85 protein-coding genes, 2 tRNA genes and 1 pseudogene (1 of these 88 cut by a window edge) are annotated in these 94104 nt (G+C 63.9%); 49 read left to right on the top strand and 39 right to left on the bottom strand.

Annotated features, from left to right (window positions below; all coding sequences use genetic code 11):
• Positions 1 to 446: 446 nt before the first annotated feature.
• Positions 447 to 519: transfer RNA gene (locus J8F10_RS34555), tRNA-Ala, on the bottom strand.
• A gap of 23 nt (positions 520 to 542) precedes the next feature.
• Positions 543 to 616 (bottom strand) — tRNA-Ile (locus J8F10_RS34550).
• Between the two features lie 383 nt (positions 617 to 999).
• On the opposite strand from J8F10_RS34550, the gene prpB reads away from it, so the two are divergent.
• From prpB to J8F10_RS34530, 4 genes are all read left to right on the top strand, one after another.
• Entirely contained in the window at positions 1000 to 1881 is an 882-nt protein-coding gene (gene prpB / locus J8F10_RS34545; protein WP_210661669.1) for a methylisocitrate lyase, read from the top strand.
• Positions 1882 to 1984: 103 nt separating this feature from the next.
• Complete coding sequence (locus tag J8F10_RS34540) at positions 1985 to 2797, top strand: ABC transporter ATP-binding protein (RefSeq protein WP_210661667.1); 813 nt, start codon at positions 1985 to 1987, stop codon at positions 2795 to 2797.
• A complete protein-coding gene (locus tag J8F10_RS39540; RefSeq protein ID WP_315854217.1) occupies positions 2794 to 3510 on the top strand; it encodes a hypothetical protein in 717 nt (238 codons plus the stop codon). The genes J8F10_RS34540 and J8F10_RS39540 overlap by 4 nt, the downstream gene beginning before the upstream one ends.
• Positions 3511 to 3543: 33 nt before the next feature.
• On the top strand, positions 3544 to 4158 hold the full coding sequence (locus J8F10_RS34530) for a hypothetical protein (protein ID WP_210661664.1): 615 nt from the start codon (positions 3544 to 3546) through the stop codon (positions 4156 to 4158).
• A gap of 74 nt (positions 4159 to 4232) precedes the next feature.
• Here J8F10_RS34530 and J8F10_RS34525 read toward each other — a convergent pair whose 3' ends face one another.
• Positions 4233 to 4961 (bottom strand): DUF4956 domain-containing protein, encoded by a 729-nt coding sequence (locus J8F10_RS34525; protein WP_210661662.1) that lies wholly within the window; start codon positions 4959 to 4961, stop codon positions 4233 to 4235.
• Entirely contained in the window at positions 4954 to 5763 is an 810-nt protein-coding gene (locus J8F10_RS34520; protein ID WP_210661660.1) for a polyphosphate polymerase domain-containing protein, read from the bottom strand. The genes J8F10_RS34525 and J8F10_RS34520 overlap by 8 nt, the downstream gene beginning before the upstream one ends.
• Before the next feature lie 893 nt (positions 5764 to 6656).
• Here J8F10_RS34520 and J8F10_RS34515 point away from each other — a divergent pair.
• A complete protein-coding gene (locus J8F10_RS34515) occupies positions 6657 to 8084 on the top strand; it encodes a DUF1501 domain-containing protein (RefSeq protein WP_210661658.1) in 1428 nt (475 codons plus the stop codon).
• 167 nt (positions 8085 to 8251) lie between these two features.
• Here J8F10_RS34515 and J8F10_RS40095 read toward each other — a convergent pair whose 3' ends face one another.
• Positions 8252 to 8377, bottom strand: a complete 126-nt coding sequence (locus tag J8F10_RS40095; protein WP_261363105.1) for a hypothetical protein — start codon at positions 8375 to 8377, stop codon at positions 8252 to 8254.
• Between the two features lie 732 nt (positions 8378 to 9109).
• Between J8F10_RS40095 and J8F10_RS34510 the strand changes: the two genes are divergently transcribed.
• The 4 genes and pseudogenes from J8F10_RS34510 to J8F10_RS34495 all read left to right on the top strand — a co-directional run bounded on the left by J8F10_RS34510 (position 9110) and on the right by J8F10_RS34495 (position 12508).
• Complete coding sequence (locus J8F10_RS34510; protein WP_210661656.1) at positions 9110 to 9658, top strand: RNA polymerase sigma factor; 549 nt, start codon at positions 9110 to 9112, stop codon at positions 9656 to 9658.
• Positions 9645 to 10400: a hypothetical protein gene (locus J8F10_RS34505; protein ID WP_210661655.1), complete on the top strand. Its 756-nt coding sequence runs from the start codon at positions 9645 to 9647 to the stop codon at positions 10398 to 10400. Before J8F10_RS34510 ends, J8F10_RS34505 begins: the two co-directional genes overlap by 14 nt.
• Before the next feature lie 164 nt (positions 10401 to 10564).
• Positions 10565 to 10759: pseudogene (locus tag J8F10_RS34500) on the top strand (Rdx family protein); the annotation flags it as partial.
• Positions 10760 to 10882: 123 nt separating this feature from the next.
• On the top strand, positions 10883 to 12508 hold the full coding sequence (locus tag J8F10_RS34495) for a DUF1559 family PulG-like putative transporter (RefSeq protein WP_210661651.1): 1626 nt from the start codon (positions 10883 to 10885) through the stop codon (positions 12506 to 12508).
• Between the two features lie 238 nt (positions 12509 to 12746).
• Here J8F10_RS34495 and J8F10_RS34490 read toward each other — a convergent pair whose 3' ends face one another.
• The 7 genes from J8F10_RS34490 to J8F10_RS34460 form a co-directional block, all read right to left on the bottom strand.
• Positions 12747 to 13466: a response regulator gene (locus J8F10_RS34490; RefSeq protein ID WP_210661649.1), complete on the bottom strand. Its 720-nt coding sequence runs from the start codon at positions 13464 to 13466 to the stop codon at positions 12747 to 12749.
• A gap of 5 nt (positions 13467 to 13471) precedes the next feature.
• Positions 13472 to 14704, bottom strand: a complete 1233-nt coding sequence (locus tag J8F10_RS34485; RefSeq protein ID WP_210661647.1) for an ATP-binding protein — start codon at positions 14702 to 14704, stop codon at positions 13472 to 13474.
• Positions 14705 to 15215: 511 nt separating this feature from the next.
• On the bottom strand, positions 15216 to 16427 hold the full coding sequence (locus J8F10_RS34480) for a HEAT repeat domain-containing protein (RefSeq protein WP_210661645.1): 1212 nt from the start codon (positions 16425 to 16427) through the stop codon (positions 15216 to 15218).
• A gap of 179 nt (positions 16428 to 16606) precedes the next feature.
• Positions 16607 to 17842, bottom strand: a complete 1236-nt coding sequence (locus J8F10_RS34475; RefSeq protein WP_210661643.1) for a hypothetical protein — start codon at positions 17840 to 17842, stop codon at positions 16607 to 16609.
• Positions 17843 to 18018: 176 nt separating this feature from the next.
• Positions 18019 to 18279: a hypothetical protein gene (locus J8F10_RS34470; RefSeq protein WP_210661641.1), complete on the bottom strand. Its 261-nt coding sequence runs from the start codon at positions 18277 to 18279 to the stop codon at positions 18019 to 18021.
• Positions 18280 to 18335: 56 nt separating this feature from the next.
• A complete protein-coding gene (gene larE / locus J8F10_RS34465; RefSeq protein ID WP_210661639.1) occupies positions 18336 to 19205 on the bottom strand; it encodes an ATP-dependent sacrificial sulfur transferase LarE in 870 nt (289 codons plus the stop codon).
• 27 nt (positions 19206 to 19232) lie between these two features.
• Positions 19233 to 19574 carry a hypothetical protein gene (locus J8F10_RS34460; protein WP_210661637.1) on the bottom strand — a complete coding sequence of 114 codons (342 nt, stop codon included), beginning with the start codon at positions 19572 to 19574 and terminating at the stop codon, positions 19233 to 19235.
• A gap of 72 nt (positions 19575 to 19646) precedes the next feature.
• Here J8F10_RS34460 and J8F10_RS34455 point away from each other — a divergent pair, with 72 nt between their 5' ends.
• From J8F10_RS34455 to J8F10_RS34425, 7 genes are all read left to right on the top strand, one after another.
• On the top strand, positions 19647 to 20747 hold the full coding sequence (locus tag J8F10_RS34455) for a Gfo/Idh/MocA family protein (RefSeq protein ID WP_210661635.1): 1101 nt from the start codon (positions 19647 to 19649) through the stop codon (positions 20745 to 20747).
• A 177-nt stretch (positions 20748 to 20924) separates the two neighbouring features.
• Positions 20925 to 21932: a tetraacyldisaccharide 4'-kinase gene (gene lpxK, locus J8F10_RS34450; RefSeq protein ID WP_210661633.1), complete on the top strand. Its 1008-nt coding sequence runs from the start codon at positions 20925 to 20927 to the stop codon at positions 21930 to 21932.
• A 97-nt stretch (positions 21933 to 22029) separates the two neighbouring features.
• Positions 22030 to 23520, top strand: a complete 1491-nt coding sequence (rfaE2, locus tag J8F10_RS34445) for a D-glycero-beta-D-manno-heptose 1-phosphate adenylyltransferase (protein WP_210661631.1) — start codon at positions 22030 to 22032, stop codon at positions 23518 to 23520.
• Positions 23521 to 23564: 44 nt separating this feature from the next.
• A complete protein-coding gene (gene waaF, locus J8F10_RS34440) occupies positions 23565 to 24632 on the top strand; it encodes a lipopolysaccharide heptosyltransferase II (protein WP_210661629.1) in 1068 nt (355 codons plus the stop codon).
• Positions 24622 to 26109: a lipopolysaccharide kinase InaA family protein gene (locus J8F10_RS34435; RefSeq protein WP_210661627.1), complete on the top strand. Its 1488-nt coding sequence runs from the start codon at positions 24622 to 24624 to the stop codon at positions 26107 to 26109. Before waaF ends, J8F10_RS34435 begins: the two co-directional genes overlap by 11 nt.
• Complete coding sequence (locus J8F10_RS34430; RefSeq protein ID WP_210661625.1) at positions 26106 to 27068, top strand: lipopolysaccharide kinase InaA family protein; 963 nt, start codon at positions 26106 to 26108, stop codon at positions 27066 to 27068. Before J8F10_RS34435 ends, J8F10_RS34430 begins: the two co-directional genes overlap by 4 nt.
• Positions 27069 to 28238: a glycosyltransferase family 4 protein gene (locus tag J8F10_RS34425; protein WP_210661623.1), complete on the top strand. Its 1170-nt coding sequence runs from the start codon at positions 27069 to 27071 to the stop codon at positions 28236 to 28238.
• Between the two features lie 174 nt (positions 28239 to 28412).
• Here the strand turns inward: J8F10_RS34425 and J8F10_RS34420 are convergent, their stop codons facing one another.
• Positions 28413 to 29747, bottom strand: coding sequence for a hypothetical protein (locus tag J8F10_RS34420; RefSeq protein ID WP_210661621.1), 1335 nt, complete (start codon positions 29745 to 29747; stop codon positions 28413 to 28415).
• Positions 29748 to 29946: 199 nt separating this feature from the next.
• On the opposite strand from J8F10_RS34420, the gene J8F10_RS34415 reads away from it, so the two are divergent.
• Positions 29947 to 30669, top strand: a complete 723-nt coding sequence (locus J8F10_RS34415) for a hypothetical protein (RefSeq protein WP_210661619.1) — start codon at positions 29947 to 29949, stop codon at positions 30667 to 30669.
• On the opposite strand, the gene J8F10_RS34410 is transcribed toward J8F10_RS34415, so the two are convergent.
• Complete coding sequence (locus J8F10_RS34410) at positions 30659 to 31000, bottom strand: DNA polymerase ligase N-terminal domain-containing protein (protein ID WP_210661617.1); 342 nt, start codon at positions 30998 to 31000, stop codon at positions 30659 to 30661. The genes J8F10_RS34415 and J8F10_RS34410 overlap by 11 nt on opposite strands.
• 74 nt (positions 31001 to 31074) lie before the next feature.
• Here J8F10_RS34410 and smpB point away from each other — a divergent pair, with 74 nt between their 5' ends.
• From smpB to J8F10_RS34370, 8 genes are all read left to right on the top strand, one after another.
• On the top strand, positions 31075 to 31572 hold the full coding sequence (gene smpB / locus J8F10_RS34405) for an SsrA-binding protein SmpB (protein ID WP_210661604.1): 498 nt from the start codon (positions 31075 to 31077) through the stop codon (positions 31570 to 31572).
• Between the two features lie 90 nt (positions 31573 to 31662).
• Positions 31663 to 32676, top strand: a complete 1014-nt coding sequence (locus J8F10_RS34400) for a glycosyltransferase family 4 protein (RefSeq protein WP_210661602.1) — start codon at positions 31663 to 31665, stop codon at positions 32674 to 32676.
• A gap of 29 nt (positions 32677 to 32705) precedes the next feature.
• Positions 32706 to 34643, top strand: coding sequence for a lipopolysaccharide kinase InaA family protein (locus J8F10_RS34395; protein ID WP_210661600.1), 1938 nt, complete (start codon positions 32706 to 32708; stop codon positions 34641 to 34643).
• A 107-nt stretch (positions 34644 to 34750) separates the two neighbouring features.
• Positions 34751 to 35680: a hypothetical protein gene (locus tag J8F10_RS34390; RefSeq protein WP_210661599.1), complete on the top strand. Its 930-nt coding sequence runs from the start codon at positions 34751 to 34753 to the stop codon at positions 35678 to 35680.
• A gap of 146 nt (positions 35681 to 35826) precedes the next feature.
• Positions 35827 to 36810, top strand: a complete 984-nt coding sequence (rfaD, locus tag J8F10_RS34385; protein WP_210661597.1) for an ADP-glyceromanno-heptose 6-epimerase — start codon at positions 35827 to 35829, stop codon at positions 36808 to 36810.
• A 71-nt stretch (positions 36811 to 36881) separates the two neighbouring features.
• Positions 36882 to 37634 (top strand): phosphopantothenoylcysteine decarboxylase domain-containing protein, encoded by a 753-nt coding sequence (locus J8F10_RS34380; RefSeq protein ID WP_210661595.1) that lies wholly within the window; start codon positions 36882 to 36884, stop codon positions 37632 to 37634.
• Positions 37627 to 38319, top strand: coding sequence for a flavoprotein (locus J8F10_RS34375; RefSeq protein ID WP_210661592.1), 693 nt, complete (start codon positions 37627 to 37629; stop codon positions 38317 to 38319). Before J8F10_RS34380 ends, J8F10_RS34375 begins: the two co-directional genes overlap by 8 nt.
• A gap of 80 nt (positions 38320 to 38399) precedes the next feature.
• Entirely contained in the window at positions 38400 to 38762 is a 363-nt protein-coding gene (locus J8F10_RS34370) for a TIGR03066 family protein (protein ID WP_210661590.1), read from the top strand.
• A 117-nt stretch (positions 38763 to 38879) separates the two neighbouring features.
• Here the strand turns inward: J8F10_RS34370 and J8F10_RS34365 are convergent, their stop codons facing one another.
• On the bottom strand, positions 38880 to 39842 hold the full coding sequence (locus tag J8F10_RS34365; protein WP_210661588.1) for a DUF1571 domain-containing protein: 963 nt from the start codon (positions 39840 to 39842) through the stop codon (positions 38880 to 38882).
• 476 nt (positions 39843 to 40318) lie between these two features.
• Between J8F10_RS34365 and J8F10_RS34360 the strand changes: the two genes are divergently transcribed.
• Positions 40319 to 41548 (top strand): BBP7 family outer membrane beta-barrel protein, encoded by a 1230-nt coding sequence (locus J8F10_RS34360; protein ID WP_210661586.1) that lies wholly within the window; start codon positions 40319 to 40321, stop codon positions 41546 to 41548.
• Positions 41549 to 41653: 105 nt separating this feature from the next.
• On the opposite strand, the gene rpe is transcribed toward J8F10_RS34360, so the two are convergent.
• Positions 41654 to 42331: a ribulose-phosphate 3-epimerase gene (gene rpe, locus J8F10_RS34355; RefSeq protein WP_210661584.1), complete on the bottom strand. Its 678-nt coding sequence runs from the start codon at positions 42329 to 42331 to the stop codon at positions 41654 to 41656.
• A 125-nt stretch (positions 42332 to 42456) separates the two neighbouring features.
• Between rpe and J8F10_RS34350 the strand changes: the two genes are divergently transcribed.
• A complete protein-coding gene (locus J8F10_RS34350) occupies positions 42457 to 42795 on the top strand; it encodes an Mpo1-like protein (protein ID WP_210661582.1) in 339 nt (112 codons plus the stop codon).
• A gap of 22 nt (positions 42796 to 42817) precedes the next feature.
• Here J8F10_RS34350 and J8F10_RS34345 read toward each other — a convergent pair whose 3' ends face one another.
• Positions 42818 to 43681, bottom strand: a complete 864-nt coding sequence (locus J8F10_RS34345) for an OB-fold protein (RefSeq protein ID WP_210661581.1) — start codon at positions 43679 to 43681, stop codon at positions 42818 to 42820.
• 153 nt (positions 43682 to 43834) lie between these two features.
• On the opposite strand from J8F10_RS34345, the gene J8F10_RS34340 reads away from it, so the two are divergent.
• Positions 43835 to 44869, top strand: coding sequence for a TIGR02996 domain-containing protein (locus J8F10_RS34340; protein WP_210661579.1), 1035 nt, complete (start codon positions 43835 to 43837; stop codon positions 44867 to 44869).
• Between the two features lie 17 nt (positions 44870 to 44886).
• On the opposite strand, the gene pruA is transcribed toward J8F10_RS34340, so the two are convergent.
• Positions 44887 to 47943: an L-glutamate gamma-semialdehyde dehydrogenase gene (gene pruA, locus J8F10_RS34335; protein WP_210661577.1), complete on the bottom strand. Its 3057-nt coding sequence runs from the start codon at positions 47941 to 47943 to the stop codon at positions 44887 to 44889.
• Positions 47944 to 48101: 158 nt separating this feature from the next.
• Here pruA and J8F10_RS34330 point away from each other — a divergent pair, with 158 nt between their 5' ends.
• Together J8F10_RS34330 and J8F10_RS34325 are read left to right on the top strand one after the other, a co-directional pair.
• A complete protein-coding gene (locus J8F10_RS34330) occupies positions 48102 to 48959 on the top strand; it encodes a serine/threonine protein kinase (RefSeq protein WP_210661575.1) in 858 nt (285 codons plus the stop codon).
• A gap of 222 nt (positions 48960 to 49181) precedes the next feature.
• Positions 49182 to 50414, top strand: coding sequence for a DUF3754 domain-containing protein (locus J8F10_RS34325; protein WP_210661573.1), 1233 nt, complete (start codon positions 49182 to 49184; stop codon positions 50412 to 50414).
• A 261-nt stretch (positions 50415 to 50675) separates the two neighbouring features.
• Here the strand turns inward: J8F10_RS34325 and J8F10_RS34320 are convergent, their stop codons facing one another.
• Together J8F10_RS34320 and J8F10_RS34315 are read right to left on the bottom strand one after the other, a co-directional pair.
• Entirely contained in the window at positions 50676 to 52010 is a 1335-nt protein-coding gene (locus tag J8F10_RS34320; protein ID WP_210651692.1) for an IS701 family transposase, read from the bottom strand.
• Between the two features lie 85 nt (positions 52011 to 52095).
• Positions 52096 to 52332: a hypothetical protein gene (locus J8F10_RS34315; protein WP_210661571.1), complete on the bottom strand. Its 237-nt coding sequence runs from the start codon at positions 52330 to 52332 to the stop codon at positions 52096 to 52098.
• 406 nt (positions 52333 to 52738) lie between these two features.
• On the opposite strand from J8F10_RS34315, the gene J8F10_RS34310 reads away from it, so the two are divergent.
• The 3 genes from J8F10_RS34310 (at position 52739) to J8F10_RS34300 (ending at position 58771) form a co-directional block, all read left to right on the top strand.
• The gene (locus J8F10_RS34310) at positions 52739 to 53875 is read left to right on the top strand and encodes a pyridoxal phosphate-dependent aminotransferase (RefSeq protein WP_210661569.1); all 1137 of its coding nucleotides are present in this window, start codon (positions 52739 to 52741) and stop codon (positions 53873 to 53875) included.
• Positions 53876 to 54334: 459 nt separating this feature from the next.
• The gene (locus J8F10_RS34305; protein WP_210661567.1) at positions 54335 to 56947 is read left to right on the top strand and encodes a S41 family peptidase; all 2613 of its coding nucleotides are present in this window, start codon (positions 54335 to 54337) and stop codon (positions 56945 to 56947) included.
• Positions 56948 to 57178: 231 nt separating this feature from the next.
• On the top strand, positions 57179 to 58771 hold the full coding sequence (locus tag J8F10_RS34300; RefSeq protein ID WP_210661565.1) for a carboxypeptidase-like regulatory domain-containing protein: 1593 nt from the start codon (positions 57179 to 57181) through the stop codon (positions 58769 to 58771).
• Between the two features lie 16 nt (positions 58772 to 58787).
• Here the strand turns inward: J8F10_RS34300 and J8F10_RS34295 are convergent, their stop codons facing one another.
• From J8F10_RS34295 to J8F10_RS34275, 5 genes are all read right to left on the bottom strand, one after another.
• Complete coding sequence (locus J8F10_RS34295) at positions 58788 to 60953, bottom strand: amino acid transporter (protein WP_210661562.1); 2166 nt, start codon at positions 60951 to 60953, stop codon at positions 58788 to 58790.
• A gap of 180 nt (positions 60954 to 61133) precedes the next feature.
• Positions 61134 to 61856, bottom strand: a complete 723-nt coding sequence (locus tag J8F10_RS34290; protein WP_210661560.1) for a DUF72 domain-containing protein — start codon at positions 61854 to 61856, stop codon at positions 61134 to 61136.
• A gap of 48 nt (positions 61857 to 61904) precedes the next feature.
• On the bottom strand, positions 61905 to 62258 hold the full coding sequence (locus tag J8F10_RS41020; RefSeq protein WP_210661558.1) for a zinc ribbon domain-containing protein: 354 nt from the start codon (positions 62256 to 62258) through the stop codon (positions 61905 to 61907).
• Positions 62259 to 62297: 39 nt separating this feature from the next.
• On the bottom strand, positions 62298 to 62822 hold the full coding sequence (locus J8F10_RS34280; RefSeq protein ID WP_210661556.1) for a dihydrofolate reductase family protein: 525 nt from the start codon (positions 62820 to 62822) through the stop codon (positions 62298 to 62300).
• 67 nt (positions 62823 to 62889) lie between these two features.
• Entirely contained in the window at positions 62890 to 63327 is a 438-nt protein-coding gene (locus J8F10_RS34275) for a hypothetical protein (RefSeq protein WP_210661554.1), read from the bottom strand.
• 328 nt (positions 63328 to 63655) lie between these two features.
• On the opposite strand from J8F10_RS34275, the gene J8F10_RS34270 reads away from it, so the two are divergent.
• The 3 genes from J8F10_RS34270 (at position 63656) to J8F10_RS34260 (ending at position 65754) form a co-directional block, all read left to right on the top strand.
• A complete protein-coding gene (locus J8F10_RS34270) occupies positions 63656 to 63829 on the top strand; it encodes a hypothetical protein (RefSeq protein ID WP_210661552.1) in 174 nt (57 codons plus the stop codon).
• 166 nt (positions 63830 to 63995) lie between these two features.
• Positions 63996 to 65165 (top strand): hypothetical protein, encoded by a 1170-nt coding sequence (locus tag J8F10_RS34265; protein ID WP_210661550.1) that lies wholly within the window; start codon positions 63996 to 63998, stop codon positions 65163 to 65165.
• Positions 65166 to 65244: 79 nt separating this feature from the next.
• The gene (locus tag J8F10_RS34260; protein ID WP_210661548.1) at positions 65245 to 65754 is read left to right on the top strand and encodes a four-helix bundle copper-binding protein; all 510 of its coding nucleotides are present in this window, start codon (positions 65245 to 65247) and stop codon (positions 65752 to 65754) included.
• A 17-nt stretch (positions 65755 to 65771) separates the two neighbouring features.
• On the opposite strand, the gene J8F10_RS34255 is transcribed toward J8F10_RS34260, so the two are convergent.
• The 5 genes from J8F10_RS34255 to J8F10_RS34235 form a co-directional block, all read right to left on the bottom strand.
• Positions 65772 to 66026 (bottom strand): hypothetical protein, encoded by a 255-nt coding sequence (locus J8F10_RS34255; protein ID WP_210661546.1) that lies wholly within the window; start codon positions 66024 to 66026, stop codon positions 65772 to 65774.
• 368 nt (positions 66027 to 66394) lie between these two features.
• Positions 66395 to 66733, bottom strand: a complete 339-nt coding sequence (locus J8F10_RS34250; RefSeq protein WP_210661544.1) for a hypothetical protein — start codon at positions 66731 to 66733, stop codon at positions 66395 to 66397.
• Positions 66730 to 67146, bottom strand: coding sequence for a DUF6941 family protein (locus J8F10_RS34245; RefSeq protein WP_390891157.1), 417 nt, complete (start codon positions 67144 to 67146; stop codon positions 66730 to 66732). The genes J8F10_RS34250 and J8F10_RS34245 overlap by 4 nt, the downstream gene beginning before the upstream one ends.
• A 72-nt stretch (positions 67147 to 67218) precedes the next feature.
• Positions 67219 to 68376 carry an AAA family ATPase gene (locus J8F10_RS34240; RefSeq protein ID WP_210661540.1) on the bottom strand — a complete coding sequence of 386 codons (1158 nt, stop codon included), beginning with the start codon at positions 68374 to 68376 and terminating at the stop codon, positions 67219 to 67221.
• Between the two features lie 88 nt (positions 68377 to 68464).
• Positions 68465 to 69505, bottom strand: a complete 1041-nt coding sequence (locus tag J8F10_RS34235; RefSeq protein WP_315854245.1) for an outer membrane protein assembly factor BamB family protein — start codon at positions 69503 to 69505, stop codon at positions 68465 to 68467.
• A 717-nt stretch (positions 69506 to 70222) separates the two neighbouring features.
• Between J8F10_RS34235 and ispG the strand changes: the two genes are divergently transcribed.
• The 5 genes from ispG (at position 70223) to J8F10_RS34210 (ending at position 75545) form a co-directional block, all read left to right on the top strand.
• Positions 70223 to 71413, top strand: coding sequence for a flavodoxin-dependent (E)-4-hydroxy-3-methylbut-2-enyl-diphosphate synthase (gene ispG / locus J8F10_RS34230; protein WP_210661536.1), 1191 nt, complete (start codon positions 70223 to 70225; stop codon positions 71411 to 71413).
• Between the two features lie 50 nt (positions 71414 to 71463).
• The gene (locus J8F10_RS34225) at positions 71464 to 71919 is read left to right on the top strand and encodes a hypothetical protein (RefSeq protein ID WP_210661534.1); all 456 of its coding nucleotides are present in this window, start codon (positions 71464 to 71466) and stop codon (positions 71917 to 71919) included.
• Positions 71916 to 72470: a hypothetical protein gene (locus J8F10_RS34220; protein WP_210661530.1), complete on the top strand. Its 555-nt coding sequence runs from the start codon at positions 71916 to 71918 to the stop codon at positions 72468 to 72470. The genes J8F10_RS34225 and J8F10_RS34220 overlap by 4 nt, the downstream gene beginning before the upstream one ends.
• 230 nt (positions 72471 to 72700) lie before the next feature.
• Positions 72701 to 73396, top strand: coding sequence for a response regulator transcription factor (locus tag J8F10_RS34215; RefSeq protein WP_315854216.1), 696 nt, complete (start codon positions 72701 to 72703; stop codon positions 73394 to 73396).
• 85 nt (positions 73397 to 73481) lie between these two features.
• On the top strand, positions 73482 to 75545 hold the full coding sequence (locus J8F10_RS34210) for a sensor histidine kinase (RefSeq protein ID WP_210661528.1): 2064 nt from the start codon (positions 73482 to 73484) through the stop codon (positions 75543 to 75545).
• 49 nt (positions 75546 to 75594) lie between these two features.
• On the opposite strand, the gene J8F10_RS34205 is transcribed toward J8F10_RS34210, so the two are convergent.
• The 4 genes from J8F10_RS34205 to J8F10_RS34190 form a co-directional block, all read right to left on the bottom strand.
• On the bottom strand, positions 75595 to 76452 hold the full coding sequence (locus tag J8F10_RS34205; RefSeq protein ID WP_210661526.1) for a sugar phosphate isomerase/epimerase family protein: 858 nt from the start codon (positions 76450 to 76452) through the stop codon (positions 75595 to 75597).
• A gap of 235 nt (positions 76453 to 76687) precedes the next feature.
• Positions 76688 to 77686 (bottom strand): hypothetical protein, encoded by a 999-nt coding sequence (locus J8F10_RS34200; RefSeq protein ID WP_210661524.1) that lies wholly within the window; start codon positions 77684 to 77686, stop codon positions 76688 to 76690.
• Positions 77687 to 77707: 21 nt separating this feature from the next.
• Positions 77708 to 78250 carry a YceI family protein gene (locus tag J8F10_RS34195; protein ID WP_210661522.1) on the bottom strand — a complete coding sequence of 181 codons (543 nt, stop codon included), beginning with the start codon at positions 78248 to 78250 and terminating at the stop codon, positions 77708 to 77710.
• A gap of 457 nt (positions 78251 to 78707) precedes the next feature.
• Positions 78708 to 80966, bottom strand: a complete 2259-nt coding sequence (locus tag J8F10_RS34190; RefSeq protein WP_210661520.1) for an ATP-dependent helicase — start codon at positions 80964 to 80966, stop codon at positions 78708 to 78710.
• A gap of 230 nt (positions 80967 to 81196) precedes the next feature.
• On the opposite strand from J8F10_RS34190, the gene J8F10_RS34185 reads away from it, so the two are divergent.
• On the top strand, positions 81197 to 81619 hold the full coding sequence (locus J8F10_RS34185) for a holo-ACP synthase (RefSeq protein ID WP_210661518.1): 423 nt from the start codon (positions 81197 to 81199) through the stop codon (positions 81617 to 81619).
• Between the two features lie 17 nt (positions 81620 to 81636).
• On the opposite strand, the gene J8F10_RS34180 is transcribed toward J8F10_RS34185, so the two are convergent.
• Complete coding sequence (locus J8F10_RS34180) at positions 81637 to 81852, bottom strand: hypothetical protein (RefSeq protein WP_210661516.1); 216 nt, start codon at positions 81850 to 81852, stop codon at positions 81637 to 81639.
• Positions 81853 to 82195: 343 nt separating this feature from the next.
• Here J8F10_RS34180 and J8F10_RS34175 point away from each other — a divergent pair, with 343 nt between their 5' ends.
• From J8F10_RS34175 to J8F10_RS34165, 3 genes are all read left to right on the top strand, one after another.
• On the top strand, positions 82196 to 84694 hold the full coding sequence (locus J8F10_RS34175; protein ID WP_210661514.1) for a TolC family protein: 2499 nt from the start codon (positions 82196 to 82198) through the stop codon (positions 84692 to 84694).
• Between the two features lie 203 nt (positions 84695 to 84897).
• Positions 84898 to 85446: a GNAT family N-acetyltransferase gene (locus tag J8F10_RS34170; protein WP_315854215.1), complete on the top strand. Its 549-nt coding sequence runs from the start codon at positions 84898 to 84900 to the stop codon at positions 85444 to 85446.
• A gap of 72 nt (positions 85447 to 85518) precedes the next feature.
• Positions 85519 to 85854 (top strand): DUF7660 family protein, encoded by a 336-nt coding sequence (locus J8F10_RS34165; RefSeq protein WP_210661512.1) that lies wholly within the window; start codon positions 85519 to 85521, stop codon positions 85852 to 85854.
• A gap of 4 nt (positions 85855 to 85858) precedes the next feature.
• Here J8F10_RS34165 and J8F10_RS34160 read toward each other — a convergent pair whose 3' ends face one another.
• Entirely contained in the window at positions 85859 to 86410 is a 552-nt protein-coding gene (locus J8F10_RS34160) for a DUF6939 family protein (RefSeq protein WP_210661510.1), read from the bottom strand.
• A gap of 250 nt (positions 86411 to 86660) precedes the next feature.
• Here J8F10_RS34160 and rnc point away from each other — a divergent pair, with 250 nt between their 5' ends.
• From rnc to J8F10_RS34145, 3 genes are read left to right on the top strand one after another with little or no spacing between them, the layout of a single operon-like run.
• Positions 86661 to 87395, top strand: a complete 735-nt coding sequence (gene rnc, locus J8F10_RS34155) for a ribonuclease III (protein WP_246523741.1) — start codon at positions 86661 to 86663, stop codon at positions 87393 to 87395.
• Positions 87396 to 87405: 10 nt separating this feature from the next.
• Positions 87406 to 87702, top strand: a complete 297-nt coding sequence (locus J8F10_RS34150; protein ID WP_210661508.1) for a hypothetical protein — start codon at positions 87406 to 87408, stop codon at positions 87700 to 87702.
• 3 nt (positions 87703 to 87705) lie between these two features.
• The gene (locus tag J8F10_RS34145; RefSeq protein WP_210661506.1) at positions 87706 to 88764 is read left to right on the top strand and encodes an NAD(P)/FAD-dependent oxidoreductase; all 1059 of its coding nucleotides are present in this window, start codon (positions 87706 to 87708) and stop codon (positions 88762 to 88764) included.
• Positions 88765 to 89222: 458 nt separating this feature from the next.
• Here J8F10_RS34145 and plsY read toward each other — a convergent pair whose 3' ends face one another.
• The 3 genes from plsY to J8F10_RS34130 all read right to left on the bottom strand — a co-directional run bounded on the left by plsY (position 89223) and on the right by J8F10_RS34130 (position 93256).
• Entirely contained in the window at positions 89223 to 90443 is a 1221-nt protein-coding gene (plsY, locus tag J8F10_RS34140; protein ID WP_210661504.1) for a glycerol-3-phosphate 1-O-acyltransferase PlsY, read from the bottom strand.
• A gap of 150 nt (positions 90444 to 90593) precedes the next feature.
• A complete protein-coding gene (locus J8F10_RS34135; protein WP_210661502.1) occupies positions 90594 to 91442 on the bottom strand; it encodes a hypothetical protein in 849 nt (282 codons plus the stop codon).
• A 251-nt stretch (positions 91443 to 91693) separates the two neighbouring features.
• Positions 91694 to 93256, bottom strand: a complete 1563-nt coding sequence (locus J8F10_RS34130) for a glycosyltransferase family 39 protein (protein ID WP_210661500.1) — start codon at positions 93254 to 93256, stop codon at positions 91694 to 91696.
• A gap of 167 nt (positions 93257 to 93423) precedes the next feature.
• Between J8F10_RS34130 and J8F10_RS34125 the strand changes: the two genes are divergently transcribed.
• On the top strand, positions 93424 to 94104 hold the 5' portion of the coding sequence (locus J8F10_RS34125) for a hypothetical protein (RefSeq protein WP_210661497.1). 258 nt of this gene lie beyond the right edge of the window; only the first 681 of its 939 coding nucleotides appear in the window; its start codon is at positions 93424 to 93426; its stop codon lies beyond the right edge, outside the window.

Below are 94104 nucleotides of genomic sequence, written 5' to 3'. Positions count from 1 at the left end.
TTTGTCTCTGTCGTACACTCGCCACCACCCATCCCCGGCCGGCACCCGCTTTCACGGGCACCAAACCAAGCACAAGCGGCACCGAGAAGATGCAACTAACTTGCTTCACCAAGTTGTCAAAGATCAAACACGCGGGCCGTCACACGGCCCGCGATACTGGGCAGCCCACCTCTCCCCTCTCAGGAAGACCGGGCCACCCAAATGGCTCGCTCGCCCTGTCGAGCGATGCGAGCCTCGTTTTTCGCAGCTTTGGATCGCAACTCCTTATCGGTGTTGCGTTTCCATCACTGCGAAGAGTATGTTAGTCGCGTCCCATTCCACTGTCAACCCGGCCCGCGATTTTTTCTTCTCATTTCCTTTGCAAATAATTCGCAAAGGCTCGCAGGATTTTCGGAACCATGCCTCTTATGGCCGTGATTCCGCGGATCTCGCACGACTCTCTGGTGTGGAGAAGAGGGGAATCGAACCCCTGACCTCCTGCTTGCAAAGCAGGCGCTCTACCAGTTGAGCTACTCCCCCGAACCGTGTGCCGCCAACCTAGGTGCGCGTGCCTGGATTTGAACCAGGGACCCCGTCGTTATCAGCGACGTGCTCGTACCAACTGAGCTACACGCGCGACATCTACCCTCTTACCCTTCATGCCACAACTCCGATTGACCCCTATCAAACGCGAAAGCCAAACCGATTTGGTTTGGCCCCCTCAACAACCAAGTTGTCGGGAGAGCTATCCGCCGAGCGGAATCGTCGCGATTGAAATCGGCAACCGGGTAATCATGCACACCTCAAGGGGTGGGATTGCACGTTGAGATTCTAAAAGCGAGACACTTGGTGTCAAGGGGCCGGTTCGCGCACCGCCCGAACGCGACGCGCTCGGCAAATCGCGGCGCGTTGCTGTCAAACGACTTCCGACAATTCCGGTCGTTTCAAAAATTCTTCCTTCGCATTCCCGGTGGCGCTATGATAACGCGGATTTCACTTGTACCACTTACGGGCAAAATAATGGCCGATTCCACTCCGATTTCGCCCGGCCGCCGGCTCCGTGACGCATGGGCACACGGACCGATCGCGATCCCCGGCGTGTTCAATCCGCTCGTCGCGAAGATGGCCGAACGCCTGGGTTTTCATGCTGTTTATCTCTCGGGTGGGGCGCTCTCGGCGGGCAACGGCGTGCCCGACATCGGGTTGCTCGCGCTCACGGAATTCACGCAGGCCGCACAACTGACCGCACAAGCGACCACGCTGCCGTTACTCTGCGACGCGGACACCGGGTTCGGCGAAGCCCTGAACGTTGAGCGGACGGTTCGCATGTTTGAATCGGCCGGAGTTGCGGGGATTCACCTTGAAGACCAGGAGATGCCGAAGCGCTGCGGGCACCTCTCCGGGAAATCCGTGGTGAGCGCGGAAGTGATGGTCGCGAAGATTCGCGCCGCGGTCGCCGCGAAGAAAGACAAAGACTTCGTCGTTCTCGCCCGCACGGACGCGAAGGGCGTCCACGGCTTCGACGACGCGGTGACGCGCGCGAAGATGTATCTGGACGCGGGCGCGGACGGAATCTTCCCCGAGGCGATGGAGTCGCGTGAGGAGTTCGAGCGGTTCGCGAAAGCGGTGCCCGGCGCGACATTACTGGCGAACATGACGGAGTTCGGGAAGTCGCCGAATATCGACGTAAAAGCTCTCGGTGCAATGGGTTACCGACTGATTCTTTTCCCACTAACGGCGTTCCGCGCGGCGATGAAAACGGCCGAAGATACGCTCCGCGACCTCATGACAAACGGTGTGCAAACTGCGAGCATTCCGAACATGCAGACGCGAGCCGAACTGTACGATGTACTCGGCTACACCGGCTACGAGGAACGCGACCGGGCGTACTTTGGTGGGTGAATAGAAACGCGCCCCAGGGCGTTGCCCTGGGCTTAGGAATCGCGCCCCTTCGGGACTTTTTGCAGACTGAAGGTCTGCGCTTCCTCAACCCCGGGAACCGAAGATGTCCGACGCACCCGCACCCGCGCCGATCGTTCAACTCCTCGGCGTGAGTGTGCAGTTCGGTACGCAAACAGTGCTGGCCGGAATCGACCTCGACATCTTTCCGCAAGACACACTCTGCGTCATTGGTGAAAGTGGGTGCGGCAAAACCGTTCTGCTGAAACTGATCGTCGGCCTCCTGAAACCGACCACGGGTGAGGTGCTGTTCGAGGGCATACCGATTCACCAGCTTTCCGAACGCGACCTTACACAGTTGCGTCTTCGGGTCGGGTTCTTGTTTCAGCAAGCGGCACTGTTCGACAGTTTGAACGTGTTCGATAACGTCGCGTTCGGTCTGCGTGCCAAGGGGGGAGTCAGCGACACGGACATCGCCACGAAGGTGCGCGAGCACGTCCTGGAAGTCGGCCTCCCGGCATCGGTGGAAGCCAAAATGCCGGTGGAGCTCTCCGGCGGGATGCGGAAGCGAGTCGGGCTGGCGCGGGCACTCGCGCTCGACCCGGACATGATGCTCTACGACGAACCGACGACCGGGCTCGACCCGATCATGACGGACGTGATTAACGAGTTGATCCTCCAAACGCGCTCGCGCCGACCCGTTACTTCCGTGATCGTGACGCACGAGCTACGAACCGTGGACAAGTGCGCGAGCCGCGTCGTGATGCTGTACCCGCGCTCGCGCCTCAACCCGGACGACAAACAGATCCTCTATGATGGCCCGCCTACGGGCCTCACACACGCAGACGATGCCCGCGTCCGGCAGTTCGTCGAAGGTGAGGCACGCGACCGGCTCACGGAATTGAGGGACGCGCCGTGACGGAAGAGGAATGGCTGAAGTGCGATGACCCGCGAGCAATGTTAGCGCAGCGCGGCGTTTTCAACGAACGACAACTCATCCTCTTCGGCTGCGCATGTTGTTACCGTCACAGGCATCTGTTTGCAGAAGCTTGCCTCGACGCGATCCGAGCCGCTGAACAATACGCAGACGGCGAGTGTAGTAGTGACTGGCTTCGAGCAGCAAGAGAGGCCATCGAAGACGCTTATCCCAACATCTACTGGACGGCGGATTTCCCAAATCTGTTGCCCCATTGGGCCGCATGGCTGACCGCGTTTGATATAGACGCGGCGATCGAATTTGGAAGGCAACATCCTCTGGACAGCGATCACTTCGTTGACATGTTCGTTGCACTCAAATACGAATTATCCGAATCTGTAGTACGCGCTGTTGATGAGACCGGACGGTTCACCACTCGCAGACCCGAACACGCAGTACAATCTGCCCTCCTGCGTGATATCATTGGGAATCCGTTCCGACCAGTTACACCCGATCCCGAATGGCTCACCTCAACTGTAACCGCGCTGGCATCGCAGATGTATACGTCGAGTGATTTCAGCGCGATGCCGATTCTGGCCGACGCGCTCCAGGACGCGGGCTGCGATAACACCGACGTTCTGAACCACTGTCGCGATGCCGACGCGACACATGTTCGCGGGTGCTGGGTCGTGGACATGATGCTGGGCAAGGAGTGACGCTGCTCCCTTTCTGGACCGAGGTGGGTATCTGTGGAGCAGTTCGACTTCCACGGGCTTGAACTGATGCGACTCCCACGTGGGCCAATCGTTTGTGGGCGCTGCGGAGATGCGGAGTTTGCGATCGGGAGTGTGTTCACCGAACTGCACTGTTCTCACATTGAAAGACGCGGAACGCTACACGGTTCGGAGTGCGTCGAACTCAGCCTTGAGGCCGAAGTTTGTCTTCGGGTGGTCGAAATCAACGCCTATAGCCAATTAATCGAGCGGCTTTATCCGGGTTGTACAGCCGGCATTCTTTTCGATGGAAGCGGGTTGGATCAGTTGGCGCGAATCGACTTTGCGTCCGACGCCCGAATGGGCCGATATTGGTCCCTTTGGGGACAACGCTCAGGTTCGGGCGCGCCAAACTGTGGCACCTTTGCTTACCCTCAACCCGGAACCATCACCCCGGAATTCTTGACCTCGACCGTGATATCACTGGCAAAAGCCATTCATTCTGATTGCGCATTCGACCGGATGCCGATCCTCGCTGATGCTTTGCAGGATGCCGGGTGCCAAGATGCCGACATTCTGAACCACTGTCGGGAGCAAGGGCGACACTCTCGAATTTGTTACGTCCTGAATCGCATCTTGGGCCACTTGTAACGCGAACAATGAAAACGAAAACGGGCGAGGCACTGTAGCCCCGCCCGATAGCCAATCATTAGATCAACCGACGTCTAATCGCGCTTGGATTCGGCCTTCCATTCCGCGCCCTGCACACCCTCGGTACGGTTCAGATCGCCGATTAACGCGAGCGGCGCAGCGCCCTCGCGCAGGCGCAACGTGTACGTTAGGTCGAGCGCCGTCCCTTGTCGCACCGTGACGACCGCGGTCAGTTCCACGCCCTCGGCGTGCTTCGCGAAGGTCGTTGTTAGCGCCTCCGTCAGATCGAGTCCGATCCCGGTGCGAACCACAACCGTTGTCGCGGGGCGCATTTGCACTTTGGGGACCGCCTTCTCACCACTTCGGCCCCAGTAAGCCAGTAGCCACGCGACGAACCCCACAATCGGAATGCCAACCGCCGCAACGAGATACGCACCGGCCCCCGCAGCCATTCCGACCACGACCGCGAATATCACGAACGCGGTATCGCGCGTGTCTTCGACCACCGTGCGGAACCGGACGATCGACAGCGCCCCCACGAGCGCGAACGCCCGCGCGATGTTCGTGCCGATCACCATACTCACCATCCCCAAGAGGATGGCGAGCAGCACCATCGTCGCCACGAACGAAGCCGCTTGTGCGCGGGTCTTGCGCTGGGTGAGGAAGTACGCCAATCCCGCGGCGATTCCGAACAGGGCCGCCAGGGTCAACCGCAGGGCAATGTCTTCAGGTGTCAACGGTGGCGGCTCGGGTTGCACAGTGTCCGTAAACGGGTTCGTCGCTTCGCCCGCGTGCTTAGGCATTCACGGTCCTTACGGGCGCGAGCCCCGCGGCATGTACGAACGTGCGGTACTTGGAAACGGGCGTGGGTGTGAGCCCCAGGTCCGCCACGATCCCCTTGAACAGCGCGGGCATTGCGGTGCGAAACTTGAACTCGGTCACGACCTTGTCCACAAGCGCCGGGACCGGCCCCACGGCCTCGAGCTTCCACTCGCCCGCCAGCACCCCGCGGATGTTGCGGTCGAAGGTCAGGCGCACGGTTCCGCCGTCCGCCGTGCCCAGGTACGCGACGCGCTCGTAGGCCACGCGGCACACGGGGCGGAGCTGCTTCTGAAGGAGCTGGCTGTGGAACCACTCCCCGGCCCACTCGCCGTTCAGTTCCGGGGCCGCGAGGTCCGGCACCTCGGACGCACTGATGCGCACCCGGTGCTTGCGCACCTTGTCCCCGTTCTTGGTCTTGCGTTCCACGAACACGGGACCGGTGAGCCCGTAGCGCCGGACCCGGAACTTGTCGCGGTCGTACCCCTCGGTCCGGTAGAACACGTCGAAGTTCGGGGTGTCCGTGTACACGCTCGTGGTGATGTAAGCGTTCCCCAGTGCGGGATCGGCATACGGATCGAGTGCCAGTTTCCCCGTTACGCGCGCCACGACCTCGGCCGCCTGCTCCTCGGTCAGCAGGAACTTCACCTCGTAGGCGGTCGCGCTGTCGGCGCCGGCCGCGGGGTTAAACAAGGAGGGCGACTCCAGCCCGCGGGCAGACGCCGTGTATCCACTCCCCGAGAGAGCAAACGCCGCCCCCTCGGTGGTATCGGACAGATCCGACATTCTCACCGCTCCTTCGCCCGTTCTTCAAACGGGGTTGCATTGTGAAACGGAACCGATCGGCCGTCCGGGACAGCCGGTCGTTGACTCTTTTCCTGGCGGGGGAGTCACACCAAAACCTGGCAGCGTTTGGTGAGAAACGGTACGGGAGGAGCGTCCGCAGGAGAACGTAGACATTACCCGAAATACAACGATCCAGTCTACTGCAACCAACCACCGGATGCGCGGACTTTTCGCCACCATTTCGCGCGCCTTCAAGGTCATAGCACGACCACGAATGAGCGCAGAACGATCAGGGGCATTCACGGTACCCTCACCATTCCTTTACGATGCGCTCGCCACGTTAAAGTGATGCGTCCGCGTCAATTTCGTGGCGCAATACGACGAAATTCCTCGTGTCTTCTTGGCAAATAGTATACAATTGAACAAAATCTATAGGCCGAACGTCTTGTCTATCTGGGTGAGAAGGACTGTTTTCGGCACAAGTATTCGCGGAATATTGGCCCGATAGCGGCCCGAAATGACAGTAATTGTTAGTGTTTGTTAGCCGCTGGCGCGAGGGTGTAGACGGGGCAATCGCGTTAAAAGCACGGAAATATCAGCAGTTGAGAGCTGTTCACGGGGGTCGCAACCGGCCCCGGGGCCAAAAGGTTAGCAATTGTTAGCCGGTAGCCGAAGCGGGGATCAATGAACGCGCGATGGGACGCCGAAGCCGAGTAAGTGTCCACTCGCGAGAGCCGAAGGTAGTTGGCGCTGGTTTCGCGGGGGCGATCGCGGGTATAACTGACAAACGCTCCCGGGTGTTCGCGGCGCGTTCTGCGCGATCCGCGGCACCAGGCGTGGGAGCATCGTTCTTGTCGATTTCCGAGCGACCGCGGTCGCAACGAGGCGCTGAGATGAGCCACCGTTTCCCACACGTTCCCACGCTCGCCTCGCGACGCGACTTCCTCACCGCGGCCGGAGGAGGGTTCGGCGCGTTGGCACTGGCCGCGCTCGCGTCGGCGGAAGCGCCCGCACCGAACGCGGTCGATCCGCTCGCGCCGAAGAAGCCGCAGTTCGAGGCAAAAGCGAAGTCCGTGATCTTCCTGTTCATGGAGGGCGGGCCGTCGCACGTCGACCTCTTCGACCCGAAGCCGGAACTGACCAAGCAGCACGGCAAACCGCTCCCCGCGAGCTTCGGGAAAGTGCTCACGCCGATGGGTACGGGCGGGAATAACCTGCTCGCCAGCAAGCGAAAGTTCGCCAAGCACGGGAAGAGCGGCCTGGACATCAGCGACTGGCTCCCGCACACCGCGAAGTGCGCGGACGACCTCACGGTTCTGCGTGCGTGCTGGGCCGACGGGCTGAACCACGTCGGCAGCGTGTGCCAGATGAACACCGGCTCCATCCTCGCGGGGCGCCCGAGCCTCGGTTCGTGGGCGCTGTACGGCCTCGGCAGCGTGAACCGCAATCTGCCCGGGTTCGTGGTGTTCACGGAGGGCGGGCCGGAACCGCTCGGCGGCGCCCGCAACTACGGCACCGGCTACATGCCCGCGACCTACCAGGGCACGCTGTTCCGCAACGGACCGAACCCGATTCTGAATCTGAATCCCCCCGCGGGCGTCGACGGCGAGCGCCAGAAGGATAAACTCGGTCTCGTCCGCGAACTGAACGACATCCACCGGCGCGAGCGCGCGAGCGACACCGAACTCGCCGCGCGCCAAGCCGCTTACGAACTCGCGTTCCGCATGCAGGCCAGCGCGCCCGACGTGGTGGACCTGTCGAAGGAGAGCGAGAAAACGAAAGAGATGTACGGGCTAAATCGCAAGGAGACGGCGGAGTTCGGCCACCGCTGCTTGCTCGCCCGGCGACTCGTCGAGCGCGGCGTGCGGTTCGTGCAGGTGTATTGCGGCGCGGGGAGCCAGTGGGACGCGCACTCGGACATCGAGGGCAACCACACGAAGATGTGCGGGCGCGCGGACCAACCCACCGCGGCGCTCATCCGCGACTTAAAACAGCGCGGGATGCTCGACGACACGCTGGTGATTTGGGGCGGTGAGTTCGGGCGCACCCCGATGAGCGAGGGGGCGAGCGGGCGCGACCACAACCCCTACGGCTTCTCAATGGCAATGGCGGGCGGTGGCGTGAAGGGCGGGTGCGTTCACGGGACGACGGACGAATTCGGGCTCTACGGCATTGATGGTCGCGTCCACGTCCACGACTTCCACGCGACGATTCTTCACCTGCTCGGCTTCGACCACACGAAGCTAACGTTCTTCCACAACGGGAAGGACGAACGGCTCACGGACGTGAAGGGCAAAGTGGTGAATGAGATCCTGGCTTAGGGGCTGCGAAGCAGCCGCAGATCGCGCAGATGAGCGCAGATAAAATCAGAAAGGAACGAAAGGCAGAATCACGCAAATCGCAAGATGATAACGAGATAGGACTTGCAAGTTTCTTCTGTCCTAACCTGCGTTCATCCGCGTGATCTGCGGTTCTTCTCCGGTACCGCTCACTTCTTCGGTTGTGTCGTGGGCCGGTCGTAGTCGCTGTTCTTGTTGCGCTCGCGGGAACCGCCGCAGCCGGTCGCGGCAAGGCTCAGCGCGAAAAGCAGGCCGAAGATGAAGGCGCGTTGCACGGGTGACTCCGCGGAAGTGAGGATTCGCTGTTCGGCGTTTCCGACATCCGACATGCTATGAAAATGACAAAGGGTCGACCGATGACCGGTCGACCCTTGTTCCACGTAAACGTGGCCCGCGATCACGCGGTACCAAGTTACTTGGCCGGGGTGGCCGGCTTGGTCGTGGCGGCGGCGCCACCGCAGCCAACAACGGTGGAGACGGTCAGAGCGACGACCAGAGCAGCGATAACCTTCTTCATCAGAAACTCCTCAAATATGTTGGGGCACAGCTGAAACAACAGAGAGGTTCCTCACGCGTCCCGGACGTCCGGGGTTGCGACCTTCTGTTTTGTTGGGGTTGAAAAAGAGCAACACAATTCGGGCAAGTGAGGCAATTTTCAGAGCGCAACTCGTTTCCGAATCGCGGATTCTGTCGCCATTATTGCCGGTCAATGCGGTTAATCCGTTTCACCCACGCCCACATTGATACGAAGCCGGGAAGGATATTCCCGAAAAATTTCCGACTCGCAAAAAATTCCTCCTATCGTGATCCCCGCCCCAAGACCGGCAGCACCGGGTCGAAGACCGAATGAGCAGCAAAATGGTCGGCGGCTGCGTTCGCAAATTCCCGTGCTCCGAACTTCGGAACTTTGGCACGCGGAACTTCTTGTGACGTGAGAACAGCGCGGCGCGCGAACAAAGTTCGGGAATAAACCCCGCGGTTCGGGTTCGTAAGAGTGAGGGCCTGGTATGGCGTCTGGCGGCTTGCCCCAATTAATCGACGCTCACTACGAGGCCCTCTACCGGTACGCCTACCGATTGAGCGGGTCCTCGGCGGACGCCGAGGACCTGACGCAAGAAACGTTCGGGAAGGCACTCGCTCGGTTGCCCCAGCTCCGCGAACCGGACCGCGCCAGGGCCTGGCTGTTCCGAATTCTGCGGAACGTGTATTTGCATAAGATCCGCGACCAGAAGCGGCACAAAGTGGTCCCGCTCGACGCGGTGGGCGACCTGCCCGATCGGTCCGGCGACGACCCGGTGCCGGAGATCGACCCGGCCAAGCTCCAGCACGTGCTGGACGAACTGGATGAGACGTTTCGCACGCCCATCATCCTGTTCTATTTTGAAGAGTTCAGCTACCGCGACATCGCCGAGCAAATGGATCTGCCGATCGGAACCGTGATGTCGCGCCTGGCGCGGGGGAAGGCGTACCTCAGAACCCGCCTCAGCCCGACCGACGAAGCGGACCGCGAACGGATCGCGAGCGCTCCGAAGAAGGTGACCGATGGACTGCCGTGACGCACAGTTTTACCTGAGACTCCGCCGCCAGGCGCCCGACGAACTCGGCCCGGACGTGAACGCGCCGCTCGATGACCACCTGGCCACGTGCGCGGCGTGCGCGGCGAACGGGCGCGCGATCGCGTCGTTCGACCGCGCCGTGGCGCGAGCGATGCTCGCGGTGCCGGTCCCGGCCGGGCTCCGCACCAGCCTCGTGGCGCACGTCGCCGAGAAACAGGGCGCGGTCCTGCGCCGGAAGGCGTACCGGGCCGTCGCCGCCCTCGCCGCGTCGGTCCTGCTCGTGGGCATCGCGCTGGGCATCTTCACCAACACGCGCCCCAAAGTCGAAACCGACGCACTCGTTCAAAGGGCCGACGAGCAACTGAGCGACCCCGAGCGAGCCACACAAGAGTGGCTCACCGCCCAGAAGCTCCCGGACCGGCTCCCGGACGAATGGGCGCTGAACTACGACCTCGTGATGCACAAAATGCACGAGAAGATTCACGGCGAGTACGTACCGGTGATCGTGTTCCGGAGCTCGGACCCGCGCGACCCCACTGCGTTCGCAAAAGTGTACTTGTTCCCCAACAACGGCCGGTTCGACCTCAAGAACATCCAGGACGCCCAAGCCTCGCTCACCACGGCCCGGGTCGTTGTCGGGCAAGGTGACTTGCGTGGCATCACCTATGTGATCGTTCATACCGGCGGCCCCCTCGACGGACTCAAACAGTTTCGCCGAAGCCTCAACGGTCCCAGGGCCTGAATGCGATCCTTTCTTAGTTTCCTCAGCGCCCCGGTTTGGTGACCGGGGCGTGTTCGTTTGTTGCGTACAATTCCCATGTCGGTGACGCGCCGACGCTCCATGTCTCACCGAGGTGCATCATGAACATTGAACTGAGGTACTGCTCGCTTTGAGGGTACGAGCCCAAAGCCGTCAGTTTGACGGCCACGCTGTTGAGCAACTTGAAGCAGAAGATTAAGGGGCTGACGCTCGTCCCCGCGGGCGGCGGGTGCTTTGAAGTGACGCTCAACGGCGAACTGATTTACTCGAAACTCAAGACCGGCCAATTCCCCGACGAACAGACCGTTCTCGAATCCGTCCGGGACCGACTGAAAAAATAACGCCGGTTCTTTGTCGAACATTTGATAGCTCAACATCAGTTCCGCGCGCTGAAGGACCGGCGTGTTGTGTTGCTCCAACTCTGCGGCGATAATTTCTCCACCCCTTTCCCAACGGAGACCGCCATGCCCCGCCGGTCACTCATCGTGCCACTCGGCATTTTGCTCACGTGCCTCGTGCTCGTCCCGGCCTGCAAGAAGAAGCCGCCCACGAGCCCCGACGGGACCACGGAACCCGGCCCGAGCGCGGCCCCGAACGCCGCCAGCTCCGATCACGTGCTGTTCGCTCACCTGAAGGTGAAGGACATCGGTAATAGTGACATTTTCACAGAAATTAAGCAGGCATTTACAAAAACAGGCTGGGATCAGATCGAGGAAAAACTCAGTCAGCGAATCGGAATAAAACCGACCGATTTTGATGCGGTGACGTTCTGCGTGACCGAGGCTCCAGAAAACGGAGAACCAAAGTTCGTCCTAATCCTTGCATCCAATAAGCCGGTCAACAAAACCACAGCTTTCGGCCTCCAATCGCAACACCTTATGCAAGACTTTTACAAGTTATTCGACGAAGGGCGCATCCACTTCCCGAACGACAAAACTGTGGTTCTGCTCAGCCCGGTTCTGATACCACAATATCTCGAAGGTTACGCCAAGAACCAGACGAGCGGGTGGCCGCTCACACCGGACTTGACGAAGTCCGCCGCCGGACACACGGCGTTCCTGGTCGCTCGGTTAGACAAGTTTCCCACAGAAGCACGAAACGGGCGCGAGATGAAGGAATTCGCGCCGCTCCTGGCGGCCCACACCCTCACCGTGACGGCCGACCTGAAGGGCAAGGAACTCAGTGCCACCGCCCGCGCCGCGTTCCCGGACGCAACCGCAGCCAACCGAGCTAAGGAGAAAGGTCAAGAGTTGATGAAGATGGCGACGGGCGAGGTCGAGAAGCTCATGACGGGCAAGTCCGACCTCGGCGGCGTGTTCCCCGCGGTCAAGGAAGCGCACCGCACACTCCAAACTGCGAAGGTCGAAGTGTCCGGGTCGGATCTGACTCTAGCGGCCAGCTACAAGGCCGACTTCGACATCGGGCAGATGGTCGCCGAGGCCGTGAAAAAGATCCGCGAGTCCGCCGTGAAAATGTCCGCATTAAACCACTTCAAGCAGATCGTGCTGGCACTGCTCAACTACGACAGCGGGTACAACGCGGCTCCCGTCCACGGGGTCGGACCAAAGGGCGCGTTGCTCAAGAACGCGAACGAGAAGCCCCTGTTGAGCTGGCGGGTCGCTATCCTGCCGTACATTGATCAAAATGATCTCTACCAGCAGTTCAAGTTCGACGAGCCGTGGGACAGCGAGAACAACAAGAAGCTCATCGACAAGATGCCCAAGCTGTTCGCTCCGGTCGGCAAGCCGAGTAAACCGGGCTACACCCACATGCAGATGGTCGTCGGCCCGAACGCGCTGCAACCGCCGTCCGTCAACATCCCCCACTCGTTCCCAGATGGGACGTCGAACACGATCGCGGTGGTCGAAGCGGCCGAACCGGTCATCTGGACCAAGCCGGACGACGTGATGCTGCCGGGCGCCGCACTGCCGAAGGATCTCAAGAAGAAATTCGGTGGGGTGCAACCGGGCGGGTTCAATGTCGCGCTGTGGGACGGTTCGGTCCGGTTCATCCCCGACACCGTTAGTGAACGAACCCTCGGCCTGCTTCTCAATCCCAAGGACGGTCAGGTGCTCCCGTCCGACTGGTGATCGACCAAGGGGCAGTGGCGCTCAAGCGATCGAGACCGTCGCAGTGGGTCGAACGAGCCGCGACCGCAAGGGAGCGGGCTTCCTGTGCCGTACTGTGCCCGATGCGCTGGGAGCCCAAGCCCGCTCGCTCCGCGAGCGGACCACTCCCTTGCGGTCGCGGCTCGTTACGAGGCTAAGGCCCACAAAACGCGAAAGGCCCGCCAAAAGGCGGGCCGTTTGCGTGAACACGTCAAAGCGCTTACGCCCGCTGCACGGACAGGAACAGTTCGCTCATTTTCATGCCCAGTGCCAGGCAGATCCGGTACAGCGTTTCGATCGACGCGGAGTTCTTACCCAGTTCGATCTGGCTCAGGTACCCGAGCGAAACACCGGTGCGGTCGCTCATGTTGGAGAGCGTCAGCGCCAGGGCCTTTCGGCGCTCGCGGATCGCCGCACCGAGTGCCTCCTTGAGCGCGTCCTCGGTCATCCGGAGGAGCCCCTGGCTCTCCAGGCACCGGTACACGATCTCGCGGAGCTGCTCGATCTGGAACGGCTTGGTCAGGTAGTCACAGGTCTTCGCCCGGAGGCAGTTGATCGCGCTGTCCACCGACGGGTAGCCGGTGACAACGACGATGTTCGCGTCCGGTTGGTGGTCGCGGATCCAGCCGAACACCTGCTCCGCTTCGAGCCCGGGGAGCACGTAGTCCAGCACGATCAGGTGGTACCGCCGGCTCGACGAGAGCGCGGCCTCGACCATCATCGGGTCGGACACGACCTCGGTCACGAAGTCGCGGTTGTTGAGCGCCGCCTGGATGACGGCGCACGTGTGCGGGTCGTCGTCCAGGATGAGAATGTGGATGTCACCCGAGGACTGGAGTTCCCGCGACGCGGGCATCGCTTGTGCTTTTGGCGGCGGCGTCATAATCGGGTACAACGGTTTGGGTGTCTGGGTCAATCGGTCCTCAATGTCGTAGGGCACGGTGTCTAACCTCCGACCGCGTTGGCGGTGACAGATCCGGACACGGCCGGGGGTCGGGCGGCGGCCAGCGGCAGCACGACCCGCACCTGAGTGCCGGTTCCGGGTGATGGTACGGGTTCGAGTTGAATTCCCCCGCGGTGCGAACACAGCACGCGGTACACGATGGCCAATCCTAGCCCGCGGTGACGCACCTTGGTGGTGAAAAACGGTTCCACGAACAGCCGCCGCCGCACCTCCGGCTTGATCCCCGGGCCGGTGTCAGAAACGGTGATTTGCAGGTACCCGCCGACCCCGGCGCGCCCCAGATAAGCGCGGGCGTCGGCGTCGGTCATCTCGACCGGCCGGGCCGCGACCCGGACCACGCCGCCCGCCGAGCACGCTTCGACCGCGTTCTCGAGCAGGTGCCCGATCACGATCTGGAGCGGTCCGGCTTCGACCGCGACCGGCGGCAGGCTCGGCGCGAACTCCTTTTCGATTCGGATGCCGTTCTGGGCCGCGATCTTGAGCCGCGTTTCTTCCTTCGTTAGAGCCAGGGCCACGGCGCCGGGGTTCGGCTTCACCTGTCCGCTGCGGCTCAGGTGGTGCAACTGCTGGGTGAACTGGATCCCGCGCTGCCCGACCTTGCCGATCTCGGCGACGAAGTTCGCGGGCTGCGAGCCGGGTTGCAACAGCGGGAGCGTCAGGTCCGAGAACCCGATGATCCCCTGGAGCAGGTTGTCGAAGTCGTGTGCCATGCGCCCGGCGATCACGGCCACGTCGCCGAGGCGCTGGTACAGGCGCTCGGGATCGATCACGGGGCCGATGAGGGCCGAGAGTGCGGGGGTACGTTCAACGGTCTTGGCGACGAGTGCGAGGTAGGCCCGTTCGCCATCGGCCCAGGGCTGCCCGGCGGTCTTCTCCGCCCACAGCACCCCGATCGGGCGCCCGGCCGGGTGAACGGCGGCGAACACGCGCCCCGTCGTCCCGGGAATCGAGTACAGCACCGTAGATTCGCCGCTCTTGAGTCGGCGGAGGGCATCGGGTACTTCGGGCGGGGCCGAGATTTCAATCTCCAGCCCGGCCTGGACCGTTTTCGTGATCGAAGCGCTCTCGCTGGCCCACACGAACCCGCACGACCGCCATCCGCACGCACGCGCCCACCCGGACAGCAGTGCATCGAACGCGGCCGGATCGGTGGTTTCTTGCCACCAGTTCGGGACAAAAGCGAGAGCAGAGGTTAGGGTTCCGGGTGTGGACATCTACAGCTCTCCGGACCGTCGGCGTGGGCGAATTCGGCCGGGTATGGTGCGACCTGAATTCAGTGAATTCATCCTGTATCTAGAACGGCCAGAAACGAAGTCAACCGGGTTGTATCGCTTCAGCCGAATCGACCAGTCGTGCGGAAAGATGGGGTGGATACAAAAACGCTAGCGAAAGTACATTGTGGGTTAAGTTTGCGTTCTGGAGCGGAAGTAAGGACCGCAAACTTAGTTAGCAAACCGCGAGCCAGAAATGGACTTTATTGTGGCTGTTCCCGCCGGGGAAAAAGTGCAAAAGAATTCGGTAATCGTCCACAGAAAGGGTTGCAATCCGTCGCTCGACCCTAATTGAAGATTACTGTTGCTCGAGGATAAGCGCGAGTCCGAACTTGGATCCGCGCGCACCTGCGTGGTTCAGGCGACTCGACTCGGCACACTCTCGCAAATCTTCGACAGCTATCCTGGTGAACACGAGAGTGAGCAAAACATAACCTCAGCGTGCCATATGGCACTACTGTTTCTTTTCCGGGTCTTTCTTCGGCTCCGGCTTCTTCTCGATTTTCCGAATCGCGACCCCGGCGGCCTCGCGGACCTTTACTTGCGGATCGGCCAAGCGCAACCGCAGCGCGACGATCGTTTCCAGCGCCTCGGCCTTAACGCCCTTATCGGGGGATACGAGATCGGCCCCGAGGTTGTCGTACCCCAGCGCGGCGATTTCATCAATGAGTGCGAGGCGCACCTCAAAATCCGGCTGTTTGGCGGGGTCGAGTAACGGGCGCAGATCCTTGAGCCGGGCCTTCACTCCCGTCGGCCCGAGGGCGGAACCGAACGCCCGCACCGCGTCCACGCGAATGTCCTTTGTTTTGTCGCTCAGCACCAGTTTGAACAACTCGTCCACGGCTGGCGCTGCAGCCGATCCGAACGTGCCGAGCGTCCTGGCAGCTCCGCGGCGCACGTCGTCTTCCGCGTCGGTCAGTGCGACCGTGAGTGCTTTGATAACCGGCTCGGATTTTTCTGCGAGGAGCCCGATTGATGCGAGTAGTTCTCGCCTGATGTCGAGGTCTTTTTCCGCGCCGAGCATCGCGGCCATACCCTCGGCGATCGTGGTCCCCGCTTCCGGGGTGACGCGCCCGAGCGCGTAGATCGCAGCGATGCGTACCGTTTTGGTGGGGTCTTTAAGAAGCGGGATCAGTTCCGGCGCCGCGGACTTCGCCATCGGGCCGGCGAGTGCCAGTGCTTCCCCGGCGGCAACGCGAACGATCGAGTCGGGATCTTTGAGTGCCGGGGTGAGCGACCCGACCCCGGCCGCACACACGAAGGGGAACTTGGCCATCGCAGCGATGAGCTCTTTGCGGACCTTCGACTCCTTCTCGGTCTTGAGAACGTCGATCAGCGCCGGCGCGCCGTACTGTTTCATGTCCTCTTCGCGGAGCCCCGCGAGAACGATCGCGGCCTGGGCGCGAACGGCCGCGCTCTTGTCGCTCCGGAGCACGGCCACAACGTACTCGATGGCGCCCGTCTTGCGATCCATGATCCAGATTTTGCCCAGCGCGTCGATCGCGATCGAGCGCTGCCGGACCGACTGGCCCGTCTGTGCGGTGCTCGCCCACTCGCTGAACTTCTTGCCCTCGTAGACCGGGTCTTTATCGTCGGCGCGCCCCACCCCGCTCGTCAGCGCGACGAGTACACACACACCAACGACCCGCGCGGCGGTAGCGAACATGCTATGGTCCTCGAAGCGGCTGTTCGGCCAATCTCGATGATATGACGGACGTGGCGAGCTGGTCAAACAGTTTCACGCGGTGGGTACCGCGTGCGCAGGCGCGAGGAATCGCCTACTTCACTCGACCCAAGGAGGTTCGTGCGGCGGTTCAGAATCACCGCACGAACTGACGCCCGGCGTTACGCCGCATCTTCGACAGTGCGGATGAAGTCGCGGGCCGCCACGCGGACCCCGCGAACCGCTCGCCAGTAGGCGCCCACCAGAATCAGCCAGCCGATCAGCAGCGCGGCCTGCTCGTACATCAACCGGTCTTCGGCCGGCTGTATTTGAGGTTGCAGGTGGATCTTGTATTGGTCCAACCCAAATAGTACCAGCACAGGGATCAGAGCACAGAGGAAGCCAAAGAACCCTACCGCACGAGCGACAGCCGGCCGCTTCAGCGCTAATCCGCTCGCCGTCAGAGCCGTGAGGAACCAGAATTCCGCGAGCGGCGCACAAAGCAAGAACGCCGTCAGAGCGTACTTTGCTTCTTCGGTGAATTGCGCTTTCTTACACACGGCGTGACTAAGAAGCGCGACGAACGACACCAGCGCGAGCAACCCGCTCAGTGCGAACAACCCCCGCGAGCCACTGTTCCGCGGGCCACCGCTGCTAAAGAGCCGGCCAATGGTCAACAGGAAGCCGGCCATGAAAACCGGCACCCCATACGTCAATATGTCGATTTCCTCGGTCTTCGTGAGCGGGATCGCGTCCGGCCCGCCGGAGTTGATGTACCCATCGATCTTGACCCACCCCTCGCCCTTCGGCAGTTCGCCAACGGCCCGAGTGTACACCGCTTTGCCGAAGCCAACGAAACCGAGCAGGGCAACGAAAAGTAGCGCGAACTGCACCCAGAAGAGTCCGCGCCGAACGGCCGCCCACCTCTTCGCGAGCACCTGATCGGGAGTCGTCTCCGTTCTCGGCGCACTCGGCTTCGGTTCGGGCTTCGCGGGCTTCGGGCGCGGCTTGGCTCCGCGCTCGCGCGTTGGGAGCGGCTTCGGTTCGGGTTCCTGGTCCGGCTCCGGGTTGAACTCCGGCGGGGGAGCGAGTGCCGGGTTGAACGCCCGCGGGGGGGCGGTCGGGACGGGCGCGGTCGGGGCGAGCCCGGACGGAACCGCGCCCCAATCTTCGGGCGACGCGACCGGTGCCGGGCGCGGGGGACGCGGGGCGCGACGCCGGGGGAGCAGGGCGCGCGGGTGGGGCGGGGGAGCGACTGGTGGGAGCGGGGCCGTGGGCGCACCGGCCTCGGCCGATTCCTCGGCCGTGGGTACCGGCACCGCCGCCTGGCAGTACGGGCACTTCACCCGCTTTCCCGCGGACTCGTCCCGCGCCCGGAACCGCTTCCCGCACGACGGGCAACCCAACGTAATCGGCATGGCGACCAACTCCCGGCTAACGGCACGGCTGTAAGGTGAGCGTCCCAACGGACGGTCGGTGCCGACATGGTAAGCCCGAACGCGGTACGGAGGAACCCCGCGCGCGGGAAAATCGCACGTTGAAGGTTCGTGACGTGCGGTAGTAACGCGCCGGGCGCGCACGCGAGTCGTTCAGATCAGAACCGTGGGGCGGGGCGCTTCCAGTCCGCGTCGTAGGGAATTGAGAAAAGTTGTTGAAGTAACTCGGCCTTGTTCGGCGCGTCACCCAGGAGCACTTCAACGGCGTTCCGCAGTTTGACGGCACGCGGATCGGTCACAACCGTATCGGAGCCGCCCCCGCGACTGATGCGGTCGAAGATCGCGGCGGCTTCGAGCAGCTTACTCCGCGCGTCGAGGAAAAACTGGTCCAGCGCGGTCGCGGCAGGGAGCGGGGTCATGACGAATTCCTGGCGTCGAAAAAGGCACGAAAAGAAGAGAGCCGCCACCAATACAGCTACTCTTCCCTTCGGAATTTCAGTTTCAATTCCAACGGCACCAATTCGTTCAGGCTACCCGAGCGGAAGCCGTCGAGATCGAGTGTCACAAACTTGAACCCCAGCGCGTGAAGCGTTCGCGCGAGTTCCGCTCGTGCCGGTTCGCACGCCAGTGCCGCCAATTCGCCCGGTGATACTTCGACGCGCGCCAGATCGCCCTCGTGGTACCGCACGCGGCACTCTCGCAACCCGAGCGAGCGCAGGTACGCTTCCGCGTCCTCGACGCGCTTCGTGCGCTCTGGCGTGACCGCGACGCCCGGCGCCATGCGGCTCGATAAACACGGCGCAGCGGGCTTGTCCCAGGTAGGGAGTTCCCAGTGCTGCGCGAGTGCGCGAACGTCCGCCTTCGTGAACCCGGCCTCTTGCAGCGGGTGGCGCACGAAGTGTTCGGCCGCCGCGACCAGCCCCGGCCGGTAGTCGCCGAGGTCGTCGAGGTTCGCGCCGCTCGCCATGACGGGAACTTCCAGTTCCGGCAGCAGCGATTCGACGGTGGTGTACAGTTCCGTTTTGCAGTGATAACAGCGGGTGCCGTCGTTCTTCGTGTAGTCCGGGTTGCGGAACTCGTCCGTGCGGACGACGACGTGGCGAATCCCGATCAGTCTCGCAAGTTCTCGCGCGTCGGCGAGCTCGGAGCGGGCGACACTCGCGCTGTCAGCGGTCACGGCTACGGCACGCGCGCCGAGCGCCAGGAACGCGGCTTTCGCGACGACAGTGCTATCGATACCGCCACTGAACGCGACGGCCACCCCGTCGAGTCCGCGCAGCACCGCGAGCAGCCGGTCCCGCTTCGCCACCACTTCCACAGTCGGGTCGAGAGTTGCTGTCCCCATACTTTCAGTATACCCAGCGGGCGGTAATCAGGAGTTCGCAGGCTCGTCGCGTTTGGTGAAATCGAGTGCCGGGTTCGGTTCGGCGTCCGTGCTCGCGGTCGGGGCCGGTTGAAACGGCCTGCGTACCGGCGTGGTCGCTTGCTCGTAAGCGAGCGCCCCCGCGTACCACTTCGCAAGATTCACGCCGCCCAACACGATAGCGAGCAGCGCGCCAAACGTCAGGCGCGTGAGGTCGTTCAATTTCGCCGCGATCTCTGGTGCGAACACCCGGAGCGCGAGAAGCCCGGTTCCCGCGAACACCATGAACAGGCCGAACGCGAGCCGCATGTGCCGCACCGTCATTGCCGCGCCCCCAGTGGTTCCTTCCATCTTATTCCCGCTACACGATTGCGAACCACTGCGCATGTGCCCAAAATCAGGCACCTCGCGGGAGACGCTCCGATGGCAAAGTATCGCGTCGCGGTGATCGGTCGAACCGGCAAAGGCGCTTACGGTCACGGTCTCGATACCGTTTGGCTGAAGTGCGACAAGGCAGAGGTCGTTGCAGTCGCAGACGAGAACGAAGCCGGGCGCACGGCCGCGGCCAAGCGCCTCAACGCGAAAAGTGCCTACGCCGACTTCCGCCAGATGCTGGAGAAAGAAAGGCCGCAGATCGTTAGCGTGGCCGACAGATGGCCGGACTGCCACCGCGACATGGTGCTCGCGTGCGCCGAATACGGGGCCAATATCTTCCTGGAAAAGCCAGCGTCGCAGACGCTCCAGCAGGTCGACGAAATGGTCGCGGTGTGCGAAAAGCACCACGTGAAATGCGCAATCGCGCACCAGACCGCGTACAGCCCGCGTGTGAAAGTGGTGAAGGATTTGATCGGCGAAGGGAAAATCGGCGCGGTGATGGAGCTACGCGGGCACGGCAAGGAAGACAAGCGCGGCGGCGGCGAAGACCTGATGGTGCTCGGTACACACACCTTCGATTTAATGCGTCACCTCGCGGGCGACTCGAAATGGTGCTTCGCCCGCATTCAGCAGGCAGGGCGCAAGGCCGTATCAGGCGACGTGCGGCAGGGCGGTGAACAGATCGGGCCGATTGTGGGCGATCACATTACCGCCACTTACGGCTTCGCCGGAATCGCGCTGGGCCATTACGTGACGCACGTCGCAAAGGACGGCGCGAGTACGCGCTACTGGCTCGAAGTGCGCGGAACGAAGGGGACGATCCACTTGGGCTTCGGCATCCTCCCCGCCGCGTACCTGTGTGAAGACCCGAGCGGCATGTTCGGCAAGAGCAAAGCGCCGTGGGTGGAAATCACGTCGGCCGGCCTCGGCAAACCCGAGCCACTAAACGCGAAGGAACTCGATAATGGTAACATCCTGATCGTGAACGACTTAATCGAAGCGATCGAGAAGGACCGCGCGCCCCTCGACAGCCTGAGTGACGGCCGCGCCGCGCTGGAAATGATTATGGCCGTGTACGAGTCCCATCGCCTGGAGAGGCCGGTTGATCTGCCGCTGAAGAACCGCAAACACCCGCTCGCAGCCATGTAACTGAGCCCTTTCCACGAAAGTACGAAGCCACAGAGCCAATTCCCGCCCGCGCTTCGAGTTGACACGCCCGGTTCGCCGCTGCTAGAGTCCGCTGCCCCGAAGCGCGGAAGGAGCGAGCGGATTAACCCGGAGTCGTGGAACGCACTGATTCGCGGGGAGCGGCGCGGACCGCTCGCGATGCTCGCGCGCGCCGGGCTCAGGGTCGCGAGTTGGCCCTACGGTCTCGCGATGCGGGCGCGTAACAGAGCGTTCGAGCGCAGTTGGAAGCGCGTGCATACCGCCGCGGTACCGGTCGTGAGCGTCGGGAACCTCACGCTCGGCGGCACCGGCAAGACGCCGTGCGTGGAATGGGTGGCGCGATTTTATCGTGAACGCGACTTGCTGGTCGCGATCCTCAGTCGCGGGTACGGGGCCGAAACCGGGCGCAACGACGAAGCGATGGTTCTGGAAGAGAACCTGCCGGACGTGCCGCACCTGCAAGACGTCGATCGAGTTAAGCTCGCAGAAACCGCGGTGGAGGAACTCGAAGCGGAACTGCTCGTGCTCGACGACGGGTTCCAGCACCGGCGCCTGCACCGCGACCTCGACATTGTGCTGATCGACGCGACGCGCCCGCCGGCGCGCGACTACCAGTTCCCGCGCGGCACGCTCCGCGAGCCGGCAAGCGGACTGCGTCGGGCCGGGGCGGTTCTGCTCACGCGCTGCGACCAGGTACTCGGAGCCGAAGTCGAAGCAATTCGCGCGTGGGTCACGGAACGTTTCCCCGATGTGCCAGTCGCGACAACCGAGCACCGACCGACGGAACTGGTGGGCTGCAACGAAGCAAACGAAGAAGTCCACGAACTGGTGGAATCGCTCGGCGGGAAGCCCGTAGGCGGGTTCTGCGGGATCGGGAACCCGGCCGCGTTTCGGCACACGCTCGAATCGCTGGGAGCGTGCATCGCGGATTTCCGCACCTTCCCCGACCACCACGCTTACACGCGGGAAGATGTGGACGATCTCAACCGCTGGGCGGCAAGCTTGCCTCCCGATGCGATCGTCGTGACGACGCAGAAGGATTGGGTCAAACTCCGCGTGCCCGCGCTCGGCGGGCGCCCGCTGCGGGCCGTGCGCATCGGGCTCCACTTCCGCGACGGGGAAGGCGCCTTCGTGGACGTGTTGGAGCGCGTGATACCGGCCGGATAGTGCCCTCGCAGAGAGCGTTCCCCGATCGCACGGGGTAGGATCGGTGGCGCGAGCAGGACGCTCGCGCTCCTCAGAAGAATGACAACGGATTGTCACAATGACCGACCTGACCGAACTCGTACAGACCCTCGGCGCCCCCCGCGTCCTCGTCGTCGGCGACGTGATGCTCGACCGCTACGTGTGGGGCAACGCCGAGCGCATCAGCCAGGAAGCGCCGGTCATTCTGCTGCGCGCCGACAAGCGCGAAGAGCGCCTCGGTGGTGCGAGTAGCGTCGCCACGATGCTCCAGGCACTCGGGGCACACACGAGCGTGATCGGCACCGTCGGCACTGACGGCGACGGGTTCCACGCCCGGCGCATCCTCACCGATCTCGGGATCGACGCGGACGGCATCGTTGCCGACCCCGACCGCCCCACGACCGTCAAAGAGCGCTACATCGGGCGCGCACAAGCCAAACACCCGCAGCAGATGATCCGCGTGGATTACGAGAGCCGCGAACCCGTCTCCGACGCGGTGGAGCGCCAACTCGCGGACACGCTCGTTGCCAAGATTCGCGAAGCCGACATCGTTCTCGTGAGCGACTACGACAAGGGCGTTTGCACGCCGGGGCTGCTCCGCGTCGCGGTGGAAGTCGCGAAAGCGCGCGGAATTCGTGTGATCGCAGACCCCACGCGCGGCGGCGATTACGCGAAGTACCGTGGGTGTTCGAGCATGACGCCGAACCGCCTCGAAGCCGAACTCGCGACCAACCGGAACATCCGCACGCACGCTGAAGCGCTCGCCGCCGCCGCACACCTGCGAGACATGCTCGGGCTCGAAGCCGGGATCGTCACGTTGGACAAGGACGGCATGGCGCTCGCGCACACCGACGGGCGCAGCGCGATCTTCCCGACGCGCCCGCGCCAGGTGTACGACATCACCGGGGCCGGCGACATGGTAATGGCGACGCTCGGTCTCGCACTCGCGGCCGGTGCCGACTACGACTCGGCCATTCGTCTGGCGAACATCGCGGGAGGTCTCGAAGTCGAGAAGATCGGCGTCGCCACCGTCACGCGCGACGAGATCCTCGCGGACCTGCTCCACGCACCGTTCCGCGTCGCGGAGCGCGTCCCCGGTGCCGCAAAGGTCGCGGCCCTTCCGCAACTCCTTACCGAACTCGATGCCCGGCGCCGAAACGGGCAGAAGATCGCGTTCACCAACGGGTGCTTCGATGTGCTCCACGCGGGACACGTGCAGTATCTCGCGGAAGCGCGGCGGCAAGCCGATTGCCTCGTCGTGGCACTCAACAGCGACACGAGCGTGAAGCAACTCAAGGGGCCGACGCGCCCGCTCAACCCGGAAGTCGCCCGCGCACTCGTGCTCGCGGGGCTTCAGGACGTGGACCTCGTGACCATGTTCAGCGACAAGACGCCGATCACGGTCATTGAAGCCATCCGCCCGGACGTGCTGGTGAAGGGCGCGGACTACCACAAAGCGGACGTGGTGGGCGGAGACTTCGTGGAGAGCTACGGCGGGCGCGTCCACCTGGCCGATCTCCGCGCCGGGTTCTCCACAACGAACCTCATCGAGCGCATGAAAGCGGCATAAACCTCTTTCCTTGAAGGCGCCGCACCAACCGGCCGGTTAGACTCATGCACCGAATCGCGCTCTTTCTCCCGAACTGGATCGGCGACGTGGTGATGGCCACGCCCGCGATCCGAGCCGTGCGCGCGGCGTTCCCGGTGGCCGAGTTGGTAGCGGTCTGCAAGCCCTACGTGGCGGACGTGCTCGCGGGGGCGCCGTGGTTCGCGCGAACAATCCTCGCGGACAAGCGCGGCCCGCGCTCACAGCGTCTGTTTGGTGTCGCACGCCAACTGCGTGACGCACACGTCGATGCCACCCTGCTCTTCCCCAACTCGTTCCGCACGGCACTCATTGCCTACTTGGGCGGAAGCAAGCGCATCGTCGGATTCGCGCGGTACGCACGCGGACGAATGCTGACCGACAAGCTCTACGCCAAAACCGATGAGCGCGGCCGGTTCGTGCCGTCACCCGCGCTCGATGACTACAACCGACTCGCGGCGGCACTGGGAGCCACCCCCGACCACCGGATGGAACTGTTCACCACGCCTGCCGACGATGCAAGCGCTGATGCCGTGTGGCAACAGTTCGGCCTTGCCCGTTACGCGCGGGTGGTAGCACTCAACCCCGGCGCGGCGTTCGGCGCGGCGAAGCACTGGGGATGCGACCACTTCGCGGAACTCGCCCGCGCGCTCACATCGCGTTTCAAGTGTGGCGTGATCGTGCTGTGCGGCCCCGGCGAGCGCGAAATGGCGCGAAAAATCGCAGAAGAGAGCCGCTCACCGCACGTGTTCTCACTGGGTGACGCCGCACTGTCACTCGGATTGACGAAAGCACTCGTGAAGCGCGCCGACCTGCTCGTAACCACCGATAGCGGTCCGCGGCACTTCGCCGCCGCGTTCAACCGACCGGTCGTGTCACTGTTCGGCCCGACGCACATCGAGTGGACGGAAACGTACTTTGCGAAGGAAATTTGCCTCCAGAAAAAGCTCGCGTGCGGCCCGTGCCAGCAGCGCGTGTGCCCCCTCGGTCACCACCGCTGCATGCGCGAGTTGACACCCGCAGAAGTCTTCCGCGCGGCGGAACAACTCCTCACGCGAGTGCCCCTCGCAACGCGGGAGGTGCCGCGTGCCGCTTGACACAACGACTGCCCCCCGAACGAGCGTCCGCGAACCACAAGTCGTGTTCGCGCCGAATCCCGACACCACCGGCACGCTAACCATCAACCCCGTGTTCGCGGAGTTGTTCGCGCGCGTCGGGTTGGTGTCTGCGGCGGGATTTTTTGAGTTGCCCGGCGAGGTGGTGAGCGGGCACGCCGACCGGCACGTGATGCGCGTGGAGATACCGGGTGCCCCGCGCGCATTTTATCTCAAGCGCCAGCACGTGGTGGGCTGGCGCGAGAAGTTGCGGAATCGGCGCGCGGGGTTCGGGTGGGCGTCGCGTTGTGCGCGCGAAGCCGATCTGCTGAAGCAACTCGAAGCCGCAAAGTTGCCCGCCCCGCGGTGGGCCGCGATGGGCACGCACGGCAACCGCGCGTTCCTGCTGGTGGAAGAGATCCCGGGGGGCGTCGACCTCCGGCGCGTGCTGAGTGACAACACGTTGTCGCGTGCCCAACGGCTCGTGCTCGCAACGCGGCTCGGCAAAACAATCGCGGCGATTCACGCGGCCGGGTTCAGTTCGCCGGACCTCACCGCGAAGCACGTGCTCGTGAACCCGGACACGCTCGCGATTACGTTCCTCGATTGGCAATCCGCAGATCGCGGCGCATCGGTAAACGAACCGGAGCGAGCAAATGCGCTGGGCGCGCTGCACGCTTCACTCGCGGAGCCGCTCGCTTCGCCCGCTGAACGGCTTCGCGTGTTGCGGGCGTATCGCGCATCATCTTTACCCGCTCAGCAAAGCGCCCCGCGCGAGCGATTCACCGCGATTGTGCTTCGCGCCGCAGCACGGCACGCGAAGCGCCGATCCATTCGCGATCAGCTCCAACCCGAAGGCGCATCGCAGAAGCAGCGGCTCGTGTGGCTCGCGGGCGAAGCGGTGTGCGCCATCCCGGAAGTCGCTGCGGAATGGCCCAAGCCCGCAATCGCCTTACCGTTCTACGGCCCCGGCGCAAACGATTCGATCACCCTCCGTGTCCTGGGGCGAGACGCGACGCTCGTGCGCGGCTACACATCAGCACCCGTCGGCCGCTTCCGCGCGTGGGCACGTGCCACCCCGTGGCGCTCGCCCGGAGTTACGATCGGCCGCGTGCTGTTCCACCTTCAGCGGTACGGCGTGCCCGGTCCGCGTTTGCTCGCGTTTGGTCAGCGGCTCACGAGCGCGATCGGAGCCGAGTGGTTCGCGCTGTACGAAAGCCCGCCCGGAATGCCCTTGCAGAAATGGCGGCACACGGCATCTTCCGCCGCGCGCCGGGCGGTCCTTGATCGCGTCGCCGACTGTCTGGCCAAGTTGCACGCCGCCGGGTGCGTGCTGACCGATCCGCAAGCCGCGTTCGCAGTGTGTGACGGCGCCGTGTGTGTGGCTGATCCGCGTGCGGTACGAATCGTGCGCCGCGTGAGTGCTTCGACCCGAAGGCGGGATATTCGCGACGTAGCCCGACTGCTAGGAGTGGAATGAACGCGCACCCGCGAAATCTCAACTCCGATCCGTCGCGGTTCCCGCCGGCTGTGGGCGATCCGGTGTCGTCGTGGTGGCGCCGCATTCGGCGCGGCGTGCGGCTGATTCGACGTCAAGCCGATTGGGAGCGGTTCGCGGGCGAAGATTGGCCGGACCGCGTCATGCAGGTGCCGCTCACCGATCGCGAGTACCAAAAGCAGGGCCGGTCGATCGGGCGCAAGGTCTTCACCGAGGGCCGCGACAAGCTCAGCGTGTACCTCAAGCGCCACTACCGGCTGCCGTGGCTCCACGGCGTTCTGGCTACGCTGATGCCGGGGCGCGCGTGGTCCCCGGGGCTCCAGGAGTGGCAGCGCCTGTGCTGGGCGAAGGAGCACGGGTTCCCCGTTCCGCGCCCGGTCGCCGCGGGGCAGTTCGTCGGGCCGTGGGGCAAGTTGCAGGGGTTCCTCGCGGTCGAAGAACTGCACGGGATGCTCCCGCTGCACGAAGCCGTTCCGCGTGCGGCCAGGGCGCTCGATGCGCGATCCTTCGCGCGCTGGAAGCACGGGTTGACGGCCGAGCTCGCGCGACTGGCGCGTGAACTCCATCTGCGCAAGGTATTTCACAAAGATCTCTACTTCTGCCACTTCTACATCCCCGAAGCACTCACGCGGACTGTACCCTCCGACTGGACGAACCGCGCCGTGATGATCGACCTGCACCGGCTCTCGCGGCACCCGGTTACGGCCGTCTGGTGGCAGGTGAAGGACGTGGCCCAACTGCTGTTCTCCTCGGACGTGGAGGGCGTGACCGCGCGCGACCGCGTGCGGTTCTGGAAGCTGTACCGGCGCAACTGGCCCGGCGGGAAGTGCCCGGGCGAGTGGCTGCGCCCGCTCGTGAAGTGGAAGTGGAACCTGTACCGCCGGCACAACGAAAAGAAGCCGTCGGCCGTGCCCTACGATCGGCAACGGAGCGCCGCTTAGATGGACATTGCACTGTGTTACGAGAGCGTGCTCCCGGCACGCGGCGGTGCGGAAACCTACCTCGGCGACCTCGCGCGCCGGCTCGCACGGGACGGGCACGCGGTTCACCTCTACGCGGCGCGCTGGGACGCGAACGCGCTGCCGCCCGCGACGCACTTCCACCGCATTGATGTGCCGAGCGGCCCGCGGTTCCTCCGCCCGTGGCGGTTCGGGGCCGCGTGCGAAGATGCGCTGAAGCACAACCAACACGATGTGAGCATCGGGTTCGACAAAACGTGGGGCCAGGACGTCCTCTACCCGCAGGGCGGGTTACACGCCGCGAGCGCGGCCCACAATCTGTTGAAATTCCCGGGCGCGCTTTCGCGCGGAATCGCAGCAGTGGGGAAGTGGCTCGACCCGGCCGCGTGGTCGTTCGCACGGCTCGAACGCAAGCAGTACTTGGGGCCGAATCAGCCACTTGTGATCGTGAACAGCTTCATGGTGCAGCGGCACTTCGAGCAGTTCTACGGCGTACCGCCCGAGTCCGTGCGCGTGGTGCGCAGTGCCATCGACCCAATGCGGTTCGTGGCCGAAGACCGGCTCAAGCGCCGGCACGAGGAGCGCGGGCGGTGGATGGTGTTCCCGGAAGAAACGGTCGGGCTGTTCGTCGCGATGAACTACCGGCTGAAGGGGCTCTCCCCGCTCCTGAAAGCACTCGCGCTCGTCCCGCGCGACAAGCCGTTCCGGTTGGCGGTGGTCGGGAACCCGAAGTTCAAACGGTACCAGCGGGAAGCAGAAAAGCTCGGGGTTTCGGACCGCGTGGTGTTCCTGGGGCACCGCGACGACCCGAAGAACTGCTACTTCGCCGCAGATTTCCTCGTTCACCCCACGTTCTACGACCCGTGCTCGCTGGTCGCACTCGAAGCGCTCGCGTGCGGGTTGCCGGTCATCACGTCGCGGTACAACGGCGCGAGCGAGCTACTCACGCCGCCAAACGATGGCATCGTTGTCGATGATCCGCACGACGCGAAGGGATTGGCCACGGCCATGTACCGGTTCACGGATCGAACGTACCGCGCGGAAGCTTCGAGTGCGGCCCGGCAAACCGGCACGAAATGGACCTTCGAGCACCACTACCAGGCGCTGCTCAACGTGTTCGGCGAAGTGCGCAAAATCAAGAGAGCTGCGTAAGGTGAAACCCGCCCGCCAGGGCGGTGGGTGTGACAGCGAACCGCGCCCGCAAAGACAGCAAGTGCAAACGAACCCCGCTCGCCAGGGCGGTGGGTGCCTACTGAAAGCACCCACCGCCCTGGCGGGCGGGGTTCACCATTCACCACGATTGCAGACGCGACTCGCTTGCCTCGATCACCGCTTGAGCGCGCGGCCCATCGTGTAGTGAACTTCGGCCGAGGCCCGCACGATGATCGACATACTCGGGTAGTGGAAGGTGATCGAACCCGGCCCGTGCGTTTCGCCGTTCCACGAGAGCGGGTCGATCGACTTCCGAATCATCGCTACGATCGCCTCGGCATTTGCTGCCGTCTGCTGCGCGTTCAGGTTCGGTCCCCATTGGAGGTCACCGAACGGCCCGACGCCCTGCACCAGGTCACCGAGGTAGTACACGCGGGTCGTCAGGAGGCTCCGCGAGCGCTCCACGGTGACGATCTGAATCACTTCGTCCTTCACCACAAACGTCAGTCCCTGTGCCGCCAGGATCGCCCGCAGCACCGTGCGCCCGGAGAGGCCGTTCGCCTGAAGGCTCGCGCCCTTACTGAGATTGAGTTCGAGGTCCGCAACCGACTTCTTGTCGATAAACAGCTCTTGGCCGAGCATGGTCGAGAGGTCTTGCAGCGCTTCCTCGAACGGCCGCTCGCGGAAGTCCACCTTGATGGGCTTGTCGAGCGCCTCGATGATCTGCTTTTCCTTCGCGGTCAGTTGAATCGCGGTGTCCTTCAGCCGCCGCTCTGTGATCTGCTTCCAATTTGCCGGAAACTCGATGTCATTAATGGCCGGGAACGAGGACTTGGTGATATTCTGTTGATTCTTCACCCACCGATCGGCGAGCTGCACCTGGATGGCGATCGCGTCCTCGATCCGAGTCTTCATGACGCCATTCTGACCGAGTGCCATAACCGAAGGGTTGCCCGGGTACAGCTTCTTCAAGCGGGCGATCTCGGCGTTCGCCTCAGCAGTTCGCCCCGCGTCCTGAGCCTGGTACACGGTCTTGATGCCAGCAACCACGTCCTTGAACTCAGAAACCGCCTTCTCTTCAGCAAGCTTCTGGGCGGCCAGCACCTCGGGGCTCTTCGGGTCGAGCTTCGCGCCCGGGTTGGGATTGAGAGCCGGGTTCGCAACCGGCCGTCCCTCCACCGCGGCAATCTTCGCCTCAATCGCTTTTGAAAGTCGATCGCGGGTCGCATCACTAATGGACGCGGTGAGTTGAAGGTTCTGCTTCGCGTTATTCAGGATCTCGACCGCTTTCGGTCGGTTGGAACGCGCGACTTGTTGCTCGGCTCCCTGGAAAGCACCCGCAACAACGCCCTCCGCTTCCCTTTCAGCAGCCTGCTGCTTGGCCTTCGCGAGTCCAGTCGTATCGAAGGGCGGGGCGGCCGGGCGCGGTGGTTGCGCGGCGTGGGCCGCAACGAACAGGTTGGTGCCCGTAACGACCGCACCAAGCCAGCGATACCCTTTGAAGCCCATCGTGCCGGCCCTCCCTAAAGTTCTGAACGCGAACCGACTATTACATCTACCAACGTAACCGCAGTATCCGGCGTTTGCCAAGTCTCCAGATTCCTTTCCCGCCCCCCGGTTTGCCCCCTGTGATGGCGCAATCGCGCCGCGCGGTCGGCGTTGACCAGATTCTCCCCGCAGGGTATTCGACCCGGCGCGGAGGACTGTCATGCGTCGTCGGCGACCGATGTTTCTTGCACTCGCACTGCTGGCCGCGTTCGCGGGCCTGGCGACCGGTGCGATCGTATTCGCGGCGAAGCGCGACCCGGCGTTCTACGCCGCAACCGCGAGTCGGCCGGCCGACTGGGACTCGCACGAGCGGTCCGCCAAACTCCTTACCCGTGTTCTCGACCTGCAAAACGACATCCGGGCGAAGGCCGAATGGGGCGACACGTTCACCGCGGAAGAGCTGAACTGCTTCTTCATCGAGAACATGGGAGCCAAGGACGGGCTTTGCGACCTGCTGCCCAAAGGGTTCCATTCCCCGCGAATCGCGATCGAGGGCGACCACCTCAAACTCGGGCTGCGGTACGGCGAGGGGTTCTGGAGTTCGATCGTTTGGATGGATCTGAAAGTGTGGCTCGTTGCGGACCAAGTGAACGTCGCGGCGGTGGAAGTGTGCGCTCTGAAAGCGGGGCAACTCCCGTTCGGCTCGCAGTCGATTCTCGACAAAATCGGCGACGTGGCCCGCGAGTCGAGCATTGATGTCACGTGGTACCGGAACAAGAGTAACCCGGTGGGGTTGTTCCGATTTTTCGCGAAACTCCCGCGCCCGACATCGCAGGTGCTCACACTGGAAGTGAAAGACGGGAAGCTCACGATCGCCGGGCGGTCGTTCCTCGATCCGGCACCGGCACTGCCCGCGGGCGTTACTCCGCTGCCTACACCGTGAGCCGAAACACCCACTCTTCTCCCTCGCGCCGAATCACGACCGAACCGGTGAGTTTCGTACCCCAGAGTTCGAGTTCCACGCGGTCCGGTTTAGCAGCGCCCCAAACACACATACCTGTATCCCAGCGCGATACGCTCCCGCGCCCGCCCGATACGGGGCCTTCGTAGTCGAGGTACAGGGGCCGGTGCGGGAAGTTCGGTTCCGCCGGAATATCCGCCCCGGCAACGGGTTCTGCAAGTAAGCGCCAGGCACGCAGCGAGTCGCCGGCTTCGGCCAGGAAATCCCAGTGAAGTTCGGGCCAGTCGTGGGTGAGAACGACGAACCGCGCCACAGAATGGCCTACGACGGGTTTGGTGAGCTTGATAGAATGCGGTGCTGGGACGGCACTGCACCGAGACACGCATCATGGCGAAGGGCGACAAAAAAGACAAGAAGGCCGAGGCCGATGGCACCGTGAACGTGTGCCGGAACCGGCGCGCGCTGCACGAATACGAAATCTCCGACCGAATCGAGTGCGGCATCGTCCTCGTGGGCACCGAGGTGAAGAGCCTCCGCGACGGGCACGCGAACCTCGAAGACTCTTACGCCCGCATTGATAACGACGAGGTGTTTCTGATCGGTGCGGAGATTCCCGAGTACCTGTACGGGAACCGGGCGAACCACAAACCGAAGCGCACGCGGAAGTTGCTCCTCCACCGCCGCGAAATCAACAAGTTCGCGGGCAAGGCCTCCGAGAAGGGGCTGACGCTCGTCCCACTCCGCTTGTATTTCAAAGACGGTAAAGCGAAAGTAGAGATCGCGGTCGCGAAGGGTAAGCAGGCCCACGACAAGCGCGAGTCGATGAAGTCGGCGGACGCCAAGCGCGACATCGACCGCGTGCTGGCTTCGCGGCGAAAAAGGTAGTCGGAACCGTGAACCTCGCCCGCAAGGGTAGTGGGTGCCAGGCGGTGCCCCACAAGGACAGCAGGGTACCACAGACCAGGGAGGGTCGCGGTGCGGTTGGTCGCGCTCGTGGAATCCGAATCACACGTGTGTTGCCGGTACCGGCTCACCGCGTTCCGTAGCGCGCTCAAAGCAGCCGGTCACACCCTCGACTTCCGGCCCATACCGCAATCGCTCTTTGGTCGCGCGGCCCTCGGTCGCGATCTCACGTCCTACGACGCGGTCATCCTCCAGCGCAAGTTACTCCCGCGATGGGTCACCGCCCTCCTCCGCCGGCGCGTTCAGCGATTGATCTTCGACTTCGATGATGCAGTCTGGCTGCGCGACTCGTACTCCGCGAAAGGTTTCGACGATCCCAAGCGATCCGCACGCTTTCGCGCCACAGTAGAGGCGTGCGACTTGGTGATTGCGGGGAACTCGTACCTCGCAGAAGAAGCGCGGAAGTTCGTACCCGCGGACCGCGTGACGGTGATTCCCACCTGTGTGGACGTTGCGAAGTACCGCGTGCAGGAACAGGAAACCCGCACCTCCGGCATTCGGCTCGTGTGGGTCGGCTCAGCGAGCACGCTGCAAGGATTGGAACGATTCGGCCCCACGCTCAGCGCGATCGGCCGCGCGGTTCCGGGTACGCGATTGAAACTGATCTGCGACCGGTTCGCAGAGTTCCCCGATTTGCCGGTCGAGCGTTGCACCTGGACTGAAGCGACCGAGGCCGCAGAAATTGCGTCCGCGGATATTGGCATCGGCTGGGTGCCGGACGACCCGTGGAGCCGCGGGAAGTGCGCACTGAAAGTGCTCCAGTATCAGACCGCGGGCCTGCCGGTCGTCGCGAACCCCGTTGGCGTGCAAGCGGACTTCGTGCGCGACGGCGAAACGGGCTTTCGCGCGAACTCGACTGACGAATGGGTCCACGCGATTCGTGTACTCGCCGCAGATGCCGCGTTACGAAAACGGCTCGGCGAAACGGCCCATCGCGACGTGGAGGCGCATTACAGCGTCGAAGCCGGGGCCAAACTGTGGATCGAATCGTTGGCGCGTTTCGAGACCGTGCGAATGGCAGGATAAGGCCGGTCGCGGATCGGCAAAGGTGACCCATGTTCGGTGACGTGCTCCGCAAGTTCGGCTCGCTGGTCGCAGGCGCGACCGGGCCGATCGTGCGCGCACGCGGCCGGGTGTGGCACCTCTCGCCCGAAGGCGAAGCGCTCTTCGGCGCGGCCGGTCCCGCGCTCGATTCGTGGCTGGAGGATGGTTCGGCCGAAGTGGTGAAGAGCGGCCCGCACCGCACGGTGTACCGCGTCGCGCTCGCATCCGGCACGGTGTACGTGAAGCACTGCCGAATCAACGGCCCGCGTGCATGGGCGCGCGAAGTGATGCGCGCCCCGAAAGCGCGACTCGAATTCGAGAACGCCGCGCGCCTGCGCTCGCTCGGCATCGGTGCGGCAGTTCCACTGGCGTGGGGCACGTCCGACACGCGCTGGCCGGGGCAGAGCTTCCTCATCACGCGCGACCTCGCGCCCGCAATCCCATTCCCCGACTACTTAGAAACACACGCGCTCACTCCCGGCGAGCGCAGTGCGTTGGCGCATGCCCTGGGGAAGTTCCTGGCACGGCTACACGAAAACGGCGTTGCGCACCCGGACCCGCACCCCGGCAATCTGCTTGTGGAGCAAAGGCAACCTAACCCCCTAACCCCCTTCCCTAAGAAGGAAGGGGGAATAGAACCAAACACAACAGACACCGAGCAATCCGCGACGGTTTTTAGCCCCTCCCTTCTTAGGGAGGGGCTAGGGGAGAGATTGTCCGACAGCCCACCCCCTCCCCCAAGGGGAGCAGAGCCAAATGCAGAAGACCGTGTACCGTCTTCTGCATTTGGCTCTGCTCCCCCTTCCTTCTTAGGGAAGGGGGTTGGGGGGTTAGGTTCCTCCCCCCAATTCAGCCTGCTCGACGTCCACGCGATCCGGTTCGGCGCGCCGCTGTCGTGGGCCGAGAGTCGCGCGAATCTGGTTCGCTTCAACCGCTGGTTCCAGTTGCGTGCGAGCCAAACGGATCGGCTCCGGTTCTGGCGCAGTTACTGTGCGGGGCGCAAAACCCTCCCGAACCTCAGCGAGAAGGAAGCGAAAGAACTGGAGCGCGAAACACTCGCGTCCAACCGCCGATTCTGGGTGGCACGCACGACGCGGTACCGGGGTTCGCACCGCACTGTTCGTAAGGTGCGGGCAGGCCAAGTACGCGGGCTCGCGGTACGCGATCTGCCACACGATTTCCTTCGCGCTCTCTTGGCCTCCCCTAACGACGTATTCACCAAACCCGGCACGCGGTTCCTCAAGCAGTGCGTCAGTTCCACGGTCGCGGAACTGGAGATGCCGACGCCCGACGGCCCGCGAACCGTCATTCTGAAGTGCGTCAACGTGCGGAGCACTCTCGATCCGCTGAAGAACGTGTTCCGCTCGTCCGCGGTTCGACGGTCGTGGTTGCTCGGGCACGGGCTCCGCGAGCGGTGGCTCCCCACCCCGCGCCCGCTCGCGATGTTTCACGTCTACCGCGGCGGATTTCTCCCCGCGGAAGGCTATTTGCTTACCGAGAAGGTGCCGCACGCGATCGGCTTGCCCGAAGCCGTGAAGGTGTGCCACGACGCGCGCCTTCTTCGTGCGTGGGGAGAGAATCTGGCCCGCGTGGTGCGCACCATGCACGACCGCGGTGTTTCGCACCGCGATCTGAAGGCGCCCAACGTGATGCTCCAGAACGCGGCGCTCGATCCCGCGAGCGCGACGCCTGTCCTCATTGACCTCGTCGGGGTCCGCGCCGGATTAAACGCGGTATCGTTTGTGCGACGAGCGAAGGAACTTGCCCGATTGAACGCGAGCTTCCTCGCAATGCCACACGTAACGCGAACGGAACGACTGCGGTTCCTGCGTGCATACCTGAGCGTCGGGGAAAGACAGTTAGACTGGAAAACGTGGTGGAATGCGGTATCTGCGGCGACCGCCGCGAAGGTGGCGAAGAACCACCGGAGCGGGCGCGTGCTCGGATAACCGATACTGTCCGCGAAGTGTGAAGAACCGCGCGTGCCGCGACCGAAAATACTCCGGTTGTGCTCAACGCGCAGCGCTGACTGTTCCCGTGTCGCGGGGCGATGTGTATGCCGGTTTCGCCGCTGCGCTCCTCTCTGGTCGTTCGCTCCGCGGTCCTCGCAGCGCTCTTTAGCGCGCTGGCGGGGTGCGAGGCGCTGCGAACCAACCCGATGACGGCGCTCCCGCGCTCCGAGGAGGCCCCGCCGCCTTCCGCCCCCGCGGCAACCGCGCCGGTCTCGACCGCGCCGCCCGGAAAGAAGCACACGCGCGGCTCCTACTACGTCCTCTATCACGACTTCGAGATCGATAAGACCGACCCGCTGTTCACCGAACTCGATGCGCTCCCGGAACAGGTCTTCAGCGAACTCCGGTTGCCGCCGAGCAACAGCATCGTGCAGGTCTTCCTCTTCGACACGCAGGAGCGGTACGAGCGCTACATGCGCGCGAAGTACCGGAACCTGCCCCCGCGCCGCGCGTACTTCATTGCGGAACCGCGCACCGGCGGCGCGGACGAACTGAAAATCTTCACTTGGCTGGGCGACCACCTCTCCACCGACTTGCGGCACGAACTCACACACGCCCTCCTGCGGAGCGTTCTGAAGGACGTCCCACTGTGGCTCGACGAGGGCCTAGCCGGGTTCTTCGAGTTGCCACCACATCAGGATGGCGTGAACCCGCAGCATTTGGATACACTGCGGCGCGGGCCGTTTCAGCCCGACCTCGCGCGGCTCGAAAAACTCAAAGACGTCGTGGAGATGCAGAAACCGGAGTACCGCGAAGCGTGGGCCTGGGTCCACCTGATGCTGCGGACCGGTCCGGGGGCGAAAAAGGTGCTCCACGACTATCTCCAGGCGCTCCGCACGGATCCCAACCCCGGCCCACTGCTGCCGAAACTGCGCGAAGCCGTGCCCGAACCCGACCAGGCGCTCGCCGACCACCTCGCGACCGTCGAAGTGCCAAAGTCGCGCCCGCGGAGCCGGGCAAACGCGCCGAAGTAGAAGAACGAGGGAGGAGCCGCGGATCACACAGATAACGCCGATCAGAACCGAAGATTGGTTCTGGCCAAGGCATTCTGTCTTGATCCGTGTTATCTGCGTGATCCGCGGCTCCTCGTTCTTGTGAACACCACGGAAGGAACCGCACCATGATCGCCGTCACCGGCGCGGCCGGGTTCATCGGATCGAACCTCGCCCACCGACTCGCCGCCGAAGGGCACGCAGTTTTGCTCGTCGATCATGAACTTACCCCCGCGAAAGCGGAGAACTTTATCGGGTTGCCCCGATTCGCGTTCAGCCGGCACGATCACTTCTTGGACGACCTCGCGGCCGGGCGCATCGAGCCGGACGCGATCTTCCACCTCGGCGCGTGTAGTTCCACCACCGAAACGAACTGGGATTACCTCTTCCGCAACAACGTGGAGTACACGCGGCACTTGTGGGAGTGGTGCGCCCAAAAGCGGAAACCCTTGTTCTACGCTTCGAGTGCCGCGACCTACGGCGACGGTTCGCTCGGCTTCGACGACCACACGTCGCCGCGCGAACTGCGCCCCCTGAACCTCTACGGCAAGAGCAAGAATGCGTTCGATGTCTGGGCACTCGCGGAAGTTGCGGCCGGCCAACCGGCGCCGCCGAAGTGGGCCGGGCTGAAGTTCTTCAACGTGTACGGCCCGCGCGAATCACACAAGGGGCGCATGGCGAGCGTCGTTTACCAGACGCACAAGCAGATCAAAGCGACCGGCGAGATGAAACTGTTCCGCTCCACCGATCCGCAGTTCACCGACGGCGGCCAGCGGCGCGACTTCGTATTCGTCGGCGACTGCGTGAACCACATGCTCTGGTTGTGGCGCAACGATGCCCCGGGCGGCGTGTACAATTCCGGCAGTGGCGAGGCCCGCACGTTTTACGATCTCGCACGCGGCGTGTTCACTGCATTGAATCTTCAGCCGCGCATCAGCTTCATCGACATGCCGCGCGACTTGGCCGGGAAGTACCAGAACTTCACCCGTGCCGAGACGAAAAAACTGCGGGCCACCGGGTGCGACGTTCCCGCGACCGCACTGGAAGCCGGCGTCCGTGAGACGGTACGATGGCTGGAGGGATGTGCCGAAGTCGTGCGCCGGGCGGCATGATTCCGCGCAGCGCGGACCGCAATCCACTAACCTGACGGTAGCTTCGCCTGTTCTTCGCCCCGCGCCGTCCGATGAACTTCCTGATTACCGCTGGCAACACACAAACCCCGATCGATCGGGTCCGGTGCATCACCAACACGTTTGCGGGGCGTGCGGGGGCACCCATCGCCCGCACCGCGTGGGGCCGCGGGCACACGGTCACGCTCGTGACCTCGAACCCGGACGCACTGCTCGAGTACAATCTGAACCCGCGCGCCCCCGGGGAGCGGTTTTCGGTACTCTCGTACCAGACGTTCGACGAATTAACTTCGATTCTGCAGAACCAACTTCGCGTCTCCGCGTTCGACGTGGTATGTCACTCAGCAGCAGTGAGCGACTTCCTCACCGCGGGAACGTTCACGCCCGATTCGGGCACGTTCTTCAACGCCCGAACCGGCGAGTGGGAAGCGCGCGCCGGCGCCCCGACACTCACCGAACAGAAGACCGGTAAAATTAGGAGCGCGGAGCCCGAGCTCTGGGTGCGGCTCGTGCGGGCGCCGAAGCTCATCGACCGCATCCGGCACCCGTGGGGCTTCGCCGGCGTGCTGGTCAAGTTTGAACTCGAAGTGGGCGTGAGCGAGCAAGAACTGGTGGACGCGGCGGAAGCGTCCCGCACGCAGTCGGGGGCCGAGATCATCGTCGCGAACACGCTCGATGGCGCGGCTCACTGGGCGTACATCGGACCGATCGGCACCCGGTACGAGCGGGTGACGCGGCGCGAGTTGCCGGACCGCTTGGTGCTGGCCCTCGAGGACCTCTATCAGAAACGGACGCGCGATGGCTAACGTACTTCTCGGAGCGACCGGCAGCGTGGCCGCGGTGCGGGTCCCAGCGCTCTTCGATTCGCTCACCGCCGCCGGGCACGCGGTCAAGGTCGTCGCGACCACCGCGGCGACGTACTTCTTCGACCCCAAAGCAATCGGGCAGAACCTCTCCCACCCACCAAAAGAGCCGGGGCTTAAAAGCGAACTCGACGGTTCCGTCTTCCTCGACGAGGACGAGTGGCCCGGGCGCGACGCGGGCGAGCGCTACCAGCGCGGCGACTCGGTGCTGCACATCGAGCTCCGCAAGTGGGCGGACATCTTCGCTGTCGCGCCCCTTGATGCGAACACGCTCGCGAAACTGGCAGTCGGGCTGTGCGACAACTGCCTGACGTGCGTGTGGCGCGCGTGGGACGTGGCCCGCCCAGTAGTTCTCGCCCCCGCAATGAACACGCTCATGTGGCAGCACTCATTTACTAAACGGCACCTCCGCTCGATCGCCGCTGATGCCGGCGCGGGCCACATACCCGCGCACCTTGCGGACGATGCACTCATTCAGCAGATTAACGACCGCAGTCCGACGCTCCGCGTGGTGGCGCCCGTGTCGAAGCAACTCGCGTGCGGCGACGTCGGCGTCGGCGCGCTGGCGGACGTGGCCGATGTCGTCGGCGCGATCCAGCACATGCTCGGCCGCGCACAAGCGGCGTGACTTGACCCGCCCCGTACCATTCACCGCCCGCGGTGACGTTCACCAGAGGCGGGTGATGAACAACGTGTGAAGGAATCCGTATGAAGACGCTCTTGGCCGCCGTGTTCGGGCTGGCAGTGTTCGCCCTCGCGGGCCACGCGCGGGCCGACGACACGCCCAAACTGCTCGGCAAGTGGGAGATCACGAAGTCCACCGGGGACTCGCCGGTCGGCGCGATCGTGGAGTTCGCGAAGGAAGGCAAGCTGACCGTGACCATCAAGGACAATGACAAGGACGTGAAGCTCGAAGGCACCTACAAGCTCGACGGCAAGAAACTCGCCGTGAAGCTGACCCTGAACGAGCAGAAGATCGAACACGACCTCACGGTCACCTTCAAGGGCGACGACGGATTGGAACTCGAAGACGGCGATAAGAAAGTGGACACCCTCAAGAAGAAGAAATAGCCCCGCATCACGCGACTACCGAGTGCCCGGCCATCGTTGGCCGGGCACTCGCCGTTTCCCACTTCTACCTCAGCGCCCGCCTACTAAACGTCCCGCCGGTCGTCCCAAAAACAGCGCTCACTTCTTCAACCCTTCGGTCGTAAACGTGTCGCTCGCGAAGGTAGGGTTGAGTTCCACATCGCGGAAGAAGTAGGTGCCGAGCGTGACCCGCGTGCCGTCCGGCTCCGTGCGGTACTGCTCGGTTCCCACCTGGACCCACCGCTCGCGGTCGATGTAGATCACGACCTCGGTGAAGCCCTCGGCCGCAACGGTTTTCGGATCGGTGGGGGCGGTGCCGCCCAACTCGAAAGCGTCCAGTTCGGTACGCGGGCAGATGCGCCGGATCGCGTGGCACTCGCGCCCGCCGGCCTTCTCGACTACTTTCGTTCCGAGGTATTCGTACTTGAACTCGCCGGCCTCCTGGCGCCCCTTCCAGGCTTCGTGCGTGCGGAGCATGCTGCGGTAGAGGCCCGCGTCGCGGATGCAGTACCGCGATTGCCCCTGAGCGGCACCACTGTTCGGCTCGAGGGGGAGGCTGAGTTTGACCCCGCGGGCCTCCGGGCGCCAGGTCACGACTTTTTTGTCGAGCCCTTCCGGGGCCGGTTTCTCGCTGAAGAGCGTACCCCGAACTTCCGCGAAGAGCACCCGCTTGGCGCCGGAGCGCCACTTCATCACGACCTCGATCGCGGTCTGCTTGGTTTTGGCGTCGGGAACATCGCCGCGTACCCACAAGTCGATGACTTCCATCTCCGGCATGTCCGGGTGCTTGGGCTTTCCCTGCACCCGTTCTTGCTTCTCCATCGTGCAGTGCAACCCCCGTACTTCGCGCTCGTAGCGCGTGAGACAGGTGGAGAGCAGCTTCACCGGATCGGTCTTGGCGAGTTCGTCGAACTCCGGCTGAGTCGGGAGCTTGTCCCCGTTGTCGACGTGAATCGGCGCCACCGCCGAAGGGGGAGCGCTGAAGTACCGGTCGTAGCCCACGAATCCCGCACCGATTAAGAACGCGAGCAGAACGATCGCGACGATGAGACGGCGAGTCATCTTCCTTCCTCCTGCGGTGGGCACGTTCCCCGACAGTTTACGCGGCCCGAAGAACGGGAACAACGCGCGTGCGGCGCGCCTGAGAGCGTAACCCATCTGAAGTGCCCCGGTTACGGAAGTGACGGCGAATTGTGTATCTCCTGTGTTCGACCGGGGTGCGGGGAAACTCCAGTTGAACTTGTGCGGCGCTGAGACTATTTCGCGCCGCGTGTTGTCAACGAATTGCAAACGTGGATAGCGTCGGGCCGCGAGCCGGTGCTTGGGTTGTGCCCTCTCCCCTTGCGGGAGGGGTGGTGAGGCTTTGCGAACCGGGTGAGGGGTAACGTCCCGAGTGTGGAAGCAACCCCTCACCCCGCCGCGAAGCGCGGCGCCCCTCTCCCGCAAGGGGAGAGGGCACAACCAAAAGCGCTCGCGTTCCACGTCTGCAATTCGTTGGCTGGGGGCGGGCTCGCGCGAAGCAACGATGAGGGGATCGGATGCGAAGCCGTTGGTTGGCTGCGGTCGGTGTGATATTCCTCGGCTTCAGCCCGGCGAGCGCACAGCCTCAACCACCACTTCCGCCACCGGCGCTCCCCGCAACCTCTACGCCTCCCGCTGACACGCGCGAACTTCCGCCCCTGTTGCCCCCGCCGCCGCCGGGCGCACCACTCACCGAAGTACCCCGACCGGGAACCGGGCCGGCCGTCGATTACGACCCGGGCTACCTCTACCTGCCAGAAAAAGCGCCCGAGCGGGCTAGGCGCCCGGAAGAATGCGGACCGGCCGGCCGGTGGTGGATCACCCCGTCGTTTGAACTCTCCTGGGTGCCAACGAACCGGGCGCCGGCGAGTGTTCGGCTGCGCTTGTCGGACGGGCTGGGCAACTCGGCCCCAGGGCCGGTGCTGCCGGTCGCGGGGCGCTCGGCCGGACAGTTCGAGGCCGCGCTGGGGCTCGTTTTCGGGCGCTGGTTCGATGAGTCGCACACCAACGGTGCGGAAGCGAGCTTCTTCGTTCGCAACGCGGACAACACGTTCGGCACCGCTGCACCGGGTATGCTGGTGCTGTTCCCGGAGGGGCCGGGGCGCGGTACGCCGCAAGTGATCGCGTTCCCGGACCCGTTCGGAGCACGGATCGTGGGCACGTTCCCGTCCACGCTCTCGACGTTTTTCACCACGGTGGACGTGAACTACCGGCGCAAGTTGCTCTGCACCGATAGTGCCCGCCTGGATGCCCTCGTGGGGTACCGGTTCGCGTACCTGCAAGACGAGTTGTACCTCGGCGAAGTGCCGGACGGGGACAACGATTACAAGCGCAACCGCGCATCGGTCTCGAACCCGTTTCACGGCGGGCAGATCGGTCTCGCGGGCGAGGTCCGCAAGAACGGCTGGTACGCGGCCGGGTCCGCGAAGGTCGCGTTCGGGGTGGTGACGCCGGAAGTGACCACGAGCGGGCTGTTCATTGGCGCGGAGGGCCGAACGGGTTCGCAGTTCACACAACTGCGAGCGCTCAACACGGCCGAGAAGAGCGAGTTCGCGGTGATGCCGGTCCTGAACCTGTCAATCGGTCGACAAGTGAGCGAGCGCACGCGGGTCTTCGCGGGCTACTCGTTCCAGTACCTCAGCCGCGCCGGGCGCCTGGGTGACGCACTCAACCCCGCCAACAGCAAAATCGCGCTCACCGACTTCTGGGTGCAGTCGGTCAACTTCGGTATCGAGTGGCGGCACTGAGTTCCGGGCGAACGGCCGGTGTGAGCCGGCCGGTGGAAACTCCCGGGTGTTGCCAAACGCCAGTTCTCATCAACCAACTCACGAGCAAAGTTCTCACCGGCCGGCTCACACCGGCCGTTCGCCCGAACGACTGCCCGCCAACTTCGCGAGGTTCTGCAAGGCGGCAGCCGGTCCGGGAGGGGCGCCGAACACCGCGGTGCCCGCAACGAACACGTTCGCGCCCGCGGCGGCGGCGGCGCCGATCGTCCGCGCGTCGATTCCGCCGTCCACCTCGATCTCGCACGCCGGGTTGTGTTCGTTCACGAGCGCGCGGAGCTTCTTCAGCCGTTCGAGGCTATCGGGGATGAACGCCTGACCGCCGAAGCCGGGGAACACGGTCATGCAGAGCGCGAGATCGATGTCGCGCAGGTACGGCTCGATGCGCTCAACGGGCATGTCCGGGTTGAACGCCAGCCCCACCTTCTTCCCGAGCGCCTTCTTGATATGTTCGAGCATCGGCCGCGGGTCCGCGAGCACTTCCAGGTGAACGATGAGCGTGTCCGCGCCCTCCTTGACGAACCCGTCGAGGAACCGGCCCGGGTCTTCGACCATCAGGTGAACTTCGAGCGGGATCGTGGTGACCGGGCGCAGTCCCTTCACGACGACCGAACCCATGCTCAGATTGGGGACGAAGTGCCCGTCCATCACGTCGACGTGAATACGGTCGGCCCCGGCCTTTGTGACCTCGCGCACGAGTTCGCCGAGCCTGGAGAAGTCGGCGGCCAGAATTGAGGGTGCGATCATGGGAGTTCCAGTTCCGAAAGTTCCGGGTGTCCGCGTCCCAGTCAGTCTGTCGGTTCCGGGCGGGTTCGCCAAGTCGCGGCGCGGAACAACTTGAAACTTGGAACCGGGAACTTGAAACTGATCGCATGAGTTACCGTTTTCCGATCGCGCGCAAGATGCTGGCGCTGGCGGGCCGCGCCCGGCGCAACTGGCTGGACCGGCACCAGACCCCGGCGAACTACTGGATTCACATGCTCGGCATCCCGCTCGCGTTCGCGGGCCTGCCGCTGCTGTTTGTGGCGGAGTGGTATTGGGGGGCGGGGGCGATTGTGGCGGGCTACCTGCTCCAGTGGATCGGTCACCGCATTGAAGGGAACGACGTGGGCGAATTCATTCCGGTGAAGCGCCTGCTCGGGTTACCCGTGGTGGCGATCGCCCCACAACACAAACCGCGGGCGCTTCCAGCACCCGCGGTAAGAGAATAGCGAGTTGTCCGCTCTGGCCCGATCACTTCGCCAGAACGCAATCTTTGAGCGTCACGAAGGCATCGACGCGCCCGACGCACTGCCCGCGTACCTTCACCTCCTGGCCGCGCTTGATCGAAGTGAGCGGGTGCTTCGTTTGCTCGTTGAATTCGCAGTTCACCGTCTTGGTCGGTTCGCCCGTGTCGAGTTCGAGGAGGTACTGCAATTTGCCGTCCTCGCGGATCACGCGCACCACTTTACCGGTGACTTCGAGCACCTTGTCCTTGTACCGCGATTCCGCCGCGACCACGTTCGTGAGGTAATCCGTTTCAAGCGTTCCGGCCGTCACCGGCTCGCCCGGGCCGTTGCGAATCCGTTCCTTGATGCGATCCTTCGCGAGGTCTTCGAGCAGTTGCTTCTGGAACTTCTCGTCGTCGAGCTTGTTCTCGTCCGGCTTCTTGAGGGGCGGGTTCACTCGCACTTGGGGGGGAGGCGGCACGGGGAGCGGAGGGGCGGGCCGCTTGGCGGCTCTGTTGTCCATCATGGACCCAATGACCGCGAGCCACATCAACGAGAACGCGACCGCGCTTCCACTCACAGCTGTGGCCGCAACGGGGAAGCCCATCTTCTGATTGGAGCCCCGGGCGATCAGAACGGACGCGAGCGCGAGCACCAGTGGGATTCCGCCCGCGAAAATCGCGAACGCGCCGAAGCACGGAATCAGGCTGATAACAAGCGCCAAGAGGCCCATAACGAACGCGATGACGCCGAGGGTACTCGTCTCCTTGCGCGGGGTGCGATACTCCTCGTCGTAGCGCCGGCGCGCTCGCTCGAAGCGCCGGGCACGGTCGTACCGTTCGTCGCTGCCCCCGCGCCGGCGGTCGTCTCGGTTGTAGTCGTCTACCATGATCGGACCCGCCGTCGGGTGTAGGGTGTCCGTTGAAAATGTAGCCGTTTCTACGGCCCATACGCAATCGTATTCGCTCGGACCGGCGGGAAATTTACTTGCGCCGCTGAAATCGGCTACTTTGTTCCCAAGTGCCGTTCCGGAGAGGCGTTAATGAACGAACGCGAAGCCTTGTTGCGCGCGATCTGCGACAACCCCGATGATGATACCCCGCGCCTCGTGTTCGCCGACTGGCTTCAAGAGCACGGCGACGAAGCGCAGGCGGAGTTCATCCGCACGCAGATTGCGGTGGCCCGTGGGAGTACGGACACTGTCTTGAAGGAACGCGAAAGCGTACTACTTGCCGCGCATGGCGAAAAGTGGTCGGAGCCGCTGAGATCGCTTGGCTTCGCTCTAGTGGCATACCAGAAACCCACGCTCCGAAGTTTCCAGGGCATTGAGTATCGACGTGGGTTCCCTTACGGCGTGCAAATCAATGAGGAGAAAGAAGCATTCGCGGATCGTGCGGTCGAGTTGTTCCGTTGCGCGCCAATTCAGCGGATCGCCTTCTACCATCAGTGGGACTACCACAAACTTGCGGCGTGTTCCAAACTCCTTCAGGTGCGGGAACTCAGCCTCGACAGGTCTGGGTATGAAACCCCTGAGTTGGCGGTTTTCTTCGGCTCGAAGTTCCTCAAGAATCTGGTGCGTCTTGAGTTAATCGCCGACGATGATAACGGGCATTTGGAGCTAGACGGTATCGAACTTCTGAGTAAAACTCGAAGCCTGCCCGCGCTGCGGCATCTCGACCTTTCGCACAATTGGTGCAACTGGGAATCTGCTGACGGAACCGATTGGATTGCGAAACTGCTGAAAGGGCGACTCGTTAAAAGGCTGGAATCTCTGTGGCTTCGGAGCACCTTATTGGCTTCTACAGGTGTCGAATTACTCGTCTCCTCGAAACAGCTCAACTCCGTTCGGCATTTGAATCTGTCTGGCAATTGCATCAGCCCCCGAGGGTTGCAGATACTGGCGTCATCACCAAATCTGCAATCGCTCTCTGTTCTCGATTTACGTGAGAACCGCTACGACGATGATGACGGTCCTGAGTTCACGAACTGCCCACCAGAAACGCGGCAACTCCTCGAAACTCGGTTCGGCAACGGCCTCTTGCTCGACGGAGAGCAAGAGCCGCACCCACTCCCCTAACCCTCCTTTTTTCCGGCTCACTCCCCCGTGCCCGTTTCCGGGGCGAACCCGCGGCGCATCTGGTTCTCGGTGATCGTGCGCGGGAGCACGAACTGGAGCAGGTAGTCCGGGCCGCCGGCCTTCGAGCCGATCCCGCTGAGCTTGAAGCCCCCGAACGGTTGCCGGTCCACCAGCGCGCCGGTGCATTTGCGGTTGATGTACAGGTTGCCCACGCGGAACTTCCGCTTCACCTTTTCGAGGTGGCTCGGGCTGCGGCTGTAGCACCCGCCCGTGAGCGCGTACCGCGTGCCGTTCGCGATGCGAAGCGCGTCGTCCAGGTCCTTCGCGCGGATCACCGACAGCACCGGCCCGAAGATCTCTTCTTGTGCGATCCCGGCATTCTCCGGCACGTTCGCGAAGATCGTCGGCGGGATGAAGTGCCCCTGCTCCATCAGCGCGCCGAGGTCGGTCTGGTGCGCGAGTTTCGCCTCTTTCTTACCCGCTTCGATGAACTTCAGGATGCGGCCCCGGGCCTCGGCATCAATGACCGGACCGAGCGAGCACCCCGGATCGTCCGCGGCCTTCACCGCGAGTGACTTCGTCGCTTCCACGAGCCGGTTCAGGAACTGGTCATAGATGCCGTCCAGCACGATCGCACGCGACCCGGCCGAGCACTTCTGCCCACCGAACCCGAACGCCGAATCGACCACGCCCTTCACCGCTTCGTCGAGGTCCGCGTCCGAGTCCACGATGACCGCGTTCTTGCCGCCCATCTCGGCGATGACCTTCTTCACGAAGTTCTGACCGCCGGGCGTCTTCGAGGCCTGCTCGTTGATGAGCAGCGCGACCTTCAGCGACCCGGTGAACGCGATCAGCGCCACATCCGGGTGCTGCACGAGCGTCGGCCCGATTTCTTCGCCGTCCCCGGGCAGGAAATTCGCGACCCCTGGGGGAACGCCCGCAGCCTGGAGGCACTCCATCAGCTTCGCGCCGATGATCCCGGACTGTTCCGCGGGCTTGAGAATGACCGTGTTCCCGCTGACGATCGCGGCGGTCGCCATACCCGCGAGAATCGCGAGCGGGAAGTTCCACGGTGCGATGATTACGGACACGCCGCGCGGCTCGTAGAAGTACCGGTTGTCCTCGCCCGGAACGTCGCGGTGCTGCGTCGCGCCGAGCTTCAGCATTTCGACCGCGTAGTATTCGCAGAAGTCGATGGCTTCCGCCACGTCCGCATCGGACTCGCGCCACGGCTTGCCGGTCTCGTACACGATCCACGCGGACAGCTCGAACCGGCGCTTGCGGAACTGCTCGGCCACGTCGCGGAGCAGCTTGGCGCGAGTTTCGACGCTCGTGTCGCGCCAAGTGTCGAACGCCGTGAGGCACGACTTCACCGCGAGCTTCGCCTGCTCGACGTTGGCCATTGCGACCTTGCCGATCAGTTCCGACTTGCGCGACGGGTTCTCGCGATCGAGCGTCTTCGTGACCGGCAGCGGCTTGTTGTCAATTACGATGGGGTACGTGCGGCCGAACTCCGCGCGAACCTGATCGAGCGCGGCCTTCATCGCCACGCGATTCGCTTCCACGGAGAAGTCGGTGAGCGGCTCGTTGATAAACGCGGCGGGCGCGCCGCTCACGGGGGCCGGTGCGTGATTGGTGCTTTCGGTGTGTGCGGGCGGATGCGTTGCGGTCATGGATGTGGTTGGGATGTTGGGGGATTCGGCGGGCAGCGCGCGCCGATTGGTCGCCGGGTCCGTGAGCAGCACTTCTTCCGACAAGCCCTCGGAGAAGCCCTGCCGCAAGAACGAATCGTTCGACGAGTTCTCGAGCAGCCGGCGGACGAGATACGCCATGCCGGGGAGCAGTTGACCGTAGGGCGTGTAGATGCGGACCCGCTGACCGAGCGACTGGATCGATTCCTTGATCGCGTCGGCCATGCCGTAGAGCATCTGGAACTCGTACCGGCGCGGCGGGACGCCGAGCTTCTCGGCCACCGCCATCGCGTGCGAGATGCTCCGAATGTTGTGCGACCCGAACGCGGGGATCAGCCACTCCACGTTCGCGAGCAGGAACTCGGTCAGTTTCTCGAAGTTGGCGTCCGATTCCCACTTCTTCGTGAACACCGGGACCGGCCAGTGATTCTGCGCCGCGATCACGGTTTCGTAGTCCCAGTACGCGCCCTTCACCAAGCGAATCCACACCGGCGTTTTGCGAACGTTCTTCGCCCAGTCGAGCAGCGCGTGGAGATCGGCCTCAGTATCCTTCAAGTACGCCTGAATCGCGATCCCGACACTCGGCCAGTCGCGGAACTCCGGCTCCGTGAGGATGTCGCGGAAGATCTTCAGCGTGACGTCCTTGAAGCTGTGCTGCTCCATGTCGAAGTTGACGAACGCGCCGGTCTGCTTCGCCAAACTTAGGATCGGCCGCAGGCGCCGACACACGGCCCGCGACGTCCCTTCCGGGTCGATCGGGTCGAACTGGCTGAACAGCGCGGACAGCTTCACCGACACGTTCACGCGCGGGATCGGCCCGCGGTCGTCGCGGTCGATGGTCGGCTCTTCGGGCCACGCATTGACTTCGCGCGTTAAACCCGTGAGCAAGTCCAAATACTGCTTCTGAACGTGATCCGCTTCGACTTCGGTGATCGTGGCTTCGCCCAGCAAATCAATGGTGAACGCCAGCCGGCGGTCGCGCATCGCGCGAACGGCTTCGACGGCCTCCCCCACGTTCGACCCGGCGATGAATTTCCGGGCCATCTGCTCCGCGCCGCGCTGTGATGCGAACGCGAGCCCCTGCCCCAAAATGCCACTATTCGGGATGAGTCGCGTGCCCCACCGCGCCCACCAGGGTAACTCGTCTTTCGCTTCGCCCAGATACTCGCGCAAGTGCCGCGACACCTCCGCGGGCTGCTTCAAGTACGGCAGTGTGTCCACGAAGCGGAACAGTTGCACCTTGAGGGCGGGGTCGTGCATCCCCAAACCCATGAGTTTGTCTTCGAGCCAGGCGCGCGTGAACAGCACCGGCCCCTGTCGGTCGAGCCGGGCGAAGATTTCGCGGCCGTATTGTTTGGTGCGCTCGTCGAGGTCGTTAGCCATGTGAAAGTCGTTAAGAATCGGATCTTGCCCCGCCTCAAAAAAGACGAGGGAGTTTTAAAGCTCCTTACCCAAAGGGAGATAGGTTGGGAGGAGTGCTTTCATTCAGCGCCGGACCGTGTACCATTCACCCGAGCATTCCACTTAAATCGCGGTGCCCGATGGCGATCGACAAAATCGGCAAGTTCACAGTGCTAGGTACGCTGGGTGCCGGGGCTCACAGCAGTATTTTACACATCCGCCGGGCCGAGGACGAAAGAGAGTACGCCCTCAAGCTCGTCCCCATCGAGGGGAAGGACGACCTGAAGTACCTGGAACAAGCGAAACACGAGTTCCGCGTGGGCCAGATGCTCAATCACCCCAATTTAGTGAAGGTCCACGCGCTTGAAACGGAAGCCGGGTGGTTCTCCGGGCCGAAGAAAGCCAAGTTACTTTTGGAATACGTACCCGGCACGACGATGGACAAGCTCCCGCTGCAAAGAATGGCGAAGTTGCTCCGCATGTTCGAGCGCATCGCGGACGCCCTCACCCACATGCACAAGCAGGGCGTCTACCACGCCGATATGAAGCCGAACAATCTGATCCACGAGCGCGGAACGCGGGTGAAGGTGCTCGATTACGGCCTCGCGTGGATCAAGGGCGAGGGCAAGGACCGCGTGCAGGGCACGCCGGAGTACATGGCGCCGGAAACCGTTGAACACAAACTCGTGAACGACCGCACGGACATCTACAACTTCGGCGTCACGATGTACCGACTCGTCACGCTCCAGCTCCCGCCGTGCTGGATGAACGGTGAAGACGCGCTGCCGATGAACAAGAAAATCTTCAAAGAGCAACTCAAGCCGGTCCGGACCGCGAACCCGATGGTGCCCGAAGACCTGGCGGACCTGATCCACGAGTGCCTCCAGCCGAACGCGACCAAGCGCCCCGAGCGCATGAGCCACATCCAGGGCACGCTCGACCAGCTCGCGGACCAGGCCGCGGCCAAACTCGACGACCCGGTGGAACTGGAAGAGTAGACTCAGGTGAAAGGAAAAAGGAAAAAGGTGAAAGGAAAAAGGCGAATGACTGCCTCCGCTCTCCTCTTGAGCCCCCCACGGGGCGGTAGATAGTAGCCAGAGGCGAAGCGCAGCGCAACCCCTGGCGGGCTTTGGTATACTTCTGGTGACTCCTTCCCCGTTTTTCCTCTTATCGTTTGCGTTTTTCCTTTTTCCTTTCTCCTTTTTCCTTCTTCAGACTCCATGCTCCGTGAGCACTACATCCCGGTCCGCGTGGCCGATCTGATCGGCTTCCTGTGCGCGGAATCGGGGCCGCTCCACGATCAGGTGCTCACCGCCGAGGAACAAGCCGCGTTCCGCCGGTTCGCGAGCACGGTCGCGTCCCACGTTCACACCATTTACCAGGCCGAGATCCGCCAACTCAAGGACGCTTACGCCTCGTTCGACCCGGACGCCGACCCGAAGCCGCTCGACCCGCCGACCGGCGAGAAGCGCGCCGCAGCACTCGATCGCCTATTCGACACCTTCGTTCACCTGATGAACCGCGCCAACTACCGGCGCCTCACGCGCGACGAGATCGAGCAGATCACCCGCGGCGCGAGCGACTGGGGCGTGGACATGGACGTAACCTGGGACGCTTTCGAGAAGGTCGAAGTGTTCTACCGCGGAAAGGGGTACGGTAAGCGCACCAAGCGCGGGCTGGTCCGGTTCTGGCGCAAGTACACGATCGAACTCCCCACGTTCGCGCGCGTCGCGGTCATCTTCAAACAGCGCCCCCACAAGCGCCTGGACGACGACGTGGACACCAAAAGCGTTTTTCTGAAACTGTTCAAGGACATGCCGCAGATGGACGTCGAGATGCTGCTCCCCGGCGGGCGCATCCGAATGCTGAAACTTGACCGGTTGAAGCTCGGCGGCTCGCTCACCAGTTCGGCCGCCTACGTCATCTACAAACTGAGTTCATTCTCATTGCTGTCGATCTTAGGCGGGTTTGGCGCGAACATGTTAATCGCCTTGTGGACCCCCATCGCGCTTGTTGGTGGGTACGGGTACAAGACGTGGTACAGCTTTCAGTCGTCGCGCCGGACGTACATGCACCAACTCACGCAGAGCCTGTACTACCAGAACCTGGATAACAACAGCGGCGTCATGTTTCGGCTGCTCGATGAGGCCGAAGAACAAGAAATTCGCGAAGCGCTGCTCGCGTACTTCTACTTGTGGCGGTACGGCGGCGCTGAGGGCTGGACCACCGAACAACTCGACTTCTACATCGAACGAGACTTGAGAATCCGGCTCCCGGCCGAAGTGAACTTCGAGATCATCGACGCGCTCAGGAAGCTCATTCGCAGCGGCTTGGTCCGAAAGTGCGACCACCGCTATTGCGCGGCTCCCATCGACCAAGCACAGGCGAAACTCAACGCGATCTGGGACGGCTACGCCCGCAACGGCCCACCTCACCTTCTGCCGGGCGAGTGAAGGCGAACGGCCGGTGTGAGCCGGCCGGTGCTCTGCTCAGGTACAGCCAGGACCGTGGCAGTTGGCGCCAAAGATGTCACTTGACCTCGAACTCGTACACATCAGTCGTGTCTTTCCCGTTTGGCAGAGAGGTGGTGACAAAAAGCTTGAACGTGCCCTTAACCTTCGGTTTTACCTCGACCTCGTGACTGCCCGCTCCGGGAAGCGCCTTCCCCTTCACCCGATTGGTAACGGTCTGTACTTTCCGCGAACTTATAGCGTTTAAGCAGCCAGATCCAGGCACCGGTGCGCGAGGGCGCGGATTCTCGCGGGGTCGTGGTGCTCGCCCACAACGGCCTGAATTTCCTCGGCCAGCAGCTCCCGTTGCCAGGCCCGGCGCTTGTCCGCGTGGCTCGGGCGCCGGTTCGGATCGTCCCACGGGGAGGCCGCCCGATGGGCCACCAGTTCATCCGCCTTCTGGTTCCAGGCCCACACCTCGGTGAGCGTGAGGGACCACGCACACAGGTGGAAGCATCCCACGTTCGACGCGACCCCGCGTACCTGCTGGTGACCGGCGCCCGCGACCTGTTTGAGATCTCGAAAACAGGTTTCCAACGAGAACCGGTCCGCGATCAGGCCCAGGATGTCGGCCACGGAGGCCGTGGGGTCCGTGCAGAAGAACGCGACCCACCCCTTGGGTTCGTCCACCAGGACGACCCGGATCGTGCCCCCGGCCGGCCGCCACGTGGCCTCGAACGTCTTGTACCGCTTCTCCACGGGCTTCCCATACAGGGTGAACGTGCCCGTGGTCCACCCGCCCTTGTGCCCGGCCCGCTTGGCGAGCGACACCCGCTGCTCCCCGTACACGCGGGGCCGCCCGCGGGCGCTCGGATCGCGGGCCGGGGGCACCGTCCACAGGGCCGCGTCCTTGCGGAGCCGGCTCACCATGGTCACCCGGAGCGCGAGTAGGGCCTTGAGCACCGGGGCCTTGGCGTACGCCCCGTCGGCCACCACCCACACGGCCCGGCCCCACGTCTTCAGCCACCCGTGGGCCCACCGGACCAGGTCCACGGCCATCACCAACTTGGTTGCGAACTCGGGCCGGTCCGGCCCGGGGATGGCCCCGAGATCTTTGCGGCGGATGTACAGGCGGGCCAACAGGGGGAGGGCCACAATCCCCCCGAGGGGGTGTCCCACCAACAACCCGAGGACCACCCACACGTGCCCGTACACGAACGGGCCCCCGGCCGGCCCGGGTGTCGGGTTGTGGTGCGCCCCGGCCCCTCGAACCTTGGGCCCGTACCGCTCCGTCGGGGTGTCGTCGAGGGCCAGCACCACCCGAGGCGCACCGGCCACCATGGGCTTGAGAACCTCGACCAACAACCGCATGGCGATACGCTCGGTGCGGCGCCCCACGGCCGCGGCCGTGGCGTAGCACCGGCGGTACTGGGGCGACAGCCCGGCGGCCCGGATCCAACCCGCGAGGGTGCGGCGCCCGCGGGTCAGGATGATCCCGAGGAACAGGACCGCGAGCCGCCGCCCGGACCGCGGGTCCAGAGCCTTGGCCAGGGTTGAAAACCAGTGGCACCGAGGGGCCGGAGTATGCGAAGATGGCATGGCCGCGTCCGTTCGGGTCGGGAGGTCGTGTGGTAACGCCATCCTCCCGGACGGGCCGGCACTCGTCTACTCCCGGCCCCACAACTTACGCCAACCGCCTATAACTTCGCGGAAAGTACAGAACGGTCTGAACGGTTACTTGCGACGAGGCCGATACGCGGGCGTTGACTTGTGTACCGGCGGCAGCCTTAACCGGAATGCGAACAACATCGCCCAAATTGATATTGAAGGGAGTCTTGTCTTCCGGAATTACAATATCGCCGGCAGTTCCAATGCTGGGCAGCAAACCGAGCAGTGCCACAGCAAACACCAATTGTTTCATTGCGTGTCCTCTTCACCGGGAACGGAGGTTGGTCCAACCAACTGCGCACGCGAAGGACGGCCGCCCCTTTCGTACTTGTCGACTGATGTCGAAAAATATGTGACCAAATCGGCCCACTGAAACGATCCAACCGGAATCTCGAAGTCTCGGGCCGCCGCATCGCACCCGATGGAAGCTCCCGTCGAATCGGTTGATTCCAACGGAGCACCGGGCGAGTCTGGTGAACCCTGCCCGCAAGGGCAGCGGGTGCCGCGCACGAGTGGTGGGTCGAATTCCACGCACCCGCCCGCAAAGGCAATCGTGCGTAGGATAACCACTCGCCGCCCTTAGTAGGCGCGCCACTACCCACCGCCCTTGCGGGCGGGGTTCACCATTGCCCTCGCGGGCGGGTTCGCCAGGAGTCGCCGTGTTCCCCGAATCGTTTCTAGCGGACCGCACGCGAGCGGTCGAAGTGTCCGGCGTGCGGAAGGTCTTCGAGTTGGCCCGGTCGCTGAAAGACCCGGTCAACCTCAGCATCGGGCAACCGCACTTCGACGTGCCCGACTCCATCAAGAACGCTGCGAAGGCGGCCATCGACGGGAACCGCAACGGCTACACCGTCACGCAGGGCATCCCCGAACTGTGCTCGCGGTTACTCGCGGACGCACAAGCCCGCTTCCCCGCTCCGCCACAGGTGGCCCCAGGCTACGAGCGCGACGTGTTGGTCACGAGCGGCACCAGTGGCGGGTTGGTGCTCGCGCTGCTCGCGGTCGTGAATCCGGGCGACGAGGTCATCACCGCGGACCCGTACTTCGTCGCGTACCCGAACGTGGTCGCGCTCGCGGGCGGGAAGCTCGTGACAGTGGACACTTACCCGGACTTCCGGCTCGATGTTGACAAAGTCGCCGCCGCGATCACCCCGCGGACGAAAGCCATCGTGCTCTCGTCCCCCTCGAACCCCACGGGTGCGGTACTCGATGCGGCCACTCAAAAGGGACTGGCCGAACTCGCACGCGACCGCGGTATCCTCCTCATCAGCGACGAGATTTACCGCGGATTTCACTACGACGGCGCCCCGCAATCGCCCGCGTCTTACGACCCGAACGTGCTGGTGATCGAGGGCTTCGGGAAGACCTACGGCATCACCGGTTGGCGCCTGGGCTGGGCACACGGCCCGAAGCGATTGATCCAGGAAATGGCGAAACTGCAGCAATGTACATTTGTGTGCGCACCGAGCATCGTACAATGGGGCGGCATTGCCGCGTTGGATTTTGACGTGTCCGGGATCGTCGCGGACTACAAGCGCAAACGCGACTTGTTGATGGAGGGGTTGAGGGGGGTGTACGAGTTCGTGGCGCCGGGCGGGGCCTTCTACCTGTACCCGAAGGCGCCGTGGGGAACGGCGACCGAATTCGTCACGGAAGCGGTCAAACACAACCTGCTCGTGATCCCGGGCAACGTGTTCAGCGGCCGCGACACGCACTTCCGCGTGTCCTACGCCGCCACCGATGAAACGCTTCACCGCGGTATCGAGATCCTTCGCACGTTGGCAAAGAGGAAGTGAAGCGTCGTATCTCTGTTACCCTGGGACCGCGGGCATCTTTATCGCCTTCGCTGCCATAAGCAGAAGGGCGGGCAAGATGCCCGCGGTCCCAGGAGAAACCAGCGGCTAACAATGGCCACCCGAATTTCTTTGCCATAACTAGCTGCCGCCTTTGCAATTGCGGCAATCGGCTAACAAATCAGCCGGGCCAGAATTGTTAGCAAATGTTAGCCGCGAGGTACACCGATCCGGGCTCGATCTTCGTTGGATTCATCGGCCCGAAACTTGCGGCAAATGCGCACGCCAAAAGCACCGATTCCGCAGTGAGAACATCCGCAATCGCCTGTATCCCACCCCACCGATGGGCCTCGCGCCTCCGGCGTAACCGCCGTGTAAATGCGATTGACGGGTTCGGCTCAATGGTGACAATGGCCAGAATTAGTGACCGGCCGTGCCAGGCCTACAGGAGAGGATAACTTGATGAACGCGCGCGTGTGGATTCTGGGCGCAATCGCCGCGGTAGCGCTGGCGGTCGGTCCGCAACTGCGGGCTTCGGCCGCGGAGGGGCGCGAGGCCGCCACCAAAGCGCAAGGCCCTTACGTCGTCGTCGTCGGCGTCGGCGAGTTCAAGGACAAGGCCATCAGCCCGCGCCCGACGGCCGACGCCGATGCCAAAGCGCTCCACGCGATGCTCACCGACAAGAAGTACCTCGGTGCTTCCGCGGACCGCGCGAAACTGCTCCTCTCGGCCGATGCCACCCGTGAAGCGGTCGTGAAGGCAGTCGAAACGGCGGTCGCGTCCACCGGACCGGAAGACACGGTGATCCTCGCGTTCTTCGGGCGCGGCACCTCCGCCGGCGACAAGCCGTGCATCTTCACTTCCGACAGCACCGTGAAGGAGCGGGCCAAGACCGCCCTCCAGATCACCGATCTGGAACCGGCGTTCAAGAAGCTGAAGAACCAGAACGTGCTCCTGATGATGGACATTCAGTACCGGGGCGGGATCGACGCCGGGACCGAGAAGATCGTGGAGCCGAGTTGGGGCGAGATCATGAAGCTCGTCTTCGGCGACGAAAAAGACGACAACATGCTCCCGCCCAACCGCGTGCTGGTCCTCGGCAACCCGCCGTTCCAGGACGCGCTCACGAAGGGCGATCACGGGCTGTTCTACTCGGTGCTCTCTGCCGGGCTCGGCGGTAAAGCGGACCAGGCCCCGTACAACGAGGGCTACGAATCGGACGGCATCGTCACCACGCGCGAGCTGCTCAAGTACCTGGAAAAAGAGATCCCCACCGCCGCCCGCGCGACGGGCAAGACCGACAAGGAAAAGGAACTCGAACCGGTCTTCGTCGGCCGCGGGGCCAGCAAGTTCTGGGTCACGCGCAACCCCGCCGAGACCGCGACCGTCAAGAAGCGGATCGAAACTGTTGAGGCGCTGACCAAGGACACCAAACTCACGCCGGACCTCGCGAAAGAAGCGGTCACCCTCCTGTTCCAGATGCCGAAGCTGAAGTGGTCGCAGGCGCTCCGCAAGGAGTACCAGAAGCTCGCCGATGGCGGTACCGTGGCCGACCTCGAAGGCGCGCGCAAGAAGCTCCTCGAAGGGCTGAAACTGCCGACCGAGGACGCGACCGAATTCGCCAAGAAAGTCGCCCCGGCGATCTCCAAACTGTCGGCCGAGTACATCAAGCCGCTGTCGCGCGGCGAACTGACCGCGCTGGCGATCCGCGGCGTGTTCACCGAGGCCGATGAAGCGATCCCCGCCGACATCGCCGACGCGCTCAAGGCCCCCAAAGACATCAGCGACGAGCGCGGCAGGGAACTGCTCGTCGAGGCCCGGCTCCGGCTCGGCAAGCGCGAAGACCTCGACGGCGAAAAGGCCGCCGACGTGACCATTCGTGCCCTCATCGGGGCGCTCCACGACCCCTACGCCGGGTACTTCACCAAGGAAGAGTGGCTCCGCACGCAGGGCCAACTGTTCGGCCGGTTCCCCGGCGTCGGCATCATCATTCGCCGCGAAGCGGTCCGCGACGGTTTGCTCGTCGTGACGCCCATCAAGGGCAGCCCGGCGTTCCGCGCGGGCATCCAGGCCGGCGACCTCATCACCGAGATTCGCCTCGAAGTGGACAAGCAGGGCAAGGTGCTGCCGGACGACGCGAAGAAGGTCCACAGCACCAAGGGGCTGAAGACCGACGACGCGGTGAACCTCATCACCGGCAAGCCGGACACCCCGGTCGCGCTCGTGGTCCAGCGCGAGGGCGAGAGCGAACCGAAGGTGTTCCGCCTCACCCGCAACTACGTGATGGTGGAAACCGTTCACGGCGTGAAGCGCGACGACAAGAACGACTGGTCGTACTACATCGACGAGAAGAGCAAGATCGGCTACCTGCACCTGAGCCAGTTCATCTCCATCTCGGACGACCTGGGAACGACGGCCGACATCAAGCGGGCGCTGGCGAGCATGAAGCGGTCCGGGCTGAACGGCCTGGTCATCGACGTGCGCAACAACCCCGGTGGGTCGCTGAAGGGCGTCATCGACATCTGCGAACTGTTCGTGGGCCGCGAGGCGATCGTGACCACGAAGGAGCGCGGCGGCGCGGGCGCGGTCAACACCTACTCCGGTCGCGCCGCGGGCGACAAGAGCTTCCCGATTGTGGTGCTCATCAACGGTAACAGCGCGAGTGCCAGCGAAATCCTCGCCGCGTGTCTCCAGGATCACAGTCGCGCAACTATCATTGGCGAACGCACTTACGGCAAGGGCAGCGTCCAACACGTCGAGCCCTACGAGCAGACCGAGGGGCGGATCAAGTACACCGTGGCCCGATACTACCCGCCGAGCGGCCGGAACATCGACAAGGTCGCGATGGAGCAGTCCACGGAACTGAAGGCGAAGGACGAGTGGGGCGTGAAGCCCGACGCCGGGTTCGAGATCAAGTTGACCCGCGAGGAACTCACCGACTGGTTCGAGTACAGTCGCGACCTCGAAATCATCCCGCCTGCGGGCAAGAAAGTCCCGGTCGTTGACCCCGCCAAGGACAAGCAACTGGCGAAGGCCGTGGAGCACCTGCGCGGGCTGATTAAGGACAAGAAGTAACCGCCTTGCCGTGCGAACGCACAGTTGTGGGGCGTGTTCGGTGAAGGAGTTACGAGACTCCTTCACCGAACACGCCCCACAGCCATTCAGCCAATTCTTTTCCAACAGCTTCCACACTCTTCTGCCCCACGCCCCGACTACCCACACTGACGAATAACGCCCTTTCGGTTCTCGGCGCTCGCGTTCCGAGTCGCGGTCTGGTGAAATGTCGCGACACGTTCGGAGAAGCCCATGCTGGTTGGTTTCGTCAGCGACGAGCGGTTCGTTGCGCTGCCCGATGTGGTGCTGGAGTTCATCAGTACATCGGGCGAATCGTGGGACGTGCGGTCGCGCGCATCCGGGGCGGTTCACCTTGCTTTGCCGCCCGGCGAGTACCGCGTGGTGCTTCAGAAGCCGGGGTACGGCGCGAAGTTCAGTCGAGTCACATTACCCTGCTCCACACCGCACCATTTCCGGCTGCTCTCCGACGGGTTGCTCGGGTACGCATGGCCGAAATGGGTACGCAGCGGGGAAGCATCCGAGTTCCGCGTTCACTCGGTCGAGCCGTACAAGCTCGAACTGTGGCGGTGCGGTTGGCGACCCGAGTTCGTGCGGGCGCTCGGCTGGCACGACGAACACGGTCCGCGCGCTGTGATGCAAATCACACCCGACGGCGACTACACGCAGACCGGCGCGGAGTGGAACAAAGTCGGCTATGCGAACTCGGTGCATTCGCAGCACGTCGCGGGGCCGGAACGGAGCGGGCTGTACTACTTTCGGGCCTCGACCGCGAGCGGCCGACAATTCAGCTTCCCGTGGATCGTCGCACCGGCGCGCCCCACCGCGAAGATGGCGGTGCTCGCATCGAACTTCACCTGGAACGCCTACAACAACTTCGGGGGCCGCAGCAATTACATCCACGCCGACGGCCTGCCCCCAACGCCAACAATCAACGCCCGCGCGGAACTGAAGCGTTACTCCGACGCGGGGTTCTTTACTTGGGGCGCGGATCACTACCCACCGCTCTCGTTCGACCGGCCCGAACCGTTCAACCACATCGACTTCACGGAGCAGATCACGGACCCGATCGAGGGCCGGCAAGCGTGCCACCTCGCGCCGGCCGAATGGCGGCTCCTCGGCTGGCTCGAACGGCAGGGGTTCGCTTACGACTACTTCGCCGAAACGCAGCTCGACAACGGCACGCTCGACTTGTCGCAGTACCGCGTGCTGGTGATCGCGGTTCACCCCGAATACTGGACGCGCCGCATGTACGAGCGCGTGAAGCGATGGGGGTTCGAGGAGGGTGGTCGGCTCGTGTACCTCGGCGGGAACGGGCTGAACTGTGCGGTGGAGTTGCTCCCTACAGGGGCCGTACTTCACCACAACGGAAAGATCGCGGGATTGGATATCGCAGGTTTGGGCGGTCACGAGAGCCGCTACGCGATGCGCCACGAATCCGAAGCGAATCTCCTGGGCTGCGTGTTCACGCCCGCGGGCGCCATGACCGGCGCGCCGTACCGCGTGATGGACGCATCGCACTGGGCCTTTGCGGGCACGGACCTGAAGACCGGCGACACATTCGGCGAGAAGTGCTTGCACATGCGCTGCCCGGGCGGTGCGTCCGGGCACGAAACGGACAAAGTATCTCCGAGTTCGCCGGAGAACGTGAATGTCATTGCGAGGGGACTCAATCCCGACAACGGCGGGGCCGACATGCTCACGTTCGCCACGCCTTCGGGCGGCGAGGTGTTCTCCGTCGGCTCAATCAACTTCGTCGCGTCGCTGCCGGTAGACGAAGCCGTTTCGCGCGTCACCGAGAACGTGCTCCGCCGGTTTCTGTCGTGAGCCAGCGGTGCTGTCACTACGCCACGACGACGTGCGGCTTGCGGTCGTCCGGCACATCGGCGCGGCGGATCAGTGTGTACACCATCCACGGCACGTTACCGATCCCGAACAGCACGAAGTGCAGGTTCGCCGTTACCGGGTTCTCGACCGACCAGCCGAAGTGGACCTCCGGTACGCCGCCCGTTTTCGCGAGTTCGAGTGCGCACGCCGCCACCGCGTGTGCCACCGAGCAACAGCGCGTGATGTGGATCACCACGCGCCCCTCGTCGCGCGCGATCCGCACCAACGGGTGCTGGTTGAAGTTGCTCGGGTCGGCCACTTCTGCCAGGACGAACATGATCGGCAGCGTGCCGGGGATGCGGTGCCGCGTGCGGACCTCGATCTCCCGCGCCCGGAGGTCGTGTTTGCCCGGTCGGAGCGGAACCAGGATCGGCAAGTCGGCCGCCATCAGGCGCTCCCACTCGTGTTCGGTCACCTTGTCCGCGAACTCGAACGCCTCGAACCGGAACTCGGTGCTGCGCCACGCCCGACTGATAACGGACAGCACCAGCACCAGGGCAACAAACGCGCCCGCGACCACCGCACCGACGGGCCGCGTCCACGCGACCAGGATCGTACACGCGCCGAACGTGGCCAGCGCGAGCAGGAACACCGGCGGCACGCGGAGCACCTTGCGCCACCCGCGCGCGGTCCGGCGCTGCCAGACGTCCACGGTCGCGGCGAGCGCGGCGAACGCGAAGAGCGCGAGCACCGCCGTGAGGTACGCGGCGCGGTGGGCGTCGATGTCGGTCGCGTAGTACGCGATGAGCACGAACTTCAGCGCGAGGAACAGGTACGCCAGCACGCCGAGTTTCACCGACCAACTGAACTCCATGCCGAGCCGGTTCAGGTACGGCGGAATCCACGACGCGAGCGTGAGCGCGAAGCTCAGCCCCGCGAGCGCGAGGATCGCGACCGTGGCGGCGTCGTAAACCGTACCGAACGCCAACCCGAACACGGGATTCATCGCAATCGCGGATTGGCCGTCGGAGAGCGCCCCGCCGTGCGCGAGGTACGCGAGCGAGCGGTACTTCGCTTGCCCGTTTACTTCCTGCGCACCCGGCGGGATCAGCACCGTCGTCACGAGCGTGGACGTGAGCAGGTACGTGGACATCGTGACCGCGGCGAGCGTGAGAAGGAGTCGCGTGTTGCGGATCACACCGCGGGGTTTCTGCGGATCGTCGTCCTTCCGCCCGCGAACGAGCGGCATCGCCATCAGCGTTAGCTCGAACCCGCTCAGCCCGAGGCACAGCGCGGGGATTAGTGGGATGCACGCCCCGAGCAGCGCGCCCCAACCACCGGGGGAAGGCGCGTCAGCACCCGGGCGCCAGTTCCCGCTCCACACATCGGCCCACCACGACGCGATCAGTTTCGGGTGATCCACCAAATACGCGACGCCGCTCCCGACCACGACGAGCGTCATCACGAGGTAAACGAGAACCGTGAGTGCGGCGAGCCGGATGAAGTTCCGCGTGTACCCGCGAAAGAAGAGCAGCCCCGTCGCTGTGCTCAAAACAAGAATGACGAGCGACACGACCGTTTGCCGGTGCCACAGCCCGTCGGACCGCCGTTTGGCCCAATCGGGTAGCCCGGCGCGCGCGGTATCGCCCCAGCGCGTGGCGTCGTCGAGCGCCTGCTGCCATTGGGGGTGCGGGTTGAACGTGAGGTGCTCGGCCGCGGTCGCGGTAGAGAACGTGCGCGTGAACACGAGGTCCACCGCACCAAACGCGAGCAGCACGAGCAGAAGCAGTTTCCCGAACCACCCCGGAACGACGCGCTCCAGGAGCGCGGTGGACCCGCCGCCGTGGGGCGACCGGCCCGCGATGTAGCAGTAAACGGGGAGCGCGAACCCGAGCGTGACGAGCGCAATCAGCACCGTCACGAGCGGCGCCAGCCGGCCCGCCGCGCCGAACGCGATCGAGGGCTGGTACGCGAGTGTACTGAGGTAGTCCAACCCGATGACGCACAGCACCCACGGCCACGCGGCGCGGAACGGGGCCGGCGCGGGGACCGGAGGGTCCGCGTTAGTGTTGGTGGGTTGTGGGGGAGATCCGTCGGGCGGCTCCCCCGGTCTAGATGGGGGTTCGGAGTGACTACTGGGGGGGTCGGCCGATTCGCCAGAGAGGAAGTCGGGAGCGGGCATTGTTGCCTCCAAGCCGGCCGAAGAAGGTGGGTAGAGTGTCTGAGTATGTGGCCGGCTTGGACCCTATTTTACGCATTATGCCGTTGCGAAATGCACGGATTCGCGGAACTGGTGGCAGCTACAGCGTTTCAGCATCGAGAATAACCTGGTCCCCGAAATGGGCGGCCGGGTTCGCCTCACCTACGCGACCCGTTTCTGCGGCACGCCTTCCGCGATCAGTTCCAGGAGCCGTGACGCCATTCGCGGTCCCGCCCCGGCGTCTTCGTGTTTGAAGAACACGAAGCACTCGCGCCAGCCTTGCCCCCCCATTCGCGCGGCCCACTCCCGCAACGCGGTGTCGTCGTAATCGGGCCGGCGCAATCGGAGGTAGCCCCAATCTGCCGTCGAAACGAAGGGAACGTCCAGATCGTCCTCTGCGTCGGCCACGCACATGGCCGCCTGATGATCGCGGAGCAACTCGTATACCTCGTCGTCGAACCACGACTGGTGACGGAACTCGAACGTCACGCGACACGGCGGCAGGTACGCGAGGAAGTCGGAGAGGGCCGCAGTGTCTTTGCGGAACGTTGGCGGCAACTGAAACAGGATCGGCCCCAGCCGTTCGCCGAGAGCGCCCGCACTTGCGACCAGTGAAGACACCAGCCCACACGAATTCGCGAGCCGTTTCACGTGCGTAATTTCTTGCGGCGCCTTCAGCACGAACCGGAAGTTCACGGGCACCTGGCTCGCCCACGTTTCCAGAACAGACACCGCGGGCGCGCGATAGAACGTGTTGTTGATTTCCACCGTGCGGAACCGCTCGCCGTAGTAACCGAGCATCTTGTTGGCCGAGAGCTTGTCGGGGTAGAAGCTCCCCTTCCACTCCTTGTACGAGTAGCCGCTGGTGCCAACGAAGAAATTCACGTGCCGCTCCTCCGTGAGCGATTTTGGGAAGGACTCGCCGTGTGGCGGTTACCGTGATGACATTCCCGTTACGACGATCAGCATGATAACTACGACGACCGCCGCAAATACGAAACCAAATATCGTCAAGGTCATTGCAGATTCGTAGCAACTCGGACACCGCAGTTCGTTCGCCCCGCCTCGACCATGTTGGACGTAGATCGACTGAACGTGGCGCGGGCAGCAGAACATGTTGCACCCCTGGCACCGCGTCGTTGCTAGTGCTGAGCACCGGCAACACGTCGGCCCGGTCTGCGGCGCGGGGGACGACTGAGCCGGACGGTTCGGGTGCCCGCATTGGGGACACGCGACCGCTTCACTTGATATCCGATGGCCGCACGCGGGGCAATCGATCAACGGCATGGCGCACCGTATCGGGAGAAAATACAAGCGCAACACAATTCAGGAGCGTTCGACGGCGTATTCCAGTGCAACAGTCCCGGTTGTTTTGTAAGCTCGGCTGCTCACCAAACGCAAGCGCGTTCGGCCCTCGCCGGGCGGTAGCAACGGAACGCCACCGCCGAGGAGCACGGGAATCACGGCGACTTCGACCGTGTCCACGTGCCCCAAATCCAGCGCGCTGCGGAACAGTGTCCCGCCTCCAAACAGCCAGATGTCTTTGCCCGGCGCGGACCGCAATTGTGTCAGTGCGCCGCCGAGGTCGGCACTGATGATCGTGACGCCGGGGTGGTTCTGCGGGCGCAGCGTGCGCGAAACGACCACCGACTTAACCCCAGGCATTACACTGCCGTGCCCCTGTGCCTGCGTGAGCTCGAACGTTCGCCGGCCCATCAGCACGGTATCGAACCGGGCGAATATGGACCCGAAGTCGATTTCGGGGTCCATCACGATCCAGTCGGCTTCGCCGTTCGGACCCGCGACGAACCCGTCCAAACTCATCGCGACCGAGTAGCAGATCTTTCGCATCGGCCCCTCCCCGCATGGTGCTGAGTGGCGGCAGTTCTCAATCCCTCGCGTCACGGTACCCGAGGAGTTATTCGCCCGCAACCGGTCTCGCTTTCCACGTCCGTCGTACCGCGTTGACAACAATCGCGCGGCGCCAGCACGCCCGTGAAATCACCGCCGCAACGCTCAGGTACGCAATCGCGCCGAGCCACCCGATAGAGCCGTGACGCGCGAGCCAGGTACTCGCGCCGAGTGCGCTGCCCAGTGCAATCGCCATCGCGAGCCATACCGTGATTGGGTGCCGCCACCACAACACGAGCGCGGCGGACAGCCCCAACCAGAGGAGCATCCCCGCGACGAACAGTGCCGGGTGCCGCGCGAGTAGCGGGTACGCGATCGGGTTGTATTCCGCAGCGGTGGAGTAATCGCCGGCCCAATAGGTATCGGGCTGGCCCATGAGTGTCATGGAAATATCGCCCGCGAATAGGCACACGGCCGGGAGCAACAACCAGAGTCTCGCTCGCACGTTCCCCTCCGGCTCACAACCGCCCGACTCGTTTGAAGCGCTGCCACTTTAGCCATTCTTCGATATTCGGTGTCCGGTCTTTTGCGCGTGAGGCGATTCGCAAAAGTTGCCCATCTTGCCTCCCGACAACATTCGTTCCGGTTTCTGGATAAATTCCGCCGGGCGCGTTGCCGACCTTCTGGGGGTTCCTATACTTTCTGCGCGAATACTCTTGCCCTGCCGGACCACCGGCAGAACCTCTCCTCGGCGGTCTGCGTTGCCTGTGTGGGGCGAACGCGGCGCGTTGAGGCCCGCCGAATGCGGGCTAATGGACCGAAAGGGTCGAGTCATGGGCAGTGCCTTACTTTCCGAAGTGGACTTTATTGAGGAACTGCGGCTCCGCCGTTGGGCGCGCGAAAATTATGTGCCCACTGATGAGCGCGACACCGCTTGGCATCCGATCATTCTGGAAGAGATGCGCCGCCGGGATGGGGAAGTGAGCGAGGCCGTGCTGGTCGGGTGACCGCGCCAATCGTTCCGCCGACCCACCCGACGCGCTCGGGTGGGTTTCTTTTTTGTGCTGTGGGCCGGAGGCCCGCACACGCGCCCCGCGGCACCGGCTGCGGGTTAGGGCCGCCGCGCGGGCGCTCGCGCGGTGTTCCGGGATCGAGCGACAAGGAGGTTGCGCGATGGGCTTCTTCACCGGACGTGCCACGTTTCTCCGTTTCAAGGTGAACGGCCCGGCGCCCCGCCAGTTCGACGACGAACACCTCGCGCGGCTCATCGACCACCAAGCCGGGCGCCAGCGGATCGCGTCCGCCGACGGCGTTGAAACCGGCTGGGCCGCGGGCGAACACATCCTCGACACCGACTTCGACCTCGCCAAAAACATCATCAACGACACGCTCACGTTCGACCTCCGTGTCGATACGGACAAGCTCCCCGCGGACCTGCTCCGCGCGTACATCGCCGTGGAACTAAAAGCGCTCTCGAAGGACAACCCCAGCGGGTTCGCGAGCGCGCGCCAGAAGCGCGAAGCAAAAGAGATGGCGCGCGACCGGCTTGAACAGGAATCGAAGGACGGGCGCTACCGCAAGCGGAAGTGCGTCCCGGTGCTGTGGGACCGGCTCACCAACGAGGTACTGTTCGGGGCCACGTCGCTCACACAAGTGGACCGACTATGCAGCCTGTTCGAGCAGACGTTCGGCGTCGAACTGGATTGCGTGACCGCCGGCCGGCGCGCGTACCACCTCGCCGAAATCAACACGCGCACGCGCATGGTGGACGATTCCGCGCCGAGCCTGTTCATCCCGGGCACCACGCCCACGGACGTCGCGTGGATCGCCGACGAGAGCAGCCGCGACTTCCTCGGTAACGAGTTTTTGCTGTGGCTGTGGTATTACACGGACGTGCATTCCGACACGATCACGCTCGCGGACAACTCCGAAGTCACGCTCATGATCGCGCGCACGCTGAACCTGGAGTGCCCACGCGGGCAGACCGGGCACGAGACGATTTCGCACGAAGGCCCGTCGCGCTTGCCGGAAGCCCGGCGCGCCATTCAAAGTGGCAAGCTCCCGCGCAAAGCGGGCCTCACGCTCGTGCGGCACAGCGAGCAGTACGAACTCACGCTGCACGCCGAAACGCTCGGGGTCGGCGGCGCGAAGTTACCGCCCCCCGATGAAGGCGCGGACGCACGCGGTAAGCTCGACGACCGCGCGACCCAGCTCCGCTCGCTCATCGAAACACTCGACCTGCTTTACGACGCCTTCGGGCAAAAGCGGTTCAGCAACGAATGGGCCGGGGAATTGGAAGGTATGCAAAAGTGGCTGAAGCGCGAGGACCGGCGCGCGGCCTAACGGCGCGACGTTTGCAGATAGTCCCCTCGTAGCGCCGCGAGCCCTCGCGGCGCATTCAGGTCTTCAACGCGAGGGGCGCATGAATCACACCAAGTTGCTCGGGGTGTTGGGACTGTTGGCGGTTTCGTTCGCGGTCGCGGGTACCGCGGTCGCGATCGGTGGGAAACCTCCGGTCGAAACGCCCGCCGCAGCGGTGCCCGTTCCGGCGGAAGACCGGGCCGTTGACCCCAAGATGTCGCAGTTCATGGACTGTGCGAAAGCGTGCGACGACTGCGCACGGGTGTGCAATCTGTGCGCGGCTCACTGCACGAAAATGGCGGTCGACGGGCAAAAAGAGCACCTCGCTACCGTGCGCACCTGCACGGACTGTGCGAGCATCTGCACCTCCGCGTCCGCGATCGTCATCAAGAGCGGACCGTTCTCGGACCTGATCTGTACCGCGTGCGTCGAGGCGTGCAAACGCTGTGGGGATGCGTGCGAAAAGCACGCCGATCACGACCCGATCATGAAACAGTGCATGGACGAGTGCCGAAAGTGCGAGAAGGCGTGCCGCATCATGATGAAGAACACCATCAAGCCCGAGAAGTAAGTTCGCGGAGCAACACCTCAGTCACCGGCCCGGTTCGTCCCGGCCGGTCGCGTTTGGTCGAGGATCATTTCCACCACCCAACAACTCGACCCGTGATCCGGGCACGTCTGAAGGTGGTCGTGGATCAGTTGGTCTTCACAGCCTGCGTCCCGAAGCGCGTCCGACAGAACCAGGTAGCGATCGGTCGCCGCATCTGCGCGAATCCCCATCGCCAGCGCGATCACATCCGAAGTGAGCCACTCGGCGCGAAGTGGGGTAGTGAGCGTTGTCAACGGGAGGATGTGATCCAATACGCAATCCCGCACGCGCAAATGAATAGCAGTAGATGTCGTATCGATGTCGTGATACTGCGCGAACGGAACAGTGAAGCTCGCACTACACAGTCGAACCCCGTGCTCGAATGCTTCGGCACGACCGTGTTGCACACCGATTTCGATATCCGGGCGCAGAAAACTGAAGCACGCTCTCGTCGGATCGGAACTCCACCAGCATCCGACACCTTCCGTGGTAGGATCGCACTGAACCTCGTAATTAAAATGGTCGAACCACATCCTGCGCCCGCCGCAACTCACGCGAGTCCGAAACTCGCCAGTGTGGTTACTGCGAACCGTCTTGAATTGCATAAACGTACCGCGGGTAACTAACTTATCGACGTGGGCAAACTGATTTGCACCGGGAACGAACTCGCCGCGGAAGTGCGCACGCCCTCCACAGCGGAACGGAGTTGCTCCACGAACGCAGTGACTTCGGCCGGAGTCGCAGACGCCGCGCACCGCACGCGAATCACAACTTCCAGTTCCTCCACCAATTGCGATTCGACGGGATCGATCACTTCAAACGAGTCGATCCGCGGTTGGAGCGCGACGACGGGCCAAGCGCGCTCTTCATCGGTCAACTCGGGGCCATCAGCCTCTACTACCTCGAACGAGTCGATATGCGGAATCGGCGTTCCGGCTGGGTACTTCTCGTCAGAAGTCATGTCACATCCTCCAACCGCATAGCTGCGCGCGCCAGGACCTCGCCTCCGTAGCGAAGAACGAGTTCGTAAATTCCGGGCCGACGAAACGGAACCCGCTGAATCGGAACCGCGTAATGGCGCACAGCCAACTTGTCTTCACCCATGTACACGTGAAAAGACCGCAACGAGCGGACGCGGGTATCTAGATCGAACGACAGATCGAGATGAAACATGTGCGTGCCGGTCGCATCGGAAAACTGACAGAGCACCCACAATTTTTCTGCGGTAAACGGATACCCCATACCAACCGGCGGGCGAAGCGCGAAGAACGGGCCGTCGAGCGTGTACCTGTTTGGTGTAACCTTGGTGTCGCAACTGATGCCCATACACGGGATGAACTGCCGAACGATGGGCGAAATGTTCACCGGGTTCATCGCGTCCAATCTCCGCACCTCGCGGCACCGGTACGTTTATCATCCCTTACACGCGGCCTGAATACAAACAAATCAGTGCCCACTGCCGTTGGCAGTGGCCGTGGGGCCGAAGCCGACGGAGCGTGACTTCCGCGCGGCGAGTTCCTGGCGGTTCTCGCGGAACTGGTCCATCGCCCGGTCCCAGTCCCACTTGCCGTCGTTGAGGAACAGCAGGATGAGCAGGTTCTTCACCTCTTCGATTTCCGCGAAGCTGAACCCTGCGGTCTGAGAAACGACGTGCTCTGTGGCCACGCCCGCCTGCACGTCCGCGTGCCAGCGGCCGACGAGTTCGCGCCGGAGGGGTGCGTCCGGTGGTTCGAGGTGCAGCACCACGTCGATGCGCCCCGGGCGCTTGAACGCCGGGTCGATGAGCGACATCGAGCAGTTGGTCGTGAACACGTAGGCGATGCCCTCGTTCACCTCAATGCCGTCGAGCGCGCTGAGGAACACTGCCTGGTCTTCGGTCTCGCCGACGGTGTTGCGGTCGCGCAGGGCAATGTCCATGTCGTCGAAGAAGATCACCCCGCGGCGCCCGACCGAGAACAGTTCCTTCACCGCTTCGACCGGATCGGCCGAGCCGCGTGCCGACCGGTACGTGTCGGGCGTGACGAGTCGGTACTCATAGCCGAGCCGAAGGCACTCGCGCCACAACCACCGGCACGCACTCGTTTTGCCGTTACCGGGCGGGCCGGTGAGCAGGATACCGCGTTTCGCGCGCCCGCCCAGTTCCTTGATGCGTTGGAGGTTCTTGCGGTCGAGGAAGCCGAGTGTGTTCTGTTTGAGCGTTTCGAGTTGCTCGCTCAGGAGGACCGGTGCTTCACCCTCGGGTTCTTTCGTGCGGTGCGACTTGATTGCCTGCCGGAACAGTTTGAGGTAATCGCCCTTCGCGACGACGAAGAAGTCGTAGCTCCCGGACGCCCCGAACGGGGCCACGCAGCGCGCGAAGGTGATCCCCTCGATGCTGTACTGCCGGATGCCGAACTGCATCCCGGGCCAATACTTGCGGCTCACGCCGATCCAGTCGCGTGTGAGCACGCCGTCGAGCGGGAGGAGCGGTCCGCGGATCGCGTTCTGGAGCAGTGGGTAGTAGAGACCACTGGGGACGAAGGCCACCGGGTCCGTGATCCCGGTGGCCTTCGCCACCGCGTCGAGGACGTACCGGTGGTTCGCGGTGTATTGTTCGAGTGTCATGCGGTTGTGGGCGGCCCGGCGTGTAGGGGGGGTGTCAACGACACCTCATTCTACACACGGGTTCGCGGCGGGCGAATCCGCGAAACCGTCACTTGGAGCCCCACAGGGTGCCGAACCCTCCACCGAAATTGAAGATCTGTTGCGGTTTCGGGTCGACTCGGTCCGCGACTCGCACCAGAACTCCGCCGCCGGACGCGCGCAATTCGCCGTCCACGAGTGCGAGGTCCGTGAGGGACTCGTTGGCGTTCAACGAAACAGTTTGCTTCCAGCACACGGCGCCCGTCGCGGCACTCACGCGGTACACCACGGCACCCGAAACAAAGTACACGCTGTCTCCGTGAATCACGGGCGCGGTGGTAATCGCGTCCTTCACCGGGAGCCGCCAGACCTGGGACCGGTTCTCCAGCACATCGTATTTGAACAGCACCAAGGAGCATACATTCGCGGCATTGCGCGTCGGAGCGAGCAGACCGTGCGCGCGAACGGTGCCAAACGGGGTCGCGGGCGCGGTCGCCTGAGAAGAACCCAGTAACACAGTTTCCCTCGCACCGTGAACCGCGCCGAACCCGTTGGCCAGCGTCGCGAAGAGGTAATCGACGTCGGCCGCCGGGTGCGGTTCCGTCGAGGTGAGTTTGGTCGTCCAAGATTGCCGCTGTTCGACCGCGTTGTAGCGAATCACGCCCGTCGCGCTGATCGCGTAAACGACGCCCGCTCTCGAAGAGAACTTGGGCTGATCGCCGAACCCGCCGCGCACGATGTCAAACCCGGTTTGCCGGCCGGTTGCCACATCTAGCATGTACACGCGACCGGTCTTCTCTGCTGTGCTGCCCTTCGATTCGTTTCGGCTCGCGAGGTACACCTTCCCGTCGTGAAACCCCACGGCACCGAGTAACTGCTCGCCGTTGTCCGCTTTGCCGGGCAACACGAACCGCCAGTCGATGCGGCACTCAGTGTCGATCACGAGAAGCTCGCGCGCCGTGCTGAGGAACACTTTCCCGTTGTGCGAAACTGTATCGCCGGCCGGCACTTCGACCCGCTTCACGTCGCTCTTCGCGTTGACGTCGGCCGCCGGGATCGCGTTCGCGAACGGGCGACTCTGGATCTCCGCTTTATCTTGACCGACTTGCACGTAGACCAAGGCGCGCTCGCGGTCACAACAGAGATACTTTCCATCGAAGCGGTGAACCGTCACAACGGGTTCAGTGATCCCGGGTTCCGCTAGTTCGGGCGGCTTCGCGGGTGGAGTTGGACCGGATGGGTGCGCGGGTACGGAAAAATCAGGAAGCCCCCCGGCCGACGGCATTGGGGGGCTCACTGCCCCCGCGGCTAACGGAATCACCGTTGGACCCGGCAGTCCGGGTGGCAATACACCCATTGGGGCGGGGATAACCGCGGGAGGAGTGGTGGGGCCGAACTGAGGGGGAGGGAATACTGACGACGGAATCGAAGGCAATGCCGCCCCGGATGTTGTGGGCGTCAGCGGTTGCTGCTGGGCACTGGTAGCAATGGGAAGCACGCTCACCGCCACTGAAGGCTCGGGCACGTTGAGTTTGCGCTCCGCACGCGGAACGGTAGCGACCCGCGCCGGGGGCACTGGTGCGGTCGGTTGAGGTAACGTGCCCCCGCTACTCAGCGCCAACACAGATAGCAGACCAACACACACGATACCGGGCACGCGCCAACGCCTGAACGCACTCATCGTTCGCCCTCCGGGATCTATATTCCAGCGCGAATTATGGTCACCGCGGGCCGCGGGCGTAAAGGCCAAGCCCGGTGTTGGCGTTGCCGCATTTGCGGTTACTCAATTAGCATGAGGAGTAACTTCCCAGGACGTAGAGGATTACCGATGACCACCGGCTCGCGCTTCGACCTGAGCGTGCTCGAAACGGCCCAGAAGGTTCCGGGCAAACCGCGCCACAAAACTCGCGAGGTGAAGGTCGGTTCCGTCGTCATCGGCGGATCGAACCCGGTCGCAGTGCAGTCGATGACGACCACCGACACGTTCGACGTGGAAGGCACGATCAAGCAGATTCACGCACTGGAAGAGGCCGGGTGCGAACTCGTCCGCGTGACCGTGCCGAAACCGGAAGACGCGGGGGCGCTCACGCAGATCAAACAGAAGATCGGCATCCCGCTCATCTGCGACATCCACTTCGACTACAAGATGGCGCTCTCCGCGCTCGATCACCCCATCGACAAGATCCGCATCAACCCGGGCAACATCGGAACGGAAGAGCGCTTCCGCCAGGTCGTGCGGAAGGCGAAAGATAAAGGCATCCCGATGCGGATCGGGGTGAACGCGGGGAGCCTCGAGCGCGACCTGTGCGAGAAGTACGAGTTCCCCTGCCCGCCCGCGATGGTCGAGAGCGCGCTGCGCCACATCGAAACGGCCGAGAGCGAGGGGTTCCGCGACATCATCGTGTCACTGAAGTCGAGCGACGTGCTGGTTGCGGTCGAAGCGTACCGCCTGTTCGCCAAAATGTGCGACTACCCCACCCACATCGGCATCACGGAAGCGGGCAAGCCGCCCTACGCGGTCACGAAATCCGCTGCGGGTCTCGCGCCGATCCTGCTCGACGGCATCGGTGACACCATTCGCATTTCGCTGTTGGGTAACCCGGTCCCGGAAATCGCTGCCGCGTTCGACATACTGCAGGCCACCCAGCGCCGCGTGCGCCGGCCGGAACTGATCGCGTGCCCCACCTGCGGGCGCCTCGCGATCGACCTGGAAAAAATCATCGCGGAACTCGAAGGTCGGCTAAGCGGCAAGCGCCTGCCCGTGAAGATCAGCGTGCTCGGGTGCGTTGTGAACGGGCCGGGCGAAGCGCGCGAGGCCGACATCGGTATCGCCGCGGGCAACGGGCAGGGCATGATCTTCCGTAACGGCGAAATGGTTCGCCGCGTCGCGGAAGCGGAGATCGTGGACGCCCTCATGGAAGAGTTGGCCCGCTGGGAAACCGAGAACCAGCACCGCATCCCGAAGACCACCGACGCGGAGGGCATCGGCCGGCGCAAACTGCCGGTCGTGACCGCGTGACTTCCGGGCGCCGGTGCGGTCGTGTAAACTGAAGTGTCGGAGGTCGCCCGATGGCCCGGCCGAAGATCCACGTGCAGCACTTTATCGCGTGCCTGAATGCCGCGTGGGACGGCGCACCGGGGCTACAAACGCTACGAACCCTCGAACGGGTCGGTTACTGGTACTCGGTTCCGCCGGATACGGAGTTCCCGTTCGAGAATCTCGAATTTTGGGTGTACGCGCGGTTCTATCTCGTCGGTTCAATCAACGGCTTCCGAACTTTTTCGCTCGACGTGTACTGGCACGATGCGCCCGAAGGCGTGAGGCGGATCGGGGGCCGATCACTCGGGTCGGTCCGCTTCTCGGACCGGCACCCCGTCATCAGTTCCGCGTGGCCCGTCCGACCGTTGATATTTCCGGGCACCGGGCAGTACGAGTTTCAACTGCTGGTCGAACTGAATCGGCCTTGGGGCCGCGAGAGCCGCCCGGTCCGAAGCGAGTTCATCCGCATCGAGAGGCAGCCATGAAGCGGCGGAACAGGAAAAACCAGCGCGTCGTTCCGCAATCCGGCGCTGAGTCGTTCCACGAGGGCGAAGCCGGTCCACTCATTTACTCCTACCCGATGCCGCCGGCGAAGAGCCGTGGGCAGCTCATTCCGCGCCCCGAATGGACGTTACTCGAGCCGGGCGCCGAGTTGACACCTGTAGAACAAGGCGCTGTTACTTCTTCCGAAAACCGGCCACTGGTGCCCGCATCCGAAGAAGTGGCATCGCTGCCTCGAACCGCGCGCGAAGCATTCGCCGCGCGCTGTGCCGCTCGTGTGGCCCGACTGCGCGCGGGGGCTGCGGCGCCGGAAGCGGCCGCGGCACTGATACTCGCTGCCGCAACCACCGCGACACCGATCCGGCGCCAACTGCTCTGCATCCGGCGCGACCTCGACCGGCTGAAGTTGCTCGCGAAGCAAAACAAATGGACCGATGACACAGTGATACCGCCGGACGTGTTCGGCCCCATGTGGCCGGAGAGTGTCGCGCCCGACTGGGCGAAAGACCCGCCCGCGCCTCCCGCGTCCGAATAGGGCGGTTCCCGGGTTCTTTTACGCGACTCATTGCGGACCGTTTTGGCCGAGCTTATGGGCACCATCGTGGCCCGCGTATCCGGCAGGTTCTGAAGAAGCCGGACAAGCTCTCATAACGTTTTTCGTGGTGAGTTCTGCGCGCGTTTCACGTTTCATTTCTCATACCCACTTCATCGGGAGTGAGTAAACTCAAATATCCAGGTGGGGTATTCCTGCCGGAGGGTGAACCCGTGCGCGTGCTGCTCGTTGAAGATCACCAGCCCCTCGTCAAAGCCTTACGACAAGGGCTGGAAGAGGAAGGGTTCGCCGTCGACGTCGCGACCGATGGCGAAGAGGCGGACGTGAAGTGCCGGAGCACGTCCTACGACGTGGTCGTGCTCGACGTGATGCTGCCAAAGGTCGACGGATTAACTCTGTTAAAGAGGTGGCGCGGCTCCGGTATTAACACACACGTCCTGATGCTGACCGCAAAAACCACAACCAACGACAAGGTGACCGGGCTGGACGCGGGGGCCGATGATTACCTCCCCAAACCGTTCGAGATGGACGAACTGTTCGCCCGGTTGCGGGCACTGATCCGGCGCGGGCACCAGCAAAAAGACCCCGTGCTGCGGTGCTACGACCTGGAGATCGACACCGCGGCGCGCGCGGTGCGCCGGTCCGGGCGGTCCGTCCAACTCACGCCGCGCGAGTACGCCCTGTTGGAGTTCCTCGCGTTCCACCGCGGCAAGGTGGTGACCCGGAGCATGATCTGGGAGCACCTCTACGACGAGTACGACGAGAACACGTCGAACGTCGTGGACGTGTACATTCGGTACCTGCGGAACAAAGTCGATAAGGGGTTCGATCCACCACTAATCCTGACCCGCTGGGGTGAGGGGTACATGCTCCGCGGCGACGACGATCCGCCCCCACTGAAAGTCTGAAAATGACAAAGGGTGATCGGTAGCGCTGCGGCCGGACCGACCGCAGTGCCTCGCTTCATTCCCATCGCTCTCCCTCTGGTGTCCCATGCGCTCGATCCGGCGCTCGCTGCTGGGTTACCTGCTGGTACTGCTCGCACTGGCACTGGGCGCGGTGGGCGTACTCGTCGACCGGTTCGCGGTCGACGCGATCCGCGCGAGAGAAAAATCCGAGTCGGACAACATCGAGCACGCTTTTAAAGTGCGCCACCAAGAAGCGAAGGCGAAATTCGATGCGGACCTGATGGCCGAATCGAAGGCACTCGCGAAGGAAGTCTTTTACAAACTCGGGCCGCTCCTGGGCCAAACGGAGCCGCTGCGCCGGCTCACACCGACGGAGCAGGTCGCGGTCCAAATTGGGGGCGCGGTTCTCGGCCACAATGTGGAATCGCGCCGCCCGCCCGGGGGCGGGCCGGGTGGCCCCGGGCCGCGTGCGGAGCCACAACCACCGCTGAAAGCGTCCGAAGACGAGGCCCGCCAGTACAGTTTGCGCCTCGGGTTATTGAGGAACGTTCCCGGCCCAACCCTCTGGTCGTATCTCGCACCAGCGGCGGCAACTGAACCAATCCTCCGGGGCGGGGGCGGTGACACCCGACGGCTCTACCCGTACCCGAACTGGGTGGAGTTCGACGGCCCGCGGCTCGTAGTTCGGGTTCAAGAAGCGTTCCGGAAGGCGTTCACCGACGACGACCACCCGTTCCCGTACCAGTTCCAGATCACGCTGGTAGCCACGTACCCGAATCGCCCCGGGCGGAACATCGCGGTCATCCGATCGGAAGGGATTCACGGCGACCTCTCCCTGGACGCCGCGTTCCTGGAACCGACCGAGGAATTGGAACCCAAGTTGGTGGACGACACCCTGCCCAGATTGGGCGAGTGCCGGCGCGTCGTCACGGGCACATTGGCGGGCGGGCGCCCGATCGGTTTTTGGGTGCTCTTGCCGTCCCCGCCCGCTCCTGCCGTACTCGCCCGGTTCTCGCCGTACCCGCCGTGGCGCGGCGGCGCGGACATGGCGTTGCGCGCGGTCGTTCAAACGATACGCCCGTACTCAGATCTCGACGCGCGCCTCGCGGCCGATCAGCACGCACGGGACGAGCAACTGGAGCGCGTGCGGACCGAGACGCGCATGGAACTCGCGCAGTTCCGCGGGCGCCTCATGTTGATCGGCGCCGGCACGTTCGCCGCGCTGGTGCTCGGCGGGTGGTTCTTCGTCGCCCGCGGGCTGGCCCCGCTCCGGGTGCTTTCTGAGGCCGTCAGCCAGGTTTCCGAAAAAGATTTTCGCCTGCCCGTTGTCGCGAACGAGCTGGGCCGCGAACTGGCCCCCATCCACGCCCGCATCACGCAGACCCTCACCCTCCTCCAGCGGGCTTTTGAACGGGAGAAACAGGCAGTGGCCGATATTTCGCACGAGCTCCGCACGCCCATCGCGTCCCTCCTCGCCACCATCGACGTCGCCCTCCGCAAGCCGCGCACGCCCGAGCAGTACCGGACCACCCTCGAAGAGTGCCGGTTGATCTCGAAACAACTGGGGCAGTTAGTTGAACGGATCATGACGCTGGCCTCGCTCGACGCGGGCAACGACCACACGCACATCGCGCGCACCGACGCGGGCGAACTCGCGGTCGGGTGCGCCGCGGTGATCCGCCCGCTCGCGGCCGCGAACAACCTCTCGGTCGCGGTCAACACCGACGAAGTGGCGATCGACACCGATCCCGGCAAACTCCGCGAAGTGTTGATGAACCTGCTCCACAACGCGATCGAGTACAATAACCCGGACGGCACGATCGAACTGACCGTGCGGCGCGCGGGCGAAACCGCCGTGCTCGAGGTGCGCGACACCGGCATCGGCATGGCGCCCGACGTGCGGGAGCGCATCTTCGAGCGGTTCTACCGTGCGGACTCGTCGCGCCACGCCACCGGGGTTCACGCCGGGTTGGGGCTCGCCATCGTGAAGGAGTACGTGGCGCGACTGAACGGCTCGATCGAAGTGGAAAGCGAACCGGGCGTCGGGACCACGTTCCGCGTCACGCTCCCGACACCCACCAACGAACCGAGCCCGTCCACCACCACGCGCGTGAAAGCGCCCCGTGATGTGGTTCCCACCGGGTCGTAAACAACTGTGTGATCCGACGCGGTGCCACGATTGGCACCGCGTGAAGCGCTCACCCCTCGGCACCACCGCAATCGCGGAGAACGGCGCGGAAGGCGTCGGTCGCATACGGGAACAGGTCCGGTCCCGTAATTCCCCCCGTCGGCCCGCCGCCGCGCAGGTGCGGTTCCATCACAGCAAACCCCTTATAGCCCATTGCGACCGCGCCGCGGATACTGTGCGCAACGTTCCCGTCGCCGGTACCCGCGATCACACCGTACTCGTGACCGGCCGCGTGACCGCCGCGCTTCCAATCCTTGATGTGAAAGTGCGACGTGTACGCTTTCGTCTTCTCCCATCCTTCGACCGGGTCGAAGTTGCCGTAAGTGTAGTTGGCCGCGTCGTAAGCCGCACGGAGTGCCGGGCTGTTGACGGTGCCGAGAATGTCCGCGACGCGGTCCGGTGAATCGCCGTAGATGCGGTGCTCGTTCTCGTGAAACAGCACGACGTTGTTCTGCGCTGCGATCTCGGCCATCACACCCATGCGCCGAATCACTTCCGCGCGGTGGGCGGGCCAGTTCGCCGGGTCGAAGTTCGGGTCGTTGCCGGGCGGGTAGTAACTGAAGACGCGGACGCCGCGTGTGCCGAGCACGCCGCACAGTTCGATGGCGCGTTTAAACTTATCGAGGTGCGGCTCGAACGGGGCGTCCACTGCGACCTTACCGATAGGCGAACCGATCGCGGAAAGGCCGATGCCCTCGCCGTCGATGAGCGCCTTGAACTCCCTAATCTGGTCGTCGGTGAGGCTCAGCACGTTGGTCTTGTGGATCGACCGGAACTCGATGAACCGGACGCGGCTCGCCTTCAGAACCGCGACCTGTTCGCGCGGGTCGGGCGAGATCTCATCGGCGAATGCGGACAAAGTAAACATGGATCAGCACCGAAACGGGTTGGTTGGTGCCGGTAGTGTATGAGAAGGCCCGGGCGAACGGCTGGTGGGACCACGGAGCCGTTTTTGACAGGATTAACAAGACAAAGGCGAACGGCCGGTGTGAGCCGGCTGGTGCTTCTAGGTACCGGCGGCTCGCCAGCACAGCGCAAGCTCACTCAGGATAGCGCCACCGGCCGGCTTACACCGGCCGTTCGCCCGAACTTCCCAGAATGCCCTACCACTCCGCCTCTTTCTCATACGGGAGCTTCTCGTGCTGTCCGGCGAGGAGCACCGCGACCAGAATCGGCACCAGGATTAGGGCCACACGGAGCGCGAGTTGGAGCCACCGGTTCTGACGGCTCACCCGCGGAACGAGGAACGGTGAAAGGATCAGCGGCGCGAGCGCCACGAGCCAGAACGAGAGTACGGGGACTTTGGTTTCGTTGTGCGAGGGCCGCGTACCGAGGAGCAACCCGGGCAGGAACGCGACCGCGGCCGGAATCGCGCCGCTCACGATCGCCCTCGCGCCGTCTTCGCGCGCGGGCACAATGAGGGTAACGACCGCGATTCCGAACATCGCGGACCCGATTATCACCGCGACCTCCATGAACTGCGCGTTTTCCGAGTAGAGGAGCACCCCGGCTCCGGCGTAGAAGATCGCGGTCAGGTAGAGAGAGATTTCCGCGCTCGCTCCGCCCCGCGCGAGGCCGTCGAGAACGAGCCAAACGAACACCATCGATGCGACCAGTTCCCACCGCAGGGGCGCCCACTTGGGATCGGCCGCCGCGTTCCCCATAACGAGCCACGCACTGACGTAATAAACGGCCGCGATGCGCGGGAGCCACACGAGTAGGTTCGCGGTCCACCACGCCCGCTCGGGTACCGCCCGACTCACGGCCAAACCGAGCCAGCGCGTCAACAACCCGACCGCGACCAGCACGAGCGCCACACGCGGCAACCATTGCTCGCACGGGGATGTTTCAAGCGGCTCCCACAGGAGCACGCGGTACGTGTTCTCCCACGTCGGCGCCGGGTCTTCCAGTGACAGTTTCGGCAGCGCGAAGTTGCCGCACATGAACGCGACCACAACTGCCACCGCGGACCCGAGCGCCGCCGCCCGCCACCGCCCCACTGCCAGGAACGCGCCCAGGACGAGCGCGGCCGCGCCCGCGCTCGGGAGTACCGCGTGATACAGGGCTTCGAGTACGTCTTTGAGTGGGGGTGGCGGGGGCATCGGAACGAACTCCTCAGTTGCTTACTTCTTCGCTTCGACCTTGATGCCCAGATCGACCTTGTCGTCGATCTTGCCCTGGCCGTACTTCATGCCCCACTGCGTGCGGTCGATGGCGAACGTCGCGGCGACTTCGAGCTTCCCGTCCTTCTCGGTGATGGTCGCGGGGAAGCTGACCGACTTGGTCTTGCCGAGGAGCGTCAGGTCGCCGGTGACGGTGTAGCCCGCCGTACCCTTCTCCACCTTCGTCGATTTGAACGTGGCCTTCGGCTGGTTCTTGACGTCGAAGAAGTCCGCGTTCTTGAGGTGCCCGGTGAGTTTCGCGTCGTCAGAGAAGATCGACTCCGTTTCGATGTCCACCGTGACCTCGAGCTTCGTGGGGTCACCGCCAGCGATGGTCGCGGACCCGGTGAGCTTGCCGAACCCGCCGGTGTGCTTGCCGTCGGGCTTCTTCCCGACGAACGTGACCTTCGTGTTGTCGCCGGTGAGGGCGTACTTCGTGTCCGCGGCGCTCGCGGGGATCGCAAGGGCGGCGACGAGGCTGAGCGCGATCAGAATCCGGGGCATGGTCAACTTCTCCGCGTTGAAGAGACGGGAACCGATCCGCCGGTCCGAGTAACCGGCGACTCACGACCGCAGTGACGTGCGCGGTCGTGGGAAGTGTACTCAGCTACCGAGCGAGGGGCGCGGGCTTACAACAGAATTTCACATCGGAAACTAGGATAGTGGGATAAGACAGAGAACAGAGGAACAGAAATCCGAGGGCAGAAGACAGAGGTCAACAAAGGCAGAACGGCCACAAAAAGGCACAAAGGGCACAAAAGAAGAAGGCATATATCAGAAGGCCAAGATCGCACACTTTGATTCAGCCCCGATAGGGGCTAAACCCCAAAGCTGTTCTCTATCTTCTGAACTCTGTCCTCTGCTCTCTTCTTTTGTGCCCTTTGTGCCTTTTTGTGGCCAATCTGTCTTCTGTCTTGATCCGTGTTATCTGCGTTTATCCGCGGCGGATTTCGGCCTTTCGCTACGCCTTCTTGCGACCGACCACCTTGAGCCGGATCTTGTCGCCCGCGAAGATCTTCTCGCCGTGTGCGGGGAAGCGGATCTTCACGCGGCGCAGGGCGCCGTAGCCACTTACATCCGTCACGTTACCCAGGCCGAACTCCTCGTGCTGTACCAGTACCCCCACCGCGAGTCCCGTATCCGGCGCGTCGGGGATGGAAGGCTTCAGGTCCGAGTTCGGCTTCTTTGACGGGATGAACGGCCGCGCGCCGGTATCGGCCCAGTCCTTCGCGGCCGAACTCGCCTTCAAGCGCCATTCGTCGGCCGCGGTGCGCGCGGCGTTGCGGGCCATCGACGGGTCGATGAACTGCACGTCGCGGGGCAGTTCCTGCAGGAACCCGGACGGGATGCAGTAGTTCAACTGCCCGCGGAACTCCCGCATCCGGGCGTGGCACAAGTACAGTTCTTTCATCGCGCGCGTCATGCCCACGAAGCACAGTCGGCGCTCTTCTTCGATTTCGTCGTCGCGGCCCATGCTCCGCTCGTGCGGCAACAAGCCCTCTTCCACAGCGAGGACATACACGACCGGGAACTCCAGCCCCTTCGATGCGTGCAGCGTCATCACAGAGACGTGGTCGGCCTGTTCGTCCCAGCCGTCCAGGTCCGACGCGAGCGTGATCTGTTCGAGGAAGTCCGTGATGGTACGGGTGTTGTCCTCGTCCCAGAACTGCTTCGCGGCGGTGACGAGTTCGCCCACGTTCGCGAGCCGCTCTGCGTCGTCTTCGTCGGTCGAATCGCGCAACATGGCCTCGTACCCCGACTTCTCCAGCACGAGCTGAACGAGTTCGTGCGGCGGGAGGGCGAGCCGGGATCGCAGGTCCGACATCATCCGGTGGAAGTCCCGCAGGCCGCTCACGGCCTTGCCCCGAATCTCCGTGATCTTCGCCACCTGTCCGGCCGCGGCGAGCAGCCCGATCTCCTGATCCGCCGCGAACGACTGGAGCTTCTCCAGCGACACTTTGCCGATCCCGCGCCCGGGCTCGTTCACAACGCGGAGAAAGCTCACAGTGTCCTGCGGGTTCGCGAGCAGGCGCAGGTACGCGAGCACGTCGCGGTTCTCTTTGCGCTCGAAGAACGCCAGCCCCTTCACGATCTGGAACGGGACGCCGTGCTTAACGAAGGCACTTTCGAGCGACCGGGTGAGCGCGTTGATGCGCATGAAAATCGCGTGGTCGCGGTACTTGAACGTGCCGCTCTTCGCGGCCTCTTTGATGCGCAGAACGACGCCCTCGGCCTCGTCGAGACCGTTGTCGAACGTAATCACTTTGACCGGTTCGCCCTGCGGGTTGTCGGTGACGAGGTCTTTCTTCTTCCGCTGCTTGTTGTGATCGATGAGCACGCTGGCCGCGTGAATGATCGACTTCGTGCTGCGGTAGTTCTGCGCCAGGGTGATGGTGCGCGAGTTCGGGAAGTCGCGTTCAAAATCCAGGATGATCTTGATGTCCGACCCGCGCCACTTGTAAATCGATTGATCAGGGTCGCCGACCACGCAGATGTTCGGGTAGTTCAGGCTGAGTTGCTTGACGATCTGGTACTGCGCGGAGTTGGTGTCCTGGTACTCGTCGATGAGCACGTACTTGAAGCGCGCATCGAGTTCGGCCCGCAACTCTTCATTCGTCTTGAGCGCCATCGCGGGGAGGTAGAGCAGGTCGTCGAAGTCCATCGCGTTGGCGTTGCGGAGCCGCTTCTCGTACCCGTGGTACACCTTCCCCACGACCTGCTGGAAGAAGTCCGTCGCGGTGCGCTCGTACTGCGGCGGGGTGAGGAGCTGGTTCTTCGCCTTGCTGATCGCGCCGCCGACGCGCTCCGGGCTGAACTTCACGTTGTCCATGCCGCTCGCTTCGAGCGCGTCCTTCACCAACTTGTTGCGGTCGTCCACGTCGTAAATGGTGAAATTACGGTCGAACCCGAGACGGTCCGCGTACTGGCGCAAGAGGCGCGCGCCGAGGCTGTGGAACGTGCTCACCCACACCCGGTTCCCCGGCGCCAATTTCTCGACGCGGTTCTTCATCTCGCTGGCGGCCTTGTTCGTAAACGTGATCGCTAGAATGCTGCTCGCGCGCACGCCGGACCGGAGCAGGTACGCGACCCGGCGCGTAATCACGCGCGTTTTACCGCTGCCCGCGCCCGCGAGGATCAGGAGCGGACCTTCGCCGTGTGTCGCCGCCGCCCGCTGGTCGTCGGTGAGGTCGGCGAGCAGGTCGTCGTTTGAAGCGGACATGGCGAGTCCTTCCTGAATTTCTTCCGCACAACAATGACAGAAAACCCGTCCCCCGGCTCTCCTTCCTACAAAAAGGAAAGAGAAGAAAACCCGAGAGCGGTTTCGGCCCTCCTCTTTTGGAAGGGGCTGGGGAAGGGTTCTTCAACTGCGAATTCTACCGGCTCGCACCGGGCGTGCGAAGGTCAGCCAGAACCGGCGCCTTCCCCGCATCAGAATTCGCCGGAGGGACGATGGAAATACTCGGCCTCGGCACTCAAGTCATGGAGTGCGCGCGGGTGCGTCAGTTGCTCGACGAACACGCCGACGCCTTCTTGAAACAGGTCTATACCGACCGGGAAGTGCGGTTTTGCAATACGAAACGGCAAACCACTGAACAATACACGGCGCTCTGGGCCGCGAAAGAAGCCGTGTTCCGCGCGCTCGGCACGACCTGGAAACGCGGGACGAATTGGACGGATGTGGAAGTTTTCTGCGACACGGGGACCCCGCCGCACGCGGTGGTCAGCGGGGCGACCCGCGAGCTGATGACGGCCCGCGGCGTGAACCACGTTCTGCTCACGATGGCGTTCTGCCGTACCTTCGCCACCGCGACCGCCATCGCGAGCCGCGCCGCCGGCCCGCTAGTGCCAGAAGACACGGCCCTGGATGACTAACGGCGCCAAGGGGCGCGCTACAGTGCCCCCGTCTCCCCCACTTCTTTCAGCAGCGCACGGGCGGCCTTGAACGCTGTACGGACGCTCATAACCCGGCCCTCGATCTGGTCGGATGTGAACGGGCGGGCGGGGTCCGCCTTCGGCAACCCGGCCAGTTCCATCGTGAGCGGCAGCAGTTTCATGAACTCGGTCATCCGGCTCTGCTTCAATTCGTTGCTGGCGGGCTGCTCCATTGGTGCGGCTCCTTTAAACGTTGCGTGATGTGACGGACCGGCTCACCTCAAGCCTAACTCAAAGGGCAGAACATCTCAAGCGCGGGCGCCCAGACCGCCCCGTGTGAGCCGCCCCGCCCCACTTTCCTCGAACGCGAATCCTCGCCATCTCGCGGCATCGCCCGGAACTTAACGCGGAACCAAAAAAATCTCCGGTTCGACTGGCAGACTAGCTAAATACTTCCGCCTGTACCGTCGATGGGATGGTGAGGATGCCCGTCCGAATTGACTGGGGCCGCTCGCAAACGCGGGCGAACGGTTCGATCGGGTTGTCGCGGGTCCAGGGGTGGAGCGGGGAACACACATGAGCCGGAGCCGATGGTTCAAGCGGGCGCTCGCCGGGGCACTAACTGTTTCCGCCGCCGGTGGGTGTAAGCAGCAACTGTTTATGGAGCCCGCGGACTACAAAGACGCGGCCTCGCTGAAGCTGCCGGCGTCGCTGGAGGCGAACCCGCACGGCGCGATCGCCCCGGGGCAGGTCGACAAGCTGAGCGGGTCGACGACTACGGTCATCGATTTCGTGCGCCCGCCGCGCCACATGACGCTCCGCGAGTGCGCCGCGCTCGCGCTCGAGCAGGGCAACGTGGGCAGCCAGGCGCCGAGCAACCCCGGGTTCAAGAACGAGCAGGCCGAGTCGTTCGCCGGGCGCAACGTCAGCGGCACGGACTCGATCCGCGCGTTCGCCATCGACCCGGCCATCGCCACCGCGGAAATCGAGCGCTCGGTGAGCAAGTTCGACGCGCGCTGGATCACCTCGATGCAGTGGCAGAAGATCGACCAACCGGTCGCGGCCCAGTTCCTCTCGTTCCAGCAGTCCCGCGACGCGGCCACGTTCAGCAGCACGCTCGCGAAGCCGCTGCCCACGGGCGGCGTGGCCGGTATCACGTTCAGCACCGACTACTCGAAGTTCTCGCAGAGCTCCGCGAACCAGACGAGCCTGGTCAACCCGAACTACACGCCGCGCGTGCAGCTCACGGTTGAACAGCCGCTGTTGCGGCTGTTCGGGGTGGAGATGAACCAACTCTCCCCCTCGCACCCCGGGAGCCTGCTGCTCCAGGGCGTCCAGTCGACCGGGGTCGGGACCGAGGGCATCCTGCTCACGCGCCTGCGGCTCGACCAGACGCGGGCCAACTTCGACATCTTAGTCAACTACATGCTCCTGAACGTCGAAGCGGCGTACTGGAACCTCTACGCGGCGTACTACAACCTGTACGCCCAGGAAGAGGGCCTCCGACAAGCGTTCGAGGGCTACCGGTACACGTACCTTCGCGTCGAGGCCGGGGCGCTGCGCCCGCAGAACCTGGACCAGATCCAGGCCCAGTTCGAGCGGTTCCGGCGCCAGGTGTATCAGGCCCGCGGGCAGGTGCTCGAGAGCGAGCGCCAGTTGCGCGGCCACATCGGGCTGCGGAGCGACGACGGCGTCCGACTCGTTCCCATCGACGAGCCGAACCTCGCGCCCTACAAGCCGGACTTCCAGGAGTCGGCTAATGACGCCATCGCGTACCGCCCCGACCTGCTACTCGCTCGCCAGGACGTGAAGTTCCGGCAACTCGATTTGTTGCTCCAAAAGAACCTGCGCCGGCCCGACCTGCGGTCCTTCGCCCAATACGACATGGCCGGCCTCGGTACGCGGCTCGACGGGCGCGCAGAGGACTTCGGCGCCAACGGCAATACCAGCCCCGGGAATGCGTTCGGCAACTTCATCGATAACCGGTTCAACAGTTGGACCCTCGGGCTGCGGCTCGACATGCCGCTGGGGTTCCGCGACGCCAACGCGCTGGTGCGCCAGGCACAGTTGAACATGTCCAAGAGCTACATCCAGCTCCGGGACCTCGAACTGAAGTCCATCGAATTCCTGATCCTCCAGTACCGGCGCGTGATCCAGACGCACACGGAAATTGCCCCGGCCCGGGCCGAGCGCGAGTCCCTCCAACGGTACGTCGCGCGGATCAAGGCGGCCCTGCTGATTGAGGGGCCGCGTGCCGAGGACTTCCTCAGCAACCTGACCGTGCAGCAGCAGTTGGCGGCGGCGATCGCGGCCGAGACGAGGGCCGTGGCCGACTACAACATTGCCTTAGCTCAGTTCGAGTGGGCAAAGGGCACGATTCAGCCGTACAATAATGTGTCCGTCGGCGACGGGCAACTACCGCCATGGGTTTCCAAGCGGGCCAAGGACCACATCCGCGAGCGGACCGAAGCGGCCATCAAGTTGCGCGAGCAACCGCTCCCGGCCGGAGGGGTCGCGGCCGGTGGGCACCCGATCTCGCAAGCGGGCGGTACCGCGTCGCTGATCCAACTGCCGCCGTTCGCCGAGAAGCGCGATGCGGTACCGGAAGAGCTCCCGGCGATGCCGGAGCCCAAAGCCCCGAGCACGCCGGGGGCACTGCGGCTCGGGCCGACCGGAACCAGCACCACGAACCCGGCGCCGGAATACTTCCAACCGGGCGGCCGGGTCCAGCTCCCGCCGCTGCCGAGCGGGCGCCCGATCAGTAGCAACACGCCGCCCGTGACCGGCACGGGCAGCAACTCGGGCGGGGACTACTTCCGCGCCACCGGGCGTGCGACGATCCCCGAGCCGACGCCGTACCGCCCTGCAGTAAATGGTACGGGAGCACCCGCAACCCCAACCATCCCGCCCGGGGCCAGTGCTAACCCGGGTTCGGAAGACTACTTCAAGCCCGGCGAGCGCGTCACGCTCCCGCCCCTACCGGACGCGAGCAAGCCGATCGGTGGAGCAAGCCAGTCCGGTCCGCCGCTGCCCGCGATCCCGCCGACACTCCCGGCACTCCCGGGCGGGCAGTAAGTGTGGATCTGATCGAAGAAGCGTGGAGTTAGAACGAGGCGCCCTTTTGGGCGCCTCGTTCGCATTTGTGGGCCAGACTTTTGGTGACCGCCGATCACGGAACCTGCTCCAAAAGCAGGAAGGGCATGCGCGAGTAAAATAGATAACGGGACGCAGTAGAGTGAGACGTCCGCACGTCGGACGGAAATCGGTGGGGAAACACTGTGGAGAACATCGCACTTCCATTGAGGCTCGCGACGACCGCAGATCTGCTGCGATTGTGCGAGCTCATCGACCAATCCGTGCGGGCGCTCGGCGCGAACTACTACACTCCGGCACAAATCGAGAGCGCGCTCCGCTACGTCTTCGGGCCGGATACGCAATTGATCGCGGATCGGACCTATTTCGTCATCGAAAGCGAGGGCGGGGAACTGATTGCCGCGGGCGGATGGAGCCAACGCCGAACGCTCTACGGCGGCGACCAGATGAAAGGTGCCGACGACCCGCTTTTGGACCCGGCGACCGAACCGGCCCGCGTCCGGGCGTTCTTCGTACACCCCTCATGGGCGCGCCGCGGACTGGCCCGGCAGCTATTCGAGCGCTGTGCGGCCGATGCGACCCGGGCCGGCTTCCGCACTCTGGAACTCATGGCCACGCTGCCGGGCGAGCCGCTGTATCTCGCGCTGGGGTTCGCGCCCGTCGAGCGGAGCGCCCAGAAACTGCCCGATGGCGAAGTGCTCCCACTCGTGCGCATGACCCGACCACTTTCCTGATCGCTGAAAGTGATGGCCGCTTAAACGCGGAAGTGGTAGCGGCCATGTCGACCGACCAGTAAACTGGCGTGCATGTCAGACGCCACGGACCCACTCGATCCGGCGACGGTTCACGACCGGGTCTCGTTCCTGCAATTTGTGCGGGCACTGGCCGCAGACTATCGCCGCTGCGCCCCGAACGGGCGAATGGCGTGTTCCGACCACCCGAGCCCATACTCCGGTCTCTGGGAAAACCTCGATCTCGGCACTTTTTTGGACTCCGGCGCGGACTGGGTGGAACACCTCGGATCGGGGGGCACCGACTTCCCGGGTGCCGATGCGGACTTCCCGGCCCAACCGACCTGGCCGGCATTTGCCGCGTTCCTGTTTCTGTGCAAGAGCTACTACGCGGGCCGGGACACACAATAGTCGCTTATGCGGGCCAAGTGTCTTCGAGGTAGTGCTTCACGAGCGCGGCGTGGGACAGCGGACTCGACAGGTCTTCGACGTCCGCGTTCGTCTCGTAGTCGAGCAACACAACGGTCCCACGGTCGGCCGCCGCGCGGAGTTGCTCCAGTTCCTGCTTCAATCGGTTTTCCAGTATCCATCGGTATGCGGGCAGGTAAATGCGGCATCGCGCCTCGCGATAACCAATTAACTCATCGCCACTTATACCGAACCGGTGCCCCCGCACCACCCCGCGGCTCCTCCCGGCCCGCTTGATGTTTCGCATGGAAGTGATCGCCCACTTCGCCGGATCGATGTCCTCTTTCTCGAACACCTTCAATCCCTGCCACAACCCCTCCACCGAGGCCGCAGTCCGTTCGGGCGTGTTCGGAATCGGGATTCCGCCATGTGGGAAGAACGGGCTGAACCGCACCCACGGTTCCGGCCCCTTTGATGTGACGTCAACAACGAGCGCATCGGGCCACAGCTTTATGAGCGTGGTGGATTTCTTTCGGCGGTTTTCAATGACAATGGGCATTGTGCGGCTCGCGGTACGGGAGAAGCCGAAGGTACTGCTCCGTGGGTCCGCCACAATGTTGGTAGTTCGCCCGACCCGCGGCACGGACCGCCGCGCCAGCTCCCTTCGCGCACGGGTACGAAATTAACACGCATACGAAATCAAGAATGTTACAACTTGGGCGACGCCCGCGTTGACTCGCCGGGGACGCGCTGATAGGCTGTCTGACATCGATCTTTCTTTGCCCGCCCGTATTTATGTACCCGTTATCATGCCTCCTTCGGACACACTCACTGGCAATCGGGAACGCGCGATCCTTGGGGACTGCCAGGAAGCGATCGGCTACCGATTTTTGAAGCCGGAACTGCTCCGGTCGGCCCTCACGCACACGTCCAGCGCGAACACGCGCGCCGCGTCCAACGAGCGGCTCGAGTTCCTCGGGGACAGCGTGCTGGGGTTGGTCACCTGCGAGCAGCTCTTCCAGCGGTTCCCGGAATACCAAGAGGGCGACCTCACGAAGGTGAAGTCGGCCGTCGTGAGCCGCAAAACGTGCGCGCGGTTCAGCCAGGAAATCGGCCTGGGTGATTTCCTCTTTCTCGGCCGGGGTGTTCACACCAACGGCGAGATGCCGCTGAACATTCTGGCCAACGTATTCGAGTCCCTGATCGCGGCCATTTTCCTCGATGGCGGATGGGGAGCCGCGCGGGAGTTCATCCTGCGGTTCATCACGCCCGAAATCGAGCGCGTGGCCCGCGACGCGATCTCCGCGAACGCGAAGTCGCAATTACAAACTGTGACACAGCGCGAGTTCGGCGACACCCCGCGTTACTTCCTGCTCGACGAACAGGGGCCGGACAACAACAAGTGCTTCAAGGTCGCGGCGCAGGTCAACGACGAGCGGTTCCCGGCCGCGTGGGGCAGCACCAAGAAGGAAGCCGAACTGCGGGCCGCGATGAACGCCCTGGCCCACATCCACGGCGAACAACTCCCGTTCCCGTCGGCCTGAGCCCTTTCCCATGCCAATGTCGCCGTATCCGGTGTTGTGCTACGCGCCGGGGTGTAATGTCCCGGCGGTATACAAGATCGCCGCGAAGTGGAGCGACGGCACCACGAACGAGCTGAAAACCTACGGCTTGGTCTGCACCGACTGCCTGGGCGCCCAGCTCGCGCTCGCAACGGCGAAGCGCGCCGCGTGCCGGCTCGCGGCGGGCGAAACGCTCGATGCGCCCGGCGTCTATGAACTCAACCGCGGCGGGCGCGACCGCGCACTTACTCGACGGGCCGACCTCGAAACGGAAGCCCGCCGCGCGTAACTCATGTCTGCGCAAGTCGATTTCCTCATTGTCGGGCAGGGGCTGGCCGGTACCGCGCTCTCGTGGTGCCTCCTCCAGCGCGGGCGAAGCGTACTCGTTGTGGACCGCGAGAGCGGCAACTCGGCGTCGCGCCTCGCCGCAGGGCTAGTCACCCCCGCGACCGGCAAGCGGATCGCGAAATCGTGGCGGTGGGCGGAGCTGTTTCCTGCAGCGGTCGCGTTCTATCGTTCGCGCGAAGCCGAACTCGGCGACACCTTCTTTCGCCAGCGCCCCGCGCTGCGATTCTTCATCGACGCCCGCGAGTGCGAGGAGTACCAGCGGCGCGCCGGTGGCCTCCTGCACGGCCTGGTCGAATCGACGACGGACATCAACCCGGAGTGGTTCGACGCTCCGTTCGGCGGGTTCTCGATGCCCGCCGCCGCGCGTCTCGATGTATCATGCTACCTCAACACATCCCGCGCGCACTTCCGCGCACGCGGCGCGTACCGCACAGCGGAGGTCGTGCCGCGCGACGTCGAACTTACAACGACCGGCGTGCGGGTATCGTCCCTCTCCGTCGAAGCACGAACGGTGATCTTCTGTCGCGGGTTCGATGCGGGCACGGACCCGTGGTTCGGGTCCATCAAGTTTAACGCGGCGAAGGGCGAAATCCTCACCGTGCGCGTTCCCGGACTTACAGAAGACCGGGTAATTCACCGCGGGATCTGGCTCGCGCCGATCGGCAACGAAGTGTTCCGCGTCGGCGCAACGTACACATGGGAACCCCTCGATTCGGCCCCCACTACCGAGGGGCGCGCGGAGATCGAGTCCCGGTTGCGCGCGTTCTTGCGCTTGCCATTTGAAGTGCTCGACCACAATGCCGCGGTGCGTCCCGTAATCGACGCGGGCTTCCCCGTACTGGGCCGGCACCCGGAGCATCCACAACTGGCGTACTTCAACGGCCTCGGCTCGAAGGGTTCGCTCCTCGCGCCGTTCTTCGCCGATCAACTCGCCTCGCACCTGTGTGGTGAAGGCACAATCGATCCCGAAGTGAACGTGCTCAAAGCGCTATGCCGCCCCTAACCGAAGGCCCCCACGACGCAGTGCGCGCCATACTCGTTCCGGGCGAGATCGCCGTCGACGCCACATTTTGAGATGGTCAGGAGAGCTACCCTTCAGCACCACCTTGGTTTCTCGCCTGTTGGTCGCCGGCTGGCTTGCTCTTGTAACGCCACTCAAGCCCCACACACGCGGCCACCGTCGCAGCGACGGTAACCGTCAACCAGATCGTTTGCCAACCAGCATCAACCCAGGGGGAAACCGAGCCCGGTAAGTACGTGAGGTCCGCCGGCATCCACCGTCGTGCGGTCGTACCATCCGGGAAGACGCAGGGCGGACAAAAGGTCTGAACTGCCAAGGCTACCGTGCCAACCAGCACCACCAGCTTTTGCCCCGGTCGTAGTCGATTGACAACGCACGCTACGGCGACCACGGCGGTCACGCATGTGAGTATCGCCACGTCGTAGTTCAAGGTTCGCACCTCATACGGCGGATTTCGTGTCTGCCGGTAGCCGACCCGCGAGCGCGAGCGCAACACCCGCGGTACTCACCGTCACAAAACTTAGTCCCAGACTCACCAAGTGCCACGACGCGAAGCCGGCCTTCGCGGTGTCGGCGATCGTACTGTCGGGGTTGAATCGCAATAGCCGCAACCGGGTCACTTCGTCCGAAATCGGCCACGCCACCGCGACGGTTGCGAGCGCGAACGCAATCACGAGCACGCGCCAGCGGTGTACACCACCGAGCTTCCACCAACTCAGTGCGGTGAGTAGTGCGATCACGCTGCACACGGCTTGCATGGCGAAGTAGCGCGGAAACACCGGCCCGACGGCAGAGCCGGCCAGGGCGCTCGCGAGCGCGTCCTTCCGCGTTTGCGGAGCATCGGCCGGAATGATGACTTCGTGCGCGGTGCGGTCCGACGGCCCCGCGTTCACCACGTCCTTGAACGACGCGAAAATAGCCGTTGCGGTCCCGAAGTTGAAGAATGCAGCCCCGCCGAACCAGAGTCCGAGCGCGAGGACGTGAATGCTTCGCAAAACGGGCTGACGCATCGAAAACTCCCCTACCGCGTTCTCGGTTCCCGCGAGCAACCGCTTGACATTGGCCCGGTGCTTCACGAACACCAGCGCAGTACCAATTACAAGATAAAGGGTGACCGGCAGCGCACTTTCACAAAAGGGCGCTGGTGCGCCAACGAGGTGTGCGGCGACCAGAACCGTAGCTGCTGCGAGCGACGCGAGCGACACGAAGCGCGACGCGAACAGTACGACCACCCACGTTAGTATCGAGAGCGCGGCCGGGATCGGCACCAGTACGAACACGGTCCCGGCCCCGGTCGCGACGCCCTTCCCCCCGCGGAACCCCAAATACACCGGGAACATGTGTCCGAGGAACGCGAGCGCAGCGGCCCCGACGCGCAGGACGTCCGGCGAGCCGAACGCACTCGCGCCGCCCGCGGCGAGCGCGTTCGCCATCGGCACCGCGGCCGCAACGGGAATCACACCCTTCAGGAAATCGAGCGCGAACACGAGCGCACCGAACGAGCGGCCGAGTACGCGGGCCGCGTTCGTGGCGCCGATGTTCCCGCTCCCGGCGTGGAAGAGGTTGACTCCGCGTGCGCGGCCAACGAGGTAGCCGAACGGGAGCGCACCAACGAGATAAGCAACGACGAGCGGAACGAGAGCGGCGACGGTCGACGACATGGCGGGCCAAACTGCGATCGGTGGAGTGACTCTTGCACCAACCAGTTCCGACTGGTAAGCGTGGAAGGCGTCACACCATAACGTAGGAACCTGATCCCTCAAAAAATAAAAACGGGACGCACAGTCTGTGCGTCCCGGTCGCGAATGCAGTTACATCGGCGGAGGAGGCGGGAGCTTCGGCTTCGGCTGACCAACAGTCTTCGCGACGGAACTCGTTCGATAGATCCACTGTTCGGCCGGCCCACTCGAATCGTCCGGGCGCACGTCGGTAATCACCGGTTTGCGGTCGTCGGTCGGCCGAACGAAGTTAATTTGGAGCGTCTTCCGCTTAATCAGAATCTCGCCCGTGCGCAGTTCTTCCTTCGCCAACCCGTTCGACAATCCCGTGATGTATATGCTGAACTTGTTGGTCTTCGGCGCGACCTCGGCCATGTCGGTCCAGATCGCGACGCCGGACACGACGCGCGGAATCGCGTCGGGCAGGCTCGGTGGGATCGGGCGCTTCGAGATCGAGATCGTGGACTGGAGCTTCAGAATACCTTCGGGGAAGTCCTTCCCGACGGTCGTGTCTTCGAGCTTGCGCACCTGCTCGAAGATGTGCGGTTGCGGCTCGTCCAGGTGCGAAGTGTTCAGGTCTTTGGTGACCAGCTCGAATTCCGGCATGAACGTCACCGGTTCGGCCACCGGGATCGCCTCGGGCTTCCCCGGTTCCGCTTCGCGCGGCTTGCGCGGCGCGTTGTACACCTGGTACCACATGTACCAAACGACTTGCTTCGCCCGCTTGCCGTCCTTGTCGAACCCGTCGAGGGTGACGATCCGCGGCGGCTTGTAGCGGAAGTGCAGCGTCCACACGTCCGCATTGTCGAGTGGCAGATCGAGCGGGACGATTTTCTTTTCGCCCAGGTTCTGTTGTGCGAGTGCGACGCCCGGCCCGCCCACAGCAGAAGCGAGTGCCGCGCCCAGGAACGCTCGCCGATCGAGCCGCGTGTGAAACGACATAATGTCCCCCGAGTGGCGAGAGGTGCCGAAGTTGACCATAACCGCCGGGGGCGAACGGATCAACCGGACCCGCAAGACTTCGGACAGGTTCGTGATTCGGCGGAGCGCACAGACGGAACGAACCTTCTCCCAAACAGTTGAGGGAAGAGCCGTTCCGTCTCTTAATGCCGATTGTGCCGGGGCTCTTTCAAAAAAGTGAGGCGTCGCGGTGATGCCGCGACGCCCCGAAAGATCAACTTCTGGTCCGCGATTCACTCTAAACGGTAAAGGTAAGCTCCCGCGCCGGGCTTCTTCACTTCGCGCTCGCATTTTCCGTGACAATCGAGCGCGGTCCGAATGACCGTTTCTTCGTAGTTGTGCGGGTGGCTAAACACGACCCACACGCGCCCGTGCAGTTTCTCCACTTCGGCGAGGTACCCGGCCGGATCGTCCCGGTGCTCCTCGCCGAGCGTTACGGCGTCCGCGGGGAACGGCTGGGTGCGAGTGTAGAACGCGAACCCGGGACCGGCACCGTAGTACACGTACACGCGATCACCTGGTTGGAACTCGCTCCGCACCCGTTCGAGTACGGGGTTCAGTTGTTCGTCGCGGAGCGGCCGTTGAAGCACGTCCCACGTCTGCCACGCACTGGCCGTGACCAGCAACCCGAGGAGCGCGACCGCCGCGAACCGGTTCTTCTCGTTCAGCGCCTCGAACACCGCCCACGAACCGCGTGCGACGAGCAACCCCGCGATCGGGACCATAAACAGCATCAACCGGCCGCCGATCGGGTACTTGTGCAGACCGGACGCGAGGAGCACCAAAACGGCCGGCACCGTGAGCGCAACGGCCACGGGCCAGCGCTCGCGGGCGAATTCGCGCAGCCCGATGAGCGCGAGCACGGCCGCGAACCCGCCGAGCGGCACCATCAGCCCGCCGAACCCGCCCGGCACCACGAAGAACGCGACCACGTGGTCCACGAGCCACGCGAGGTCGCCGATGCCCTTCGGCGGGAGCGGCAAAAAGTGCCCGGCCCAGTAGTCGGTCAGGTACTTGTTCCCGCCCAGTTGCTTCAAGCAGATCAGGTAACAGGCGCCGAAGCTCACCAGCCACGTCGCCACCGTCGCACTCGCCGACATGAACCGCGCCCGGTCGCGCTCGACCGCGCCCCACACCAGCAGCGCGGTGCCGATCCCGCCGAGCACGAAAACGGACGGGTGCGAGCACCACACCGCCGCTGCACCCGCAACGGCCAGCGAACCCCACCGCCAAAAGCCTCCCCTTCCTTCGAGTAGCCCCAGCGACACCGCGAACAGCCCGATCGCCAGTGTCGCGTCGCTCTGATACTGTTTGCACTCGCCCGCGTAGCTCACGATGTGCGGGGACACCGCGAATAATGCGGTCGCGAACACGGCCGCTCCAGGGGGGAGCAGGCGGCGGGCCACCACGGTGAACGCGACCATCCCCGCGAGCGACGCCAGGAACGGCACCAGGCGTAGCGCCCAGGCACTCGACCCGAACGCACTGATGCTCGCTTTCGCGGCCAGGAGGAACGCGACCGGCGCCCCCTGGTTGTAGTCAAGTTTGTCGAAAAGCTGGGCAGGCGAACGGTCCACGAGGTTGAGCGCGAGCATCGCCTCGTCGATCCACAAGCACCGGTCCGTGAGGAACGCGGCGGTCCGCAACCCGCCGCCCAGAAGGACGAGGGCGACCAGCGCGGCCGCTACACGCGGTGCAGCGGTTTTCGCCGGCACGGGGCCGGTTTCAACGACCGTGACCAGCTTCACGGTTGGCTGAATTCGGTTCGTGATTGGTACGTTTTTGGTTATTTCCACGGATGCGACCTCGTGTCGGGCGAGGCAAGGTAGTCCGCCGACCCGTCGCATCGCAACCCCAACATCGTGACCCGAACTGCGGGAAATACCGACACCCGTACCGTTGTCCGCAGCGCACCAACCGGGTAGCATCACCACACCCGCCCTTTTCAGGACTCCGGCCCGCCGTGAACATTCGCACCTTCCAACCCGGCGACGAAGTCACGCAAGCGGCGCTGTTCAACGTCGCCGCGTTCGCGCTGCCCGGGTTCAAGGCCGCCACCGCGGAGGACGTAAAGAAGCGCACCCGCGCCCGCGGATTCGATCCCGGCGCTCGGTTCTATGCGGAAGAGGGCGGGCAGGTCGTCGGATACTGCGTGCTCGAACCGGAACAGGGCCGCGTGAGCGTACCGTGGTGCCGCAAGGGGCACGAATCCGCCGCCGGGCCGCTGTTCGATGCCGCCCTGGACGCGGCGCGTGCCCGCGGGCTTTCAACGGTGTTCGCGGCCTATCGGCGCGACTGGGAATCCGTACTGACGTTCCTCACGGACCGCGGATTTACGGTGGCGCGCGAGGTCGTGAACTACTGGGCCGACCCCGTCGATCTGCCCACGCTCGTGAACCGGAGCAAGCTCCCGATCGACCGGTTGCGCAAAGCCGACCTCCCCGCGGTGGCCGCAATGGGACAGGGGCTGGTGCGCCTTCCGGCCGATAAACTCGAAAGTTATTTCTTCGCCAACCCGTACTTCCCTGCAGAAGCGGTCCTCGTCCTCCGCGGCGCGGACGAAGAGCCGGTCGCCGTCGGCATCGGTCTGGAGAGCCCCACCTACGCGGACGTCAAGAAAGTGGACCCGCTGGCGCCGTGTTTC

Source organism: Gemmata palustris, from assembly GCF_017939745.1.
Taxonomy (GTDB): Bacteria; Planctomycetota; Planctomycetia; order Gemmatales; family Gemmataceae; genus Gemmata; species Gemmata palustris.
The sequence above is the reverse complement of the archived record's forward strand: the minus strand, read 5'-3'. Positions and strand labels throughout refer to the sequence as shown.

Coding starts and splice junctions, on each gene's coding strand:
- J8F10_RS34250 (WP_210661544.1), bottom strand. CDS start 66,733: ATGACTTCTGACGAGAAGTACCCAGCCGGAACGCCGATTCCGCATATC.
- J8F10_RS34225 (WP_210661534.1), top strand. CDS start 71,464: ATGGCCCGGCCGAAGATCCACGTGCAGCACTTTATCGCGTGCCTGAAT.
- J8F10_RS34380 (WP_210661595.1), top strand. CDS start 36,882: ATGAACTTCCTGATTACCGCTGGCAACACACAAACCCCGATCGATCGG.
- J8F10_RS34485 (WP_210661647.1), bottom strand. CDS start 14,704: ATGTCCACACCCGGAACCCTAACCTCTGCTCTCGCTTTTGTCCCGAAC.
- smpB (WP_210661604.1), top strand. CDS start 31,075: ATGGCGAAGGGCGACAAAAAAGACAAGAAGGCCGAGGCCGATGGCACC.
- J8F10_RS34415 (WP_210661619.1), top strand. CDS start 29,947: ATGCGTCGTCGGCGACCGATGTTTCTTGCACTCGCACTGCTGGCCGCG.
- J8F10_RS34220 (WP_210661530.1), top strand. CDS start 71,916: ATGAAGCGGCGGAACAGGAAAAACCAGCGCGTCGTTCCGCAATCCGGC.
- J8F10_RS34475 (WP_210661643.1), bottom strand. CDS start 17,842: ATGCCGATTACGTTGGGTTGCCCGTCGTGCGGGAAGCGGTTCCGGGCG.
- ispG (WP_210661536.1), top strand. CDS start 70,223: ATGACCACCGGCTCGCGCTTCGACCTGAGCGTGCTCGAAACGGCCCAG.
- J8F10_RS34420 (WP_210661621.1), bottom strand. CDS start 29,747: ATGGGCTTCAAAGGGTATCGCTGGCTTGGTGCGGTCGTTACGGGCACC.
- J8F10_RS34425 (WP_210661623.1), top strand. CDS start 27,069: ATGGACATTGCACTGTGTTACGAGAGCGTGCTCCCGGCACGCGGCGGT.
- J8F10_RS34495 (WP_210661651.1), top strand. CDS start 10,883: ATGCCCCGCCGGTCACTCATCGTGCCACTCGGCATTTTGCTCACGTGC.
- J8F10_RS34395 (WP_210661600.1), top strand. CDS start 32,706: ATGTTCGGTGACGTGCTCCGCAAGTTCGGCTCGCTGGTCGCAGGCGCG.
- J8F10_RS34150 (WP_210661508.1), top strand. CDS start 87,406: ATGCCAATGTCGCCGTATCCGGTGTTGTGCTACGCGCCGGGGTGTAAT.
- J8F10_RS34350 (WP_210661582.1), top strand. CDS start 42,457: ATGAGTTACCGTTTTCCGATCGCGCGCAAGATGCTGGCGCTGGCGGGC.
- J8F10_RS34520 (WP_210661660.1), bottom strand. CDS start 5,763: ATGTCGGATCTGTCCGATACCACCGAGGGGGCGGCGTTTGCTCTCTCG.
- J8F10_RS34295 (WP_210661562.1), bottom strand. CDS start 60,953: ATGCCCGCTCCCGACTTCCTCTCTGGCGAATCGGCCGACCCCCCCAGT.
- pruA (WP_210661577.1), bottom strand. CDS start 47,943: ATGGCTAACGACCTCGACGAGCGCACCAAACAATACGGCCGCGAAATC.
- J8F10_RS34315 (WP_210661571.1), bottom strand. CDS start 52,332: ATGAAACAATTGGTGTTTGCTGTGGCACTGCTCGGTTTGCTGCCCAGC.
- lpxK (WP_210661633.1), top strand. CDS start 20,925: ATGCTCGCGCGCGCCGGGCTCAGGGTCGCGAGTTGGCCCTACGGTCTC.
- J8F10_RS34360 (WP_210661586.1), top strand. CDS start 40,319: ATGCGAAGCCGTTGGTTGGCTGCGGTCGGTGTGATATTCCTCGGCTTC.
- J8F10_RS34260 (WP_210661548.1), top strand. CDS start 65,245: ATGAATCACACCAAGTTGCTCGGGGTGTTGGGACTGTTGGCGGTTTCG.
- J8F10_RS34190 (WP_210661520.1), bottom strand. CDS start 80,966: ATGTCCGCTTCAAACGACGACCTGCTCGCCGACCTCACCGACGACCAG.
- J8F10_RS34305 (WP_210661567.1), top strand. CDS start 54,335: ATGAACGCGCGCGTGTGGATTCTGGGCGCAATCGCCGCGGTAGCGCTG.
- J8F10_RS34480 (WP_210661645.1), bottom strand. CDS start 16,427: ATGTTCGCTACCGCCGCGCGGGTCGTTGGTGTGTGTGTACTCGTCGCG.
- rfaD (WP_210661597.1), top strand. CDS start 35,827: ATGATCGCCGTCACCGGCGCGGCCGGGTTCATCGGATCGAACCTCGCC.
- J8F10_RS34280 (WP_210661556.1), bottom strand. CDS start 62,822: ATGCGAAAGATCTGCTACTCGGTCGCGATGAGTTTGGACGGGTTCGTC.
- J8F10_RS34240 (WP_210661540.1), bottom strand. CDS start 68,376: ATGACACTCGAACAATACACCGCGAACCACCGGTACGTCCTCGACGCG.
- J8F10_RS34540 (WP_210661667.1), top strand. CDS start 1,985: ATGTCCGACGCACCCGCACCCGCGCCGATCGTTCAACTCCTCGGCGTG.
- J8F10_RS34135 (WP_210661502.1), bottom strand. CDS start 91,442: ATGTCGTTTCACACGCGGCTCGATCGGCGAGCGTTCCTGGGCGCGGCA.
- waaF (WP_210661629.1), top strand. CDS start 23,565: ATGCACCGAATCGCGCTCTTTCTCCCGAACTGGATCGGCGACGTGGTG.
- J8F10_RS34330 (WP_210661575.1), top strand. CDS start 48,102: ATGGCGATCGACAAAATCGGCAAGTTCACAGTGCTAGGTACGCTGGGT.
- J8F10_RS34205 (WP_210661526.1), bottom strand. CDS start 76,452: ATGTTTACTTTGTCCGCATTCGCCGATGAGATCTCGCCCGACCCGCGC.
- J8F10_RS34270 (WP_210661552.1), top strand. CDS start 63,656: ATGGGCAGTGCCTTACTTTCCGAAGTGGACTTTATTGAGGAACTGCGG.
- J8F10_RS34320 (WP_210651692.1), bottom strand. CDS start 52,010: ATGCCATCTTCGCATACTCCGGCCCCTCGGTGCCACTGGTTTTCAACC.
- rnc (WP_246523741.1), top strand. CDS start 86,661: ATGCCTCCTTCGGACACACTCACTGGCAATCGGGAACGCGCGATCCTT.
- J8F10_RS34245 (WP_390891157.1), bottom strand. CDS start 67,146: ATGAACCCGGTGAACATTTCGCCCATCGTTCGGCAGTTCATCCCGTGT.
- J8F10_RS34370 (WP_210661590.1), top strand. CDS start 38,400: ATGAAGACGCTCTTGGCCGCCGTGTTCGGGCTGGCAGTGTTCGCCCTC.
- J8F10_RS34375 (WP_210661592.1), top strand. CDS start 37,627: ATGGCTAACGTACTTCTCGGAGCGACCGGCAGCGTGGCCGCGGTGCGG.
- J8F10_RS34470 (WP_210661641.1), bottom strand. CDS start 18,279: ATGACCCCGCTCCCTGCCGCGACCGCGCTGGACCAGTTTTTCCTCGAC.
- J8F10_RS34300 (WP_210661565.1), top strand. CDS start 57,179: ATGCTGGTTGGTTTCGTCAGCGACGAGCGGTTCGTTGCGCTGCCCGAT.
- J8F10_RS34460 (WP_210661637.1), bottom strand. CDS start 19,574: ATGGAAGGAACCACTGGGGGCGCGGCAATGACGGTGCGGCACATGCGG.
- J8F10_RS34430 (WP_210661625.1), top strand. CDS start 26,106: ATGAACGCGCACCCGCGAAATCTCAACTCCGATCCGTCGCGGTTCCCG.
- J8F10_RS34200 (WP_210661524.1), bottom strand. CDS start 77,686: ATGCCCCCGCCACCCCCACTCAAAGACGTACTCGAAGCCCTGTATCAC.
- rfaE2 (WP_210661631.1), top strand. CDS start 22,030: ATGACCGACCTGACCGAACTCGTACAGACCCTCGGCGCCCCCCGCGTC.
- J8F10_RS34345 (WP_210661581.1), bottom strand. CDS start 43,681: ATGGTAGACGACTACAACCGAGACGACCGCCGGCGCGGGGGCAGCGAC.
- J8F10_RS34185 (WP_210661518.1), top strand. CDS start 81,197: ATGGAAATACTCGGCCTCGGCACTCAAGTCATGGAGTGCGCGCGGGTG.
- J8F10_RS34455 (WP_210661635.1), top strand. CDS start 19,647: ATGGCAAAGTATCGCGTCGCGGTGATCGGTCGAACCGGCAAAGGCGCT.
- prpB (WP_210661669.1), top strand. CDS start 1,000: ATGGCCGATTCCACTCCGATTTCGCCCGGCCGCCGGCTCCGTGACGCA.
- J8F10_RS34525 (WP_210661662.1), bottom strand. CDS start 4,961: ATGCCTAAGCACGCGGGCGAAGCGACGAACCCGTTTACGGACACTGTG.
- J8F10_RS41020 (WP_210661558.1), bottom strand. CDS start 62,258: ATGCCGTTGATCGATTGCCCCGCGTGCGGCCATCGGATATCAAGTGAA.
- J8F10_RS34160 (WP_210661510.1), bottom strand. CDS start 86,410: ATGCCCATTGTCATTGAAAACCGCCGAAAGAAATCCACCACGCTCATA.
- J8F10_RS34340 (WP_210661579.1), top strand. CDS start 43,835: ATGAACGAACGCGAAGCCTTGTTGCGCGCGATCTGCGACAACCCCGAT.
- plsY (WP_210661504.1), bottom strand. CDS start 90,443: ATGTCGTCGACCGTCGCCGCTCTCGTTCCGCTCGTCGTTGCTTATCTC.
- larE (WP_210661639.1), bottom strand. CDS start 19,205: ATGGGGACAGCAACTCTCGACCCGACTGTGGAAGTGGTGGCGAAGCGG.
- J8F10_RS34515 (WP_210661658.1), top strand. CDS start 6,657: ATGAGCCACCGTTTCCCACACGTTCCCACGCTCGCCTCGCGACGCGAC.
- J8F10_RS34265 (WP_210661550.1), top strand. CDS start 63,996: ATGGGCTTCTTCACCGGACGTGCCACGTTTCTCCGTTTCAAGGTGAAC.
- J8F10_RS34175 (WP_210661514.1), top strand. CDS start 82,196: ATGAGCCGGAGCCGATGGTTCAAGCGGGCGCTCGCCGGGGCACTAACT.
- J8F10_RS34195 (WP_210661522.1), bottom strand. CDS start 78,250: ATGCCCCGGATTCTGATCGCGCTCAGCCTCGTCGCCGCCCTTGCGATC.
- J8F10_RS34505 (WP_210661655.1), top strand. CDS start 9,645: ATGGACTGCCGTGACGCACAGTTTTACCTGAGACTCCGCCGCCAGGCG.
- J8F10_RS34510 (WP_210661656.1), top strand. CDS start 9,110: ATGGCGTCTGGCGGCTTGCCCCAATTAATCGACGCTCACTACGAGGCC.
- J8F10_RS34390 (WP_210661599.1), top strand. CDS start 34,751: ATGCCGGTTTCGCCGCTGCGCTCCTCTCTGGTCGTTCGCTCCGCGGTC.
- J8F10_RS34145 (WP_210661506.1), top strand. CDS start 87,706: ATGTCTGCGCAAGTCGATTTCCTCATTGTCGGGCAGGGGCTGGCCGGT.
- J8F10_RS34165 (WP_210661512.1), top strand. CDS start 85,519: ATGTCAGACGCCACGGACCCACTCGATCCGGCGACGGTTCACGACCGG.
- J8F10_RS34325 (WP_210661573.1), top strand. CDS start 49,182: ATGCTCCGTGAGCACTACATCCCGGTCCGCGTGGCCGATCTGATCGGC.
- J8F10_RS34180 (WP_210661516.1), bottom strand. CDS start 81,852: ATGGAGCAGCCCGCCAGCAACGAATTGAAGCAGAGCCGGATGACCGAG.
- J8F10_RS34210 (WP_210661528.1), top strand. CDS start 73,482: ATGCGCTCGATCCGGCGCTCGCTGCTGGGTTACCTGCTGGTACTGCTC.
- J8F10_RS34365 (WP_210661588.1), bottom strand. CDS start 39,842: ATGACTCGCCGTCTCATCGTCGCGATCGTTCTGCTCGCGTTCTTAATC.
- rpe (WP_210661584.1), bottom strand. CDS start 42,331: ATGATCGCACCCTCAATTCTGGCCGCCGACTTCTCCAGGCTCGGCGAA.